General features: G+C 63.5%; 96 protein-coding genes and 4 pseudogenes. 48 read left to right on the forward strand and 52 right to left on the reverse strand.

Features of this window, described 5'->3' with window-relative positions:
* Positions 1 to 392 precede the first annotated feature (392 nt).
* The 9 genes from AB3X95_RS08950 to AB3X95_RS08990 form a co-directional block, all read right to left on the reverse strand.
* A complete protein-coding gene (locus tag AB3X95_RS08950) occupies positions 393 to 1,325 on the reverse strand; it encodes an electron transfer flavoprotein subunit alpha/FixB family protein (protein WP_368621474.1) in 933 nt (310 codons plus the stop codon).
* An 86-nt stretch (positions 1,326 to 1,411) separates the two neighbouring features.
* Entirely contained in the window at positions 1,412 to 2,161 is a 750-nt protein-coding gene (locus AB3X95_RS08955) for an electron transfer flavoprotein subunit beta/FixA family protein (protein WP_152852350.1), read from the reverse strand.
* 285 nt (positions 2,162 to 2,446) lie between these two features.
* On the reverse strand, positions 2,447 to 3,466 hold the full coding sequence (locus AB3X95_RS08960) for an IS110 family transposase (RefSeq protein WP_176370192.1): 1,020 nt from the start codon (positions 3,464 to 3,466) through the stop codon (positions 2,447 to 2,449).
* A 121-nt stretch (positions 3,467 to 3,587) separates the two neighbouring features.
* The gene (locus tag AB3X95_RS08965) at positions 3,588 to 5,225 is read right to left on the reverse strand and encodes a GMC family oxidoreductase (protein ID WP_368621110.1); all 1,638 of its coding nucleotides are present in this window, start codon (positions 5,223 to 5,225) and stop codon (positions 3,588 to 3,590) included.
* The gene (locus tag AB3X95_RS08970) at positions 5,222 to 6,445 is read right to left on the reverse strand and encodes a CaiB/BaiF CoA-transferase family protein (RefSeq protein ID WP_176368511.1); all 1,224 of its coding nucleotides are present in this window, start codon (positions 6,443 to 6,445) and stop codon (positions 5,222 to 5,224) included. The genes AB3X95_RS08965 and AB3X95_RS08970 overlap by 4 nt, the downstream gene beginning before the upstream one ends.
* Positions 6,438 to 8,216: an FAD-binding protein gene (locus AB3X95_RS08975; protein ID WP_368621111.1), complete on the reverse strand. Its 1,779-nt coding sequence runs from the start codon at positions 8,214 to 8,216 to the stop codon at positions 6,438 to 6,440. Before AB3X95_RS08975 ends, AB3X95_RS08970 begins: the two co-directional genes overlap by 8 nt.
* A gap of 12 nt (positions 8,217 to 8,228) precedes the next feature.
* Positions 8,229 to 9,410, reverse strand: a complete 1,182-nt coding sequence (locus AB3X95_RS08980; RefSeq protein ID WP_176122162.1) for an acyl-CoA dehydrogenase family protein — start codon at positions 9,408 to 9,410, stop codon at positions 8,229 to 8,231.
* Positions 9,411 to 9,430: 20 nt separating this feature from the next.
* On the reverse strand, positions 9,431 to 10,255 hold the full coding sequence (locus tag AB3X95_RS08985; RefSeq protein WP_368599311.1) for an HpcH/HpaI aldolase/citrate lyase family protein: 825 nt from the start codon (positions 10,253 to 10,255) through the stop codon (positions 9,431 to 9,433).
* Positions 10,256 to 10,267: 12 nt separating this feature from the next.
* Entirely contained in the window at positions 10,268 to 11,749 is a 1,482-nt protein-coding gene (locus tag AB3X95_RS08990) for an NAD-dependent succinate-semialdehyde dehydrogenase (RefSeq protein WP_368621112.1), read from the reverse strand.
* A gap of 245 nt (positions 11,750 to 11,994) precedes the next feature.
* Here AB3X95_RS08990 and AB3X95_RS08995 point away from each other — a divergent pair, with 245 nt between their 5' ends.
* The 5 genes from AB3X95_RS08995 (at position 11,995) to AB3X95_RS09015 (ending at position 18,386) form a co-directional block, all read left to right on the forward strand.
* Positions 11,995 to 13,023 carry a TRAP transporter substrate-binding protein gene (locus AB3X95_RS08995; protein ID WP_368621113.1) on the forward strand — a complete coding sequence of 343 codons (1,029 nt, stop codon included), beginning with the start codon at positions 11,995 to 11,997 and terminating at the stop codon, positions 13,021 to 13,023.
* 35 nt (positions 13,024 to 13,058) lie between these two features.
* Positions 13,059 to 14,972 carry a TRAP transporter large permease subunit gene (locus tag AB3X95_RS09000; RefSeq protein WP_368621114.1) on the forward strand — a complete coding sequence of 638 codons (1,914 nt, stop codon included), beginning with the start codon at positions 13,059 to 13,061 and terminating at the stop codon, positions 14,970 to 14,972.
* 32 nt (positions 14,973 to 15,004) lie between these two features.
* Positions 15,005 to 15,715 carry a GntR family transcriptional regulator gene (locus AB3X95_RS09005; RefSeq protein WP_246392229.1) on the forward strand — a complete coding sequence of 237 codons (711 nt, stop codon included), beginning with the start codon at positions 15,005 to 15,007 and terminating at the stop codon, positions 15,713 to 15,715.
* A gap of 18 nt (positions 15,716 to 15,733) precedes the next feature.
* A complete protein-coding gene (locus AB3X95_RS09010; protein ID WP_368621115.1) occupies positions 15,734 to 16,663 on the forward strand; it encodes a D-2-hydroxyacid dehydrogenase in 930 nt (309 codons plus the stop codon).
* A gap of 142 nt (positions 16,664 to 16,805) precedes the next feature.
* Positions 16,806 to 18,386 (forward strand): ATP-binding protein, encoded by a 1,581-nt coding sequence (locus tag AB3X95_RS09015; RefSeq protein WP_368621116.1) that lies wholly within the window; start codon positions 16,806 to 16,808, stop codon positions 18,384 to 18,386.
* Between the two features lie 134 nt (positions 18,387 to 18,520).
* Here AB3X95_RS09015 and AB3X95_RS09020 read toward each other — a convergent pair whose 3' ends face one another.
* The 9 genes from AB3X95_RS09020 to AB3X95_RS09060 form a co-directional block, all read right to left on the reverse strand.
* Complete coding sequence (locus AB3X95_RS09020) at positions 18,521 to 19,843, reverse strand: MFS transporter (RefSeq protein ID WP_176368518.1); 1,323 nt, start codon at positions 19,841 to 19,843, stop codon at positions 18,521 to 18,523.
* 15 nt (positions 19,844 to 19,858) lie between these two features.
* Positions 19,859 to 21,094: an MFS transporter gene (locus AB3X95_RS09025; RefSeq protein WP_368621117.1), complete on the reverse strand. Its 1,236-nt coding sequence runs from the start codon at positions 21,092 to 21,094 to the stop codon at positions 19,859 to 19,861.
* A complete protein-coding gene (locus AB3X95_RS09030) occupies positions 21,091 to 22,371 on the reverse strand; it encodes an MFS transporter (RefSeq protein ID WP_368621118.1) in 1,281 nt (426 codons plus the stop codon). The genes AB3X95_RS09025 and AB3X95_RS09030 overlap by 4 nt, the downstream gene beginning before the upstream one ends.
* Positions 22,368 to 23,414: an amidohydrolase gene (locus AB3X95_RS09035; protein WP_368621119.1), complete on the reverse strand. Its 1,047-nt coding sequence runs from the start codon at positions 23,412 to 23,414 to the stop codon at positions 22,368 to 22,370. The genes AB3X95_RS09030 and AB3X95_RS09035 overlap by 4 nt, the downstream gene beginning before the upstream one ends.
* Positions 23,415 to 23,425: 11 nt before the next feature.
* Positions 23,426 to 24,577: a porin gene (locus AB3X95_RS09040; RefSeq protein ID WP_368621120.1), complete on the reverse strand. Its 1,152-nt coding sequence runs from the start codon at positions 24,575 to 24,577 to the stop codon at positions 23,426 to 23,428.
* A gap of 46 nt (positions 24,578 to 24,623) precedes the next feature.
* Entirely contained in the window at positions 24,624 to 26,012 is a 1,389-nt protein-coding gene (locus tag AB3X95_RS09045) for an MFS transporter (protein WP_368621121.1), read from the reverse strand.
* A gap of 71 nt (positions 26,013 to 26,083) precedes the next feature.
* Complete coding sequence (locus tag AB3X95_RS09050) at positions 26,084 to 27,013, reverse strand: SMP-30/gluconolactonase/LRE family protein (RefSeq protein WP_368621122.1); 930 nt, start codon at positions 27,011 to 27,013, stop codon at positions 26,084 to 26,086.
* Positions 27,014 to 27,035: 22 nt separating this feature from the next.
* Positions 27,036 to 27,983, reverse strand: coding sequence for a hydroxyacid dehydrogenase (locus AB3X95_RS09055; protein ID WP_176122221.1), 948 nt, complete (start codon positions 27,981 to 27,983; stop codon positions 27,036 to 27,038).
* Positions 27,983 to 28,681, reverse strand: a complete 699-nt coding sequence (locus tag AB3X95_RS09060) for an RraA family protein (protein ID WP_184228513.1) — start codon at positions 28,679 to 28,681, stop codon at positions 27,983 to 27,985. Before AB3X95_RS09060 ends, AB3X95_RS09055 begins: the two co-directional genes overlap by 1 nt.
* Positions 28,682 to 28,847: 166 nt before the next feature.
* Here AB3X95_RS09060 and AB3X95_RS09065 point away from each other — a divergent pair, with 166 nt between their 5' ends.
* Entirely contained in the window at positions 28,848 to 29,558 is a 711-nt protein-coding gene (locus AB3X95_RS09065; RefSeq protein WP_176122149.1) for an IclR family transcriptional regulator, read from the forward strand.
* A gap of 164 nt (positions 29,559 to 29,722) precedes the next feature.
* Positions 29,723 to 31,309 (forward strand): gamma-glutamyltransferase family protein, encoded by a 1,587-nt coding sequence (locus tag AB3X95_RS09070; RefSeq protein WP_368621123.1) that lies wholly within the window; start codon positions 29,723 to 29,725, stop codon positions 31,307 to 31,309.
* A gap of 175 nt (positions 31,310 to 31,484) precedes the next feature.
* Here AB3X95_RS09070 and AB3X95_RS09075 read toward each other — a convergent pair whose 3' ends face one another.
* From AB3X95_RS09075 to AB3X95_RS09085, 3 genes are read right to left on the reverse strand one after another with little or no spacing between them, the layout of a single operon-like run.
* Positions 31,485 to 32,075, reverse strand: coding sequence for a flavin reductase family protein (locus tag AB3X95_RS09075; protein ID WP_184228511.1), 591 nt, complete (start codon positions 32,073 to 32,075; stop codon positions 31,485 to 31,487).
* A complete protein-coding gene (locus tag AB3X95_RS09080) occupies positions 32,065 to 32,820 on the reverse strand; it encodes a GntR family transcriptional regulator (RefSeq protein ID WP_176122146.1) in 756 nt (251 codons plus the stop codon). Before AB3X95_RS09080 ends, AB3X95_RS09075 begins: the two co-directional genes overlap by 11 nt.
* Positions 32,817 to 33,782, reverse strand: a complete 966-nt coding sequence (locus tag AB3X95_RS09085; protein WP_176122145.1) for a polysaccharide deacetylase family protein — start codon at positions 33,780 to 33,782, stop codon at positions 32,817 to 32,819. Before AB3X95_RS09085 ends, AB3X95_RS09080 begins: the two co-directional genes overlap by 4 nt.
* 317 nt (positions 33,783 to 34,099) lie before the next feature.
* Between AB3X95_RS09085 and AB3X95_RS09090 the strand changes: the two genes are divergently transcribed.
* The 5 genes and pseudogenes from AB3X95_RS09090 to AB3X95_RS09110 form a co-directional block, all read left to right on the forward strand.
* Positions 34,100 to 35,158: an ABC transporter ATP-binding protein gene (locus AB3X95_RS09090; RefSeq protein WP_176368528.1), complete on the forward strand. Its 1,059-nt coding sequence runs from the start codon at positions 34,100 to 34,102 to the stop codon at positions 35,156 to 35,158.
* Between the two features lie 81 nt (positions 35,159 to 35,239).
* Positions 35,240 to 36,535: a PotD/PotF family extracellular solute-binding protein gene (locus AB3X95_RS09095; RefSeq protein ID WP_368621124.1), complete on the forward strand. Its 1,296-nt coding sequence runs from the start codon at positions 35,240 to 35,242 to the stop codon at positions 36,533 to 36,535.
* A 128-nt stretch (positions 36,536 to 36,663) separates the two neighbouring features.
* Positions 36,664 to 37,578 carry an ABC transporter permease gene (locus AB3X95_RS09100; protein WP_176122142.1) on the forward strand — a complete coding sequence of 305 codons (915 nt, stop codon included), beginning with the start codon at positions 36,664 to 36,666 and terminating at the stop codon, positions 37,576 to 37,578.
* A gap of 2 nt (positions 37,579 to 37,580) precedes the next feature.
* Positions 37,581 to 38,486 carry an ABC transporter permease gene (locus tag AB3X95_RS09105; RefSeq protein WP_176122141.1) on the forward strand — a complete coding sequence of 302 codons (906 nt, stop codon included), beginning with the start codon at positions 37,581 to 37,583 and terminating at the stop codon, positions 38,484 to 38,486.
* Positions 38,487 to 38,530: 44 nt separating this feature from the next.
* Positions 38,531 to 38,858, forward strand: a pseudogene (locus AB3X95_RS09110) (substrate-binding domain-containing protein); the annotation flags it as partial.
* On the opposite strand, the gene AB3X95_RS09115 reads toward AB3X95_RS09110, so the two are convergent.
* Positions 38,848 to 40,683, reverse strand: coding sequence for a thiamine pyrophosphate-binding protein (locus AB3X95_RS09115; protein WP_368621125.1), 1,836 nt, complete (start codon positions 40,681 to 40,683; stop codon positions 38,848 to 38,850). The pseudogene AB3X95_RS09110 and the gene AB3X95_RS09115 sit on opposite strands and share 11 nt — an antisense overlap.
* 390 nt (positions 40,684 to 41,073) lie before the next feature.
* Entirely contained in the window at positions 41,074 to 42,732 is a 1,659-nt protein-coding gene (locus AB3X95_RS09120; protein ID WP_368621126.1) for a methyl-accepting chemotaxis protein, read from the reverse strand.
* Positions 42,733 to 43,033: 301 nt separating this feature from the next.
* Between AB3X95_RS09120 and hflK (AB3X95_RS09125) the strand changes: the two genes are divergently transcribed.
* The 4 genes from hflK (AB3X95_RS09125) to AB3X95_RS09140 all read left to right on the forward strand — a co-directional run bounded on the left by hflK (AB3X95_RS09125) (position 43,034) and on the right by AB3X95_RS09140 (position 49,067).
* Complete coding sequence (hflK, locus tag AB3X95_RS09125) at positions 43,034 to 44,929, forward strand: protease modulator HflK (RefSeq protein WP_368621127.1); 1,896 nt, start codon at positions 43,034 to 43,036, stop codon at positions 44,927 to 44,929.
* Positions 44,930 to 45,022: 93 nt separating this feature from the next.
* Positions 45,023 to 46,063 carry a protease modulator HflC gene (gene hflC, locus AB3X95_RS09130; RefSeq protein ID WP_368621128.1) on the forward strand — a complete coding sequence of 347 codons (1,041 nt, stop codon included), beginning with the start codon at positions 45,023 to 45,025 and terminating at the stop codon, positions 46,061 to 46,063.
* Entirely contained in the window at positions 46,060 to 47,103 is a 1,044-nt protein-coding gene (gene hflK / locus AB3X95_RS09135) for a protease modulator HflK (protein ID WP_368621129.1), read from the forward strand. The genes hflC and hflK (AB3X95_RS09135) overlap by 4 nt, the downstream gene beginning before the upstream one ends.
* On the forward strand, positions 47,100 to 49,067 hold the full coding sequence (locus AB3X95_RS09140; RefSeq protein WP_368621130.1) for a heavy metal translocating P-type ATPase: 1,968 nt from the start codon (positions 47,100 to 47,102) through the stop codon (positions 49,065 to 49,067). The genes hflK (AB3X95_RS09135) and AB3X95_RS09140 overlap by 4 nt, the downstream gene beginning before the upstream one ends.
* A 79-nt stretch (positions 49,068 to 49,146) precedes the next feature.
* On the opposite strand, the gene AB3X95_RS09145 is transcribed toward AB3X95_RS09140, so the two are convergent.
* The 6 genes from AB3X95_RS09145 to AB3X95_RS09170 form a co-directional block, all read right to left on the reverse strand.
* Positions 49,147 to 49,833, reverse strand: coding sequence for an aspartate/glutamate racemase family protein (locus AB3X95_RS09145; RefSeq protein ID WP_368621131.1), 687 nt, complete (start codon positions 49,831 to 49,833; stop codon positions 49,147 to 49,149).
* 56 nt (positions 49,834 to 49,889) lie between these two features.
* Complete coding sequence (locus AB3X95_RS09150) at positions 49,890 to 51,215, reverse strand: NAD(P)/FAD-dependent oxidoreductase (protein ID WP_368621132.1); 1,326 nt, start codon at positions 51,213 to 51,215, stop codon at positions 49,890 to 49,892.
* A 559-nt stretch (positions 51,216 to 51,774) separates the two neighbouring features.
* Positions 51,775 to 53,232, reverse strand: coding sequence for an aldehyde dehydrogenase family protein (locus tag AB3X95_RS09155; protein WP_368621133.1), 1,458 nt, complete (start codon positions 53,230 to 53,232; stop codon positions 51,775 to 51,777).
* Complete coding sequence (locus AB3X95_RS09160) at positions 53,229 to 54,506, reverse strand: NAD(P)/FAD-dependent oxidoreductase (protein ID WP_368621134.1); 1,278 nt, start codon at positions 54,504 to 54,506, stop codon at positions 53,229 to 53,231. The genes AB3X95_RS09155 and AB3X95_RS09160 overlap by 4 nt, the downstream gene beginning before the upstream one ends.
* Before the next feature lie 41 nt (positions 54,507 to 54,547).
* Complete coding sequence (locus AB3X95_RS09165; RefSeq protein ID WP_255215183.1) at positions 54,548 to 54,682, reverse strand: hypothetical protein; 135 nt, start codon at positions 54,680 to 54,682, stop codon at positions 54,548 to 54,550.
* A gap of 78 nt (positions 54,683 to 54,760) precedes the next feature.
* The gene (locus tag AB3X95_RS09170) at positions 54,761 to 55,612 is read right to left on the reverse strand and encodes a GNAT family N-acetyltransferase (protein WP_368621135.1); all 852 of its coding nucleotides are present in this window, start codon (positions 55,610 to 55,612) and stop codon (positions 54,761 to 54,763) included.
* A gap of 355 nt (positions 55,613 to 55,967) precedes the next feature.
* Here AB3X95_RS09170 and AB3X95_RS09175 point away from each other — a divergent pair, with 355 nt between their 5' ends.
* Both AB3X95_RS09175 and AB3X95_RS09180 read left to right on the forward strand, forming a co-directional pair.
* Complete coding sequence (locus AB3X95_RS09175) at positions 55,968 to 56,909, forward strand: LysR substrate-binding domain-containing protein (protein ID WP_368621136.1); 942 nt, start codon at positions 55,968 to 55,970, stop codon at positions 56,907 to 56,909.
* A 6-nt stretch (positions 56,910 to 56,915) separates the two neighbouring features.
* Positions 56,916 to 57,275, forward strand: a pseudogene (locus tag AB3X95_RS09180) (fumarylacetoacetate hydrolase); the annotation flags it as partial.
* A gap of 44 nt (positions 57,276 to 57,319) precedes the next feature.
* Here the strand turns inward: AB3X95_RS09180 and AB3X95_RS09185 are convergent.
* Positions 57,320 to 58,705 carry an MFS transporter gene (locus AB3X95_RS09185; protein WP_368621137.1) on the reverse strand — a complete coding sequence of 462 codons (1,386 nt, stop codon included), beginning with the start codon at positions 58,703 to 58,705 and terminating at the stop codon, positions 57,320 to 57,322.
* Positions 58,706 to 58,794: 89 nt separating this feature from the next.
* Entirely contained in the window at positions 58,795 to 59,961 is a 1,167-nt protein-coding gene (locus AB3X95_RS09190) for a Xaa-Pro peptidase family protein (RefSeq protein ID WP_176122126.1), read from the reverse strand.
* Positions 59,962 to 60,147: 186 nt separating this feature from the next.
* Here AB3X95_RS09190 and AB3X95_RS09195 point away from each other — a divergent pair, with 186 nt between their 5' ends.
* The gene (locus AB3X95_RS09195; protein ID WP_368621138.1) at positions 60,148 to 61,143 is read left to right on the forward strand and encodes a LysR substrate-binding domain-containing protein; all 996 of its coding nucleotides are present in this window, start codon (positions 60,148 to 60,150) and stop codon (positions 61,141 to 61,143) included.
* Positions 61,144 to 61,268: 125 nt separating this feature from the next.
* Here AB3X95_RS09195 and AB3X95_RS09200 read toward each other — a convergent pair whose 3' ends face one another.
* From AB3X95_RS09200 to AB3X95_RS09210, 3 genes are read right to left on the reverse strand one after another with little or no spacing between them, the layout of a single operon-like run.
* A complete protein-coding gene (locus AB3X95_RS09200) occupies positions 61,269 to 62,291 on the reverse strand; it encodes an XdhC family protein (RefSeq protein ID WP_368621139.1) in 1,023 nt (340 codons plus the stop codon).
* 19 nt (positions 62,292 to 62,310) lie between these two features.
* Positions 62,311 to 63,750: an aldehyde dehydrogenase family protein gene (locus AB3X95_RS09205; protein ID WP_368621140.1), complete on the reverse strand. Its 1,440-nt coding sequence runs from the start codon at positions 63,748 to 63,750 to the stop codon at positions 62,311 to 62,313.
* A complete protein-coding gene (locus AB3X95_RS09210) occupies positions 63,747 to 64,688 on the reverse strand; it encodes a LysR family transcriptional regulator (RefSeq protein ID WP_176122122.1) in 942 nt (313 codons plus the stop codon). The genes AB3X95_RS09205 and AB3X95_RS09210 overlap by 4 nt, the downstream gene beginning before the upstream one ends.
* Positions 64,689 to 64,967: 279 nt before the next feature.
* On the opposite strand from AB3X95_RS09210, the gene AB3X95_RS09215 reads away from it, so the two are divergent.
* From AB3X95_RS09215 to AB3X95_RS09260, 10 genes are all read left to right on the forward strand, one after another.
* Positions 64,968 to 66,461, forward strand: a complete 1,494-nt coding sequence (locus tag AB3X95_RS09215; protein WP_368621141.1) for a UbiD family decarboxylase — start codon at positions 64,968 to 64,970, stop codon at positions 66,459 to 66,461.
* Positions 66,454 to 67,068, forward strand: a complete 615-nt coding sequence (locus AB3X95_RS09220) for a UbiX family flavin prenyltransferase (RefSeq protein ID WP_013093433.1) — start codon at positions 66,454 to 66,456, stop codon at positions 67,066 to 67,068. Before AB3X95_RS09215 ends, AB3X95_RS09220 begins: the two co-directional genes overlap by 8 nt.
* A 4-nt stretch (positions 67,069 to 67,072) precedes the next feature.
* Complete coding sequence (locus tag AB3X95_RS09225; protein WP_368621142.1) at positions 67,073 to 70,114, forward strand: molybdopterin cofactor-binding domain-containing protein; 3,042 nt, start codon at positions 67,073 to 67,075, stop codon at positions 70,112 to 70,114.
* Positions 70,111 to 70,932: a xanthine dehydrogenase family protein subunit M gene (locus tag AB3X95_RS09230; protein WP_368621143.1), complete on the forward strand. Its 822-nt coding sequence runs from the start codon at positions 70,111 to 70,113 to the stop codon at positions 70,930 to 70,932. The genes AB3X95_RS09225 and AB3X95_RS09230 overlap by 4 nt, the downstream gene beginning before the upstream one ends.
* A complete protein-coding gene (locus AB3X95_RS09235) occupies positions 70,929 to 71,465 on the forward strand; it encodes a (2Fe-2S)-binding protein (protein ID WP_176110966.1) in 537 nt (178 codons plus the stop codon). The genes AB3X95_RS09230 and AB3X95_RS09235 overlap by 4 nt, the downstream gene beginning before the upstream one ends.
* Positions 71,458 to 73,032 (forward strand): AMP-binding protein, encoded by a 1,575-nt coding sequence (locus AB3X95_RS09240; protein ID WP_368621144.1) that lies wholly within the window; start codon positions 71,458 to 71,460, stop codon positions 73,030 to 73,032. Before AB3X95_RS09235 ends, AB3X95_RS09240 begins: the two co-directional genes overlap by 8 nt.
* Before the next feature lie 6 nt (positions 73,033 to 73,038).
* Positions 73,039 to 73,845 carry an enoyl-CoA hydratase/isomerase family protein gene (locus AB3X95_RS09245; RefSeq protein WP_176122116.1) on the forward strand — a complete coding sequence of 269 codons (807 nt, stop codon included), beginning with the start codon at positions 73,039 to 73,041 and terminating at the stop codon, positions 73,843 to 73,845.
* Between the two features lie 52 nt (positions 73,846 to 73,897).
* Positions 73,898 to 75,619 (forward strand): GMC family oxidoreductase, encoded by a 1,722-nt coding sequence (locus tag AB3X95_RS09250; protein ID WP_368621145.1) that lies wholly within the window; start codon positions 73,898 to 73,900, stop codon positions 75,617 to 75,619.
* Positions 75,620 to 75,685: 66 nt separating this feature from the next.
* Positions 75,686 to 77,062, forward strand: a complete 1,377-nt coding sequence (locus AB3X95_RS09255) for an MFS transporter (RefSeq protein WP_176383225.1) — start codon at positions 75,686 to 75,688, stop codon at positions 77,060 to 77,062.
* A gap of 62 nt (positions 77,063 to 77,124) precedes the next feature.
* Complete coding sequence (locus tag AB3X95_RS09260; RefSeq protein ID WP_368621146.1) at positions 77,125 to 77,826, forward strand: sterol desaturase family protein; 702 nt, start codon at positions 77,125 to 77,127, stop codon at positions 77,824 to 77,826.
* Here AB3X95_RS09260 and AB3X95_RS09265 read toward each other — a convergent pair.
* On the reverse strand, positions 77,823 to 78,743 hold the full coding sequence (locus tag AB3X95_RS09265; RefSeq protein WP_368621147.1) for a LysR family transcriptional regulator: 921 nt from the start codon (positions 78,741 to 78,743) through the stop codon (positions 77,823 to 77,825). The genes AB3X95_RS09260 and AB3X95_RS09265 overlap by 4 nt on opposite strands.
* Positions 78,744 to 78,783: 40 nt before the next feature.
* Here AB3X95_RS09265 and AB3X95_RS09270 point away from each other — a divergent pair.
* Positions 78,784 to 79,053 (forward strand): annotated as a pseudogene (locus tag AB3X95_RS09270) (AhpC/TSA family protein); the annotation flags it as partial.
* Between the two features lie 104 nt (positions 79,054 to 79,157).
* Here AB3X95_RS09270 and AB3X95_RS09275 read toward each other — a convergent pair.
* The 6 genes from AB3X95_RS09275 to AB3X95_RS09300 form a co-directional block, all read right to left on the reverse strand.
* Positions 79,158 to 79,733: a hypothetical protein gene (locus AB3X95_RS09275; RefSeq protein ID WP_368621148.1), complete on the reverse strand. Its 576-nt coding sequence runs from the start codon at positions 79,731 to 79,733 to the stop codon at positions 79,158 to 79,160.
* A 107-nt stretch (positions 79,734 to 79,840) separates the two neighbouring features.
* Positions 79,841 to 80,083, reverse strand: coding sequence for a hypothetical protein (locus tag AB3X95_RS09280; protein ID WP_176122110.1), 243 nt, complete (start codon positions 80,081 to 80,083; stop codon positions 79,841 to 79,843).
* Positions 80,084 to 80,318: 235 nt separating this feature from the next.
* Complete coding sequence (locus tag AB3X95_RS09285) at positions 80,319 to 80,627, reverse strand: hypothetical protein (RefSeq protein WP_368621149.1); 309 nt, start codon at positions 80,625 to 80,627, stop codon at positions 80,319 to 80,321.
* 62 nt (positions 80,628 to 80,689) lie between these two features.
* Positions 80,690 to 81,079, reverse strand: coding sequence for an Hsp20/alpha crystallin family protein (locus AB3X95_RS09290; RefSeq protein WP_368621150.1), 390 nt, complete (start codon positions 81,077 to 81,079; stop codon positions 80,690 to 80,692).
* Positions 81,080 to 81,415: 336 nt separating this feature from the next.
* Positions 81,416 to 81,823, reverse strand: coding sequence for an Hsp20/alpha crystallin family protein (locus AB3X95_RS09295; RefSeq protein WP_176122108.1), 408 nt, complete (start codon positions 81,821 to 81,823; stop codon positions 81,416 to 81,418).
* A 16-nt stretch (positions 81,824 to 81,839) separates the two neighbouring features.
* Positions 81,840 to 82,280 carry an Hsp20/alpha crystallin family protein gene (locus AB3X95_RS09300; protein ID WP_368621151.1) on the reverse strand — a complete coding sequence of 147 codons (441 nt, stop codon included), beginning with the start codon at positions 82,278 to 82,280 and terminating at the stop codon, positions 81,840 to 81,842.
* Between the two features lie 256 nt (positions 82,281 to 82,536).
* Between AB3X95_RS09300 and AB3X95_RS09305 the strand changes: the two genes are divergently transcribed.
* The 7 genes and pseudogenes from AB3X95_RS09305 to AB3X95_RS09335 all read left to right on the forward strand — a co-directional run bounded on the left by AB3X95_RS09305 (position 82,537) and on the right by AB3X95_RS09335 (position 90,161).
* On the forward strand, positions 82,537 to 82,920 hold the full coding sequence (locus tag AB3X95_RS09305; RefSeq protein ID WP_368621152.1) for a hypothetical protein: 384 nt from the start codon (positions 82,537 to 82,539) through the stop codon (positions 82,918 to 82,920).
* Positions 82,921 to 83,816: 896 nt separating this feature from the next.
* Complete coding sequence (locus tag AB3X95_RS09310; protein WP_368621475.1) at positions 83,817 to 84,338, forward strand: hypothetical protein; 522 nt, start codon at positions 83,817 to 83,819, stop codon at positions 84,336 to 84,338.
* A 254-nt stretch (positions 84,339 to 84,592) separates the two neighbouring features.
* Positions 84,593 to 85,735, forward strand: a complete 1,143-nt coding sequence (locus AB3X95_RS09315) for a sigma factor-like helix-turn-helix DNA-binding protein (RefSeq protein ID WP_368621153.1) — start codon at positions 84,593 to 84,595, stop codon at positions 85,733 to 85,735.
* 101 nt (positions 85,736 to 85,836) lie between these two features.
* A pseudogene (locus AB3X95_RS09320) lies at positions 85,837 to 86,040 on the forward strand (co-chaperone GroES); the annotation flags it as partial.
* A 65-nt stretch (positions 86,041 to 86,105) separates the two neighbouring features.
* A complete protein-coding gene (gene groL, locus AB3X95_RS09325) occupies positions 86,106 to 87,725 on the forward strand; it encodes a chaperonin GroEL (RefSeq protein ID WP_368621154.1) in 1,620 nt (539 codons plus the stop codon).
* A gap of 80 nt (positions 87,726 to 87,805) precedes the next feature.
* Positions 87,806 to 89,746: a molecular chaperone DnaK gene (gene dnaK, locus AB3X95_RS09330; protein ID WP_368621155.1), complete on the forward strand. Its 1,941-nt coding sequence runs from the start codon at positions 87,806 to 87,808 to the stop codon at positions 89,744 to 89,746.
* 40 nt (positions 89,747 to 89,786) lie between these two features.
* On the forward strand, positions 89,787 to 90,161 hold the full coding sequence (locus tag AB3X95_RS09335) for a hypothetical protein (protein WP_176122102.1): 375 nt from the start codon (positions 89,787 to 89,789) through the stop codon (positions 90,159 to 90,161).
* Between the two features lie 131 nt (positions 90,162 to 90,292).
* Here AB3X95_RS09335 and AB3X95_RS09340 read toward each other — a convergent pair whose 3' ends face one another.
* From AB3X95_RS09340 to AB3X95_RS09360, 5 genes are all read right to left on the reverse strand, one after another.
* Positions 90,293 to 91,969: a methyl-accepting chemotaxis protein gene (locus tag AB3X95_RS09340; protein ID WP_260332418.1), complete on the reverse strand. Its 1,677-nt coding sequence runs from the start codon at positions 91,967 to 91,969 to the stop codon at positions 90,293 to 90,295.
* Between the two features lie 533 nt (positions 91,970 to 92,502).
* On the reverse strand, positions 92,503 to 93,309 hold the full coding sequence (locus AB3X95_RS09345) for an oxidoreductase (RefSeq protein ID WP_184228481.1): 807 nt from the start codon (positions 93,307 to 93,309) through the stop codon (positions 92,503 to 92,505).
* A 73-nt stretch (positions 93,310 to 93,382) separates the two neighbouring features.
* Entirely contained in the window at positions 93,383 to 96,523 is a 3,141-nt protein-coding gene (locus AB3X95_RS09350; protein WP_368621156.1) for an efflux RND transporter permease subunit, read from the reverse strand.
* Complete coding sequence (locus AB3X95_RS09355; RefSeq protein WP_368621157.1) at positions 96,520 to 97,635, reverse strand: efflux RND transporter periplasmic adaptor subunit; 1,116 nt, start codon at positions 97,633 to 97,635, stop codon at positions 96,520 to 96,522. The genes AB3X95_RS09350 and AB3X95_RS09355 overlap by 4 nt, the downstream gene beginning before the upstream one ends.
* 81 nt (positions 97,636 to 97,716) lie before the next feature.
* Positions 97,717 to 98,334, reverse strand: coding sequence for a TetR/AcrR family transcriptional regulator (locus AB3X95_RS09360; protein WP_368621158.1), 618 nt, complete (start codon positions 98,332 to 98,334; stop codon positions 97,717 to 97,719).
* 105 nt (positions 98,335 to 98,439) lie between these two features.
* Here AB3X95_RS09360 and AB3X95_RS09365 point away from each other — a divergent pair, with 105 nt between their 5' ends.
* The 4 genes from AB3X95_RS09365 to AB3X95_RS09380 all read left to right on the forward strand — a co-directional run bounded on the left by AB3X95_RS09365 (position 98,440) and on the right by AB3X95_RS09380 (position 102,398).
* Positions 98,440 to 99,903, forward strand: a complete 1,464-nt coding sequence (locus tag AB3X95_RS09365; protein WP_368621159.1) for an efflux transporter outer membrane subunit — start codon at positions 98,440 to 98,442, stop codon at positions 99,901 to 99,903.
* A gap of 183 nt (positions 99,904 to 100,086) precedes the next feature.
* Positions 100,087 to 100,704, forward strand: coding sequence for a TetR/AcrR family transcriptional regulator (locus tag AB3X95_RS09370; protein WP_368621160.1), 618 nt, complete (start codon positions 100,087 to 100,089; stop codon positions 100,702 to 100,704).
* An 843-nt stretch (positions 100,705 to 101,547) separates the two neighbouring features.
* A complete protein-coding gene (locus AB3X95_RS09375; RefSeq protein ID WP_176122095.1) occupies positions 101,548 to 101,778 on the forward strand; it encodes a hypothetical protein in 231 nt (76 codons plus the stop codon).
* A 122-nt stretch (positions 101,779 to 101,900) separates the two neighbouring features.
* Positions 101,901 to 102,398 (forward strand): ferritin-like domain-containing protein, encoded by a 498-nt coding sequence (locus AB3X95_RS09380; RefSeq protein ID WP_176383142.1) that lies wholly within the window; start codon positions 101,901 to 101,903, stop codon positions 102,396 to 102,398.
* 117 nt (positions 102,399 to 102,515) lie between these two features.
* On the opposite strand, the gene AB3X95_RS09385 is transcribed toward AB3X95_RS09380, so the two are convergent.
* The 4 genes from AB3X95_RS09385 to AB3X95_RS09400 all read right to left on the reverse strand — a co-directional run bounded on the left by AB3X95_RS09385 (position 102,516) and on the right by AB3X95_RS09400 (position 105,105).
* Entirely contained in the window at positions 102,516 to 102,851 is a 336-nt protein-coding gene (locus AB3X95_RS09385; RefSeq protein WP_368621161.1) for a hypothetical protein, read from the reverse strand.
* A gap of 675 nt (positions 102,852 to 103,526) precedes the next feature.
* A complete protein-coding gene (locus AB3X95_RS09390) occupies positions 103,527 to 104,087 on the reverse strand; it encodes an Hsp20/alpha crystallin family protein (protein ID WP_176122214.1) in 561 nt (186 codons plus the stop codon).
* A 139-nt stretch (positions 104,088 to 104,226) separates the two neighbouring features.
* The gene (locus tag AB3X95_RS09395; RefSeq protein ID WP_176111097.1) at positions 104,227 to 104,634 is read right to left on the reverse strand and encodes an Hsp20/alpha crystallin family protein; all 408 of its coding nucleotides are present in this window, start codon (positions 104,632 to 104,634) and stop codon (positions 104,227 to 104,229) included.
* Between the two features lie 27 nt (positions 104,635 to 104,661).
* Positions 104,662 to 105,105: an Hsp20/alpha crystallin family protein gene (locus AB3X95_RS09400; RefSeq protein WP_368621162.1), complete on the reverse strand. Its 444-nt coding sequence runs from the start codon at positions 105,103 to 105,105 to the stop codon at positions 104,662 to 104,664.
* A 561-nt stretch (positions 105,106 to 105,666) separates the two neighbouring features.
* Between AB3X95_RS09400 and AB3X95_RS09405 the strand changes: the two genes are divergently transcribed.
* The 7 genes from AB3X95_RS09405 (at position 105,667) to AB3X95_RS09435 (ending at position 111,626) form a co-directional block, all read left to right on the forward strand.
* Positions 105,667 to 106,593 carry an alpha/beta fold hydrolase gene (locus tag AB3X95_RS09405; protein ID WP_368621163.1) on the forward strand — a complete coding sequence of 309 codons (927 nt, stop codon included), beginning with the start codon at positions 105,667 to 105,669 and terminating at the stop codon, positions 106,591 to 106,593.
* Positions 106,590 to 108,005, forward strand: a complete 1,416-nt coding sequence (locus AB3X95_RS09410) for a hypothetical protein (RefSeq protein ID WP_368621164.1) — start codon at positions 106,590 to 106,592, stop codon at positions 108,003 to 108,005. Before AB3X95_RS09405 ends, AB3X95_RS09410 begins: the two co-directional genes overlap by 4 nt.
* On the forward strand, positions 108,002 to 108,844 hold the full coding sequence (locus AB3X95_RS09415; RefSeq protein ID WP_368621165.1) for an alpha/beta hydrolase: 843 nt from the start codon (positions 108,002 to 108,004) through the stop codon (positions 108,842 to 108,844). The genes AB3X95_RS09410 and AB3X95_RS09415 overlap by 4 nt, the downstream gene beginning before the upstream one ends.
* A 403-nt stretch (positions 108,845 to 109,247) precedes the next feature.
* Positions 109,248 to 110,468: an NRAMP family divalent metal transporter gene (locus AB3X95_RS09420; protein ID WP_176366496.1), complete on the forward strand. Its 1,221-nt coding sequence runs from the start codon at positions 109,248 to 109,250 to the stop codon at positions 110,466 to 110,468.
* Complete coding sequence (locus tag AB3X95_RS09425) at positions 110,468 to 110,830, forward strand: hypothetical protein (protein ID WP_176122086.1); 363 nt, start codon at positions 110,468 to 110,470, stop codon at positions 110,828 to 110,830. The genes AB3X95_RS09420 and AB3X95_RS09425 overlap by 1 nt, the downstream gene beginning before the upstream one ends.
* Positions 110,827 to 111,141 (forward strand): hypothetical protein, encoded by a 315-nt coding sequence (locus tag AB3X95_RS09430; RefSeq protein WP_260332322.1) that lies wholly within the window; start codon positions 110,827 to 110,829, stop codon positions 111,139 to 111,141. Before AB3X95_RS09425 ends, AB3X95_RS09430 begins: the two co-directional genes overlap by 4 nt.
* Positions 111,142 to 111,224: 83 nt before the next feature.
* Positions 111,225 to 111,626: a hypothetical protein gene (locus tag AB3X95_RS09435; RefSeq protein WP_176366497.1), complete on the forward strand. Its 402-nt coding sequence runs from the start codon at positions 111,225 to 111,227 to the stop codon at positions 111,624 to 111,626.
* Between the two features lie 100 nt (positions 111,627 to 111,726).
* Here AB3X95_RS09435 and ligD read toward each other — a convergent pair whose 3' ends face one another.
* Positions 111,727 to 113,697, reverse strand: coding sequence for a DNA ligase D (gene ligD / locus AB3X95_RS09440; RefSeq protein ID WP_368621166.1), 1,971 nt, complete (start codon positions 113,695 to 113,697; stop codon positions 111,727 to 111,729).
* 145 nt (positions 113,698 to 113,842) lie between these two features.
* Complete coding sequence (locus AB3X95_RS09445; RefSeq protein WP_368621167.1) at positions 113,843 to 114,421, reverse strand: GNAT family N-acetyltransferase; 579 nt, start codon at positions 114,419 to 114,421, stop codon at positions 113,843 to 113,845.
* Between the last annotated feature and the right edge of the window lie 109 nt (positions 114,422 to 114,530).

Genomic DNA, 114,530 nt, shown 5'->3' on the forward strand with positions numbered 1-114,530 from the left:
TGGCCTTGCGCCTGGAAGATCGCGTCGAAGGGCTACTGCCCGCCGCACCGACGCCACTACCCGTGACATCCGGCGAATCGTATCCTCTTCCACTCGGGGTTTTCATCCGCCCCGCGCCGGCACGGGACGTTGCCGTCCCGTCAACGCTGCCGCCGACTTGTGCGTATGTTATTGCCGGCAGTGCCACCACGAGAACCGAAGCGAAAAACGTCTTACTTAGATGTTTCATGGCTCACTCAAACGAGGATATCTCAAGCCAGCATCGGCCGTTCACATGAATGAAGCGCCGCAAGGGGCGTGCCTTAATCTCTCGACAATACCACCATGATGACCGCCCGTCGCAGTGCCCGGTTTCTCCGCCAGTGAACGCGAGCAGCCAGTCATCAAGGGCCTCATAGGCTTCCGACGAGTTCGGGCACGACGGTGAACAGGTCACCGACGAGGCTGTAATCTGCGACGCTGAAAATCGGCGCTTCTTTATCCTTGTTGATCGCGACGATCACCTTCGAGTCCTTCATGCCCGCAAGGTGCTGGATCGCACCCGAAATGCCGACCGCGATATACAGTTGCGGCGCGACGATCTTGCCAGTCTGACCAACCTGATAGTCGTTCGGCACGTAGCCCGCATCGACGGCTGCACGCGATGCGCCCATCGCTGCACCGAGCTTGTCTGCCAAAGGCTCCAGCACCTTCGTGTAGTTCTCGCCGCTGCCGAGACCCCGGCCGCCCGACACGATGATGTTTGCCGACGTCAGTTCCGGACGATCGAGCTTCGTCACTGCGCGGCTCACGAACTGCGAGATGCCTGCGTCGGCTGCGGCTTCGAGCTTCTCGACCGAGGCGCTGCCGCCTTCCGCTGCGACGGCATCGAAGCCAGTCGTGCGTACCGTGATGACCTTGATCGGGTCTTGAGATTGCACTGTCGCAATTGCGTTGCCCGCGTAGATCGGACGCTCGAACGTATCGGGTGAATCGACTGCGGTGATGTCGCTGATCTGAGCGACGTCGAGCTTCGCGGCGATACGCGGCACGACGTTCTTGCCGTAGGCGGTGGCCGGAGCCAGGATGTGCGAATAGTTTTTTGCGATATTCAGCACCGTCGCTTCGATGTTTTCCGCGAGGCCCACTTCGAGTTGCGGCGCATCGGCCAGCAATACTTTGCTAACGGCCGCGATGTTCGCTGCCGCGTCGACTACGGGCTGCGCATTGTGACCGGCGACCAGCACGTGAACTTCACCGCCGATCTTCTTCGCCGCTGCAATGGTAGTCAGCGTCGCAGCCTTGATCGACGCATTATCGTGTTCTGCTATTACCAGGCTAACCAGATTCGTCATTTGCTTTGTCTCCGTGTCGACTGGAGTTAGCGCTTTAGCGCTTATTCCAGTCCCATGCAACATAGTTGCCGTTCTATCTAAAGCACCTTCGCTTCGGTCTTCAGCTTCTCGACCAGCGTCTTTACGTCCGGCACTGTCACCCCGGCGGAACGCCTGGGCGGCTCGGCGACTTTCAGTGTTTTAAGACGCGGCGTGACATCGACGCCGAGGTCTTCGGGCCTGATCGTTTGCAGCGGCTTTTTCTTCGCCTTCATGATGTTCGGCAATGTCACGTAGCGCGGCTCGTTCAGGCGTAGATCAGTGGTGACCACGGCGGGAAGCGTCAGCGACAGCGTTTCAGCTCCGCCATCCACTTCGCGCGACACGGTCGCCTTCCCGTCAGCCACCACGACCTCCGAAGCGAACGTCGCTTGCGGAAGGTCAGCCAAGGCGGCGAGCATCTGCCCGGTCTGGTTCGAGTCGTCGTCGATGGCCTGCTTGCCCAGCAATACCAACGAAGGCTGTTCCTTGTCGACCAGCGCCTTGAGTAGCTTGGCAACGGCCAGAGGCTGCAGGTCTTCGGACGACTCGATCAAGACAGCACGATCCGCACCTATCGCCAACGCCGTACGCAGCGTCTCCTGCGCCTGCGCAACACCGCAAGAAACCGCCACCACCTCGCTGACCACGCCGGCTTCCTTTAACCGCACCGCTTCCTCAACCGCGATTTCGTCGAACGGATTCATCGACATCTTCACGTTTGCAATGTCGACACCCGTGCCGTCCGACTTGATCCGGACCTTCACGTTGTAGTCGACCACTCGCTTTACACCTACCAGCACTTTCATACCGTCTATATGAACGCGTCCCGTTTGCAACAGTTTTCGTGTGCTTCGACAGACAGGATGGGCTGCAGCTCTATATCCGGCCTTGTTGCAGCCGATATTGCCGCTGCGGGCCCCTATGAAATTCGCTGACTCGCACCTCATTCTCCTGGCGAGCTAGTAGCTCGTGATGGTATTCAGGTTTAGCGAGTCCCGGTCCTACCTGGCTTGTCATCACACTCGATTGCTGCGCAACCTTTCGACGTTCACCCTGTGTTAAACGTTGATCTTGAACGTGGCACCCACCGGTCAGGCCGGCTTCACGCTCACGTAATCCCTTTGGTACGGCCGGTCATGGGCCAGTACTGCCCAGATCGTCCGCGCCATCCTGTTGGCCAATGCGACGATCACCACGTTCGGCGGTCGGCGCTTTTTCATCTGCTCGACCCACTCACCGGGCTCTTTCGCATGCGTCAGCACGCTTCGTGCGCCGTGGATCAGTAGCGTGCGCAGATACGTGTCGCCCCTCTTGCTGATCCCGTGCAGGTTCACCTTGCCGCCCGAGCCGGTCTGCTTCGGCACTAACCCGGCCCACGCCGCGAACTCCCGCCCCGAACTGAACGCCTTCGGGTCGCCCATCATTGCTACCGCGGCCGTGGCTGTCAGCAAACCTACGCCAGGTATCTCGCTAATCGCCGTCACTGCCTTGTCTTCCTTCTTCCATTCGCGCATCCGACGTTCGATTTCCGCGATCTGTTCGTCGAGCTTTGCCAACCCGTTCCATTGCTCGCGCAACGTATCGATCAGTGCCGCTGGCAAGCGCTCTGCGATTCGGCCGAGCGCAGCTGGTATTTCCGTGTCCAGCTTCGCTCGTCCCTTGCTCATCACCTCGCCGTATTCGGTCAGCAAGCCACGCAGCCCATTGATCTGCATCGTGCGGAACTTCACCAACTGCTCGCGCATCCGGTGCAGCGCCAGCATCGCCTGCTGCATCTCAGTCTTCACTGCCACCGGCTTGCCCGGCTGCTGTACCGCGAGCCAGATCGCCCGGGCATCCGCCGCGTCGTTCTTGTTCCGGATGTTGAACGCCTTCACGAACTCGGCCGGCATCAGCCTGACCTCATGACCCATCTGCGTGAGTTGCCGAGCCCAGTGGTGGGCTCCACCACATGCTTCCATCCCGATCAGGCAGGCCGCACGGTTCGCGAAGTGCTCCAAAAACTTCCCGCGCCTGATTGCCTTGTTCACGATCTCGCCAGTTTCCCGGTCAACGTAATGCACCTGGAATACCCGCTTGGCGATGTCGACACCTACGGCCATACTATTCATCGTGGATCCTCCGGTTGCCAGAAAATGCGTGCATTTTCTACCTGGGCACATCGATGCCGTTGGCCCGTGAGGATCCACCCTCATTCTTCGCTCACTCGGTCACGGGTGGGACGCGTTCATTTCAATTCTCCTTCGAATATGCCGAAGCCGTGCGCGCAGTCATCGGCGAACGGATCATGTCAGCTGCGCGCTCGGCTAGCATTAGCACCGTCGCATTGGTGTTGGTCGAGGTTATCGACGGCATCACCGAGCCGTCGACGATGCGCAGGCCGGTCGTTCCGCGCACCCGCATTTCGGAATCGACGACGCTCATTTCGTCCTCTCCCATCCGGCACGTGCCAACCGCGTGATACACAGTCGAGCCATTGTCACGCACGTATTGCAGTAACGCCTCATCAGTGTCCGCCTGACGGCCTGGTACGGTTTCGTCGACGATATAGCGGGCGACCTCGGGCTGCGCGAAGATCCGGCGGCCGATCTTGAGTCCTTCCACCATCGTGTTGCGGTCCAGTTCGCTGCTGAGGTATGACGGTGCGATCGTCGGCGCTGCCGCGACCTCGCTGCTGGTGATGTGCACGTGCCCACGGCTTTCCGGGCGCATCTGCCAGACGCCGCAGGAGACGCCGGGCTCCGACTCCAGCACACCGATCCGTCCCTCGGCGAAGCTGCCTGGCGCGATCACGAACTGCACGTCGGGCCGGGTTGCGAGCCGCGTCTGTGCGAAGCCGCCGACGATCGCGGCACTATAGGTCAGTACGCCGGTCCCCGACACGACGTAGCGCATCATTTCGCGCGCGAGCGCGAGTCCGTGCGAGCGCTCGTTCGCGGTGCCTGCACCCCGTACCCGATAGCCGAGCCGGACTACATAGTGATCCTGCAAATTGTTGCCGACGCCCGGTAACGCGATGCGTGTTCGAATGCCCGCATTGTCGAGCACGTCCTTATCGCCGATGCCGCTCATTTCCAGCAGCTTTGGCGTGCCGATCACGCCGGCGCTCAGGATGACCTCGCGGGTCGCGCGAAACTGGATCGGAACGCCCGCAGTCGTTGTCGCATTGATGCCGCTCACGTGCGTGCCGTTCATGTCGAGCCCGGACACCTGGACGCCGGTCACCACCGTGAGATTCGGCCGCGCCATTGCGGGCCGCAGATAACCGCGCGCCGCGCTGGAGCGGCGACGTCCGTCGCGCGTTTGCTGGTAGTACCAGATCGACGGACCGCGCGTGTCGCTGTTTGGATCATCTACAAACTCGAGACCGGCTTTTTGGGCAGCTTGCACGACCGCACCACAGATCTCCGGCGGATTCTCCACCCGGCTGACCTGGATCGGACCATCCTTGCCGCGTTGAGGACTGTTGCCTTCGGTCCACGTTTCGGAGCGGCGGTAGAACGGCAGACAGTTGCCGAAGGTCCAGCCCCTGGAGCCCGACTGCTCCCAGCTATCGATATCCTCCGCAAACGGGCGCACATAAAGCAGGCCGTTGATCGCGCTGGACCCGCCGAGTCCGCGTCCACGCGGAAACAGGATTGCGCGGCCGCTGGTCTCGGCGTCGGCCCGCGTGCGATAGCGCCATGTCACGGTTGGATGATCGAGCAATCGCACGAAGCCGGCCGGTACGTGGATGAACGGGTGGCGATCGCGCTCACCGGCTTCGACAAGAATCACTTTGACGTTCGGATCTTCGGTGAGGCGGTTGGCGAGCACGCAACCCGCCGTCCCCGCGCCGACGATCACGTAGTCCGTTGTGTACGATTTCATGACTTCTCTCCGACGGCGGCCGGTTCACGACCTTCGAGTGCTGCGATTTCCTCCTCGGCGAAACCGAACTCGGCAAGTACTTCAGCCGTATGTTGTCCGAGCGTGGGCGGCGCACGGCGGTAAGCTACCGGGCTGCCGTGAAAATTCACCGGACTCGCGATGTTCGTTACCCTGCCCGCAAGCGGATGTTCGATCTCGACGACCGCGTGGTTATGCGCGATCTGCGGGTCCTGCGTCAACGCGGTGTGATAGTCCTGCACGATCGCGCATGGCACGTCCGCGGCGCTCAGATGCGCCACCCAGTATTCGGCGGTATGCAGCAGAAACTGCTGTTCGAGGATGACGTCGAGCGCATGCCGATTGGCAGTCCGCGCAGTGTTGCCGACAAAGCGTTCATCGCTCAGCAAGTCTTCTCGGCCCAACGCCCGGCAAAGGTTCTGCCAGAATTTTTCGGTGAAGCAGGCGGCAAAGAAATAACGGCCATCGGAGCCCTGATAGTTGCGATACGGCACCATCGTCGGATGGCCGCTGCCGAGGCGCTCCGGCGCTTTACCGCTTCTCAGCGTCTCGCCGTCGCGCGGGATGGTGCTGAAAAGCGCAGCCGACAGTAGCGACGTATCGATGCGCTGACCTTCGCCGTGCCGTTCGCGATGCAACAGCGCCGCAGAGATGCCGAACGCCAGCAGCGCAGCCGCGCCGAAGTCCGGCAACGGCGCCCCGAGCCGAACCGGATTGCCGCCGGCTTCGCCCGTCATGTCCATGAGACCCGCCACGGCCTGCACGATCGGATCGTTTGCGGGCCACGCGGCGTAAGGACCACTCTGTCCGAACGCCGACACGCTTGCATAGACGATCATCGGATTGCGCGCTTTCACGGCCTCGTAGCCGATGCCGAGCCGATCGACGGTGCCCGGTCGGAAGTTTTCGACGACGACATCGGCCTGCTCCGCCATGCGCAAAAATGCATCGCGTCCTTTCGGCGACTTCAGGTCGAGGCGGATGCTGCGCTTGTTACGGTTCTGCGACAGGAACTGCACGCTTTCGCCTTCGACGAATTGATTACCGAGATTGCGCGAGAGGTCACCGGCCTTCGGTTCCTCAACCTTGATCACGTCCGCGCCGAGGTCGGCAAGCAGCACTGTACCGACCGGACCCGCGGTCATAACGGTGAGATCGAGAATGCGGTAGCCCGACAACGGGCCGACTTGCTTCTTATCCATGATTTGCCGCCTGGGAATGCGATGTGTCCATGAATTCGGGACGAGGGTAATCGAGCACGTCGAAGGCGAGGCGGAACGGGTCGGCTTCACCGCGCGTGATGGTCAATGCGTGACTGAAACGGGCATCGTCGCGCTCAGGAAAGTCGGTGCGATAGTGGCTGCTGCGCGACTCGCGCCTCTCGATACACGCTTGAACGATGACGTCGGCAGTCGTCGCCATGTTGTCGATCGTCAACGCATCGATCACTTGCGGCGGCGTGGCCCCGCCCCCTGCGGCAAACGCCGCGTGCGCCTCGCGAGCGGCGGCTAACGCGATATTCAGACCGCTCTCGGTCTTCTCGACGAGACAATGCGCCTGCATCGCTGCACGCAGATCGGAGGCGATACGTCGAGCGTCGAACGACGCATTCGGCTTTAGCGCCATTTCGAGGCGCCGTGCAAGCGGCGTCACATCGGACGTGCCCGGTGCCGCGCTGCCGCGTGCGTATGCGGCCGCGCCCCCGCCGGCGCGATGGCCGAACACCTGACCTTCGGCGAGCGAGTTGCCGCCCGGACGATCCGGACCGCGCACGCCGCCCGCGAGTTCGCCGATCACGAAGAGCCCCTCGATGGTCGACATCGCGTCGGTGTTGGTCATCCGGACACCGCCATTCAGGCATTGAAAAGCAATCCCGACGTCGAGCAGATCACGCTTCGGATCGAGCCCCTTGGCGCGCATCCAGCGCATGGTGTTCGGAATGGTGGCCGCCAACCGTTCCTCGGCGATGTCGGCGAAAGAGAAATGCACCGCGCCGCGTTCCGTGCCCCTGCCCTGCGCGATTTCCGTTGCGATCGCGATATCGATATAGCGCGACTCGTTCGAGATCGTGAACGGGAACACTTTCTCGTCCATCGCAGCCTCGGGCGTCACGCCTCTCGGCAGATAGTCCGGGAGGAATTCGTGACCGTCGCGATTGAGCATCTTCGGATGCAGGATGAAGCACGACTTGCTGAAGAGTTGCACGTATGGGTGCACCATCGCCGGCCCGAACTGGTGGAACTCCATGTTCACGAGTTCTGCGCCGTGGCGGAAGCAAATCGCCTGGCCGTCACCGGTCATCTCCGCTGTCGACACCTGCTGCGAGAACAGACCGTGCGCGCCGCCCGTGCCAAGCACGACGGCCCCCGCCGCGACCACCAGCAGCCGCCGCGAATCGAGGTCCATCGCAACCACGCCGCTCACGCGCCCCCTCGAATCGCGCAGAAGGTCGATCAACGCCGCCGGCTGACGGGTCTCGACACCGAGCTTTCGGCCTTGCTCGGCGAGCGCGCCCACGAAGGCCTTGCCGGTTTTGCCCTTCACGCCCAGCGCGCGCGCATAGCTGCCGAAGTCGCTGCGGATGAGCTTATAGCCATCAGCGACGCGGTCGAACGGCACGCCGAGTTCGATCAGGTCTGCGATGCGCTTCGGTGCGTCCTCCGCCAGAACGCGCACCAGGTCGCGGTCGATGAAGCCGGCTGCCGGACGCATCGTGTCTTCGTAGTGCACGGTTGCGCTGTCGTCGGGACTGCCGTAGCCGGATGCCCCCATGCTCATGATTTCGCTGGCGCCGTGCACCGTGCTGCCACCCTGTCCGACCGGCGCCTTGGCCAGCATGAGGACCTTCGCACCGGACTGTGCCGCCGACACGGCAGCACGCGACGCCGCGCCGCCACCGCCGACCACCACTACGTCGGCTTGCGCGTAGTCGACGCCAAAGCCGAATTTCTCCAATGTCCGAACTGCCGTCACGTCTGTCTCCGCTTACGATTTGAGCGCGCGCGCCACGATGTTGCGCTGAATTTGATTGGTGCCGCCGAAGATCTGGAACATCTTGGCTTCGCGGTAATGACGCTGCATCGCGTATTCGGCGGAGTAGCCATTGGCACCCATGATCTGGATGCCGTCGGTCGCGACCTGCACGTAGGTGTCCGACGCGAAGTACTTCGCCTGCGACGACTCCACGTCGCAGCTGTCGCCTTCGTCGAGCAGCTTCGCCGCCCGAAACGCCATCAGGCGAGCGGCATCCACGCGCGTCTGCATATCGGCGAGCAGATGCGACACGGCCTGGAAATCGATGATCGACTGCCCGAACTGTTTGCGATCGTTCGCATACCAGCGCGCAAGATCGATTGCCGCCTGCGCGCCGCCCACGCACATCGCCGACAACGCGATGCGCTCCTTCGACAGCACCGCGGTGAGCTTCTTCCAACCCACGTGCAGGCCGCCAACGATCATTTCTTTCGGGACACGCACTCCGTCGTACACCACTTCGCAGGTCCGGATAGCGTGGCCGCCGAGCAAATCGATCGGATTGATGGTCAGTCCCCTGGATTCCTTCGGTACGAGGAAGAGGCTGATCCCGTCGTGCTTCTTCGCTTCCGGATTGGTGCGCACCGCGGTCAGAATGTAGTCGGCCTGCAGCGCGCCGGAAATCCACATCTTGGTGCCGTCGAGAATGAAGTCGTTTCCGTCGGCCACGCCGCGCGTCGTCAGCGAGGCGGCATCCGAGCCGGAGCCGTTTTCGCTCAGTGCGAAGGCAAGAAAGGCACGCCCTTCGGCTAGCTTCGGCAACACCATGGCCTTGATATCGTCGGGTGCGAAGCGCGCCAGCGCGCCGCCCACCATGTTCACGTTGGCATTCCAGAAGCGCGCGAGCGCGATGGTGTGGTACGCGACGACCTCCAGGTAGGCGGCCATGTCGAGATAGCCGCCGACGCCGCCGTACGCTTCGGGCAGCGTGATGCCGAACCAGCCCTGTTCGGCGGCCACCTTCACGAGTTCCTGTGGGAAGCGCTTCTCTTCGTCGCACTGGCGAACGTATTCCGGCGATGCATGGCGCGTCAGCACCCGATTCACCGAATCTCGAAATTCGAACTGGTCGGCATTCAGATACGGTTTCAGGTCGCGCCGGTTGACCAGATTGCTTGCGTATTCGGGATTCACTCTGTCTCCTCCTCGTCCGATCAGGACGCCTTGCGTTGAGCCATGTCTTGTTCGGCGTGGCCGAGCGGGATTGCACGCAACATCTCCGAACGCGACTTCGCCCCCGTCATCAGGAACGCAAGATCCGAGCCGCTGAGAATGAAACGCGCGCCTTTTTGCACGTAGGCGGTCATCAGTGCCTCGTCGTACACCCCGCCGACGCCCGGCACCTTGCCGTGCCGGTGGCATGCGGCGCACACCGCGTCGACGGCGGCCGCTACGCGCACATGGCCGAGTTGTCCGGTGATACCGAGATCCGCCGCGAGATCGGTCGCGCCGACCAGCAGCACGTCGATGCCGGGCACCGCCGCGATCGCGTCGGCGTTCTCGAGCCCTTCGCGGGTCTCGATCATCGCCACGACCAGCACCTCTTCGTTGATCGCGCGAACCACATCTGCGATCGGCAGAGCCTGGAAGCCGACCTGCGGCAACATGCCGGGGATCGACCGCCCGCCGGCAGGCGGGAAGCGGCACATGTCGGCGATCCGCGCGGCCTGTTCCGGCGTACTCACGTGCGGCACCACGATGCCCATTGCGCCGGTATCGAGCAGTCGAGTGGCGTGGAACGGCTCGTGCCCCGGCACGCGGATGATCGGCGTCACACCGCCCACCAGAGCGGCCGCGCAAATCTGCGCGGCCGTGTCGACGTCCATCGAATTGTGTTCCATATCGATGAACAGCCAGTCGAAGCCCGCCGTCTGCGCGATCTGCGCGATGTCGACGGTGCGGGCCTGGCGCAGCCCCATGCCGAGTGCCAGTTCACCCGCGGCGAGTTGCGCTTTCGCGTGATTCTTGATGGTTCTCATGAGGGATTCCATTCAGGCGGTGCCGTCGAGAGGCTCGTCGTTCGCCAGTTCGAGGTTGATGAATTTGGTGTCCATGTAGTCGCGGATCGCGTTCGGTCCGCCTTCGCGTCCGAACCCGCTGTCCTTGCTGCCGCCGAATGGCGTCTCCGCCGTCGATGCCACGAACGTGTTCACGCCGACCACGCCGGCCTGCAAGCGCTCCGTGGTTTCCAGCGTGTTGCGCATCGAGCGCGTGAAGACGTACGCCGCGAGCGCGAACGGCAGCCGGTTCGCCTCGGTGATGACTTCGTCCATCGTCGCGAACGGGGTGAGCGTTCCGACCGGGCCGAACGGCTCGTCGTTCATCAGGCCGATGTGCGAAGCGGGGTTGGCGACGAGCGTCGGCTCGTAGAACCAGCCGCGACCGAATTGCGAGGGGCGCCGGCCACCGCATAGCACGCTGGCGCCTTCGCTCACGGCTTCATCGACCAGACGTTCGATCGCGTCGCGACGCTTCGACGTGGTCAGCGGACCGAGATCGGTGTCCTGCTGCAACGGATCGCCGACGCGAAGCGCTTTGGAGCGCTCGACCAGCGCCTTCACGGTCTTGTCGAAGATCGATTCGTGGATGTAAAAACGTGTCGGCGACGCACAGACCTGGCCCGCATTGCGGAACTTGCCGAGTGACGCGAGGTGCGCAAATGCGCCGATGTCGGCGTCGCGATGCACGATCACGGGCGCATGGCCGCCAAGTTCCATCGTGACCTTTTTGAGGGTCTTCGCGGACATTTCGACGATCTGACGGCCGACAGGCACCGAGCCCGTGAAGCTGATCTTCGCCACGCGCGGGTCGGCCATGATCGTCGGCGTAATCGAGTCGGCTTTGCCGATCACCAGATTGACCGCGCCCTCGGGAAACCCGGCATCGACGAAACAGCGCACCAGTGCCATCGTCGCCCCGGCCGCCTCGTTCGACGGCCGGATCACGATCGTGTTGCCGGCAGCCAGCGCCGGACCCATCTTGCGGGCCAGCAGTAGCAGCGGGAAATTCCACGGCGTAAAAGCGGCGACCACCCCAAGCGGCTCGTAATGCACCAGATACCGTCCGCCCTTGACGCGACTTTCGTAAGACATACCAAACACACGGCGCGCTTCATCGGCGAACCAGTCGATCGACTCTGCGGACGCATTCGCTTCCCCGCTGGCCTGTGCGATCGGCTTGCCTGTTTCCAGCGCGACGATTCGCGCGAGTTGCGGCGTGCGTTCGCGGATGAGCGCCGCAGCCCGGCGCAGCAGTGCTGAGCGCTCCCACGGCGTGAGCTTGCGCATTGCGGCTGAGGCGTCGGTCGCGGCGCCGATGGCCTCGGTGACCTGTGCCTGCGTAGCCAGCGGCAGATAGCCCAGCCGCTGTTGCGTCGCCGGATTGATCGAAAGCTGGCCGTTGTCAGCCGTCGCGGCTTGCCAGCGGCCCCTGAGCAGCAAGCCGTGCTCGCGGTAGTGCGCCTCTAGTTCCATTTGCTTCCTCCTGACAGGTGTCCCGGATGTTCCCGGCTTTGTAGGTGCTTTCCGGGGGGTTCACTTTGTATGCACTCTTTTTCTTATATCAACACCTTGACAGCTAAGTGTCAACACTTTTAGAGTGTGTGTCAGCGAAATACCATTCGCCGCATGCACTTTCAGTAGACGAGGTTCACAAAAAGAACGCCACCGGCGCCGCCGAATGCGTCATCAGCACTTTCTTTCCATGGAGCGAGACGAAAATGAGTTTGTATTCCCGTCGTACCTTTCTTCAAACGCTCGGGGCCGCCACGGTGGCGGCGATGGGGACCGGCGCCTTGCCGTCGCTCGCTCGGGCGCAGACCGCGCAGTTCAAGCTGAAGTACGCGAACAACCTCGCGTTGTCCCATCCGCTCAACGTTCGCGCGAAAGAAGCCGCGGACGCCATCAACAAGGAATCCGGCGGCCGCGTCGAGTTGCAGATTTTCCCGAACGGTCAGATGGGCACGGATACCGACATGCTGTCGCAGGTTCGATCGGGCGCCATCGACTTCCTGACCCAGGGTGGCGTGGTGCTGTCGACGCTCGTGCCGGTCTCGGCGATCAACGGCATCGGCTTCGCGTTCAAGGACTACAACCAGGTGTGGGCAGCAATGGACGGCGAGCTCGGGAGCCACATCCGCACGGCGATCTCGAAGGTCGGGCTCGTCGCGATGGAGAAACCGTGGGACAACGGCTTTCGGCATCTCACGAGCTCGGTCAAGCCGGTGCAAAGCCCGGCCGATCTGAAAGGCCTAAAGATTCGCGTGCCGGTCAGCCCCCTTTGGACCTCGATGTTCAAGGCGCTCGACGCCTCGCCCACCAGCATCAACTTCAGCGAGGCGTATTCGGCGCTGCAAACCAAGGTCGTTGATGCAGAAGAAAACCCCCTCGCGCTGATCGAAACCGGACGCTTCTATGAAGTCCAGAAGTTCTGCTCGTTGACCGGCCATATCTGGGACGGCTTCTGGTTTCTCGGCAACGCGCGGTCCTGGGGCAAGCTGCCGCCGGACTTGCAGACGATCGTGGCGAAACACCTGAATGCGGCCGCAGTGGCTGAACGCGCAGACGTCGCCGCACTGAGCACATCGCTGATCGGGAACTTGCAGTCGCACGGAATGGCGTTCAACAAGCCCGATATCCAGCCGTTCCGCGCCTCGCTGCAAAAGGCCGGCTTCTACGACCAGTGGCGCAAGAAATACGGCGATGAAGCGTGGGCGTTGCTCGAGAAGTACACGCAGAAGCTCGCATGAGCGCGGACCACCGAAGAGTTTCTGGAGAACGAGTCATGACTTCCCGAGTTCATCCCGAGCAGGTGTTCGCCCACGACATGGGCGAGCCGAAGGAACGACATGCGGCATCGAAGGTCGTGCGCGTCGGCAGCGCACTCGAAACGGCCATCAAGTGGATCACCGAAGTGCCCGCTGCGCTGCTGCTAGCGGCCGAAGTGGTGCTGCTGCTCACCAACGTTTTCTGCCGCTACGTGCTGCAGGATCCATTGATCTGGGGTGACGAACTCGCGTCGATCCTGTTCATCTGGCTGTCGATGCTCGGCGCAGTGGTGGCGTTGCGGCGCGGCGAACATCTGCGGCTGACGATGTTCGTCGCCAGAATGTCCCCGCAAAACCGCGCGTTCGCGGAAACGCTTGGAAACTTCATCGTGATGACTTTCGTGCTGCTGCTGGTACGGCCGGCAACCGACTGGGCGATGAACGAATGGATCATCAGCACGCCGGCGCTCGATCTGCCGAATGCCATCCCCGCGGCCGCGATTCCCGTGGCGGCCGTGCTGATGCTCGTGCTCGCCGTTACGCGGTTGCTCGAGCGCTCGTCACTGCGCGATTGCGTGAAGGCGTTCGCGCTGGTGGCCGGGGTCGCAATTGCGCTCTATTTCGCACGGCAAGCGCTCGCGCCACTGACCGCAGTCAGCCTGGTCCTTTTTTTCGCTGTCGGCGTAATCACGATCATCTGTCTCGGTGTGCCGATCATGGTCGCCTTTGGGGTGTGCACGTTTGCTTATCTCGCAACCGTCACCGGCGCACCGTTGACGATCGTCGTGAGTACCATGAATCAGGGGATGTCCGGCCTGATCCTGCTCGCCGTCCCGCTGTTCATCCTGCTAGGCGCGCTCATGGAAGCGATGGGGCTTGCAGAAGCGATGATCCGTTTCCTCGCTTCGCTGATCGGGCACAAGCGTGGCGGCCTCGCCTATGTGCTGATCGGCGCCATGTACCTCGTCTCCGGCATCTCCGGCTCGAAGGTGGCCGATATGGCTGCGCTCGCGCCGGGCCTGTTCCCGGAAATGAAAAAGCGCGGTGCGAATGAAGGCGACCTCGTCGCAATGCTCAGTTCGGCGGCGGCCATGTCGGAAACCATTCCGCCCAGCCTCGTGCTGATCACGATTGGATCGGTAACCGGCGTTTCGATTGCCGCGCTGTTCACAGGCGGCTTCATGCCGGCCGTGGTCGGCGCGGCAGCACTCGCGGCAGTCGTCTGGTTCAGAAGCCGCGAGGAAATCCTGCAAGGCGTGCAACGGGCCTCGCGGGCCCAGGTCGGCCGCGCATTCCTGATCTCGCTGCCTGCGCTCGCGCTGCCCTTCGTGATCCGCGCGGCCGTGGTGGAAGGCATTGCGACGGCGACGGAAGTGGCGACAATCGGCGTGGCTTACACCTGTGCGGTGGGTTTGCTACTGTATCGCCGCTTCGACTGGAGCCGGCTCTATCCTATTCTGGTGGAAACGGCGTCGCTGTCTGGCGCGATACTGATCATCATCGGGTGTGCCACGGCGATGGGATGGGCGCTCACGCAGTCAGGCTTCTCCGCGCAACTCGCCACGTTGATGATGGCTGCGCCCGGGGGCAAACTGGGCTTCCTGGCGATCTCCGCGATTACGTTCGTGATGCTCGGCAGCTTTCTGGAAGGAATTCCGGCAATCGTACTGTTCGGGCCGCTCCTGTTCCCGATTGCGCGTGCGATGGGCATCTCCGACGTGCACTATGCAATGGTCGTGGTATTCGCGATGGGACTGGGCCTGTTCGCGCCGCCGCTTGGCCTCGGCTTTTACGCGGCATGCGCGGTCGGCAAGGTCGATCCGTCAATCGCAATGCGCCGTGTTTGGCCCTATCTGGGGGCTTTGGCGGTGGCCCTCATCGTGATAGTGCTGGTTCCGTGGGTATCGACGGGTTTTCTGCAGGCAAAATAAATGTATCGAATGGCACAGAAAGGGCAATGGACATGAAAAACGCGTTTGACAGTGAACTGAACGGCAAGGCGAACGCGCGCGCGCCCGAGGTAATTGCGTCGAAGCTCGAAGACATTCGCGAACAGGTGCGCGCCATGATTCAGCGGGGGGACTTGCGCCCCGGTGAACGCGTGAATGAGCAGGCGCTCGCAAACCAGATCGGCGTCGGCCGCAATTCAGCGCGGGAGGCCCTGCGCTCGCTCGAGCAGGCGGGGCTCGTGCGAATCGTCCCGAACCGTGGCGCCGAAGTACGGCGGCTGTCGCTCGAAGAGGCGATGGATCTCTACGAGATTCGAGCAGGGCTCGCACGCACCGCGGGACGTCTCGCCGCGCTGCGTCTCACCACCGACGAAGAGCAGTCGCTGAGCCTTCTCGTTGACAAGATGGACTCCGCCGTGGCCGAGCGCAACACCCCTCTGTATCAGAGTCTGAATACCGAGTTCCACCGTCAACTAATGGCAGCGACCAAGAATCCGCGGCTGATCACGATCAACCAGGCTGTCGCAGATGAACTGACGCTTTACATTCACAAAGGCGTGTATTCGTTCGCGCAGATGCAGCGTTCCGCGAAAGAACACCGCGAGCTTTTCGAGGCGCTGCGTGCGGGTCAGGCCGACGCCGCTGCACAGGCTTTCGAGAATCACGTGCAGACGGGCAAGAAGCGCATGCTCGACACCGTGTCCACGAGCGCGTCCGAACGTTAATGAGCCTGGAGTAGCTTGTTGAAAACCATAGTCTTTCTGGACCGCGCGACGCTGTCGGCCGATCTACCCGAGTTTCCGTTCCCACATCGCTGGGTCGAACATTCGTCCACTACGCAAGAACAGGTGGTACAGCGCTGCCGTGACGCGCAGATCGTCGTGACCAACAAGGTTCCGCTGACGGGGGAGATGCTCGCGCAGTTACCGCAACTGGAAGTGATCGGCGTGCCGGCCGCAGGCGTCAATCATCTGGATATGAAAACATGCCGCCAACGGAGCATCGAAGTAGTCGCATGTCCGGGCTATTCGACGATCTCCGTGCCGGAGCACGCGTTCGCACTGATGCTCGCGCTGCGCCGCAACCTGGTTCCTTACTGGAACGACGTTTATGCTGGAGGCTGGAGCGGGTCATCCACTTTTTACGCTGAACTGCATCCGATCGAGGATCTGCATGGTTCGACGCTCGGCATCGTCGGTGCCGGTCACGGTGGAAAGCGACTCGCCGAACTGGCCGGCGCGTTCGGCATGCGTGTGCTCTTCGCCGAGCGCAGGCACGCCACGGCGGTGCGCGAAGGCTACACTGCATTCGGCGAGGTGCTGCGTGAGGCGGATGTGATCAGCCTGCACTGCCCGCTTACCGACGAGACGCGGCATCTGTTCGGTCTCGCCGAATTCGAGCGAATGAAGCGCAGCGCGTCGCTCGTGAACGCCGCGCGCGGCGGCATCGTCGACGAGGGGGCGCTGATCGAGGCGCTCGACCGCAAGCTGATCGCGAATGCCGCGCTCGACGTCCTCGAGCAGGAGCCGCCAGCGATCGATCATCCGCTGTTGACCAGCGCGCGCACGGATCTGATCGTGACTCCACATGTCGCATGGCGGACTCAGGTGGCGATGCAGCGGCTCGTCACACAGCTCGCGCAAGGCATCGAACAGCATTACGCGCGGCGCTGAAAGCGAAATTCGACGAGGCAGTGTTGCGCCTCTTCAAGCTTCTCCGCGCCGTCGTGTCAATCCGTGGCGCTTCCTTTTGGGAGTCGGTCGCGAGGCACTGGGCTGGTCGCAAAGTGCCGATACCCATCTGCGAGAGGACAAAATGGCCGACTACCGCTTGCGTCCGAATCTGGAATCCGCCGAAGAAACGCGCGATCGGCTCAGACGGGCCGCCGAGGCCGCCGAGATCGGCACGTTCTACTGCCCTTTGCCTCTCGGGCGGCTTTACTGGAATGCTCGATGCAAGACGCACTTCTGGCTGAGCGCTGATACGCCGGACGCCGAGGTTGATATCGAAACGTTCTATCGCCGGATCCATCCCGAAGACCGGTCGAAAGTCCGTGCTGCAGTTCAGACATCGATTGAAAGCCACGCGTCATACGACGTTGAGTACCGGACTGTTTCACCTGAAGGGCATGTGCGCTGGCTCCGGGCCAAAGGAAGCACGTGCTTCGATGACGCTGGTCACGCAGTCAGGTTCGACGGGATAACGATCGACATTTCGGGGCAGAAGCGCCTCGAAGCGGAACGGGCTGCGCTGATGGAAAGCGAGCGTGAACAGCGACTCGCTGCCCAGAGCGCAAACGAAGCGAAGGACGCGTTCGTTGCGGCTGTTTCGCATGAGCTTCGATCGCCTTTGACCGCCATCCTGGCGTGGGCAAACCTCATCGACCAAGCCGCGGATGATGCAGACTCCGTTCACAACGGCATTTCCGTTATTCGCCGCAATATCCTGACACAGACCAGGCTGGTCGATGATCTGCTTGATACGGCTCGTATCAGCACGGGTAAGTTTTCCGTTGAGAGACTTCCCGTTTCAATTACGGCCTGTCTTCAGGCTGCCCTGCAGGACGTCCGTCCCATCGCTGACGAAAAAGGTATCTTCGTCGCGGATGTAGTCGCCGACGAAGTTGAAATCTACGGTGACGCGGCCAGGCTTCGCCAGGTCTTTGGGAACCTGCTCGGCAACGCCCTGAAACATACGAACCGGGGCGGGAAGATCCTGCCTTCGCTTGTCGTCGACGGAAACATCGTACGCGTCAGCATTGCGGACACGGGTACAGGAATCGCGGAGGCCCGGCTGGACGATATATTTCAGCCCTTCGTCCAGGTGGAGAGCCCGGTTGCGAAAAGATGCGGTGGTTTAGGTCTGGGCCTTTCGATCGCACGAAACATCGTGATCATGCACGGCGGTGAGATAACGGTGCACAGCGATGGGCCGGGCAAAGGTTCCATATTCACAGTGATATTGCCTGCCGTTGGAGCGTCTCCCGCCAAGGTCCCGCCGTCCCAGGGTGACATTCTCACTGGATCAACGATTGCAGGAAGGACAATTCTGTTCGTCGAAGACGACGTCGACACTCTGGAGGCGCTTGCGCTCACGCTTCAGTTGGAGGACGCGATGGTGCAAACTGCGCGGTCAGCCGAAGAAGCCCGCAGGGCAATCAGGCAGGATCTGCCCGATGTAATCGTTTCTGATCTGACCATGCCCGGAGAGAGCGGATACGAATTTGTAAGGTCTTTGCGGCAGGAAGGTCTCAGAGTCCCAGCGGTGGCGCTTACCGGGCACCTCGGACAGGAAGATCAGGCACACGCAAGAGCCGCCGGTTTCGATGACTACCTAGGCAAACCGGTCGACCCCGCAAAACTTCTGGAAGTCATCGCAAGGTTGATCGGAGAATGAATATCTACCGCGCCACTTGCCTTTTGGGCGCGCAGCTTGCTAAGGCGCTCCCGGGGAAAAGAGGAGCGCATCATGAGGATTGTCCTTCTGGTAGACGACCCCGAGAAACGTTCTTCTCGCGATGCGCCCCATGGTCAGACGGTCTCCGTCTTGCCGGCGACCGGGGTCGCGTGTGCGCGGCGGGTCAGCAGCAACAGCATCGCGACGCTCACGATCGTCAGGATCGCCAGCGGCATCAGCGCCAGCGCGTAACTGCCCGTCGCCTCTTTCACCCATCCGTACACGTTCACCATCAAGCCGCCGCCAAGCAGGTTCGCGATTGCATTGACCGTTGCGAGACCCGCAGCCACCGCGCTGTTGGACAACATGCCGGTGGCGAGTGCCCAGAACGGTCCCTTGAACGAATACGCGCCGACCAGCACTGCGCTGAGCATGCAGATCGTCGGCAGCAGCGAGCCGCTCAGCGACGTCGCGAACAGGCCCATACCGATCAGCAGCATCGGCACGGCCGTATGCCAGCGGCGTTCGCCAACGCGGTCCGAGCGCCGGCCCCAGTAGACCATCAGCACCGAGGCGGCCGCGTACGGCACCGAGTTCAGCAGACCGGTCTGCATCACCGACAAGCCGAACGACTTCAGCAGTTGCGGCTGCCACACGGCCAGCGTGCTGCCGGCCGCGGACGCACAGGTATTGACGAGCGCGAGACACAGCACATAGCGATTGCGGAACAGCTTCGTGAGCGGCAGCGACGGGACCTTTTTCGGCGCCTTCTGCGCGGTTTCGAGCGCATTCACGAGCCAACTGCGTTCGTCGTCCGCGAGCCACTTCGCGTCGGCAGGCTTGTTCGTCAGCATGAACAGACACGCAATGCCGAGCAGCACGGTCGGAATGCCTTCGAGAATGAAAAGCCACTGCCAGCCGCGCAAACCCCACACACCGTCCATCTGCAACAGCAGTGCCGAGATCGGCGAGCCGATGAAACTCGCGGCCGGAATCGCGACCATGAAAGTGGCGACGATGCGGGCGCGATACGACGCCGGAATCCAGTACGACAGGTACAACAGCACGCCGGGGAAGAAGCCGGCCTCGGCGGCGCCCAGCAGAAAACGCAGCACGTAAAACATCGTCGCGTTCTGCACCAGCGCGGTCGCCGCCGACACGAGGCCCCACGTGAACATGATCCGGCCGATCCAGAGCCGCGCGCCATACTTCTGCAGCGCGAGGTTGCTCGGCACTTCGCACAGGAAGTACGAAATGAAGAACAGGCTGCTGCCGAAGCCGAAAACTCGCGGCGACATGCCGAGATCGTGGTTCATCTGCAGCGACGCCATGCCGACGTTGCCCCGGTCGATAAACGCGAGCAGGTAGCAGACCATCAGAAAAGGAATCAGTCGCCAGACGACCTTGCGGATGGTCCGGCACTCGAGCGCGGACTTTTCCATGGGTTCAGTGTGCATCGTTGTCTCCGTTTACTATGCGCCGAAGCGCGAATTCTTGAATCGTTGCCAGCCGATCACGGCGATCACACCGCACGCGAGAATCACCGCCATCGCCGCGAACGTGTGCCGCACGCCGAGCGCTTCCGAGGCAGTCCCGACGAGCAGATAGCCGAATGGCATCGTGCCGTTGTAGGCCATCCCGTACATGCCGACGAGGCCGCCGCGCACGTGCTCCGGACACTGCCGCTGGATCGTCGCGTTGGTCGACGTGGCCGCGAACGTCAGGCTGAAGCCGAGCGCGTAGAAGGCCGGGATCGATCCGGCCGCGCGCGTGGTCGCCGCCAGCGCCGCGAGCGCGGCGACGGCCGCCCACGGCGCCCACGCAATGAAGCGCCGGGACGCCGGCGGGCCGAACGCCGACGACAACAACAGCGCCGCACTCAGCGAGCCAGCTCCGGCACACGCGAAGAACACGCCGGTAAAGCGCGCCGCGTCGTGAAAGCCCTTGTCCGCGAGCAGCGGCACGAGCGTCTGATAGCTGCCGGCGAACAAACCGATGCACGCGAGAATCGGCAGATAGCGCGCGGAAAACGCGTCGGACATCACGTAGCCGACCGCGTCGCGCAGGCTGCTCTCCGCGCGCGCGGGCCGGCGCGTCGATGCCGTGGCGATCGAGCGCACACACGCCGCCATGAAGCACAGCGCGAGCGCGTAAATCACAAACGAGGCTCTGGCGCCGAGCGTCGGATAGACGAATCCAGCAATCGTCGGGCCGACCATGCGCCCCACGTTGTAGACCATCGTGTTCATCGCGACCGCGTTGGACGTATGCGTCGCATCCTGCAGGCTGGTGAGCAGCAGGACCTGGCGCGCGGGCGTCTCGACCGCGCTCGACACGCCGATCGCGAGCGCGTGGGCGAGGATCAGTTTCACGCCGAGCACGCCGAGCATCGATAGCGTGAAGAGACTGCCCGTCAGCAGCAGCGACGCCGTCAGCACGCACAGGGTCGCGCGTTTCGCATTGGCCGAACTGATACGGGAGCCGGCCACCGGCGCGACGATCAACTGCGGCCCGTACAGCAGAAAGTTCAGCAGCGCGAGAATCGCCGCCGAGCCGGACAGGTGATAAATCAGCAGATTCAGCGTGACGTTCTGGGTCCAACTGCCGAGCACGGACGCGACCTGCCCGCTCAGGTAGCGCCGCAGCGAAGCTTCCGCGAACGCCGGAAACAACCGGCCGACCAGTCCCGTTTGCGGTACCGCACTCATGCGAGCGCCTTGCCGCGCGTTTCCGGTGCGAACAACACCACCACCGCAGCGGCGATGAACGCGACGATAGTCGTCGCGAGGCCCAGCCCGAAACCACCCGAGGTCGACGCCAGCGCACCGATCACCAGCGGCGCGAGGATGCCGCCGAGCCGTCCGCCGTTGTATGCGAGACCCATGTAGAAGCCGCGCGATGCCGTATTGCCGATGATCTCCGCGAGGAAGGGCCCCGCTCCCGCGAAGATGCCGTTCACGCTGAAGCCGGTCAAAAAGATCGCCACCATCAACAGCAACGCGTTCGCCGACAGGATATACACGCCCACCGCCGCCGCGCCGACCAGCAGATACGCAAGGAACATCGGACGCCGGCCGAGCCGGTCCACCCACGCCGAGAACAGCAGGAACCCGCTGATCGCGCCGAACTGCAGCGCCAGCACGAACTTCAGGCTATGCACGAAGTCGAGATGCTTCACCGTGACGAGAAACGTCGGGGTCCACGTGAAAACACCCCAATACAGGTATTGCAAAAAGAAGATGAAGCCGAAGGCGGTCAGCAGGCCACGCACGTTCAGCTTGTCGCTCTTCGCCGCAGCGCGCTTTTCAGGGTTTGCGCCGGCGCGCTTGCGTTTCAGCCAGATCGGCGATTCCGGCGTCTTGCGGGCGACCCAGAACAGGATGAAGAAAGGTGACGCGCCGATCAGAAACAGCAGACGCCAGCCATGTCCGGCCAGCCCATTATTCGCACCGCTGACGATGCCCGCAATCGTGATCGCGAGAATCGCGCCGATCGGCAAGCCCATCTGCATCAGCGCCCCGCCCTTGCCGCGCCGGCTCGCGTGCCAGGTCTCCGCGATCAGCGCGGCGCCCGCGGTCCAGGTGCCGCCCATGCCGAGCGCGCCGAAAAAGCGCAAGGTCGCGAACCAGTGCTCGTTCGGCGCGAACGCGATGAGGCCGGAGAACAGCGAGTAAATACCGACGCAAAGCATCGCGGTACGCACGCGTCCCAGCCGGTCCGACACATAGCCGAACAGAATGCCGCCGACGATCTGACCCGCCGCTGTAATGCTCGTGAACAGTCCGAGCTGCGCCTTGCTGAGCCCGAACTGGAGCGCGAGCGTCGGCAGCAGCAGCGAAAGCAGGAACGAGTCGTAGCTTTCGAAGGTCCAGCCGAGTCCCGCGAGAGAAAGCGAGCGCCACTCGACGCCGGTGATGCTTCCGAATCCGTTTGCCTGTTTCGTAGTGTCGAATTCGGCTGCCGCCGCAGTTCTGCTCGTTTTCATTTGTTGTCTCCAGCAATCGCGAGGCGATAGGTCGAAGCCGCAGTCCGGTGGAACAACGCGGCCTTTTCATCGGCGGACATCGCTGACGCCAGTCGTTTGAATGCATTCCATAGCACGCGGTAGCTGAACATTCCCTTATCGACCGGGAAGTTGCTTTCGAACATGCAGCGACCTGTGCCGAAAAGTTCGACGCAGGTTTCGAAGTACGGCTGCCAGGCCGCGGCGAGTTCTTCCGACGACGGCGGCAGCTCGCGCGTGGCGAAATCGAAGCCGAACACGTTCATGCCCGCGCCGCCGAGCTTGATGCGCGTGTTCGGCAAAGCGGCGAGACGCGCGAGTTTGTGCTTCCACTCGGCGTGCACGGCCGGGCGCTGATTGGCGTATGTCGCCCCGCCCAACGGGCCGCCGAAATGGTCGATGACGACAGTCACGTCGGGCACCACGCGCGCGAGGTCGTACAGTTCGTCGAGTTGCGTGTGATACACCCACGCGTCGAGCGACAAACCAAAGCTGCCGAGCGTCCTGACGCCGTCGCGAAACGCCGGATTCGCCATCAGATCGCGCGGCGGCACGACCGGGCTCGAACTCACCGCCGGATGCGGGTGCCACGCGAGCGGATTGCGGATGCCGCGAAGGCGGCCGCCGGACACCGCGAGCATCGCTTCAAGCACGGTCTCCAGTTGCGCGCCCTGCGTCAGATCCGCGCCGCCGACGATCGCCTCGCAGCAGCGCGCCGGTCCGTATGCGCCACTGGCGAACATCGCGGCGATCCCGTTGGCGAACTCGACTTCGCCAACCGGCTTCATCGCATCCGGACCGTGCTCGCGCAACATCGAGCGGCACTGCACGTAGACCGTCGACACGACCCGATGACCGCTGCTCACATCGTTGCGAAACTCATCCGCGAGATAGCGCCCGCTCTGACGGTCCCACAAGTGATGATGCGCATCGACGATAGCAAGCGCCGGTTCGAGCACCGGCTCGTCGCGCAACGCGAGCCACTCGGCCCGGATCGGCAAATGGGGCGCGTGGACGATCTGCATCGGGTCCCCCGTCAGAACTTCTGGCGCATGCCAATCACCACGCCGGTCTGGTTGTAGCCGGGCGCGACCGTGCCGTAACCGTTCACGCCGAGCGCCGAGCCGTCCTTGTTGCGCGCGAAGGCCGCCGTCGCGTACAGGTCGGTGCGCTTCGACAGCAGATAGTCCGCGCACAGCACAGCGAGCCACGGGTCCCCGCCGGTCGAATGAACGTCCTGGTAATAGCCCGTTGCGGTCAGCAAGAACGCGGGCGTGACCGAATACTGCGCACCAGCCCAGTAGAGGTTCGCTGCGCTCGCCTCTGAACCGTTCGCGACGCGGATCGGATTGGCCGGCAGGAACGCATTCGACGCACGCAGATAGCGATAGCCGGCGAAGCCCTTGACCGGTCCGAACACATACGACGCGGCGGCCGTCGCGCGACGCTCGGTGCTGGTGTTCGTCGCGACGGTGTTGCTGTTGCGCTGCTCGTAAGAAACGCTCGCTGCGAGCGGGCCTTGCGCGATGCTCAGCGCGCCGCTGAAGAAACGCCCGGTGATCTGCGCGCCCGGCACTTCGCTGCCGTAGCCGGTGTCGTAGCGCGTGCTGTACATCGCCTGCGCGGTCAGCGGGCCGAACACGCCGGTGTACTTCGCCGAGTTGTCGATACGCGCGGCCATCGCGTAGTCGAGCGACAGCACCGAGTAGCGCGACGAAGCGCCCATCGGATCGAAAGCAACCGCCTGTTCGTAAAGCAGCGCGTTCTGCCGGCCGAAGGTCAATTGCTGGCCGCGATACGACAGTCCGACCCACGCCTGCCGGCCGAACAGTCTGGAAGTCGTGGCCGCATTCGCACCGAGACCGCGGGTCGATTGCGCGGTCGTGCCGTCGTTGATATTGAAGCCGCTCTCCAACTGGAAAATCGCTTTCATTCCGCCGCCGAGGTCTTCGACGCCCTTCAGCCCCCAGCGCGAACCCGACAGGTTGCCCGAGACCACGCGCGTCTGTGCCCCGCCAGTACTCGTATTGTTGATGTTCTCAACGCCAACGTCGGCAATGCCGTACAGCGTGACGCTGCTTTGCGCGTGCGCGGCGCCGCAGACGAGGCTCACGCCTGCGGCTGCGACAGTTCCGAGCATCGAGCGGGATTTCGAGTTGACGTGCTGGCTGGCCTTATTGAAGCGCATTGAGTCTCCGAAGTATGTTTATGGTTTGGTTTTGGTCCAGGGGAAATCAAGCGTTGCGAGCCGAGCGCGCTTCACCCGCGTTCGCGCCCGGATCGCCGAGCCACGCGATGGTCAACGCGCCGAGCAGCAGCACACCCGACACCGCGAGCAGCGGCGCGGTGAAGCCGCCGGAAAGCTGTTTGAGCGCGCCGATCATCGACGGGCCCACGAAGCCGCCGAGGTTGCCCACCGAGACGATCAGCGCGAGACCGCCGGCGGCCGCGCGGCCCGTCAGGAAGCCCGACGGAATCGCCCAGTAGGTGGCCTGGAACGCGAGAATGCCGCTGACCGTGAAGCACAGTGCGACCAGCTTGAGCGCCGGCGTATCGATGAACGTGCTGGCGCACAGGGCGAGCGCCGCGACGACCAGCGCGCCCGCCACATACGGGATGCGGTTTTGCGAGCGATTGGCGAGGCGCGCCCACCACAGCATCACCACGGCGCCGAGCGCGTACGGAATCGCGGTCAGCCAGCCCACCACCGAATGTTCGACGCCGAATTGCTTGATGATTTGCGGCATCCACAAACCGACGCCGAGCGAGCCGACGATCCCGCAGAAATTGATGAACGCGAGCACGAACACGCGCCAGTTGGTCATCGCATCGCGCAGCTTGCTGCCGTGCTTCGCGCCGATGTCGCCCTGTTCGAGCGCGAGGCGCCGTGCGAGCGACAACTTCTCTTCGTCGCTGAGCCACTTCGCTTTCTCGGGACGGTCGGCCAGCACGAACAGACATGCAATGCCGAGAATCACCGCGGGCCCCCCTTCGACCAGCAGAAGCCACTGCCAGCTACGCAAGCCGTGCAGGCCGCCGAGCCCGAGCAGTGCGCCTGAAATCGGCGAGCCGACCATGTTCGCGACAGGAATGCCGACGAGGAACGCGGCCGTCACCTTGGCGCGCCACTTGCCTGGAAACCAGTGCGTGAAATACAGGTAGATGCCGGGCGTAAAGCCCGCCTCTGCGAGTCCGAGCAGAAAGCGCGCGGCTGCAAAGCTCTTCGGACCGACGACGAACGCGGTCGCCATCGAAAATAGACCCCAAGTGATCATGATGCGAGCAATCCACACGCGCGCGCCGACCTTTTGCATGATCAGATTGCTGGGGATCTCGAACAGGAAGTACCCAATGAAAAACATCCCCGCACCGAAGCCGAACTGCTCGGCCGTCAGGCCGAGATCCTTGTTCATCGTCAGCGCGGCGAAGCCGACGTTGGTCCGGTCGAGATAGCTGATTACATAGCAGATGAAGATGAACGGCAGAATGCGCCGGAATGCTTTCGCGAGCGTGCGCTCGCTGGCTGCATAGTCTTCGGCTGCGATGCGCTGGATGGGCAGTACGTCGGTGGGTTGTGCGGCGCTGTCGTCGCTCGTGGCACGTAAAGTGTGCGAAATGGTCATGCTTGCCTCCTCCATCGCGCTTCTGTCGACGCGATGCATTGATGTAAGACGGGCGCGTGGCCCGCCGCGCCTCAGACGGTCTGCTTCGCCCGCTTCGGCAGCGCTCCGGCAACCGTCATCGTGGCTTTCAGCACCGTTCCCGATACGGATTCGGTCATGAACAGCGTCTTCATGTCGGCGCCGCCGAAGCACAGATTGGTCAGCGACGCGCCTTCTGGGCTGGTCAGAATTTCGACCGGCTCGGCGCGATGATTCAGCACCCACGCGCGACCGAGCCCGGGGTTCGCGACCAACAGGCGCCCTTCGGAATCGATGGTCAGTCCGTCCGGGCCGCTCGGGCCGTACGACGTGAAGAACTGCCCGACCTTGCTGACCGAGCCGTCCGCCTGCAGCGGCACGCGCCACACGCTGTTGCCGCGCGTCATGGCGACGAACAGCACTTTCTCGTCCGGCGACAGCACCAGCCCGTTCGGGCTCGGACAATTGCCGAGCAGCATGTCGAGCTTGCCCTCGGGCGACAGCCGGTAGACCCGGCCGGTCGGATCGTGCAAGCCCGATTGCCCCTGGTCCGTGAAGTACAGGTTGCCGTTCGAATCGAACGTGAGGTCATTCACGCCCCTGAATCGCTCGCTGTTGCGTCGCTCGAGAAACGGACGCACTTCCCCGCGCACGATGTCGAGCAGCATCAGGCCGTTGCGATAGTCGGTGATCAGCAGATGTGTATCGTCGAAGCGCTTCATCCCGTTCGGCTCGCCTTCGTACTGGACAACGAGTTCCCACTCGCCCGCGGCCGAAATCCGGAATACGCGGCCGTGCGGAATGTCGGTGACGAAGAGATAACCGTCCGGGTCCCACACCGGACCCTCGAGGAACGAATCGGTGGCGAGACCGCCGCGATTGGCGCGCGCCCATTCGGTCTGGACCTCGGGTTTGCGGAATTCTTCCGGCATGCGCGTGAACACTTCGGCGCTGCGCACTTCGGGCGAGATGAGATAGAACATGGTGGAGCTTCCGTTGCGAACTTCAGGCTGCGTTGCGCGCGTGTTCGTCGATGACCGCGAGCACATTGGCGGCGGCGCCCTTGCCCATGTTCACGTAGGCGGCATCGCTAACGCCACCGATATGCGGCGACAGAATCGCGTTCGGGATCTGCTGGAACGGGTGCGGATTCGTCATCGGCTCGACCTCGAAGCTGTCGAGACCGGCCGCGCGCAATTGACCGCCTAGGAGTGCGTCCGACAGCGCCGCTTCATCGATCAGCCCGCCACGCGCGGTGTTGACGAGAATCGCGCCGCGCTTGAAGCGGGCGAGCGTGTCGCGGTTCAGCATCCGGCGGTTCTCGGCGGTCAGCGGACAGTGCAGCGACACCACGTCCGATGCCGCATACAGCGTGTCGAGCGGCGCCAGCTCTACTCCCGCGGGCACTTCTTTCGCGTACGGATCGAACGCGAGCACGCGCATGCCGAACGCCGCGCCGATCGCAGCAACGCGCCGGCCGATCGCGCCCAGTCCGATTAGGCCGAGCGTGCGCCCGTCCAGTTCGAGCGACTTGTGGGTGGATTTGTCCCAGTGGCCTTCGCGCATACGTTGGTCGAGCTGCGTGACCGACTTCGCGCACGCGAGGATCAACGCCCATGTGTGCTCGGCAACCGCCGCGGCGTTCGCGCCGACCGCCGCTTTCACCGCAATGCCTCGCTCGGCCGCGGCCGCCTGATCGATCACGTCGATGCCGCTGCCGTGCTTCGAAATCACCTGCAGGTTCGCGGCGGCATCCATGATCCGCGCGTTGACCTTGCCGTAGCGGACGATGATCGCCACCGGCCGGGTCGCCGCGCACATTCGCACGATGTCGTCTTCCGTGGGCTGCTTGCCGGCGAATACGACCTCGAACTGCGTCAGCATGTCGAGCGCTTGCGGCGCGAGGTCGGCGGCCGTCACGAGGACAGTGGGTTTTTGCGAACGGGTCTGCATCACAGCGCCTCGCCTTCGGCCAGCATGCCCGCCGCGCGCAACTCTTTTTCGACCCAGCCCGGACGCACGTCGCCTTTGTGAATCGCGGCGATACGCGCGGTTTCCACGTCGAGCTTCTTCTGCGCGAGATCGATGATGCGTGCGACATCGTGGCGTGCAATCACGACCACGCCGTCCGCGTCGCCGACCACCAGGTCGCCGGGGTTGACGGCCGCACCGCCGATCGAGATCGGCGCATTCACGCGACCCGCGACGCTTTTGGTCGGCCCGCACGGATTGAGGCCGGCCGAGAAGATCGGGTAGTCGCCGTTGGCGAGTTCGTGCGCGTCGCGCACCGCGCCATCGATGATGATCCCGGCGATGCCGCTCGCCTTCGCCTGGGTCGCCATGATCTCGCCCAGCAGTGCGCACGAGATGTCGCCCTTGCCGTCCACCATGATCACATCGCCCGGCTTCGCGATCGCGAGTGCAGCGTGAATCGCGAGGTTGTCGCCGGCGCGCACTTCGACCGTCACCGCGGGACCCGCGACTTTCATGGTCCGCGCGAGCGGCTGCACCCGGCCGTGCACCGTGCCGCGACGCCCGGCGACGTCGGCGAGGATCGCGGCCTGGAAGCGGGCAGCCGCGTCGACCAGTTCCGGCGCTACGCGTTCGATGTTGCGATTGATCAGTGAAGTACCTGCGGATGTCGTGCTCATGAGTTTCACCTCGGTCTAGATCGTTGTACTGTGTACAACATTGGTGTACGTGGTGAAATCACTATAGCCAACGGCACGAAATCGGCACATCGGCGTTAACCCTTTTACGGTATAAAAGGCCGTTTTACTGTGTACAATCCATGTAAATCGAAGACGGGAGGGGAAGATGGGAAACGAAGGCGTGGTCGCTGTCGAAAAAGCGCTGTCGCTGTTGGACTGTTTCAAGCCGGGCGCTGAATCGCAATCGCTTGCAATGCTCGCGCAAACGTCCGGCATGCACAAAACGACGGTGTATCGACTGATGAACTCGCTGGAACGTATGGGTTATGTGGTGCGCTCGCAGGCGGGCAACTATTCGCTCGGACACCGGCTGCTGTATCTGGGCAAACTGTTCGAGCAGTCGTTCCATCTGTCGTCGGTCGTCGAGCCAGCGCTGCACGCGCTGGCGGCGCTGACGAAAGAAAGCGCATCGTATTACGTTCATGACAACGGTCAGCGGCTTTGCCTGTTCAGGGCCGAGCCTTCGGAAGGCCTGCGCGAAACCCGGCTCGCCGGAACGTCGCTGCCGCTCGACGACACGGCTATCAGCCAGGTAATCCGTTTCTGGGGACTCGGCGAGCCGATATACGACAAGCCGCCTACGCTGCCGATCTTCACGGCGGGCGCACGCGACGTGCACACAGCCGCGTTCGCGGTACCGGTTTTTGGCGCCGGCGACCAGTTCATGGCGGCACTCACGCTTTCGGGCCCTGCGTCGCGGCTGAGCGCGGCACACGCGTCGGGCGAACTGGACCGTCCGCAACTGGACGCGGCGGCTGATTTATCGCGGAAGCTGGGGGCGAGCGCTGGATTCTGCGAGAACGTCTACCGCGCGTGAGTGTTCAGTTCAACGCCGACCTTCCCCTCAGTGCTCTTGGCCGGATCCGAGTCGAAAGAGCGTTGCAGTGCGGCATCGATTTTTTTCGATGCGCTGCGTGAACATATAATCCGTACTCCGACGAGTTCACGCGCGGCTCGTCTCCTGTAACGGAGTAGCGATCGATGCGGGACACGCGACTCGCCGGCCCGACCGGCGGCATGGTCACCAGCCCCCACGTGTTGGCGAGCGAGGCCGGCCGCGACGTGTTGCGCGCCGGCGGCAATGCGATCGAAGCGGCTATCGCGATCGGTGCCGCGCTGTGCGTGACGTATCCGCATTTCACAGGACTCGGCGGCGACGCGTTCTGGGTAATCGGCGACCGCGAGGGAACCTTGCGCACGCTGTCGGGCATCGGCCAGGCCCCGGCGCAACTGCCCGCGTTCGACAGCGCGATCCCATTGCGCGGCGCCGCATCCGCGCTCACCACCGCAGCGACCGTCGATGCATGGCAGCACGCATACGAGATCAGCAAAGGCGCATGGGGCGGCACACAGTCGTGGTCGTCGCTGTTCGACCGCGCGCTCAACTATGCCGGCGACGGCTTTCCCGTCACGCCGTCGCAGCATTTCTGGCAAAGCCTGCGTGCCGGCGAACTGAATACGTTGCCGGGCTTTGCGGCAACCTTCGCTCCGCACGGCAGGATTCCCGCTGTCGACGAGCGTTTCACACAACCGGCGTTGGCAAAGAGCATCGAGCGGATTGCCCGTTTCGGCGCACGCGAGTTTTATGAAGGCGAACTGGCGGAGCGCATCGCGCGCGGTTTGCAGCAGGCCGGCTCGCCGCTCGCTTCGAGCGATCTCGCTAGAACGCGCGCGCGCGACGAAGCACCGCTGCGGGTCGCGTATCGCGGCGGCGAACTGGTGAGCCTGCGTCCGCCTACGCAAGGCGTGACGACGCTGCAAATCATGGGCACGCTGGAACGCTTCGACATCGGCGCGATTCGCGAAGGGAGTGCCGATTACTATCACCTGCTGGTGGAAGCGGTGAAGTGCGCGTTCGTCGACCGTGACCGCTTCGTATCGGATCCCGAGTTCAACACCGTGCCCGTCGAGCAGATGCTGTCGCCCGCGACGCTCGACGCCCATGCTCGTTCGATCGACCCACATCGAGCGCGCGAGTGGCCACACGTGTTCCATCCGGGCGATACGGTGTTCATCGGCGCGACGGATAGCCAGGGCCGCAGCGTCAGCGTGCTGCAAACGGTCTACTTCGATTGGGGCAGCGGCGTAGTCGCGGGCGATACCGGCATTCTGTGGCACAACCGCGGCGCGTCGTTCAGCACGCACCCCGCGCATCACAACGCGGTGCAGCCGGGCAAGCGCCCTTTTCATACACTCAACCCCGGCATGTACCTGAAAGACGGCCGGCCCTACCTGCTGTTCGGCACACAAGGCGCCGACGGTCAGCCGCAAACGCTCGCCGCCATTCTCACGCGGCTGATCGACTACGGGATGGACCCGCTCACCGCACTTGCCCGTCCGCGTTTTCTGCTCGGCAAGACGTTCTCCGACACGCGCGATGCGTTGAAGCTCGAAGAAGACGCAGGCGCCGACGTGTTCACGGCGCTCGCCGCGCGCGGCCACGAGGTGAGCGCGATCCCGACGCAGAGTCCGCTGGCGGGTCACCCTGGTGTGATACGCATCGATGCGGACGGCGCGGTGTCAGGCGCGCACGATCCGCGCAGCGATGGCCGCGCGCTCACCGTGTGATGGATCGGCGCGTGGGTTCTTTCCCGCGTGCTGGTTCGCGCGGGCCGTTCAGGTTCGCCTACGCGGCGGCCTACGCACACGGTCCAGACACACTGATTCGCCAGCTAACGCAAGCGCGTCTATACGCACGTTGATCGCTGAACGGGCTAACGCTTGTGGTCCATACGCGTCAACGTCAACCCAACGTAAAGCGGTCACGCGTCGTCACATAGTCACTCGCGCCGAAACGGCCCACCGGAAAGTAGTGCTGCAAACGCACGCGCCACGTTTCGGTGTCGATCAACTCGTCGCGCGCATGCAGCCGGTGTACGCGGCCAATAAAGATCTGCCGGGTGGTGGTCTCCAGCGTCTCCCATATCGTGCACTCGAAAGCAACCGGCGCTTCGGCAATGCGCGGCGGCGCAACGCACGAGCTCGGCACCGGCGTCAAGCCGACCTCGACAAGTTCGCTAACGTTGGGCGGCAGCCTTTCCCCGCAGCGATGCATTTCTTCGGCGATCGTCTCGTCGGCGAGATGCACGACGAACTCGCCGGTCCGCAAGATGTTGACCGCCGTGTCCTTCAGCGTGCCGTCCGCCACGCGGTTAATGCTGATCATCACGATCGGCGGCTCTTCGCCGAGCATATTGAACATCGAAAACGGCGCGGCGTTGATCGTACCGTCGGCGCCGAGCGTGGTGACGAGCGCGATCGGACGCGGCACGATCAGGCTCGCCATCAGCTTGTAGCGCTGGTATTCGGTGATCGCTTCGAAATCAATTTCCATGTCGGGCCGCCTGGTTCGTAGTCGCGTGTTCAATGATGCCGAGCAATTGGCCGAGGCTTTTCTCGCCGCGCATTCGCGAGGTTTGAATGCGTTCTTCGAGATCGCGCAGATGCGCTTCCATATGCCCCATTGCGCCCGCCGAGTCGCGCGCCTCGATGCAGTCGACAATCGCAGCATGCTCGGCGTGCTCGCACGGCGCATGCCCCGGCGGCTCATACACCCCGACGATCAGCGAACAGCGCGATACCAGTTCCTTCAGATAATTTTGCAGGATCGAATTGCGGGCCAGCGCGGCGACGCGCATATGAAAGCCGCTGGCGAGCGTCGCCCACGAAGGCTGGTCGTAGCGGTGCATGGCGTCATGCTCGCTCGCGAGTTGTTGCCGCAGCGCCTTGATGTCCGTCGCACTCGCGCGCTGCACGGCAAGCTCGACCAGCATCCGTTCGACTGAGCGCCGCGCCTCGAATATCTCGCGCGTTTCCTCGGGCGAGGGCTCGGCGATTACCGCGCCCTTGTTCGGCCGCAATACGACGATGCCGTCATAGGCGAGCTTTTCCAGCACACGACGTACGACCGCGCGGCCCACGCCGAACAGTTGGCACAGTTCGGGCTCCGGTAACTTCGTGCCGGGAAGCAAACGATGATTCATCACGCCGTCGAAGATCGACTGATAGATGCGTGCATTGATATCCGTGTCGTCACCGGCGTTTTTCTTCGCGGTAGCCGCGCCGGCTTTCGCGCTCATGCGACGGCCGGGCGCACGATGCCGGCCCGCTCCAGATCGTCCATATGACTCGCGATCTCGCCTGGAGTGGTAATCCACACATCGCCTCGTGCGCGCGCCGTGGCGATATGTTCGAGCGCGCGGCGCAGATGCCGCAACCGGTACGGCTGTCCGACCAGATACGGATGCAGCGCGATGCCCATCACCAGCGCCTGCGCTTGCGCGCCGCGATTCGCCTGTTCGAGCATCTCGTCGAACTGATCGACGATCATGTCGGCGAACGCGCGGCCGTCCATGTGACGGCCCACCATCATCGGCAGATCGTTGAGTTCCTGCGGATACGGAATCGACCACAGCGGCGCGCCACGCGTGGCCATTCGTACTGGGCGGTCGTCGTGACACCAGTTCAACGTGTAGCGATAGCCGGTCTCGGCCAGCAGATCGGGCGTCAGATGCGACTCCGAAATCCACGGCGACAGCCAGCCTTGCGGCGGCGTACCGGATTCTTCCGCGATCCGTTCGCAGCAATGCAAAAGCAGCTCGCGTTCACCGCTTTCGTCGAGGTCGCTCTGCCGGTGCGCGTTCGTGTGGCCGTGGCCGATCAGTTCATCGCCACGCGCGACGCAAGCCTCGATCAGTTCAGGACAGTGGTCGTAGAGCGCGGTATTGATCAGCGTGCCCGCGGGCAGCGCGAGCTGATCGAACAGTTCGATGCAGCGCCACGCGCCGACGCGATTGCCGTACTCGCGCCAGCTATGGTTCAGCACATCCGGTTGCGGCGAGAGCGGACCGAGTGCCGCACCGAGGCCTTCGCCGAACGCAAAGTGCTCGATGTTAAAGCCAAGATAGACCGCGAGTCCGGTGTCGCCAGGCCAGCGGAACGCGTCACTATCGGTGATCGGGCGGTAGGCAAAGCGGCCATGCGTGGCAAGCGATTGACGCGCGCGGTTCACTGCTACGGGCATGTTCCGTGTGTCGTTCATGAGCAAGAAATCGTGGATGTCGAAAAGCGCCACGACACGTAATGGATGAACCGGATTGGTCAGTTCATGCCCCGAGACGGATCGAAGACGCACCGTGATCGCGCAATCCCATCCTTCTGATCGCGAACGATCGACGCTGCGGATCGTTTGCAATATGTGAGCCAACTCGTAGACGTTAAGCACAACGGTACGTCGGCAATCGCGAGCGTCACAATTCGATGGATGGCACACGTCTTGCGTTTGCATGGCTTCGCATGGGCGGCGCATTGGTTTTGACGCGTGCCCCACTGTTCGCCGTTCACGAGGACACATCCTTCATGATTCAGCCTGCTTCAACGGTGCTCGAAACCAAAGCCGCCGATATCGAACTGGTCCACGTGTCAAAGCAATATGGCGATTCGCTGGCCGTCGACGCGATCGACCTGCGCATCGCCGGCGGCCAGTACTGTTGCCTGCTCGGCCCGTCCGGATGCGGCAAGACCTCGACCTTGCGCATGATCGCCGGTCATGAATCCGTCACTGAAGGCGACATTCTGATCGCGGGCCGCAACGTCACGCGCGCCGAACCCGCCGCGCGCGGCACCGCAATGGTGTTTCAGAACTATGCGCTGTTCCCGCATCTGAGCGCGCTCGACAACGTCGCGTTCAGCCTGAAAGTGCGCGGCGTCGCGAAGGACGTGCGGCGCAAGCGCGCCGCCGAACTGCTCGAACTGGTGGCGATGTCCGCGTATGCCGATCGCAAACCAGCCCAGTTATCCGGCGGCCAGCAGCAACGCGTGGCACTCGCGCGCGCGTTACTGAATCAACCGGGCTGCCTGCTACTCGACGAACCGCTCTCCGCGCTCGACCCGTTTCTGCGTGTGCAGATGCGCGCCGAGCTCAAGCGTTGGCAGAAGGATCTCGACATTACCTTCGTGCATGTCACGCACTCGCAGGAAGAAGCGATGGCGCTGGCCGATCTCGTCGTGGTGATGAGCCATGGCCGTATCGAGCAGAGCGGCACACCGCACGAAGTATTCAACCGTCCGCGTACCGAATTCGTGGCCCGCTTCCTCGGCGGCCATAACGTCTTCAATACGAATGGCCACCTGTTTACCGTGCGCGCCGACCATCTGCGCGTGGTGCCGCACGGCGTCACGCCGGTGCAGAACGCCGGCGGCGAGAGCGGCCTGACACGCATTGGCGGCGTGCCCTGCAGGGTCCGTGAAGCCGAATACCAGGGCACGCATCTGCGCATGACGCTCGACCCGCTCGACGGCTCGCCCGAATTGATCTCGCTCGTGAGCGACGGCGAGTACGACGCGACACGGCTCGGTCCCGACGCGCGCGTGGTGATCTGGTGGAACGAGCGGGACGCGCATCCGCTGGCAGCCTGAGTGCTTGCATCGCAGCGGATCGCATTGCAGTGAACCGAGCGTCGAATAAGCGCGAATTGAACGTCAACTGAGGAGAAAGCAATGAGTGAAACGAACGAGAGCCCGGCAGTGGCCGCAACCGATGTGAAGGGAAAAGGCCTGTCGCGCCGCACGTTCATCAAGGGCGCGGTGGCGGCGGCCGGCATTGCCGGCTTTCCGTACGTGCATGCGCAGGAAAAGATCACGTTGCGCTACCTCGGCACCGCGGTCAATCAGAGTGCCGACATCGCGAAGAAATTCAAGGAAGACACCGGCATCGAGATTCAATACGTGCCAGTGACCACCGACGACGTCGCCAAGCGCATCATCACGCAACCCAACTCGTTCGATATTGTCGACACCGAATACTTCGCGCTCAAGAAGCTGATTCCGGCCGGCACGCTCGCGGGCATGGACGCCAAACGCATCAAGCTCGCCGACAAGATCACGCCGGTGTTGACGCGCGGTGAAGTCAACGGCAAGAAGATCGGCGACCAGGGCACCGCGCCCAAGAAGGTGATGTTCCTGACCGGCCCGCGCTCGACCGAGTTCTCAGCGACGCCGACCGAATGGATGACGCTGATCCCCACCACCTATAACGCGGACACGCTCGGCATTCGTCCCGACCTGATCAAGCGCCCGATCGACAGTTGGGCAGAACTGCTCAACCCGCAGTTCAAAGGCAAGGCGGCGCTGCTGAACATTCCCGCGATCGGCATCATGGATTCGGCGATGGCGATCGAGGCGATGGGTCACATGAAATACGGCGACAAAGGCAATATGACCAGGGCCGAGATCGACCAGACCATCAAGATCCTGATCGACGCCAAGCATGCTGGCCAATTTCGCGCGTTCTGGAAGGACTTCAACGAAAGCGTGAACCTGATGGCGTCGGGCGAAGTGGTGATCCAGTCGATGTGGTCGCCGGCGGTGACGAAGGTGCGCACGATGGGCATCGCGTGCAAATTTCAGCCGCTCAAGGAAGGCTATCGCTCGTGGGCCTCGGGCTTCGGCTTTCCGCGCTCGCTGCAAGGCAAGAAGCTCGACGCCGCGTACGAATTCGTCAACTGGTTCCAGGACGGCTGGGCCGGCGCCTACCTGATGCGCCAGGGCTACTACCCCGGCGTGATCGAGACCGCGAAGACGCACATGCAGCCGTACGAATGGGACTACTGGATCGAAGGCAAAGCGGCCGCGCAGGACATCAAGGCGCCAGACGGCCAACTGCTCGAAAAGGCCGGCGCCGTGCGGGACGGCGGTTCATACACCCAGCGCATGAGTGCGATTGCGTGCTGGAACGCGGTGATGGACGAGAACATCTACATGGTTCAGAAGTGGAACGAGTTCATCGCGGCCTGATCGACGCCGCGGTTCGATGTGCTTGCCGAGGTGTGACGCGCCGGCAAGCACGGCTCCTTTGAGCAGCGTAGTCGCTTCTCGTTCTCGAGCAGCGATGCGCCGCGCAGTCATTCGATAAACACCCGCCCATGGCAACCATCGACCTTCCCTCGCACGCGCAGGACACGCCCGTCAAACATCGCCTCGCACCGGCATGGTTGCAGGCCACGCCGCTGTCGCTGACCTTCCTGCTGTTTTTCATCGTGCCGCTGGTCATCACGCTGATCGTCAGTTTCTGGGACTTCAACGAATACCAGATCATTCCCGCGTTCACGCTGAAGAACTACGCGGCGATCTTCAACGGCTGTTCGTCGATGACAGACGTTTGCGTGACCTTCAAGACGTACTGGTCGACGCTCAAGTTCTGCGCGATCGTGTGGGCAATGACCTTGCTGTTGGGCTTTTCGATCGCCTACTTCCTCGCGTTTCACGTGCGCACGACGAGCATGCAGACGGTGCTGTTCCTCGTCTGCACGATTCCGTTCTGGACCTCCAACGTGATCCGGATGATTTCGTGGATGCCGCTGCTCGGCCGCAATGGCCTCGTCAATCAGGTGCTACTCGGCGCACATCTGATCGACCAGCCGCTCGAATGGCTGCTGTACTCTAACTTCTCGGTGGTGCTCGCGTTCGTCCATCTCTACACGTTCTTCATGATCGTGCCGATCTTCAACGCGATGATGCGCATCGAGCGGTCGCTGCTCGAAGCCGCGCGCGATGCCGGTGCGAGCGGCTGGCAGGTGGTACGCGACGTGGTCCTGCCGTTGTCGAAGACGGGCATCGTAATCGGCTCGATCTTCGTGATCACGATCGTCATGGGCGATTTTCTGACCGTCGGCGTGATGGGCGGGCAACAGATTGCATCGGTGGGCAAGGTCATTCAGGTGCAGACCGGCTACCTGCAATTTCCCGCCGCGGCAGCCAATGCGATCATTCTGCTCGCCGTCGTTCTGATGATCGTGTGGGGTTTGACGCGGGTCGTCGATATCCGCAAGGAGCTGTGAAAATGCAGGCCATTCGCGGCAAACATCGGGAACGCCGTCCAGCCAGTTTCTACTGGCTTGCGCTGCTGTTCGGCCTGTTCGTGCTGTTCTTGTATGGGCCGGTGATTACGATATTCATTCTGTCCTTTCAGGGCCCCGAGGGCGGCCTGACGTTTCCGATGCGCGGTGTCTCGCTGCATTGGTTCGCCGCGTTGCGCGACGGCGTCGGCGATGTTGATATTTGGAGCGCGTTCGGACGATCCGTGCGGCTCGCGCTGGCGGTCACGGTGCTGACGGTGTTGTTTTCAGTGGCGGCGGGCCTCGCCTTTCGTCGAAAGTTTCGCGGCGACACGGCGGTGTTCTACGTGTCGGTCGCGAGTCTGATCATGCCGTCCATTATTGTTTCGCTTGGGATCGGTTTGACGTTCCGGTTGCTCGATAATGGGGTGAAGTACCTCGCGTCGGCATGGGGGTATCAATCGTTTTCCGATAGCTATACGACGTCGATGGGCCTGTTCACCTCCGCGCTCGGAGCGCATTTGACGTGGACGCTGCCGTTCGGTTTGTTGGTGATGTTCGCGGTGTTCAACCGCTTCAATCCGGCCTATGAAGAGGCGTCGCGCGATCTGGGCGCGACGCCGTGGCAGAGTTTCCTGCATGTCGTGCTGCCGATCATCGGACCGTCGGTGGTCGGCGTCGCGATGTTCGGCTTCACGCTGTCATGGGACGAGATCGCTCGCACCTCGCAGGCGATCGGCGATCAGAACACGCTGCCGCTCGAGCTTCAGGGGCTCACCACGTCGGTGACGACACCGGTCATATATGCGCTCGGCACGATGACGACGGTGTTGTCGTTGACCGTCATGGGCGGGTGTCTGCTTGCGGTGAGGTTGTTGGCGCGTCGGCGCGCAGTGGCAGGGTTGAAATAACTCGTGGCGTGGCCGCGTGGCGAGCGCCAAGCCGTTCTCCGATGGGTCAAACAACAATCGATTTCTGGCGGCGGGCCTTGCATGCGCTCTGGCAGGAGCCGGGCCGCGCCCTGCGGCGGCGATCTGCGGCAACGATCAAATTGCGATGGGCGTTTTGCGGGAGGCAGAAGAACTCGGTATCGCGATTCCTGAGCAGCTTTCGGACACCGGCTTCGACGGTCTCGCGATCGCGCGCGAAGCGCGGCCGCCCCTGACGACGGTGCACGTGGACACGCGCGAGATCGGCACGCTCGCCCGAAGCATCTGCTCGATGCGCTGGATGGGCGAGCGACGCAACATGCGCTCTTCGAAGGAACTCAATTCAAACGATGATCTCGCATGACTCGTCGTCGCCAACGTCGGCACGATCGCCGGTGAGCCGCCTCACATCGAACTCGAGCTCGACGGCCTCACCGTGAGTGGTGGCTTGCGCATAGTACCGGTTCGGTGCGGGAAAGACGCCCGTCTTCACTTCTATCAGGAATGGCCCCTCGTGTTGCATCGCTTCGCTGAGGGCTCCGTCCAGGTCGTCAAGGCACTGGACATGGCGCGCCGCCACACCGAGCGAAGCCGCAAACGCCGTCCAGTCATGATTGGGCAGCCGGGTGAACTGTTCCGAAATCGAACCATTGCCGACCGCGTCGATATGGATTGCGCCATGTGCGGCGTTATTCAGAACCACATAAATCACCTTGACGCGATATCGGGCCGCGGTCTGAATTTCTATTCCATGCATCATCATGCAACCGTCACCGGTCACGACAACGCACGGCCGTTCTGGTGCAGCAAGCTTGACGCCGATTCCAGCGGCAATAGCCCACCCCATCGGCGCGAGAGAACTCGACGAAAAATAGTTGCCCATTCCCGACGAAAGCCAATAGTGAGCCATGAAGATTCGATGAGCACCGGAGTCCACGACGACATTGCTGTCCTTCGGCAGTAGCCGGCACAGACGCTTCACCACGTCCCCAGGATAGAGCCGTTGATCGCTAGCTGAAACCTGCCCTCCGGCTTGCTCGAATTGATAGTCGTACAGCGCAGTCGTGTTGAGGTCGGCCACCCATGCCTTTCTTTTTTGCAGCACCTGCCGGAACCCGGCGCCCGTTTCCACCTTCTTTTCTGCCAGCAAGCGGAAGGACGCGCCAATTCCCGAAAAAATCGTTCCTTGAGCGATGTGGCCAGTAGCGGGCGGATCGAAGCTGTCGTCGAAGACGATCACCTCTTTGCCCGCGAGCAACTTTCTGCTCCAGTTCATGCTGTCGCGTTGATTCAGGTCGCTGCCGAACACGATCAGGGCGTCGAGTTCGTCGGTGTTGATCGCGCGAACCGCCCTCGAGTGGCTGGCGAATCCATAGACGCCGAGCGCGAGGGGGTGCTTCTCAGGAAACGCCCCCTTTCCTGATAGCGTGGTCGCAACAGGAACATGGAATTTTTCGGCTACCTCGAGAAGGGCCTGTGCCGTTCGCGCGTCGTTGCCACGGCTTCCGATCAGAAACGCGACCCTCTTCGAGCCGAGCAGGTAATGGTCGCACAAGGCATCCAACGCTGCGCGGTTGGCGGGGACTTCGCGTGCGTTGAATTCGCTTTGGGAGTACGGTGTGCGCGCGGCCTCCTGACTACCTGGAACATCCTGTTGCTGTACATCGACGGGAATGCTGACAAAAGATCGCGCCCGACGCATCCAGTTCAGCCCGTCCGTCGCGCGGCGCATTTCGGCCTGAATGTTGCCCTTGTTCTTGAGATCAACGACATCTTCCATCAGGCCCCTCACCACGGCACTTTCGAAGATGCCGCCCTGAGTACCGTCCTGGAACGCGCCTTTACCTTCCGCGCCCGACGAGACGCCGCCGGCGATATAAAGCACTGGGATCCGGTCTGCCTGGGCGGCTGCCATTCCGGGCACGAAATTCATGGTGCCCGGCCCGGAAATGCCCACACAGACGCCGAATTTCCGGCTCGCCCGCGCATAACCGTCCGCCATGAAAGCGCTGCCGGCTTCATGGGCGCCGACGATCGCGCGGATCGTCGGCGATTCGTCGATGGCCTCGAGCAGCGGGTAGATCAGCTTCCCGGGGACCAGAAAGACATGATCGATGTTTGCTACTTCCAACGATTTCACGACCGTTTTCGATACATTGAGAGACGCGTGTGATCCCATAGTTTTTGGTCACGATCCGAACAGAACCCATTAGTCGAATCTCGCTGTTTCTCATCCGGTCGTCACTTGCAGCAGCTAGCATGGACTAAGTGACGAAGCCTGCGTCAACCGGCATGGAGACGGCGAGACGGCCTTTAGTGCGCTGCACACTGACTGCAGTCGCATCTCGCGTTGCTTCTTCGAACCCGCGTCACCGGCGAGCCCGTGTCTCCATCCATGTCGCTTCCGCCCCGGCGACATCACGGCTCATATACGCCGGTCCAGTCGCCGAAGCAATGGCTCGAGGGGTTGCCGCTCCTGCGCAGCGTTTAGCTCGCTGCGTCAGCCCGCTCTGCTACTAGTCGTTTTTCCTGTACGTTCGCCCGCGAAAGAACGAACGACTTTCACTGCCTATGCGGTGATAACAGCCGAGGACGCTGAATGTCGCGGCGGCATCCGCTGTGGATCCTTGCGTGGCGTCATCGCTTGCGATGCACTTGCCTGCCCGCTGGCGACCTTGAAGAAAGACACCGCGTCCCGGAGGCTTTCTGCCTGCTGCGCCATGTTCTGTGCTGCGGCCGAAGCTTCTTCCACGAGCGCAGCGTTCTGCTGGGTGACCTGGTCCATCTGGTTAACTGCCTGATTCACCTGCTCGATACCGCTGCTCTGCTCGCTCGATGCCGACGAAATCTCGCCCACGATGTCCGTCACGCGCTTTACCGACGTGACGATCTCCTTGATCGCTCCACCAGCCTCTTCGACGAGCATCGAGCCAGCCTCCACCCGGCCGACCGAGGCGGAGATCAACTCCTTGATTTCCTTTGCAGCGGTAGCGCTGCGCTGCGCGAGCGTGCGGACTTCACCGGCGACCACAGCGAAGCCACGTCCCTGTTCACCAGCGCGAGCCGCCTCGACCGCAGCGTTCAGCGCCAGGATGTTGGTCTGGAAGGCGATGCCCTCGATAGCACCAATAATCTCGGACATCCTGGTCGAACTGGCGGTGATGTCGCGCATCGTCTCGACTACCCGCCCGACAATTTCGCCGCCCCGCTGCGCGACGTTCGAGGCGGTGCCCGCGAGCGTTGCGGCCTGCTTCGCATTGTCCGTGTTGTGACGGACCGTTGCGGTCAGCTCTTCCATGCTCGATGCCGTTTCTTCAAGCGAGGCCGCCTGCTGCTCCGTGCGGCTCGACAGATCCTGATTACCTTGCGCGAGCTGCGCACTTGCTGCGGCCACACCTTCGGCGTTCTCGCGCACGTCCGAGACGACCCGCATCAGGGCATCGCACATTGCCTTCAGCGATGCCATCAGGCTGCTGGTGTCGCCGGGACGCAGATCGATCCTGACATTCAGGTCACCGGCAGCGACGCTTCTGGCGAGCGCCGCGGCCGTCGCCGGTTCCGTTCCCAACTGACGCGTCACGCTACGCATCATCCAGACTCCAATTCCCAGGCCGATCAACACCGACATCGCGACCAGAACAAACATCAGATTGCGGCCTTCACCGTATACCGCGTCGTTGGCTTCGGCGGTTTTTTGCGCATCGCCCTGTTTGAGAACCACGAGGTTGCCCATCAGGACCAGGGTCCTGAAGCCCTTATGGTGGTACTCGCCCAACAGGTAATCAGTCAGCCCGTCCCGGTCCTGCGGCCCGGCTGCATTGATCCTGGCTTTGAATTCGTTGAACGCCTGGATGTAGTCCTGCCAGCCCTGGTCGAGTTCGGTGAAGGTGGCTTTGCCCTTCTCCGTGTAGACGAGGGGTTCCGCCTGGTTAAGGTGATCGCGTGCCGAGGCGAGGGCTTTTTCAGCCTGACCCATCGAGGTAGTCCGCTGCTCAGGCGTCGGAGCGAGGATGGCATTGCGCAGGTATGTACCGACTCTCAGGACGTCGGCGTTTGCCTGCTGAATGAGGTTGAGCCCGACGAGATCCTGCCGATAGGTTTTGTCTGCGTTTGCACTGATTTGCGACATATTGCGCAGGCCAATTGCACTGACGATGGCACTGATGGTCGAGACCAGCACAAAGGCGGTGATCAGTTTGGCGCCGAGTTTCATATTGCTGAAATTCATAATTCGCTTTCTCAGGACAACAATGGAACCGCAAGTGCGCCCCGAGTTGCGAGCAGATGCACCTCATCCCTACTTGCGATTGACGTCTGACAAGCAGCGCCGGTCTGGACGACCGGGACCCTGCCAGAACCTCACATAAGGGTTAACGGCAATGCCGCAGCATTCTTCAGATCTATTGTTCACGGATACCTCCACTCGCGTCGCTCACCTTGAGTTTCATCATCCGTCGCGCTACATTGCCGCTCGCAGCATTCCGCACGGACTCCTGCGCACTCTGTAACTCGTACGTAAGGAAGCTCCGATGGGGCAACAGGCGGAAGGCAACGACGACACTCCCTGCAGCCCGGCCGGCCGCGACGCGTTCGCGCCAGTCGCAGGGGCCGCCGGGTTGCTGGTCGCCGCGCTCGGCACGCTGAGCGCCGCCGACTTCCTGCCCGTAGACCTGCGCTGGTGCGCGCCGCTCGCCAGCGCATGGTGCAACGTGCTCGTCGTCGCGATCGGCGTGCTGCTCGCCGATCGTGCACGCCGCCATCCGCCGCAGGGTTCGGCGTCCGGCCTGCTCAAGAACTGGCTGCGCAGCGCATTCAGCCGCAAGCAGGAGGCGGAGCAAGTCGACAATCCGTGGCCGGCGATCGCCGCCGCGATCGACTGGCGGCCGTGGGCCGTCACCGCCGGCGGTGCGTTCTCCGTCGCGCTTGCCGCGCTCGCGTGGCAGCCGCCCTCACCCGCGATGCTGGTTCGCGCAATGGCTGCGCCCGAACCCACGCTCGCGGCCGCTGCGGCCTGCATCGTCCTCGCCTTTCTTACACTGGTCGCCGAACGCCATCATGCGGCGGCCGCCAGCGGTTCGGCGGTATCCGCGTCGCTCACCCGGGTGTTGCGTGTCGCGCTCGTCACCGCGCTCGCGGGTGCGCTGGCCGCCGCATGGTTCGCATTCCGGCACGTCACGGCCGATTGGCTCGTGCAAGCGGTCGCGCTGCTCAATGCAGCCGTCGCCGCCGAACTGGCTCTGCGCGGCGGGCTGTCGTGGTTTGCAGTGCCGCGCGGCGCCGTCGTGCCGACCAGCGCGATCGCCGGACTGCTGAGCCGGCGCCCGTCGCCGTTCGCGTCGCTCGGCGCCGAACTGCGCCATCGGTACGGCGTCGATCTGCGGCAGAGCTGGGGCTGGCGCAGCTTCGTGCGGCTGCTGCCGGGCGCGCTGGCCGCCACCGTTGCGTGCGCGTGGCTGCTCACCGCCGTCGTCGTGCTGAATCCGGAGCAGCGCGCGGTATATGAACGGTTCGGCGCGCCGGTCGCGGTCTGGCAGCCGGGCCTGCACGTCGGTTTGCCCTGGCCGTTCGGGCGCGCGCGCATCGTCGACAACGGCGCGGTGCACCAGGTCGCGATCGCGGGCAGCGCGAATGACGGTAGCGCCGATACGACGTCGGTGCGAGCCGATGGCCCGACGCCCGAACGCCTCGACCGTCTGTGGGATGTGCCGCATCCGTGGGAAACCACCCAGGTGATCGCCGGCGCAAACGGCGACCGCCAGAACTTCCAGGTCGTCAACGCCGACGTCCGGGTCGACTACCGGCTCGGGCTGACCGATGCGGACGCGCGCGCGGCGCTCTATCGCACGATCGACCCGGAAAGCACGGTGCGCACGAGCGCCAATCGCGAACTCGTGCACTACCTCGCGTCGCATACGCTCGAATCGCTGCTGGAAACCAATCAGGCCGCGATGGCCGCTCAGTTGAAGCGCGCGATCCAGCAACAGCTCGACCTGCTGCAAAGCGGCGTCGACGTGATCGCGGTCGTGATCGAGAGCGTGCACCCGCCGACCGGTGCGGCCGCCGCTTTCCACGACGTGCAGGCCGCGCAGATTCGCGCGCAGGGCAGCGTCGCGCAGGCACGCGGCTTCGCGGCCGGCCTGCTCGGCAACGCGCAGCAGCAGGGCCTCGAACGGGTCGCGCAGGCCGAAGCGCAGGCCGGCGATACGGTGTCGTCGGCGCGCGTGCAGCAGATCGATTTTGACGCCGACCTCGTCTCGTACCGGCTCGGCGGCCCCGCGTTTCCGTTCGAGTATTACCTCGACCGGCTGCAACGCGGCCTGCGCAACGCGCGCATGACGATCATCGACGACCGGCTTGCCGACGGCACGCGGGCGACCGTCGATCTTCGCAGTACTCCTGCCGGCGATCTGGCCGGCATCCATTGACATGTCGCGGCGATATCCGCACGGGCGGCGCAACACGGCGGCAGGCCGTGCCGCCGCCTCGCACGCGGACGACGCCGCACTCGGGGCGACATCGTGAGTCTGTTTCATTCGCACGCGCATGATCATGCGCACCACGGCCATGGCCACGACCACCACCACGCGCATCACGGCGCACCGCAGCCGCCCGGCGCGTTCCGCCTGCGCGTCTCCATCGCGCTGCTGTGTGTGCTGGTCGCGCTCGCGGTTGCGAGTTTGGTGCAGGTGCGCGCCGGCGAGGCATCGGTCGTCACGCGCTCCGGGCGGCCCGTGCGGGTGCTGCTCGAACCCGGGCTCGCGTGGCGCCTGCCTGCGCCGATCGATGCGGTGACGCCCGTCGACCTGCGCCTGCACACCACGTCGAGCGGCCTGCAGGACGTCGGTACCCGCGACGGGCTACGCATCATCGTCGAGGCCTACGTCGCGTGGCGCGTGCCAGCCGATGCGAGCGACATCGGGCGCTTCATGCGCACGGTCGGCAACGAGCCGGACGAAGCAGCGCGGCAGATCCGCTCGCTCGTCGGCTCCGCGCTGCAAACGACGTCCGCCGGATACGATCTGGCGTCGCTCGTGAACACCGATCCGGCCCAAGTGAAGATCGGTGAATTCGAAGATGCGCTGCGCCGACAGATCGACGCGCAGCTTTATGCGGCTTACGGGGTGCGCGTTGCCCAGGTCGGACTCGAACGGCTCACGCTGCCGGCCGCCACGCTTGCCGCGACGGTCGACCGGATGAGCGCCGAACGCGAGACCGTGGCCGCGCAGCGTACCGCGGACGGCAATCGCGAGGCCGCGCAGATCCGCTCGGACGCCGAGCGCGACGCGCGCATCGCGCTGGCCGATGCGAACGTGAAAGCGGCCGGCATCGAAGCGCAGTCGCGCAAGGACGCGGCCGACATCTACGGCAAGAGCTATGCGGGCAACCCGCGCCTGTACACGATGCTGCGTTCGCTCGACACGCTGAACGCGGTGGTCGGCACCAATACGAACCTGATCCTGCGCACCGACGCCGCGCCGTTCCGCATGCTCGTGCAGGGCCCGACCGACGGGTCGGGGCAGGCGCCGCCGGCACCCAAAGCGCACAAGGCCGCGCGATGAGCGAGCCGTCCGCACCGCCGCTCGGTCCGGGCGCGCAGGCCGTGCGCCTGTCGTTCTGGTTCATCGCCGCGCTCGCGGTGCTCGCCGCAGGCACATGGGCCGGCTCGAACATCCGGCGGATTCCGGCGGACAGCCGCGCGGTCGTAATGCGTTTCGGCGCGCTCGTGCGCACCCAGGACGCCGGGCTCGTGATCGCGTGGCCGCAGCCGTTCGAATCGGTCCTGCTCGTGCCGGGCGCCGCGCGCGTGCTCGAGCAGCGGATCCGCTCGCTCGAGCGCGATCCGCGGGCGCTCGCGCCATCCGCGCAGGGTGTCGCGCGATTGCCCGACGCGTTGGCCGGTTCAGGCTACGTGCTGACCGGCGACGGCGGCGCGGTCGCGTTGAGCGCGGTGCTCTATTACCGGGTCAGCGATCCGTACGCGTATGTGCTGCAGCAGGACCGTCTCGATTTGGCGCTCGAGCGGATCGTGTCCGCGTCGGCCGTCGAGGTCGCGGCGACCCGCGATCTCGACGCGATCCTGGTCGCGCGGCCCGAGCAACTGGCCGCCGACCGGCAGATGGCCGCGCGTCGCGAACGGTTGCGCGGCGATCTCGCCGACGCGATCGCGCGGCACCTGCGCGCACTCGACGCGGCGCACGCGGGGCTCGGCGTCGAAGTTGCGCGCGTCGACGTGCAGCCCGCGTTTCCCGGCGCGGCGGCCGACGCGTTCAACGCGGTGCTGACGTCGCTGCAGGTCGTCGAGCGCACCATCGCCGAAGCACGCACCGCAGCCGAACAGCGGCGCCAGGACGCGCAGCAGGATGCGGACCGGATCGTGCAGGACGCGCAGGCCCACGCGGCTGAACGCGTCGCGACCGCGCAGACCGACACGCTCGAAATCCGGCAACTCGCTAAAACGCTCCGCGAGAAGGGCGATCCGGGGCTGCTGGCACGGCTGTATCGCGATCGCGTGCAGCGCGTGCTGTCGAAAGCCGGGCGCGTGACGACGATCGATCCGCACGACACCTCGAACCTGATCCTGCCCGGAAACGCCCGATGAATTCGCTCGCCGAACCGGCCACGCAGCCGGACGCCGCTCCCGCACGTACGACGGCCTACGCGCTGTCCTCCGACGAACGCCGCACCATCACGGGGCAGATCGCGCTGGCGCTGCTCGCAGGCGGCCTGCTCGTGCTGTCGTTCGCGTGGCGCATGCTGTCGGGCGGCGGAGAAACGCTCGCGCAACTCCTCGCCGCGCTCGCATCGCTGATCGTAGCGGGGCCGGTGTTCGCGAGTGCGTGGCACAGCCTGCGTGTGCCGAGCCTGCACGGCGTGACCGATCGCCTGATCGCGCTCGCGATGCTGGCCGCGTGGGCGATCGGCGACATGACGACGGCCGCGCTGCTGCCGATCGTGATGACGTTCGGCCATGCGCTCGAAGAGCGCAGCGTGCTGGGCTCGCAGGAAGCCATCCGCGCGCTCGGCCGGCTGACGGCCGGCCGTGTGCGCCGCATCGGCGCCGACGGCAGTGTGGTCGAAGTCGCGTACGACGCGTTGCGCGCGGGCGACCGCATCGAAGTGGTGGCCGGCGCCCGCATTCCGGTCGACGGCATCGTGGTGGCGGGCACGTCGAGCGTCGACAACGGGCCGATCACCGGCGAATCCGTGCCGCACGACATCGATGCGGGCAGCGCCGTGTATGGCGGCGCACTGAATCTCGACGGCGTGCTCCGCATCGAAGTCACTCACACCGGCAAGGATTCGACGCTCGGCAAGATCATCGCGCTGATGCAGCATGCGGAGCAGGCGAAACCGCCCGTCACGCAGGTCCTCGAGCGGCACATGGGCGCGTATCTCGCGCTCGTCCTGCTGATCGCGGCGATCGTCTGGTTCACGTCCGCGAATGCATCGGCGATGCTCGCGGTCATCGTGGCGGCGTGCCCGTGCGCGCTGGTGCTCGCCGCGCCGTCCACGGCCATTGCCGGGATCGCGGTCGGCGCGCGGCACGGCATCCTGTTTCGCAATGCCGCGTTCCTCGACAAGATCGCCGAGGTCGATTCGCTCGTGATCGACAAGACGGGCACGCTCACCTGCGGGGAATTGCAGGTCCGGCAGGTGTGGCTACAGCCCGGTGTCGACGCCGCGCAGGCGCGTGCGCTGGCCGCGCGGCTCGGCGAAAGCAGCGCGCATCCGGCGAGCCGCGCGCTCGTCCGTGATGCCGCCGCGTCCGGCCTCACGGGCGCCGCTGTTGCGCCGTTCGAACGCACGCGGGAATTGCGCGGGCTCGGCGTCGTCGCCGACACGCCGGCCGGTACGGCGATACTCGGCCGGCCCGCACTGCTGGCCGACCATGCCGGTGACTTGCCCCCGGCCCCTGACGGTTTCGACGGGCCGCTCGTCGGACTCGTGCTCGGCGGGCGGCTGCTCGCATGGTTCGGTTTTGCCGACACGCTGCGGCCCGACGCGCGCGAAGCGCTCGCCGAGTTGCGGACGCTGGGCCTCGCGCGGCAGACGCTGCTGACGGGCGACCTCGAGCGCGTCGCCGGCAAAGTCGCGGCCGAGACGGGTATCGAGACGGTGGTCGCGCAGGCGCTGCCGCACGACAAGCTCGATTACGTGATGCGCGAGATCGGCGCGGGCCTGCATCCGCTCGTCGTCGGCGACGGGCTGAACGACGTGCTGGCGATCAAGGCCGGCTCGACGAGCATCGCGATGGGCGAGCGCGGCGTCGACATTGCGATCGCGTCGGCCGATATCGTGTTGCTGGGCGACGATCTGCGGCGGATTCCGACCTGCATCCGCCTCGGCCGGCAATGCCGGCGCACGGCGACGACCAATGCGGCGATCGGCCTCGCGTGGACGCTCGCGGTGATCGCGCTCGCCGCGACCGGCATGCTCGGCGCAGTGTGGGCCGCGATCCTGCACAACGTCGGCACGTTCATCGTGATCGCCAACGCGGGCCGTCTGCTGCGGATCGACGATTCCCCTGGCTCGGCGTCGCGCCAGCTACTCAGTCGGGTCTGAATATTTCGAAGAGCCGCGCGCAAGAAGGGTTTAAAGCGGAAAGTGGTTGATGCGATCCGCGCCCCTGTCACGCTGCCAATCATCTGTTCTGGTTGGGCGCGCTTACCTTAGGCAAGTTATCGAGCGCGCGTTTCAAAGCAGCGACACCGCTACGCAGGCTAGATAACACGGGAACGCGCACGCCCTCCAACTGCGGCACGAGCCGCGCCATTGAGACCTGCGCCAGTACGATCACGCCGACCTGTGCTGCAAGGGCCGAGATTGTGCTCTTTACAATTTCGTCATGGCGCGCACCGTCCCCGCTTAAGAGGGCCTCGAAGGCGCCTTCGGCAATCCGTTCGGTCACTTCGACGGCGCGCCGCAATTCTCCGGCCTTCTTTTTAACGAGGCGAACGGTGGGCTCCAGCGTAGTCGGCAGAGTCGCGATCACCCCAATATGAGAACCGATGGAGCAAGCCTCTTCTGCCATCGCCTCGTCGATTTTCACGATCGGAATGCTAATCAAGTTGCGCACCGAGTCAGCAGCTTCGCCGACGGACGAACAGGCGTTGAGGATGATGTCGACGCGCATCGCCTGCGCATTGGACATGTAGGAATGAATTCGACTTGCGACTTCCGGAGTCACATGGCCGGCGGCACGAACGTCATCGAGCAAGCTGTCATCGACGATGTTGATCACTCGCGCATTAGGAATCAGCTCGCTGATTTGCTCCTTGATCGGCTGGACCGATACTGGTCCTGTGTGAACCACGGCGATGGTTGTCATAGTCAGATTCGAGTCCTAAACGTCATTAATTAGAGGTCAGATCGCTCAGGTGTAGTCTAGAAATCGGCGACCTTACCCCAGGAGGAATTGGCGAATCGGCCAGGTCGATACGGTATAGGGTCAACGATCGGTTCAACACCGCTGGCAAGGTCCGCGATCAAGTGCCCCGCGCCGGGCGCGATGCCAAAGCCGTGGCCCGAAAAACCCGCTGCCAGGATTAATCCGGGCACACCCGGCAACTCGCCAATACCCGGCACGCCGTCGGGCGTGCTGTCGACGAAACCGGCCCACGCGTGCGTGATGTTGGCTTTGCGAAGCTCGGGCAGCAGTTCGACGGCGCGGCGGTGGGTTTCGGTGACCGTCGCCCGATCAGGCTTGGGATCCAGGATGCGTACGCGCTCCATGGGTGTCGGCGCATCGAGCCGCCACCGCTGCAGCGTTTCATGGCCACCCCGGACTCCCTCCAGGCCGCCCGGCAGGAGGCTGCGCCAGCGCTTGGCGAACATGGGCAGGAACTGCGGGGCAAATCGTAGGAACTGTGGCGTCACATCCACCCGCGCGCGACCACTGATGGCCAATGCATAGCGTCCGTCGTTGCGGCGGGTCACAGATACGCCAGAGGTGAACAAAGCGTCCGGCAAGCGATGTTCGACAGGGGACACGCTCAGGATGGACTGGCGGATCGACGCCTGAGGAAAACGGACGCCCAACTGGCGGCAGAACGCGGATGCCCATGCGCCACCTGCGAGCACGACTGTGTGCGTCTTGATGACGCCGGCTTCCGTCACGACGCCGCAGACCCGCCCGCCCTCCAGTTCAATGCCGCGCGCCGCGCAGTGTTGAATGACACTACCCCCGAGCTTCATGAGTGCGGTTGCCACGGCGGGCGCGGCTTTCGCTGGATCCGCCGTGCCGTCGCTGGGCGAGAAGACGCCGCCTTGCCAAGGACGGCCCGTCGCCTTTCCGCGCTCGGCGGCTTGGCGGCTATCGAGCATGTAGGTCGTCACTCCCGCCGTCTTTGCGAATTCGCCCCAACTGGCCCAACGAGCGAGCTCGGCGTCGTCATTGCTCAGATACAGCAGCCCGCAGCGATGAAAGCCCGTATCTTCGCCGGACTCGATGGCAAATCGCTCCCAGAGATCAAGGCTTTTGCTTGCCATCGGCAATTCGCGTGCGTCGCGATTCTGCTGCCGGCACCAGCCCCAATTGCGGCTCGATTGTTCGGCGCCGATCCTTCCCTTCTCGACGAGAGCAACAGACACGCCGCGCCGGGCTAAATAGTAGGCGGTAAACACGCCGATGATGCCGCCTCCGATCACGACCACATCGGCACCGGCCGGTAACGCCGGTGGGGATTGGATAACGTTCAACGGAGGGGACATGGCTGACCTCGATCGCTTGAAGTTCCGAACGCCGCCCTGCGGAAAGAGGTTGAAAGTGGTGCACCGTCGGCACGGTGCAGCACAAAAGCCGCGGTCATCTTTGCTCCTGCGCATTGCGCACATATCGACTGAAAGAAGGGAATGCAGTATTGAGCTGCTGGCCACGCGGGCCTCGAGGCATATGATCAATTAGGAATTCAATGTACTCGCCCATCGAAGTCGATCATGGAAGAGTCGTCTCGTTGAAAATCTAGTTAAACGGCTGAAGTCCAAGCCTCTCCACTACGCCTCCCTTTTCGATATTTAACCAGTGTAAAAAGTCTCGCGGTCACTGATTTGAGCAGTAAAAAAACACAATCCAGTTGTCCTGAAATCCCTAACAGCACATCCTGCGGGCGAATCTCGCGGACGACGGCTCTCGCCGGACTCGAAATCTGTATCCCGCCTGGCCGGAACAGCAACGTGCCGCCTCAGGCGACGTCGACGGGGCGCTCATCCATGCATTTCGGGTGGTGCGCTCGCTCTCCGCCGTGCATGCGGCACCACCTTATGCAAGCCTTCACGCGTAGTACCCGAGGATCGACTTGATCTCCAGAAACTCTTCCATCCCTTCGACGCCATACTCGCGACCGTTGCCCGATTGCTTGTAGCCGCCGAACGGTGCCTGCGGATCCCACGCCGGATAGTTTAAATGCACCTGTCCCGACGCGATCCGTGCGGCCACCGCGCGCACCGTGTCGAGGTCGGTGCCCTGCACGTGCGCGCCGAGTCCGTAGACCGTGTCGTTGGCGATCTCGACTGCTTCGTCGATGCTGTCGTACGCGAGCATCGCCAACACCGGGCCGAAGATTTCCTCGCGCGCGATCGCCATGTCGGAGCGCACCGCCGAGAAGATCGTCGGCTGCGCGAACCAGCCGCGCGAGAACCCCGCGGGCCGACCCGGGCCGCCGACCAGCAGCTTGGCGCTTTCGTCGATCCCCGTCGCGATCATCGTCTGCACGCGCTCGTACTGCGCGCGATTCGCGAGCGGACCGTGGGTCGTCGTCTCGACGAATGGGTCACCGACCACCATCGCGTCGACGGCCGCGACCGCGAGCTGTTCCGCCTGCGGCAGCAGCGCGCGCGGCACGATCAGCCGCGTCGGCGCACTGCACGATTGCCCCATGTTGCGGAACGCGGCGGCGACGCCGAGCGATACCGCGCGCGACAGATCCGCATCCGGCAACACCACGTTCGGCGACTTGCCGCCGAGTTCCTGCGCGACGCGCTTGACGGTCGGCGCGGCTGCCTGAGCGACCAGCACGCCGGCGCGCGTCGATCCCGTGATAGACACCATATCGATCTGCCGATGCGCGGCGAGCCGCTCGCCGACCTCCGGCCCCGTGCCACTGACAAGATTGAACACGCCGGGCGGCAGCCCGGCGGCCTCGACAACCTCGGCGAACAGCAGCGCACTGAGCGGCGACAGCTCGCTCGGCTTGAGCACGATCGTGCAGCCGGCCGCGAGCGCCGGGCCGACCTTCGCGGTGATCTGGTAGATCGGCCAGTTCCACGGCGTGATCAGCGCGCACACGCCGATCGGCTCGCGCACGATCGCGGTCGTGCCGCGCTGCACACGAAACGGATACGACGCGAGGTTGTCGCGGGCGACGCGTAGATGCTCCGCGGCGAAGGGCACATGCGCGTTGCGCGCATAGGTGATCGGCGCGCCCATCTCGGTAGTCAGCGCCTGCGCGAAAGTTTCCGCGCGTTCGCGCATCAGCGTGTGCAGGCGGTCGAGATAGCCGGCGCGCTCTTGCGGCGAAGTCGCCGACCAGCGTACGAACGCGGCGCGCGCGGCCTGCACCGCGCGCTCGACGTCGTGCGCGTCACCGAGCGGCAACTCGACCAACGTCTCGCCAGTCGACGGACACACGAGCGGCGCACGCAACGTGCTGGCAGGCTGCGTCCATTCGCCGTTGATGTAGATCTGCTCCAGATGCCCGGAGCTCTTTAGATGATCGAGCGGGGAAGTCATTGGGTTGCGTCCTTGAAGCGATACCAGGCGCCGACAATCGGCAGAAACCACGGTTTGCCGAAGTGGCCGGGAATCGCCGGCCACGAGAAATCCTTCCACGGGTTCAGGTCGGTGCCGCCATCCATGATGTCGGCCATGCGCGTGCCCATCAGCGTCGACATTTGCGTGCCGTGGCCGCTGTAGCCCATCGAGTAGTACACGCCGTCGCGCTGCCCGGCGCGCGGCAGCCGGTTCTTCGTCATATCGACCATGCCGCCCCAGCAATAGTCGATCCGCGTCTCCGCCAGTTCCGGGAACACGCTAGCCAGTTGCTCTCGCAGGATCTTTCCGCTTTTTTCGTCAACGCGCGGATTCGACACCGCGAACTGCGCGCGGCCGCCGAACAGCAGGCGATCGTCCGGCGTGGTACGGAAGAAGTTGACGAAGTTTTTCGTGTCGGTCGCCATCCGCCGGCGCGGCAGCAGCCGGTCGAGCTGTTCGACGGACAGCGGCTCGGTGACGATCAGGAATGCGCCGACCGGCACGATGCGCCGCCGGATCCAGCCGAACGGGCCGACCTGCGAGATGCCGCTCGCGAGCAATACCTGCTTGCAGCGGATCTCGCCGCGCGGCGTGCCGATCCGGTACAGGCCGTCCGGCTCGCGGCGCAGCGCGAGCACGGGGGTCTGTTCCAGAATATGCGCGCCGCGCGCCTCGGCGGCGCGCGCGAGTCCGCGCACATAGCGCCCCACGTGCATACCCGCGCTCTTGCCGAAGATCAGGCCGCCGTGATACCGGTCCGAGCCGATCTCGTCGCGCAGTTCCGCGCGTGTGACGATGCGCGTGTCGGGATCGATGTTCGCCGCCAGCAGCGCCTGGCTGCGCACCAGCTTGTCGAAATGCTCGGGTTTTGCAGCAAGTTTGAGCTTGCCGCTACGCGCGAAATCGCAGTCAATCGATTCTTCCCGCACGAGCCGCTCGACCGTGTCGACGCCGGCGTCGAACGCGCGATAGATGTCATTCGCGCGCTCGGTCCCGATCAGTTGCGACATCGTTGCATAGTCCTGCGCGAAGCCGTTGTTGCACATGCCGCCGTTGCGGCCAGAGGCCGCTTGGCCGACCGTTCCCGCTTCGCAGACGACCACGCTCGCACCCTTCTTCGCGAGCGCAAGCGCGGCGGCCGTGCCGGTGATGCCGCCGCCGACCACGACCACGTCGCACGAATCGAGCGGCAGTCCCGTCGACTTGCCGACGAACGGCTCCGAGGTATCCAGCCAGTAAGAGGTAAATTGCATCAGGTTTACCTTGCTTTCGATCGGTCGAGGCCGGCGCAGCTTTAAAGACCTACGACACCGGCCAGACCGGAGATATCGCGGATCTCGATGTTGTCATAGAGCGGATTGGCTGGCTCGTGCGCGCGATTGACGAACAGCTTGTTCGCGACGATTGACGCCGCGGTTCTCTTTTGCATCTTTAGTCATGCGCAGTCTCCTCGATAATGCAATGTATCGCACGGTCTGGCGCCACTCCCGCACCGACACAGGATCGATCAGAACATCGCCTGAGTGATCAGACCGTACCAACGCACATCGGCGTCTGGCAGTCCGCTGTGCTCATCAGCCGGTGCGTTGCGCACCATCTTGACGACGGAGTCAACACACGGCAGTCCCTGCGCGGCGAGCCAGTCATTGATGTCCGATTCGCCCGGACCGACCGGTACGTCGACGCGGATATATTCATTCTCGCGGCCCTTCAGCCAGCATGCGATCAGCGCCTTCGCGTTGAGATCTCCAGGCGAAGCGGATGCCACCACCGGCCCGATCACGTAACCGCGGCCAAACAGACGGAATACCGAGAAGCCGATAATCGAACCGTTCTGTTCGAGTACCGCGCAGGAGCCGACCCGAAACAACGCAGCCAGCATCGCCTGCCGCTCGAGACCGGTTGCCCGCGTAGCCAGCGCGGCCAGTTGCGCGAGGTCTTCGTGCTGCGCGTCGCGCAGGTGGATGCCGTGCGGCAGGGTGACCGGCACCGTCTCGGTGACACGGCCCTGGTGTTGTTTCAGCATCCCGCAGACGCTGAAACCGAGCTTCTCGTACAGCGGCTTTCCTTCAGGCGTCGCATGCAGGAACGTCACGCGCGAACCGACTTCTTCGATCAGCATCTCCATCAGCTTGCGTCCGATGCCGCGCCCCTGATGAGCATCGGACACGATCACGAGCCCGAGCGATGCGCGCTTTGTGCCGTGCTTCCAGCACAAGCCCGTGCCGATGACCGCTCCGTCCAGCTCGGCGACGAAACCAGTGCCGGCATCCAGCGCGAATTGCCAGTCTTCAAGACGATGCGGCCACGACACCGCTAGCGACATCTTCTGCGCTGTCGCGATGTCTGCTGATGTCATTGGCCGATAGATCGGAAACGCAGTTGAACCAATCGGATTGGATGTCGCAATCATGTTCACATTCATACGGTTACCTTACCGATGGTCGGCCCGGCGCTAGCCCGTTATCAGCCGTGCGAGGCAAGCGGTAACGCCACTGTCATACCGATTATCCTTGAACAAAAATAAATTTTTATTAATTGAAAACTAACACGTCATTAAATAAAATTTAATGCTCAGAGCTCACGTCTAGACCGATCATTGAGCATTTGTAACCCGGGAGCCTGACGAGCTAACGCCCTCCGCTCCCGACGACACCCATGCGGTCTTTTTGGCGTGTTTAATATCCATTGAACTTTTGATTAACGGCCATTTAATGATCGAACTAGACGACATGCGGCTGTTCCGAGCATTGGGCGGTTCGCGCTCGCTCGCAGCCGCCGCACGCCTTCTGAACCTGACGCCGCCCGCCGTGTCAGTCCGTCTGCAACGGCTGGAGGAACGCCTGGGTATGCATCTCGCGATCCGCGAAGCTCGTGGTGTGACGCTGACCGACGAGGGCCTGAAACTGCTTGACGAATCCATGGAGTTACTCGAGAGGGTCGAATCGATCGCGACTCGCATCGCCGAGCAGTCGGGAAGCGTCAGCGGCCACCTGCGAATCGTGGCGCCGTTCGGATTTGGTCGCGCACATGTCGCGCCGTTGGTGCGCAAACTCCATCTCGCCCATCCCAATCTTGGCGTATCCCTGGTATTGGCCGAAAGCCCTCTGTCTGCATCCTCGGGGGCCGACGTCGTAATATCGATCGGGGCAGCCAAATCCTCTTCCTGGGTCGGTCATTTCCTCGCGCCAAACGAACGCTTTTTGTGCGCGAGCCCCGAGTTCGCCAAACGGATCGACAGGATGGATCATCCGACGGACCTTCAACGCTACGCATATCTGACGCTTCGAGAAAACGATGAGGATGTGACCCGGCTTCGCTTCATGCCAGTCGGCGATACCCACAAGCCCGGCGCGAAAGGCATCACGGTCCGGCTGTCCGGTTTGCTGTCATCGAACGACGGCACCGTGGTCAGCGACTGGGCATCCGCGGGGCTCGGTATCATCGAGCGGTCTGAATGGAGTGCTGCGGGGCTGATCGCCGCTGGCAAGCTGATTCGCCTGCTTCCTGGCTGGCGGCTGGAGCCCGCCCCGATCCTCGCACTCCTGCCGTCACGAAACGCTGTGACGAATCGTCAGCGGCTCTTTCTCGAGGCAGCGAAACGTGCCTTCGATCCGGCACCCTGGCGCCAGCCAGCACGATTCAATCCGGTTTAACGAGGCAACAACGGCTCATGCGCGATCGGTCCTTTTATCCGCTTGTTCGATGATCGCTTCACGATGGACTCGGTGCGGGCGGCCAGCGTGTCGCTGAGGATAGAAGGCGCGGACGACGGATTCATTCTCGAAGGCGTGAGCCACATGCGCGAGATCAGCCGTGACCCGGAGGAACTCGTCGCCCAGACCGCCGGCCCACATCACCAGTATCCCGACGGCTTCATGGTATTTCTCGGCACGATGTTCTCCCCGATTAAAGACCGGCATGCTCCGGGCAGTGGCTTCACGCATCACCTCGGACACAAGGTGACTATTGCAACGCCGGAGCTCGGCGCACTGGTCAACACCGTGCAGTCGTCAACCGAAAATGACCAGGTCCTGGACGGCACGGCAACCGGATCGATTTGCACTCACCGCGCCAGAGGATGCGGCGAGTGCGCGGACGCACGCGCGCCCGGCGCCGCGGCCGCCTCATCTCCCGGCTCCGCGGACAGATCGCGCTTGAAAGTCTCTGCGAGGAAAAACGCGCACGCGAGGCTCAGCAATCCTGTCGCCGCGATATAGATCGAAATGGGCAGCGTCTGGCCAAACGTCGCGAACAGATAGGTGGCGATCAATGGCGTCGGTCCCGACGTGATGATGCCGGCGATCTGATACGGCAGCGAAGCACCTGTATAACGCACCCGGGTCCCGAACAGTTCCGCGAACCACGTCGATTGCACGCCGTACACCGACGCCTGGCTCAACGCGATGCCGCAGACGTACGCCACGAAAATCAAAGTCGGATTGCGTGTCTCGAGCAACGGGAAGAACGCGAATCCATAGATTGCCACGAATACCGCGCCGAGCATGAAGACGGTCCGGCGTCCAATCGCGTCCGACAGCTTGCCGAACAGCGGCAGCGTGAACAGCGCAACCCCGCAGCCCACAATGATGGCGTTCAGCAGCAGTCCGCGCGACAAGCCGAGCCGCGTCGTTCCGTACACCAGCACGAACACGTTGATCACGTTGAAGGTGATGTCGACCGCGAAGCGCGTGCCGATCGTCAGCACGAGGTCTTTCGGATGCCGGCGCAGCAATTCGATCAGCGGCGCTTTCACGACCTGCTTGCTCGCCTTGATCTGTTCGAATACCGGCGACTCCATGACGCGCAGGCGGATGAACAGGCCGATCGCGATCAGCGCGACGCTCAGCAGGAACGGCAGGCGCCATCCCCAAGAATAGAACGCCTCCGACGGCAGACTCGAGACGGCTTTGAACACGGCGGTCGAGAGCATCAATCCGAGCGGCACGCCCAATTGCGGGAACGCGCCGAAGAAACCACGTTTTCTGGCCGGTGCCGTTTCGACCACCATCAGCACCGCGCCGCCCCATTCGCCGCCGACGCCGAGCCCTTGCAGGAAGCGCATCGCGACCAGCAGCATCGGCGCCCAGACGCCAATCGAGGCGTAAGTCGGCAGCAGGCCGATCACGAAGGTGCCGACGCCCATGATCGTCAGCGTCGCGACGAGCGTCGCCTTACGTCCGATGCGATCGCCGAAGTGCCCGAAAAACACGGCGCCGAAGGGCCGGGCGAGATAGCCGATCGCAAAACTTCCGAACGCCGCGATGGTGCCGACCATCGGATCGAACGAGGGAAAGAACAGCTTGGCGAAGACCAGCGCCGAAGCGGTGGCATAGAGAAAAAAGTCGTACCACTCGATGGCGGTCCCGACCACCGAGGCGACCAGCACACGGTTGACGGCCGACCGGCTGATAACCGGCGCGTTGCCGGATGAAATGGGCGATGTTTTCACGTCTCCTCCCTTCTCTGGGAATCTATGTTTTGAACTGCTGCGTGTCGGCGGCGCGGGGCCGCCCGCACGTTACGATCAGTTCACTGTACTCACCAGTGCAGTTCCATCGGGAAATGGTCGAGCGTTTCGACGCCGCCCGAGGTCAACCGCACGATACGTTCCGTGCGCAGGCCGCCGACGTTCGGCACCGTGATCGTCGCCTTCAGCGTAAAGACCATGTTTTCCTGCAGCACGGTCCTGTTGCCCGGCCCGATCCACGGCGCTTCTTCTTCCGGGTCCATGCCGGTGCCGTGACCGGTGCCATGGCCGCGCGCTTCGCTCGAGTATTGCTCGTAGTTCGACTTCACCAGCGCCTGCTGGATCACCGCGTTCAACTCCATGGCCGCCATGCCGGGACGCGCGGCGGCGAGCCCCGCTTCGACCGCGCGCGCCGCTGCCGCGACGATCGCCATCTTCTCTGGATTCGCCGGACCGTAGGTAAAGCCGCGTCCGCCGTCGGCCACGTACCCACGATAACGCGCACCGATGTCGGTCATGATGAGGTCGCCCGGTTGCAGGATGCGGTCGGTGGGGCGCGCCAGGTTATACGCCGAGCGCGGACCGGATTGCACCATCGAATCGAACGCGGTCCGGTCCGCGCCTCCCGCGAGCATCGCGCGGTCGGCGATTAAAGCGAGTTCGCGCTCGGTGTAGGGACGGCCGTCGGCGAGCGCGTCGCGAATCGCGGCCATCGCCGAATCGGTCAAGGCCGCGGCTTTGCGCATCAGCGCGACCTCGGGCTCGCTCTTGATCGCCTTGATTTCGGCCAGCACCATCGTCGCTTCGAGCTTCAGTTCGCCGAGACCGGCGTTCAGGCGCTGCAACAGGTCCGCGGGGATATAGGCGGCGCCAGCGAGGCCGACCGTGCCGCTGCGGTGCCGCGCAGAAAAGGCCTGCACCTGTTGCGTGACTTCACGCAGACTGCGCACCTCGAAGGCGGTCACGCTCGTCGCGTAATCGAAGCATTGATCCGACACGAACAGCACGGGGTCGCCGTCCACCGGCAGCAGCAGGATCGCATTGGCAATATCCGATACGCCGTCGAGCGGGCGGAACTCGGTGAAGTAGCCGATGTTCGCGCCACGCCAGCAATCGCCGAATGCAAGCAGGCCGACCAGGCCCGCCTTGTCGAGCGCGCTGCGGACCTTGGCGACGCGGCCGAGGAATTCGTCGGTGGTGATGCCTTCCGGCGGGATGTCTGCAGTACGAGTGTTCATTACCTCTTCGCCTCCTGTGCGGCTGCCTGCGCGGATGCTGGATGCAGCCGGTCTCGATGCCCATGATGGGAAACCGCCCGCCTTGAAATGCAGGGCGACTGCTGCATAGTAGGATTGTTCGATATGCTTTTATAATGAAAAATAACGCAAGATCTATATCAATACGGAATACGTGGAGGCGACATCGTGAGCTCGGCACTTCATCCGGACGACGGCGCGGGGGCCATCGCGCCGGGCCGCTTCGACCCCACGCGCCTGAAGACGCGCCAATTGGCCCTGATCGTTCAGCTCGACACCCATCGCTCGGTATTGCGCGCGGCGGACGCCGCGCACATGACCCAACCCGGGGCGACCAAGTTGCTGCGGGAACTGGAAGAGACGATGGGTGTGCCATTGTTCGAACGCCATCCGCGCGGTGTCGAGCCCACCTGGTACGGCGAGGTGCTGATCCGCCATGCCCGCAGCGTGCTGGCCGAGTTGCGGCACGCGTACGACGAAGTGTCCGCGCTCAAAGCCGGCCTGACCGGGCAGGCGATGATCGGCACCGAGGTCACGGCGGCCACCAACGTCGTTCCGCAAGCGGTGGCACTGCTCAAGAAGCGCTTTCCGCAGATTCGCGTCAGCATCGAGATGGAGTTCAGCGAGGTGCTGGTACAGCGTCTGCAGGAAGGCAAACTGGATATGATCGTCGCGCGAATCCGCAATCCGGACGATCTGGCGGAACTGCACTACGCCCCGCTCGCAGAAGCTCAGCACGCGCTGTTCGCGCGCGTTGGCCATCCGCTCGCCAGGCGTAAGGCTCTCAGTTGGAACGAACTGGCGCCGCAAACGTGGATCCTGCCGCCGAAGGGCAACGTGATGCGTAATCAGTTCACACAACTTTTTCTCGAACGGCGGCTCGCGTTGCCAACGGATGTGGTCGAGAGCTCATCGCTGCCTGTCATCACGAGTCTGCTGCAGATCAGCGATATGATCGCGCCGCTTGCGCGCGAGCCGGTGCGGCCGTATTGCATTGCCGGCGCGCTCGAACCGTTGCCGTTCGAGCTCGATCTGAAGCTCGGGCCGGCGGGCATCGTCACACGGCGCGGGGACAGGCTCTCACCGGGTGCGCGGGCGATGCTGCAAGCGCTGCGCGAGGCTGCCGGATTCGATACCGGAGCCCCCGGCGCCGACAACGACTGACTAACCTCGACGGGACTCAGCGCAGGCCGTCCACGGCGAAGGTGCGCGTGGCGGTGGATTTCCTGCGCCAGCAGTTGAGCGATGGACCGCTCGCCTTACGGCGCCTGTGGTGAAATCGGTTCCGCTTACAAGGCGTCACAGCCCACCGCGTTGCCCGCCATCTCCCGGACCGCCTTGGCGCCTTCGACCCGCAGCAGTTCCGGCAACGACACGCCGTTTTTCGCGGCCGTCAATTCGGCCAGTATCGACAGGGCGATCTCCGGCGGCGTCCGGCTGCCGATGTAGATGCCCACCGGTCCGTGCAGGCGCGCGACTTCTTCATCGGTGAGATCGAACTCCTTCAAACGCTTGCGCCGCGCCGCGTTATTGCGACGCGAACCGAGCGCACCCACGTAGAACGCAGGCGTTTTCAGCGCTTCCATCAGCGCGAGATCGTCGAGCTTCGGATCGTGCGTCAGCGCGATCACCGCAGAGCGTTCGTCGAGCTTCATGTCCATCACGGTGTCGTCGGGCATGGCGCGAACGAGGGTCGTGCCGGGCACGTTCCACTCGTTCGTATATTCCTCGCGCGGATCGCATACCGTCACCTGATAATCGAGCCCCACCGCGATGCTGCACAGATAGCGCGACAACTGTCCCGCGCCGATCACCAGCATCCGGTAACGGGGCCCATGGATGCTCAGCAGCGTCGTCCCGTCGAACAGAAGGCCGTCCGTCGCCTGCGCGGGTTCGAGGCGCGCAGCCCCCGTCGCCATGTCGAGCGTGCGCGCGACGAGCCTGCCTGCCTCCACCGCTGCACACAGCCCGGCGATACCGCTCGCGAGCGTCAACGGCTCCAGCACGAGCTGAATGGTGCCGCCGCAAGGCAGGCCGAAGCGATGCGCCTCCTGCGCGCTGATGCCGTACTTCAGCACCTGCGGACTTTCCTGTTCGATGCCTCCCTGCCGCACGCGATCGATCAGATCGTCTTCGATGCATCCGCCCGACACCGACCCGACCACCTGCCCATCGGCGCGCACCGCGAGCATCGCGCCCACGGGACGCGGCGACGATCCCCATGTCTTCACCACCGTCACCAGTAGCACGGGATGCCCGTCTGCCAGCCATCGCGCGCTGCTTTTCAGGACTTCGAGATCCACGCTATCCATTGACTCGCCTCCCTGCCGTTCACCGCAACGGCGCGATACCTTCCGCCACGCCGGCCGGCATGCAGATGTGCTTCAACTCGGTGAAGTCCGCCAGCGCATCATAGCCGTGCAGCCGACCCAGTCCGCTTTGGCGATACCCGCCCGTTTCGGCTTCGGCGAAAAGCTTGTTGTGGTCGTTGATCCACACCGTGCCGTTGCGCAGCGCACGCGCGACGCGCAATGCGCGCGCCCCGTCGTGCGTCCATACGCTCGCCGAGAGACCGAAGACCGTGTCGTTGGCTTTCTCGATCGCTTCCATTTCGTCCTCAAAGACCTCCAGCGTGACGAACGGGCCAAATATCTCGTCCTGGCAAAAGAACGCCTTCGGATCGCCATGCTCGACGAGCGTCGGCGACAGAAACGCGTACCCCGAGCAAGTGCCTCGCAGCAGCACACGCTCGGCCGTTCCGCACGCGCGCTCGATCGTCCGTGCCACCGCATCGCGCGTCGTGCCGTCGATGAGCGCGCCGATATCCGTCGCCGGATCGATGCCCGGTCCGACCCTCAGCGACGCAAGCGCCGACGCGAGGTGCTCGCGCATTTGCGCAGCGCGCGACGCATGAACCAGCACCCGGCGCGCCGCCGTGCATTGCTGCCCGGAGATGATCGTCGCGGCGCGCGCGAGGCGCGGCGCGATCGCCGCGACATCGGCATCGTCGAAGACGACGCAGCATGACTTGCCGCCAAGTTCGAGCGACAGCTTCTTCATGCTGTCGGCAGCGGCCGCCATGATCTTCTTGCCCGTCGCCGTCGATCCCGTGAAGCTCACCACGTCGACGCCGTGCGAATCGACGAGCCGCTGGCTGGCCGCGTATCCGCGTTCGTTGACGAGGTTCACCGCGCCTTCAGGCAACGGCGTGTGTTCGAAGCAGCGCAACATCGCGGCCGTGAGCAGCGACGTTTGCGCCGCCGGTTTGACGATCGCCGTGCAGCCGGCCGCGAGAGCGGGCGCGAGCGAGCGCACGAGCAGCACGGCGGGCGCATTCCAAGGCACGATGATCGCCGCGACGCCGGCCGCTTCGCGCAGCATCGTCGATATCGTGCCCGGTTCCGGTTCGAGCACGTGCCCGGCAATATGGCGCGCGAGCCCCGCGTAATAGCGCACCTCCGATATCGCGCCGGCAATCTCGCCGCGCGATTGCGCGATCGCCTTGCCGTTTTCGCGCGTGAGCAGCGTCGCGAGCATGTCGCGTTCGGCTTCGAGCGCCGAAGCCCAGCCGAGCAGCACGTCCTGGCGCAAGCGCGCGTCCTGCGCCCATGTCGTGCGATCGAACGCGTGGCGAGCGGCGGCGATGGCGGCATCGGCTTCGCTCGATCCGCCGTCGGCGAACCGGCCGATGGCCTCGCCCGTCGCGGGATCGATGCTGTCGATGTTGGGCGTGCCGGTCCATTCGCCGGCAATCCAGTGTCGTGCGTTCATGAAGATCGTTCCTTGATGGTGTGTGAGGGCTCATCGCCCGACAGGCTCGACACGCGGTGCAACTCGTCGCCGATGATCCCGATCAGTGCTTCCGCCGCCGCGCTCAACGGGCGGCGCGGATGATTCACGCAGACGATGTGCCGCACGATGCGAGGCGCCAGAATCGGGTACGCGCGCAATGTGCCGTGCCGCGCGGCGCGCTCGACGACGATGCGCGGCAAAATCGTCGCAAAGCGCGTGTGCTCGACGAGCTTGAGAATCGTCGAAAGCACGTCGATCTCGAAGCGCGGCGCGAGCAGCACGTCCTCGTGTTGCGCGGCGCTGTCGAGCACGCCGCGCAGGCCGTGACGTTTGGTGGGCAGCACGAGTTCCAGTTCGGGCAATTGCGCGAGTTCGATTGCATGCGGCAAGTCGGGGCCATGCGCGGCGCTGGTGGCTAGCACCATCTCTTCGTCTAGCAGCGGGCGCGAGTCGAGCGACAAGCGCGCGCGCGGCTTGTTGATGAGGGCGGCATCGAGCTGCCCGCCCGCCACCCAGTCGATGAAGGTCGCGCTGTAGCCATCGGCGACGGTAACTTCGACATCGGGGTAACGCGCGTGAAAGCGCGACAGCGAATCCGCGAGCACGCTTTCCGTCACCGATGCGATCAGCCCGATGCCGACATGCCCCGTCACCACTTCATCGCGCTGCACGAGTTGCTGCCGTGCGTGGGCAAGGTCACGCACGATCGGTAAAAACAGGCGGTACATCAGCCGTCCCGCGGCGGTCGGCGCCATGCCGTGCGCGCCGCGCTCGAACAGCTGTTGATGCAGTTCGTCCTCGAGCTTGGCGATCTGCATGCTCAGGGCCGGTTGCACGATGTTCAGCCGCTTCGCGGCACGGGTGACCGAGCCGTCCTCGAACAGTGCGATGAAGTACTGGATTTGCTTGAGATCCATGTTCCCTCAGAGCATCAGCGATGCTAATGGGGCGCGGTGACATTATCACCCTGCGTTCATCGACGGTGCAGGGCCCCTTTTGGTAGTGCGCCCTTCAGTACGGGCGTGCGTGAGCGGTCTATTGATACGTAACTGTAAGACCCCTGTCATCCGGGCTAACACCGATATAACGACGAATGATTCGTCGCATCAGTAAACAGTATTAGATGTTATGACGCGATCTCGCTACGCTTCATCCCAATGCGCTTGCTACGGTAGCGCGCAAAGATGGAGACGCTGATGAACACACGCGATGCCGCAACGCACGGCAATCCCTCATTCACCTGGGCACGAGATCACGCCGACACCGGCTCGCTGTCGCTGCGCGACTGGCTCGCGCATCTCGCGAAAACCGGCCGGGTCGCGACGATCGACAAGCCCGTCGCGCTCGAGCACGAACTCGCCGCCATTGCAAAGCGCCTCGACGGCGAACAAGCTGCGTTTTTCACGCAGCCGCGCGGACATGGGATTCCCGTCGTGAGCGGCTTCATGTCGAAGCGCGCGTGGATCGCCGAAGCGATGGGCGTCGATGAATCGGCGTTGCTCGCGCATTTTTCCGCTGCGGCCGCGGCGCCGCTCGCATCGAAACTAATTCAACGTGACGACGCGCCCTGTCAGCAGGTGGTGCATACGAGCGGCATCGATCTCCACGCGCTGCTGCCCATTCCCACGCACAGCGAACACGACAACGGCCCGTACATCACCGCCGGTCTCGTGATCGCGCGCAATCCGCGCACCGGCGTGCAGAACGTCTCGATCAACCGCATTCAGGTACACGGCCCCGATCGCATGGCGATCCTGCTGCTGCCGCGTCATCTCTACGCGTTCCATCGCGACGCGGAAGCCGCGGGCGACGCGCTCGACGTCGCCATCGCGATCGGCGTCGATCCCCTGACGATGCTCGCGTCGCAAGCGATCACGCCGATCGATCACGACGAACTCGAAATCGCGGGCGCGCTGCACGGTGCGCCGCTGCCTGTCGCGCGGTGCGTGACGAACGGCGTGCACGTGCCGGCGTTCGCGGAGATCGTCATCGAAGGGCGCATTCTGCCGAACGTGCGCGAGCCGGAAGGTCCGTTCGGCGAATTTCCGAAGTACTACAGCGCGAAGGAAGCACGCGAAGTCATCGAAGTGACGGCCGTCACGCATCGGCGCGCTCCGATCTTTCATACGATCGTGCCCGCCGAAATGGAGCATCTGCTGCTCGGCGCGATTCCGCGCGAAGCCACGTTGCTCGCGCATCTTCAGCGCAGTCATCCCGCCGTGAAAGACGTGCATCTGTCGGTGGGCGGCGTGTGCCGCTATCACCTGTGGGTGCAATTCGACAAGAAGCGCGAAGGCGAAGCGAAGAACGTCATCCTGTGCGCGTTCGGCGCGCATTACGACATCAAGCAGGTCGTCGTCGTCGATACCGATGTGAACGTGCACGATCCCGCCGAAATCGAATGGGCCATCGCGACGCGCTTCCAGGCAGACCGCGATCTCGTCGTGATAGCAGGCGCGCAAGGCTCGCCGCTCGATCCGTCGACGACGCTCGGTCAGCCCGACGATGCGCCGTCGCATCTGCAAGGCGTCAGCGCGAAGATGGGCCTCGATGCGACACGCCCCGTCGTCTACCCCGCGCATGTGTTCACCCGCGTGCGCATACCGGGGCAGGACACGGTCGACCTGCAAGCACTCGTCGCCGCCGACAACAGCGCGTTCGACGCCTATCTGTCACGCGATCATGGCTGAACGAAAGAAACGCATCGTCGTCGGCATTTCGGGCGCAAGCGGCGCGGTGATCGGCGTGCGCTTACTCGCCGCGTTGCGCCGGCTCGGCACGCACGAGACGCATCTGATCGTGTCGTCGTCGGGCGCGGTGACGGCCGCCCAGGAACTCGGCCTCGCGCGCGGGGACCTCGAAGCCGCTGCCGACGTCGTGCACAACGTGCGTGATATCGGCGCGGCCGTTGCAAGCGGTTCGTTTCTGACCGAAGGCATGGTGATCGCGCCATGCTCGATGAAAACGCTCGCGGGCGTCGCGAACGGCTTCGCGGACAACCTGCTGACGCGCGCCGCCGATGTGATGCTCAAGGAGCGCCGCCGCCTCGTGCTGGTCGCGCGCGAAACCCCGCTCAATCTCGCGCATCTGCGCAACATGACGCTCGCCACGCAAATGGGCGCGATCGTGATGCCGCCGGTGCCCGCGTTCTACGCGCATCCGCAGACTATCGACGACGTGGTCGACCACACTGTCGGGCGCATTCTCGATCTGTTCGAGATCGAGCACGACGAGATTGCGCGCCGCTGGAGCGGTCTAGCCGATGAATTCGGCGGCCGCGCCGCACGTGAGGAGTAAGGTCATGAATCAGCGCGAAACCGCATTCGCCGACATGGACGCGCGCGGCGCCGGCAACGAGGTACGCGACGCGAGCGCACCGCAGCGTCACATCGGACGCTCGATAGAGCGCCTCGAAGACCCGGCGATCCTGACGGGCCGTGGCCGCTATGGCGACGACATCGCTGTCAAGCCGGGCACGCTGCACGCCGCGATTCTGCGTTCGCCGCACGCGCACGCGGACATCCTGTCGATCGATACGCAAGCCGCGTCGAAACTCGCGGGCGTGCGTGCCGTGCTCACGCGCGACGATTTGCGTCCGTGGTCGCGACCGTTCGTCGTCGGCGTGAAATCGCCGATGGAACAGTGGGCGCTCGCGATGGACCGTGTGCGCTACGTCGGCGAGCCGGTCGCGGTCGTGATGGCCGAATCGCGTGCGCTCGCGGAAGACGCGCTCGATCTCATCAAGGTCGACTACGCGATGCTCGATCCCGTGACCTCGATCGAACAGGCCGCGAAGGACGACGCGCCGGTGCTGCACGAACGCGTCGGCAGCAACGTCATCAGCGACCGGCATTTCCGCTACGGCGAGCCCGAAGCGGCCTTCGAGCACGCGCCGCATCGCGTGAAGCTGGTCGCGCATTATCCGCGCAACACCTGCGCGCCGATCGAGTGCGGCGTGGTCATCGCCGAGTATCTTTCGGGCGAAGAAGGCTACGACGTCACGTCCAATTTCATGGGGCCGTTCTCGCTGCACGCCGTCATGGCGATGGCGTTAAACGTGCCTGCCAATCGGCTGCGTCATAAGGCCCCGCGCGATTCCGGCGGCAGCTTCGGCGTGAAGCAGGCGGTGTTTCCGTATGTCGTGCTGATGTGCCTCGCGTCGCGCAAGGCCGGCGCGCCGGTGAAGTGGGTCGAGGATCGGCTCGAACACTTGAGCGCGGCGACATCGGCGACGGCGCGTGTTTCAACCATAGAAGCGGCGGTCGAAGCCGATGGCCGGATCGTCGCGCTGTCTTACGATCAGTTGGAAGACGTCGGCGGCTACGTGCGCGCGCCCGAGCCGGCGACGTTCTACCGGATGCATGGCTGCCTGACGGGCGCATACGCGATCCCGAATCTGCTCGTGCGCAACCGCGTCGTGCTGACGAACAAGACGCCGACGGGGCTCGTGCGCGGCTTCGGCGGCCCGCAGGTGTACTTCGCGCTGGAGCGGCTGATCCAGCGTATCGCGATCGAACTGAAGCTCGATGTGCTCGACGTGTATCGCCGCAACTTCGTTCCCGCCGATGCGTTCCCGTATCGCGCAGCGGCGGGCGCCCTGCTCGATTCGGGCAACTATCAGGAAGCGCTGCGCCGTTCACTCGACGAAGGCGGATACCGGGAACTCGTTGCGCGCCGCGACGCCGCGCGCAACGAAGGGCGGCTGTATGGCATCGGCTTCGCGGCGATCGTCGAGCCGTCGGTATCGAACATGGGCTACATCACGACCGTGATGCCAGCCGACGCACGCAAAAAAGCCGGGCCGAAGAACGGCGCGATCGCGAGCGCGACCGTCAGCGTCGATCTGCTCGGCGGCGTGGTCGTCACGATCGCATCGACGCCCGCGGGCCAGGGCCACATGACCGTGTGCGCGCAAGTCGTCGCCGATGTGCTCGGGCTCGATCCGAAGGACATCGTCGTCAACGTCGAATTCGATACGCACAAGGACGCCTGGTCCGTCGCCGCAGGCAATTATTCGAGCCGCTTCGCGGGCGCGGTGGCGGGCACGGTGCATCTCGCCGCGACGCGCGTGCGCGACAAACTCGCCCGCGTGCTCGCGAAGCAGTTCAACTGCGCGCCCGGCGACGTGCGCTTCGAAGGCGCGCGCGTCTTTCCGCACGACGCCGAAGACCGCGCGCTGCCGTTCGCGCGTGCCGCGAGCAATGCGCCGCACTGGGCGCCCGCGCTCCTGCCCGAAGGCGAAGAGCCGGGCCTGCGCGAAACCGTGTTCTGGTCGCCGCCGCACATGGATGCGCCCGACGAACAGGACCGCATCAATACCTCGGCGGCATACGGCTTCGCGTTCGACATGTGCGGGGTCGAAGTGGATCGCGCGACGGGACGCGTGCGCATCGACCGGTATGTGACCGTGCACGACGCCGGCACCCTCCTCAATCCCGCACTCGCCGATGGCCAGATTCGCGGCGCGTTCGCGCAAGGCCTCGGCGCGGCGCTGATGGAAGAGTTCCGCTACGGCGCGGACGGCAGCTTCCAGTCCGGCACGCTCGCCGACTATCTGATGCCGACCACTTGCGAAGTGCCCGATCCGCTGATCGTGCATCTGGAGACGCCTTCGCCTTTCACGCCGCTTGGCGCGAAGGGTCTCGGCGAAGGCAACAACATGAGCACGCCGCCGTGCATTGCGAATGCGGTGGCGGACGCGCTCGGCGTCGAAGAGATTCGCCTGCCGCTCACGCCGCCCAGAGTGATGGCGATGATCGGCATGGACGATCCCGAACCGTCGCGGCCGGAATATCGCGAAGCGCCCGCCGCGAAGCCGGCGACGCCAGGCGGCGGTCGCGCACTGACGGCGCAGGGCGCGGTCGACCTGCCCGCGACACCCGAAGCCGTGTTCGCCGTGCTGCTCGATCCGAAGGCACTCGCTAACGTCATTCCCGGCTGTCACGCGCTCGAAGAGACGGCGCCGAACCAGTATCGCGCTGACGTGACCGTCGGCGTCGGCATGATCAAGGCGCGTTTCGAGGCGCGTATCGGCTTGTCGGAGATCGATGCGCCGCGCCGCCTGCGACTCGCCGGCGCGGGCATCTCGCCGCTCGGCAGCGCGCGCGGCAGCGGTCTCGTCGAACTGACGCCGCAAGGCAGCGGCACGCGGCTCACGTACGACTACGAAGCACAGGTGTCAGGCAAGGTTGCGGCGGTCGGCGGCAGGATGCTCGAAGGCGCGGCGAAGGTCGTGCTCAAGCAGTTGTTCGAATCGCTCGGACGGCAGGCGGAGGGCAAGCCCGTGCAAGCGCACGGATCGTGGATCGCAAAACTCCTTGCACGTTTCAGGAGACACGCATGAAGCCCGCACCCTTCGATTACCTGCGCGCGATGACGGCGCAAGACGCGCTCGACGCGCTCGCGCAATACGGCGAAGACGCCCGCGTACTGGCGGGCGGCCAGTCGCTGATGGCCGTGCTCAATATGCGGCTCGCGCAGCCGAAGGTGCTCGTCGATATCTCGCGCACCGCCGAACTCGATGCCGTGCGCGTGGACAAGCAGGCGCGGCGTCTCGTGGTGAACGCCGCGGCGACGCAAGGCAGCGTCGAATGGCGCAGCACGCTCACCGACGAAGCGCCGCTGCTCGCGATGGCCTTCCCGCATATCTCGCACTTTCAGATTCGCAATCGCGGAACCGTATGCGGATCGATCGCGCATGCGGACCCGAGCGCGGAGTTGCCGCTCGTGCTTGCGGCGCTCGGCGGCGACGTGATGCTGCGCTCGCGAAAAAGGCGCCGCACGCTCGCGGCGCAGGACTTCTTTCAGGGAATGCTGATGACCGCGCGCGAGCCTGACGAACTCGTCGAAGCGGTGCGCTTCCCGCTGTGCAAGGAAGGCGAGCGCTACGCGTTCGCCGAATTTTCCGCGCGGCACGGCGATTTCGCGATCGTCGCGTGCGCGGCCGTGGTCACCGACGAGTCGATCCGCATTGCTGTGGGCGGCGTCGCGGACCGGCCGGTGACCGAGCAATGGCCGCGTCTGCGGGGCGACGACCTGCGCGGCGCACTGAACGATTTGAGCTGGAAACTGAACGCGCAGGACGATGCGCAGATCAGCGCGGCGTATCGCCGGAATCTGGTCCGGCAACTCGGATGGCGCGTGATCGAGGAGGCAAAGTGAGCAAGATGTCGGACACCATCATGCGGCACGGCGAAGTGCGGCGCATCGCGCTGACGCTGAACGGCCGCGAACGAAGCGGCTATTGCGAGCCGCGCGAACTGCTGTCGGACTTCATCCGGCACGAACTGGGCGCGACGGGCACGCACGTCGGCTGCGAACACGGCGTGTGCGGCGCATGTACCGTGCAGGTCGATGGCGTCGCGGCGCGCTCGTGCCTGATGCTCGCGGTGCAGGCCGACGGTCGGCGTATCGATACCGTCGAAGGCCTTGCGCCCGATCAGACGCTCGGCGACCTGCAGCAGGCGTTCCAGCGGCATCACGCGCTGCAATGCGGCTTTTGCACGGCGGGCATTCTGATGTCGTGCGCGGATTATCTGCGGCGCGTGCCCGATCCTTCCGAAGAGCAAGTGCGCGAGATGCTCTCGGGTCATATCTGCCGCTGTACGGGCTACACGCCCATCGTGGCCGCCGTGCTCGACGTGGCGGCGCGCCGCCGGGCCGAGGCAAGCGCGAAGGAGGCCGAACATGCTTGATCTCGGACGCACGTTCCTGCAAAGCGTCGAGCGCAGTCCGAACGCGCTCGCGCTCGTCGATGGCGATGTGCAACTGACGTACGCGCAGTGGCATCGCATGATCCTGAATGTCGCCGATGGCCTGCGCGAGCTCGGCCTGGAACACGGCGACCGGCTGCTCGTCGTGCTGCAAAACCGCTGGGAAATGGCGACGCTGCATTGGGCCGGACAGTTTGCGGGCATCGTGATCGTGCCGCTCAACTGGCGCGCGAAGCCGGAAGAAGTCGACTACTGCGTGACCGACGCGGGGGCGAAGGCGATCGTCTACGAACCCGTCAGCGCCGATTCCGTCGCGCAGAGCGCCGCCGCGCAAAAAGTGCCGCGCGTCGGACTCGACGATGCGCCCGGCCGCACCACCACCTTCGATGCGCTCATCGTCGAACGAACGCGCAGTGAAGAGGCGACCGACGCGACGCACGCCACCGCCGACGACATCTCGTTGATCCTCTATACGTCCGGCACGACGGGCAAAGGCAAGGGCGTGCCGCGCCGGCATCGGCATGAACGCGCAGGCGCGCTCGCGCACGTCGCCCAGAACCTGTACAGGCGCGGCGAACGCACGCTCGGCGTGATGCCGCTCTATCACACGATGGGCGTGCGCTCGCTGCTCGCGATGGCGCTCGTCGATGGCCTGTTCGTCTGCGTGCGGCGCTGGAACGCGAAGCTCGCGCTCGAATGCATCTCGAAGCACGCGCTCACCTGCCTCTATCTCGTGCCGACGCTCTATCACGATCTGCTCGCCGACAGCGCGTTCGCGAGCACGGACACGTCGTCGGTCAGAAAGCTCGGCTTCGCCGGCGCACCGATGAACGACGGCCTGCTCAAGCGCCTTTCGGCCGCGTTCGAGCCGGAGCTCTTCGTCAATCACTACGGCTCGTCCGAGGTCTACACGTTCAGCATCGATCAGGACGCGACGAAGAAACCGGGCAGCGCGGGCCGCGCGGGCATCAATACTCGGCTGCGCGTCGTGAAGCTCGATGCGCTCTCGCCCAACGAGATCGCCGAAGTCGGCGAAGAAGGACAGATCATCGTGGACCTGCTCGGCGACGAAGCCTTCGAAGGCTACTGGAATCGTCCGGACGCGAATGCGAAGTGCCTGCGCGAGGGCTGGTACTTCACCGGGGACACGGGCTATCTCGACCGCGACGGCGATCTGTACGTGACGGGCCGCGTCGACGACATGATCATCAGCGGCGGAGAAAACATCTCACCGGTGGACATCGAATCGGTGCTGTCGCTGCATCCCGCCGTCGATGAAGTCGCGGTCGCGGGCGTCAAGGACGAGCGCTGGGGCCAGCGCGTGGTTGCATTCATCAAGCGCCGCGAGTACATCGATGCCGACTCGCTCGATGCATGGTGCCGTCAGTCGGACCTCGTCAACTTCAAGCGTCCGCGCGATTACGTGTTCGTCGACGACATCCCGAAGTCGCCGGTCGGCAAGATCCTGCGCCGCAAGCTGCAAGCGGGCGAGTACACGCCCGATTCGAACGCCCTGCCCGCGCAACCTACAGCAACCACCAAGGAGTAACCCACAATGAGTGATCTCAACCATCGCGGCCAGACCCTGCTGCAAGACCTCGACGGCTTCTCGGTCGAAATCGACGCGCAGCGCGAGCGCGCCGACATCATCCTGCATCGGCCGCCGTTCAACGTCATTTCGATGCACGCACGCGATCAGTTGCGCGCCGTGTTCGAAGCCCTCGACGAGGACGACCGCGTGCGCGTGATCGTCGTGCGCGCGAAGGGCGAGCATTTTTCGAGCGGCGGCGACATCAAGGGCTTTCTGGAAGCATCGCCGGAACACGTGTCGAAGCTCGCGTGGAATATCGCGGCGCCCGCGCGCTGCTCGAAGCCGGTGATTGCGGCCAATCGCGGCTTCTGCTTCGGCGTGGGCTTCGAGTTGTCGCTGGCGTGCGATTTCCGGATCGTCACCGATACGACCTTCTATGCGCTGCCGGAGCAGAAGCTGGGCCAGATTCCCGGCTCGGGCGGTTCGGCGCGTTTGCAGTCGATGGTCGGCATCGGCCGCACGAAGGACATCGTGATGCGCTCGCGCCGCATTCCTGGCGAGCAGGCGTACGAGTGGGGCATCGCGGTCGAATTCGTCGCGGACGCCGAACTCGAAGCGGCGACGGACGCGCTCGTCGACGAACTGCGCGCATTCTCGCCGCTCGCGCAACGTACCGCGAAGAAGCTCTTGAACGATTCGGAAGACGCGCCCTTGTCGATCGCGATCGAACTCGAAGGCCATTGCTATAGCCGTCTGCGCTCGTCGGACGATTTCCGCGAAGGCGTCGAAGCGTTTCATGGCAAGCGCAAGCCGGTGTTTCGCGGCAGCTGATACCTGACACGCCGCACGGCGGACGAGACAAGAGACAAGAGGAGACAACGCGATGAATCGCTTCGACTACGTGATCGTAGGCGGCGGCTCGGCCGGATGCGTGCTCGCGCATCGACTGTCGGCGGAGCCGTCGGTGCGCGTCGCGCTGATCGAGGCGGGCGCCGACACGCCGCCGGGCGCGGTGCCCGCGGCGATTCTCGACAGCTATCCGATGCCCGTCTTCTGCGGCGACGCGTACATCTGGCCCGATCTGAAAGCGAAGGCCACGCAGCACGCCGCGCCGCGCGTCTATGAGCAGGGCCGCGTGATGGGCGGCGGCTCGAGCATCAACGTGCAATCGGCCAATCGCGGCCTGCCGCGCGACTACGACGAATGGGCTGCGAACGGCGCCGAAGGCTGGTCGTGGCGCGATGTGCTGCCGTACTTTCGCAAGCTCGAACGCGACGTGAACTTTCCCGGCGGCGAATTGCACGGCAGCGACGGACCGGTGCCGATCCGCCGGATCATGCCCAAGGACTGGCCGGCGTTCTGCCATGCATTCGCGAAGGGTTTGCGCGCGAACGGCTTCGCGGAACTTCAGGACCAGAATGGCGAATTCGGCGACGGCTTCTTTCCGGGCGCATTCTCGAACCTCGACGACAAGCGCGTGTCGACGGCCATCGCCTATCTCGACGAAGCCACGCGCAAGCGTCCGAACCTCAGCATCTATTCGAATCTGCGCGTCGAACGCATCGTGATGGAAGGCGCGACAGCCCGCGGTGTCGTGGCGATCGCGGCGAACGGCGAGCGCGTGGGTTTCGATGCGGGCGAGGTGGTGCTGAGCGCGGGCGCGTTGCAGTCGCCCGCGATGCTGATGCGCGCCGGTATCGGCGATGCGCGCCAACTCGTGGCGATGGGTATCCTGTGTGTGGCCGACCTGCCAGGTGTCGGACGCAATCTGCAGGATCATCCGTCGCTCACCTTCTGTCATTTTCTCGAGCCGCGCTTTCGCATGCCGCTCGCACGCCGCCGCGCGAGCATGATGGCCGCGCGCATGAGTTCGGGCGTCGCGGGCTGCGACGAGTCGGACCTGTATCTGTCGAGCGCGACGCGCGCCGCGTGGCATGCGCTCGGCAACCGGCTCGGTCTCTTCTTCCTCTGGTGCAACCGGCCGTATTCGCGAGGCCGCGTGCAACTGGCATCGCCCGATGCGGCCGTTGCGCCGCGCGTCGATCTGAATCTGCTCGACGACGAACGCGATTTGCAACGGCTCGCCGCCGGCGTGCGGATGCTGGCGCGCGTCGTCGACGCATCCGGTCTTGGCCGCGATTCACGTGACTTCTTCCCGGCCGCGTTCTCACCACGCGTGAAGGCGCTGAGCAAGGTCGGCGAAGGCAATGCGCTTCTGACTTCGATCCTCGGCGTGCTGCTCGATACGCCCGCGCCGCTGCGGCGTCTGCTGATCGAACGCTTCTTCACGCGCGGCCTGCAGATGACTTCGCTGATCCATGACGAGCGCGCGCTCGCCGATTTCATCCGCGCGAACGTGTTCGGCGTGTGGCATGCGAGCGGCACGTGCCGCATGGGCGGCGCGCAGGACCGCGACGCGGTCACCGACACCGAAGGCCGCGTGCGAGGCACGCGCGGGCTGCGCGTCGTGGATGCATCGCTGATGCCGCGACTGCCATCGGCGAATACGAACATACCGACCATCATGATCGCCGAGAAGATCGCCGATGCGATGCTCGCCCAGCGACGGGCGAGCGTGGCATCGCCGTTCGCCTCCGCGCACTGACGATTTTTCAACCTCGACAAGAGCGCGCATCCAACAAAGCGCGCCCGTGACACAAAGGAGATGCAAATGTCTGTAGCAGCGCAAGACGGGGCCACCGTGCTTTCGGTCAATCAGCGCCAGGTGATGGGCGCTGTGATGGCTTCATGCTTCGGCTGGGCCCTCGACCTGTTCGACCTGTTCGTATTGTTGTATGTGGCGCCGGTTGTCGGGCGTCTGTTCTTTCCGTCCGAACATGCGATGCTCTCGCTCGCGGCGGTGTACGCGTCCTTCGCGGTGACGCTGCTGATGCGCCCGCTCGGTTCCGCGCTGTTCGGCTCCTATGCCGACCGTCATGGGCGCAAGGGTGCGATGATCGTCGCGGTCGTCGGCGTCGGGCTTTCGACGGCGGCCTTCGGCGCGCTGCCGACGGTCGCCCAAGTCGGGCTCGTGGCTCCGGTCCTGTTTCTGCTGCTGCGTCTCGTGCAGGGTGTGTTCGTCGGCGGCGTGGTGGCGTCGACGCATACGATCGGCACCGAATCCGTCGCGCCGAAGTATCGCGGCGCGGTGTCCGGTCTCATCGGTGGGGGCGGGGCCGGGCTCGGCGCGCTGCTCGCATCGCTCACGTATCTGGCGATGTCCGCGGTCTTTCCCGGCGATGCGTTCGACGCCTGGGGCTGGCGTTGCATGTTCTTCACCGGCATCCTGAGTTCGGTGCTCGGTCTCTTCGTGTTCAACGGTCTGGAAGAATCGCCGCTCTGGAAGAAGCTCGCCGCGGAAAAAGCTGCGAAAGCCGCTGAACAGAAGAAGATCGTCAACGCCGATAACGCGCGCTCGCCGATCCGCACGCTGTTCTCGCGCGAATATCGCGGCGTGCTGTTCGTCAATCTGCTGCTGACTATCGGCGGCGGCAGCGGCTACTACCTCACATCAGGCTATCTGCCGACCTTCCTGAAAGTCGTGAGTCATGCGCCGAACGGCGCCGCCGCCGCGATCCTGATGATCTGCAGCGTGGCCGTGGTGATCGCTTCGGTCGCGGCAGGGCACGTCAGTACGTTCATCGGACGCAAGGGCGCGTTTATCTGGATCGGCATCATCCGGCTTATCGCGATGCCAGCGCTGTTCCTGCTGCTGCCGACGGCGCAAAGCATCACGATGGTCGGCGTCTACGCGGTGCTGCTTTCCGCGCTCGGCAGCGCCGGCTATGCGCCCGTGCTGATCTTCCTGAACGAACGCTTCCCGACCGCGATCCGCGCGACCGGCACGGGTCTGTCGTGGAACATCGGCTTCGCGATCGGCGGAATGATGCCGACCTTCGTTTCCCTCGTCGCGAAGGACGCGGGCCAGTTGCCGTCGACGCTCGCGATCTTCGTCGGTGCGATCAGCGTGATCTTTCTCGTGGGCGCGTTCGTGGTGCCCGAGACGCTCGGCAAGCTCGAAGGCGGTTCCGCGCGCAGTCGATCCTGAGTCATTGGACGTAACGGCGGGCGCCAACGGGCGCACGCCTTTCAGAATAGCCGGAGACATCGATGAACTACGAAGAAGACGTTCGTGCGCGTTCCTACAAGTTCCGTGACGAGTATGTCAATGCCACGCCATGGTGGTATCGCGGCGAAATGCACCTCGGCTTCACATTGCTCTTCACCGGCGGCGTGATCGTGTATTGCCTGATGCAGCTTCATGCACCGACGCTTGCCGAATGGCTGGCGGTCATTCCGCTCTTTCTGTTCGGCAACTGGGCGGAATGGGCGGCGCACCGCTACGTGCTGCATCGTCCGACGAAGTATTTCAGCATGATCTACAAGCGCCATTGCGCGGTCCATCACCGGTTCTTCACGCATGTGACGCTTGAATACAAGGGCCACCGTCACTGGCGCGCGCTGCTGTTTCCGCCTTTTGCGCCGGTTGCGTTCGTGCTGGCGGCCGTGCCGTTCGCGCTCGTGATTGGATTCGTATTCTCCCGCAACGCAGGTTACATCGCGCTGCTCACGATGGCGGCGTACTTTCTGATGTACGAGGGCCTGCATACGCTTTCACACGTCACCGACAGCCCGTTGCTCGACCGCGTTCCGCTCGTCAACACAGTGCGGCGCCTGCACGCCACACACCACGATCCCGAAGTGATGGCGACACAGAACTTCAACCTCACGTTCCCGATCTGCGACACGCTGTTCGGCACGCGCAGCGACGTTCCGAGCCGTGCGCGCGAACCGTTGGAACGCGGCCGCTAAGGCGCCTGTTTCCCCGAAACACCCGTCGTCACGCGCTTTATCTCATCAGTGATAATCGTGATGAGCGCCTGGGCGGCCGGTCCGATCGGCCGCTTCGGATGCGTGACCTGAATGATGTGGCGCACGATCGGCGGCGACGCTATCGTGCGTGCGCGCAAGCGCCCTTCCTCCACTTTCGCCTGCACGACGACGCGCGGCAGGATGGTCGCGACACCGCTCTGCTCGACGAACTGCACGATGGTGCTGAGCAGGTCGATCTCGAACTTCGGCTTGATGACGACGTCAGCCGCCATCAGCGCGGCATCGAGCGCGCCGCGCAGGCCATTGCGGCGCGTGGGCAACACGAATTCGATGTCCGACTGCTGCGTGAGATCGATCTCGTCGGGCAGCTTTGGGCCGTGCTCCACGCTCGTCACCAGCACCATTTCCTCGACCAGCAACGGCTCTACGTGGAGCGTCAGCCGTCCGCGCGGCTTGTTGATGATGGCGGCATCGAGCCGGCCAGATTCGACAGCGTCGATCAGCTGCGCGCTGAAGCCATCGGCGACGGAGACTTCGACTTGCGGGAAAAGCGCATCGAATCGGGCGAGCGATTCGGGCAATACGCTCTGCGCCTCCGACGACACCATTCCCAGCAACACGCGGCCCGTCACGATGACATCGCGACGGCTCAGGTGTTCGCGTGCGTGATCGATGTCGCGCATGATCGGCGTGTAAAGGCGGTACATCAACCGTGCGGCTTCGGTCGGCGCCATGCCGTGCGGCCCCCGCTCGAAGAGCTTCTGCCGAATCTCCGTTTCGAGCCTGGCGATCTGCATGCTGAGCGCCGGTTGCGCGATGTTGAGCCGCCTGGCGGCGCGCGTGACGGTGCCTTCTTCGAAAAGCGCGATGAAGTACTGGATCTGCTTCAGTTCCATGGGACAGGCGTATACGTGACGGGCCGACGAAGATAGTACGTTGCCGCAGATTGAAGGATACGGCACGAGGGTGGTCGCCATCTCGCCGCAGATCGCGGTGAACAGCCGCAAGTCGGTGCGCGATAACATGCTCCGCTTCCCGGTTCGGAACGATGCGAACGGCGAGATCGGCGTCGCGTTTGGGCTGCGCTTCGCGCTGCCCAACTATCTGATCGATCTCTACAAGGCCTTGAAGAATGATCTGCCGGCTTTCAACGCCGATCCATCGTGGACGCTGCGCATGCCCGCGCATTACCTGGTCGGCCAGGATGTGTCCGCCACGATCGAGCTGCTTGCTCTTTCCTTTCGCTCGGCCAACCTGGCCGGCTTTCGCTCGCGCTGTACCGAGGCTGGCCCCTGCCGTCGGCTGACACGTTAGATACTTGAACGAAAGACGCGCAATTCATGGTTGTTGCGGACAACTCGCGAATCGGGCGAGCCCTCAAGGTTCCGGCCGCGTTGGACCGAGCGGTGTACTTGCGGGAGCCTGTCGCGGCCGACCGGCAAGCCAATCGCCGAAAGGGAGTATCGGGCGTGCGAGAAGCCGCTTTCGGGGTAGCGCTCGAAAATCCGGTTAATCTCCGCGACAAGCGGACGGACACGCTCTGGCAACGGCGCGTCAGGCCCCAACGTCAAGGCGGTCTGTCCAAAGCTGACAGGTCCGGCCTTGATCATGGCACGCAGCGCGGAATTCGCACTGCCGCGCCCAAACAGTTCAGTGCCATATGCACGGATCATGGCCCGCACAATTGCTTCGGCTGCCGGTGTAAGCGGCGGCATGACCTCAATCAGGCGCAGTTGCGATGAACGGACGTCCGGCGCCGTGAAGCGTCCGATATCGTCGATATCGGATTCCAAACGTTGCACCGGCAGGTCCGCGCTAAAGAGCAGGATCCGGATGCGTTCATAGAGCGCGTCTTCGGCGGGATCGATGACAGCGGTGTCCGTCATTCTCTTTTCCTCGCGGTGAGTTGAGCCCAAACGACTCGGGATATCGAACTAGAAGCGGATCGACAGGTGTCCAACTCGCGTCCGGCCAGAGGTTGCTGACCGGCGCGCTAGGTCCGTCGAACATACCGGTCCGAAACAACCGAGCGTTGCTGGATCCATGCGATAGCAAGCTCGAGTGCTTCGTCGCGAGCCTCCTGGGCGTTGGCAAAGTCCACATCGACGCCGAGCGTGCGTGTATCGCCGGCCCGGCCGGTGACAATGGCCGCCGCCGCGTAGCGACCCGTCTCCGTGGGGGTTACCATCGGCCGGATCTCGTAGCCGTGATACTCCATCACTTTGTCCGTTTGCATATGACACCTCCGCAAAGCGTCGCGGCGCACCCGAGACGCGAGGCGACGCGGTTTTTCAACCAGTCCTGCAGCCCGCGGCTTGCCGCGTAGACCTAAGCCCGCGACACCGGCATGCGCGAGCAACGTTTCAATGACCGCGGGCGTCGCCCGCGCGTCCGCCCGGCCTGCCCTGACAGCCCCGCACCCGCGCGTCACGGCGAGGACGACACGCCGGTCGTTACGATCGCGCAGCCATTCAGCCTGCGTGTCCCGGCACTACGGTGTCGGGCGTGCGGCTACCTGGCACGAGGGGCGTCTCCGATCTTTCCCGACCGCCATTGTCGGCGGCTTGCCGGCTTACACGCGGTGTGCCGCCCGGGTGAAGCGCGTCGAGAAACGTTCTGCCCTTCCCTGACAGGTACGCGCGGCGCGCGCCCGAGGCGCCATGTTCCAGCATGACCAGCTGGCGCTCGAGCAGCGCGTCGAGCTCGGCGCGATTCATGTCGAGCTGGTCCGGCGCCTGGCGAACCAGTATCAGGGTCGCAAATTCGTGTGGACTGAGCATTTCCGCCTCCCGTAAAACAGGGCCCCTTTAGCAGGCACACGATGCATAAAATCGACACGTGCTTACTTCAGGCCGTACAAGGGCCGCGCTGCCATGCAGCGTGGCGCTGTTACGCGAGGAAGTGCGCCAGCGAACCGGCGTCGTCTGGACAGCCCGCGTTGGGTGGCGGGTCTCGTGCAATGCTTCGTTTCATGTTCGGCCTCCGGTTCGGGGGCTTGCGTTCGCCGCTGATCGACAGCCCCCTTGTCACTTGGGACCTCGATCGCTGCCAGGCGAAGCCCCGGCGCGGACGCGACGATCTCGGCGCAGTCGTCGCTGCTGCGACGATTGACGGAAGGAAAGGATGCGCATCGCGCGCAGGCTCGCGGGAACGCCGCAAAGACGCCGGCCATCTGCCGGTGCAGGCGGTCGAATTCGCCCGGCCGGTCGATGCTGAAGAAAAGATCGCTCATGGCTGGCTCCCTGAAACCGGGGCCTCTCACGAAGAACGAACCGGACCACGCGCTCCAGTTCGCCCGTCCGTGGAGAAACCCCGCCGACAAACAAATCGAAACACGCAGCGCTTATCGCGACTGCCTGAGCGATGATTAAAATAGCGCAAGGAACGAAAATTTCAAGAGGCCCTGCAACATGTCACCCAGGAGGCTGCATGGTCCTTTTCGTGCAGATACGGATCTCGCGCCCTTTCCACGTCTGGTGTGTCTCTTCAGGCATCGAACCTCCCATTGCAGCGTGCGGGCGGTGGCAGCGCGGTACTGCCACCGCCCGACCATTTCACCACTGGCGCATCAGCCGGTCTTCACCTCGATGCGCCGTGGACGTGCTTCCTCACGGCGCGGGATGGTCAGCTTCAGGACGCCGTCCTGCAGACTCGCCTCGATCTTCGAGGTATCGAAGTCCGGTGACAAGGTGAAGGTGCGTGCGAAACGCGGTTCGCGGACTTCGGCATGCTGCAGGCGCAGGTTGGCAGGCGTCGGGACGACTGCCTCCGCCTCGATCGAGAGGTTGCCGTCGTGCACCCGTATATCCAGCTTGTCTTTGGTGACGCCTGGCAGATCGGCCCACAGCGTGACGGCCAGGCCGTCCTCAAAGATGTCGACGGCAGGGGTAATCGTCATGCGGCGTGCAGACTGCTCGCCTTCCCGGCGCGCAAGCGCAGACTGATCCCGTTGAGTAACTTCAGTAGTGTCGTTCATGATCGCCTCCCGGGGATTACTGGATGGAAACGGTGCGTGGCTTCGACGATTCGCGCCGGCCGACGGTGATCATCAGGCAGCCGTTTTCGTAACGGGCCTGAACCTTGTCGGGATCGGCCGTCTGCGGCAGTTCGATGACGCGCCGGAATGCGCCGGTGAAGCGCTCCTGCGCGTAGATGCGGGTGTCATCATTCACGTCCTGCCGGGACGGTTTGCGCTCACCGCTGATGCTCAGCACACCCTTGTCGATTGACACGTCGAGTCCGCCGGCGTCGATGCCCGGCGCGAACGCGACGATCTCGATGGAATCGTCGGTCGCGCCGATGTTGACGGGCGGGAAGGTGCCAAACCGGCTCGCGCGGATGCTGGACGGGAACGTATTAAACAGACTGGCCATCTGCCGCTGCAGCCGATCGAACTCGCTGAACAGGTCGGTGCCGGAATAAAGATCGCTCATGATGCTGTCCTCCTCGAATCACGCATGGAGGCGAACGGGCCTACGCGCTCCAGTTCGCCTGCCAGCGTTGGCAAACAAATCGAAACACGCAGCGTGCGGCCGCCAGGGAACCAGCAAGCACCGCACATCTGCCTGAGCGAAACCTAAGATAGGTCCGCCGGTGAAATTTTCAAGGGGCAAAAGCGAGCCTGATCTTGAAAATTTTTGGTCCGCTCCTATCATCGCGGACGAGGTGGTTTGACGATGGGAGAGCGTCATGGAATTCGATACCGACTGGTTGACGCTGGGCCCGCATCGCGTGCGGCTGCGCTCCACGAAGGGCTTCCCGACGGAAGCGATGCGCAAGGCGGTGGAGGTGGTCCGCATCGCGGTCGACAACAACATGAGCGCCCGCGCGCGTCTGGTGGAAGTGGTCTGCCGGCAGGAAAAGTTCTACGAAGTGACGATCGGCACGACCGTCGCGAAGGACAAGATCTGTGCGCCGCAACTTGAAACGTTCATCGCGGGCGTGCTCGGCCTGCCATGGGACCATATCAGCCTGATCGTCACGACCGTGGAGCAGTCCGAGGTGGATCTGCACTTTGGCGTGTATGAAAGGATGCTCGCTGAAAAACTGGGCACGGCGCCGCCGATCCGGTGACTCGGCACCGTTAAGGGCGGCGCCGTCCGGCAGGAGGCGGACGGAGGTCTCATCAGGCCACACCGCTGCGCTGGTCGCCCTCGTTAGATGCGAAAAGTTCTGAGGATTTTCCGCCGAAGGCGCTGGCAGAGAGGGTTGGTAGCGCCGACGTGGGGGCTGACATCAGGCGTCGCGGCGTCACGCATCTGAGTGTCACATGTATCTTGAAATTTTTAGTCAGTGAAGCTAAGTTATATCCAGCTCAGGCAGTGTGCCCCATGATCCACGGGTCGCACACTGCGTGTTTCGATTTGTTTGCCCCGCAGCATGGCAGGCGAACTGGAGCGCGCAAGCCCGTTCTCTTCCTTGCTGCCTCCGAGGAGAAGACGATGAGCAACCTCCATCCACGCTCGGACTCCCCTCTGATCGAGCGCCTCCACCGCACGACTGCCTCCCTTGCCGACGTTCTGCGACCGCTCCCTGAGCGCGCCCGTCGCATGCTCCATGCACAGGTCAATGCGATGCGACCCACGATCCGACAGTTGAGATCACGCATGCGCAGACGCTAGCCGGCGGTGATCAGACAGGCCATACAACGCCAACGCTACGAGATTCGTATCCGGACGGTCCTCATGCATGGCGTGCGAAACATGGCCTGCGCGGAGCGCCCAGCGAAAGGTGACTATGCCGCGCTAGTGCAGATCGCCCACGAAGGTGAGCTCTACGTGGACTGGCACCTGCCGCAGTGTCACCAGCGCTGGGCCAGTCGCGAGCAGGCCGAAGCACAGGCCCTAGGGCTACGCAGTCGGACTGCTCGAGCGTCGCCCGTTTCACGGACCGTCGCCGGATTTTCCCGAGGCAGCCTGACGCGGCCTGGCAGAACGTGAGAACAGTACACAGTTCCGAAGGTGGTCATGATGGAACTTCACATGCATTCACACCATTTCGATCGCCGCATGCCTGAGTGGCCAGCAGCGGTCATCGGCGGTTGCGTGGCAGGCGCGGTTTTCCTGGTGATCGAACTCTTCGCCATACGGGTCGCTGGACAATCCCTGTGGGTGCCGCTACGGATGATTGCTGCGATCGTGATGGGGCGTGACGCACTGCAAGCCGCGCCATTCGCGCCGGGCGTCGTGGCGGTTTCGCTGGTCACCCACTTTGTGCTGTCGATTCTCTTCGCCGTCATTCTCGCGGTGATCATGACACTTTTCAGCCTGGATTCGAGCGTCGGGCTGGCGTCGCTGGTGGGTGTGGTATTCGGCGTGCTCCTGTACGTGATCAATTTCCACGGCATGACATACCTGTTCACGTGGTTTGCCGATGCGCGAGGCTGGGTGAGTTTTCTCAATCACATCCTGTTCGGACTGGTGGCGACTGACACGTATCTGGCTCTTGAAGGCCGGGAGTCGGACGTCAATGGAGGGACGGGCGCCGGTTGAACAGGACCAACATTCAGGTGGGCGCCCGGTGATGGTCCGGACGCATCGAGTGAGGCGGGGGTTCTCGTGTGCGTGTCTAACATTAGCAGGATCACTAATGAGATTTAGGCAAGGCTGCCACGGATGACGAGGCATCAAGGGTGCCGGGATGCGCTGAAAATCCCTGCTCGCCGGGGATGCCGGCTCTGCGTGCTGCGTAGGGTCGCGGACGGCCGGGCGATACCATTAGGCGGTGGGCCATGGACAGGTTTGAGATGAAAACGGCGATCAGTTACCGTAATGTCGCGAAACTTTCCCGCCCCGGGCTGGAAGACCTGATCAGCCGGCTCACGGATCGGCGTCTGACGCCCCATCTGTCGCACTTCCCGTCCGGGCTGGTACGGCTGCAGGCGACGCTGGAAAGGAGCCTGCATCGCAGTCTCTACCGCGTCCGGCTCAGGCTGGTGCTCCCGGGCGCAACGCTTGCGTGCGGCCACGATGCGCCGGAGCCAGAGACGGCGATCGAGCATGCCATCACTGAACTGGAGCGGCAACTGGAACGCCACGTCGCACACCTGCGTCACGAGGACGCCTGGCGTCGCAAGGAGCGGCGCGCCGGGTTGCGGCAACTCAGGACGGCGGTGGCCGAACAGACGGACGCCGCGTCCACGCTGTTCGGCGAGACCGTTCGTCCGCTGCTCGCGTCGCTCCAGCGCTTCGTGCAGCGGGAACTCGCCTATCTTCAGACGCGGGGTGATCTCGCTTCGGACGACCCATCGGTCGACGATATTGTCGACGAGGCGCTCGCGCGCGCCTGCGAGCGGTTTGCTGAGCGCCCGCGTCGGCTCGAACCCCTGCAGTGGCTCTACCAGATCGCACTGGAACTGCTTGAAGCAGAAGTCGCACATCGCCAGATGGAGGAAGGCCGATGCATCTCGCTCGAGGGCCGGCTGCCCGTCCAGCTGCATGAACCGCGTGAAGACGATGACGAGCTGCTGTTCGAGTACTGGCAGCCCGATGAAGTGCTGCGCCTTGAGGACGTGGTGCCAGCGACGGACGGCACGCCTGAAGACGCCGTCATCTCGAGGGAGCTGCGCGAGCTGGTCGCCGCGCTTCTCGCCGAGCTGCCAGAGCCATGGCGTCGCGCCGTGACGCTCTGCCGTCTTGAAGCGCAGCCGGAAGCCGCCGCGGCACAGGTTCTGGGGATCACGGAGGAGGAACTCCGGCACCGGCTTGCCCATGCCGACGCTTTTCTCACGGCGAGGCTCGGTGATCTGCGGCTGACACCGCAGCCGTCGGTCGAGCCTGCCGGTTACATCGCGCGGGGCACGCTGCCGCCTGCATCCGGGCTTTCCAGGGATTTTGACGAGGCGACGCGGCGCGATACCCCACAGGGGGCACGGCCTGTTCATGATTGAGTGCGGACGCTGCAACGTCCGAACCAATGACGGAGGGCAACGATGAAAACAGCCACGAGACCAACGCGAGACCTATGTGGACCGATCATGCGAGCAGGATCATGAAACTCATGCCCTTGCATGACCGGGTCGTGCTCAGGCGCGTGCCGCAGGAGCGTACGACCGCAGCCGGTAGCGTCATCCCCGATACTGCGGGCGAAAAGCCGGACGAGGGAGAAGTCATCGCGATAGGCCCCGGCAGGCGGCTTGAGGACGGTCGCCTTTGTGCGCCCGACGTCAACGTCGGCGACCGCGTACCGTTCGGCCCGGCCCCATAGGCCCGTGCCCGGTGCAACTGTGCTTCGTTTGACAGGTCAGGAGGTAGCGCGAAATGTCTGCCAAAGATGTCAGGTTTCACGAACTCGCCCGCCAGCATATTCTCACGGGCGTCAACATCCTTGCCGATGCGGTCAAGGTCACGCTCGGCCCCAGGGGGCGAAATGTCGTCCTCGAGCGCGCGTACGGCGCACCGACCGTCACCAAGGACGGCGTGTCGGTCGCGAAGGAGATCGAGCTGAGCGACAGGTTCGAGAACATGGGGGCGCAGATGGTCAGGCAGGTCGCCGCCAAAACCTCGGATGTCGCCGGTGATGGTACAACCACCGCCACCGTGCTCGCCCAGGCCATCGTACGGGAAGGCATGAAGTACGTTGCCTCGGGCCTGAACCCGATTGACCTCAAGCGTGGCATCGACCAGGCCACCGCGGCGATTGTCGAGGAACTGAGGAAGCTTTCCCGGGCTGTCACGACCGGCCGCGAGATCACCCAGGTGGGCACCATCTCGGCCAATGCGGATGAGGAGATCGGCAGGCTCATCGCGCAAGCGATGGACAAGGTCGGCAAGGACGGCGCCGTCACCATCGAAGAAGGCAAATCGCTGCAAAGCGAACTCGAGGTCGTAGAGGGCATGCAGTTCGACCGCGGGTGGCTGTCTGCCTATTTCATCACCGATCCCGAAAAGCAGTCCGCTGTGCTTGAAGAACCGTACATCCTCGTGCACGACAAGAAGATCTCGTCGATCCGCGATCTGCTGCCGCTGCTGGAAGCGGTGGCCAAGGCAGGCAAGCCGCTTCTCATCATTGCCGAGGACGTCGAGGGCGAAGCCCTGACCACGTTGGTGGTGAATTCCGTGCGCGGCATCCTGAAAACCGTGGCCGTGAAGGCGCCTGGTTTCGGCGACCGGCGCAAGGCGATGCTGGAGGACATCGCGACGCTGACGGGCGGGCTCGTCATCTCGGAAGAAACGGGCGGCAAGCTCGAAAACGTCAAGCTGGAGGACCTCGGACGGGCGAAGCGGGTGGAGATCGAAAAGGAGGCGACAACGATCATCGATGGCGCCGGTGACCGGAAGGCGATCGATGGGCGCGTCCAGGCGCTCCGTCGCCAGATCGACGAGACGGCGAGCGACTATGACAGGGAGAAGCTGCAGGAGCGCATTGCGAAGCTGTCCGGTGGCGTTGCCGTCATCAAGGTAGGCGCCGCTACCGAGATCGAGATGAAGGAGCGCAAGGCACGAGTCGAGGATGCGCTGCACGCAACGCGCGCGGCGGTCGAAGAAGGCATCGTGCCGGGCGGCGGCGTCGCATTGCTGCGTGCCCGGGCCAGCCTCGGCGACGTACGGGGCGCCAATGCCGACCAGGACGCGGGCATCCGCATCGTGCTGCGCGCACTTGAAGAGCCGCTGCGCCAGATCGCCACCAACGCGGGCGAGGAGTCCTCGGTCGTGCTGAACAGTGTGGTCGGGGAGACCGGCAATTTCGGCTGGAACGCGGCTTCAGACACCTACGGCGATCTGTTGGAGATGGGGGTGGTCGACCCGACCAAGGTGGTGCGCACGGCGCTGCAAAATGCCGCGTCGGTGGCCGGTCTTATCCTCACCACCGATGCCGTGGTTGCTGAACTGCCGAAAGACGAGGCAAAGGCGGTTGTGCCTCCGGTAGGCGATTATTGATACGGCGGTCCGCACGGCGGCAGAGGGCGTCCGCCTGAGCGGGCGATGCAGTGCAAAGACTGAGCATCGGCGAGGACATCATGGGCAAGATCATCGGTATTGACCTTGGCACCACCAACTCATGCGTGGCGCTGATGGAAGGCAAGCAGGTCAAAGTGATTGAAAACTCGGAAGGCGCCCGTACGACGCCGTCGGTGGTCGCGTATCTCGATGACAACCAGATACTCGTCGGGGCGCCCGCCAGACGCCAGGCCATCACCAATCCCGGGAATACGCTGTTCGCAGTGAAGCGTCTGATCGGTCGCCGCTTCGAGGAAAAGGAAGTCCAGAAGGACATCGGCCTGATGCCCTACAGGATCATCAGGGCCGATAACGGCGACGCGTGGGTCGAAGCGCACGACGAAAAGCTCGCGCCACCGCAGGTGTCCGCAGAGGTGTTGCGCAAAATGAAGAAGACGGCCGAAGACTACCTCGGCGAGCCAGTCACGGAAGCCGTGATTACCGTGCCAGCGTACTTCAACGACAGCCAGCGCCAGGCGACCAAGGACGCGGGCCGTATTGCGGGGCTCGAAGTCAGGAGAATCATTAACGAGCCGACCGCAGCTGCCCTCGCGTTCGGTCTGGACAGGCAGGAAAACCGTGACCGCAAAATCGCCGTATTCGACCTCGGTGGTGGCACCTTTGACATATCCCTGATCGAGATTGCCGACGTGCGCGGTGAAAAACAGTTCGAGGTACTGTCGACGAACGGGGACACGTTCCTCGGCGGTGAAGATTTCGACCAGCGCATCATCGACTATCTCGTCGGCGAGTTCAGGAAGGAGCAAGGCATTGATCTGTCGAAGGACGTGCTCGCACTGCAACGCCTGAAAGAAGCGGCCGAAAAGGCGAAGATCGAACTGTCTTCGAGCCAGCAGACCGAGATCAACCTGCCCTACATCACGGCAGATGCCTCCGGGCCGAAGCATCTGAGCGTGAAGCTCACGCGCGCCAGACTCGAGGCACTCGTCGAGGATCTGATCGAGCGCACGATGGAGCCGTGTCGAATTGCGATCAAGGACGCCGGGTTGTCCACGGACAAGATCGACGACGTCATCCTCGTTGGCGGCATGACGCGGATGCCAAGGGTGCAGGAGGCGGTCAAGGCGTTTTTCGGGCGCGAACCCCGCAAGGATGTCAATCCCGACGAGGCGGTCGCCGTGGGCGCGGCGATCCAGGGGGCAGTGCTGTCCGGTGAACGAAAAGACGTGCTGCTGCTTGACGTCACGCCGCTCTCGCTTGGCATCGAGACGCTCGGCGGGGTCATGACCAGGATGATCGAAAGGAACACCACCATACCGACCCGGTTCTCGGAGGTTTTTTCGACCGCGGACGACAACCAGTCGGCAGTCGGCATCAAGGTCTATCAAGGCGAACGCGAGATGGCGAGCGGGAACAAGCTGCTCGGTGAGTTCAAACTGGAAGGCATCCCTCCTGCGCCGCGTGGCATGCCGCAGATCGAGGTGATGTTCGACATCGATGCGAATGGAATCTTGCACGTGTCGGCCAGAGACAAGGCGACGGGCAAGGAAAACCGGATCACCATCAAGGCCAGTTCGGGCCTGTCCGAAGGCGAAGTTGAAAAGATGGTGAGAGACGCCGAAGCGCACGCCGCGGAGGACCATCGGCTGCGTGAACTGGCCGAGGCGCGCAATCAGGGCGACGCCCTGATACACCGCACGCGCAAGGCCCTCGGCGAATACCACGAGAAGCTGAGTCCGGACGAGAAGGCGAAGATTGAAGCCGCGATCAGGGAACTGGAGGCCGCGCTCAAGGGTTCCGACCGGGACGAAATCGACGTCAGGACCCGCGCACTCGCTACCGCCTCGCAGCAACTCGGAGAAAAAGTCTACGCAGACGTGCAGTCACAGGGGAGCAGTCCCGGGCCTGCGACCAGCCCGCAAGAGGCAGGCCGCCCGGGGCAAGACGTGGACGATGACGTGATCGATGCGGAGTTCAGGGAAGTGAACACCAAACGGTGACGCGCAGGTGGGCAGCACTGGACGGTAAGAGGCCTTCGACATGAAGAGACGATTGTGTGGATTACTCGCGGCAGCGGCGATTGCGGGGTTGTGGCCAGAGACCACGATGCCAGCCAGCCCGCCGCTGCCGACGTTGCCTCTGCAGCGCGATATCTGGATCACCGGGACAATCGGACGTGGCAGCGGGACGTATGCGCCGGGCGACTATACGACGATCACGCTGGATCGCCCCTCGACCTCCCCCTGCACTGACAAGGTGGTGACCGACATCCTCCTTGGCGAAGGCGGTGCGATGCCCCCCACACTCCTGCTGCCCTATCTTAACCAGCGAGTCGCCGTCAGGGGCCGCGTGATCTGTCCAGAATCCGGCATTCAGTTTGAGCCGCAGCCGGACTTCGTGTTTCCGATCTGGTGAGGCCCCGTGTCCAGTCGCGTGCCACGCGCGCATCGGGCGTCGTGTGTTGCGACCATGGTGAGTTGAAGTTGCCCTATGAGCAGATCACCGAGCCGCATCTCGCCAACATCTACCGTCTCCCGAGCGCAACGTTACGTGTAGGCTGCCCTATTCCGAGGTGCTCGCGGCGCGGTCCGCAGCCGTGCTACCGGGACGCTTGCCGGGGCAGCAGCTCCGCCCGTTGCGTGCGCAGCGGCCTGGGAATCCAGACGGAAGAACGAAACCGCCTGGTTCAGCTGCCGGCCCTGATCCTCGAGCGATTTCGACGCCGCCGCCGCTTCCTCCACCAGCGCGGCATTCTGCTGCGTCACTTCGTCCATCTGCGTAATCGCCTGATTGACCTGCTCGATCCCGCGGCTCTGCTCGGTCGACGCGGCCGCGATTTCTCCCATGATGTCGGTCACCCGCGCCACGGCCTGTGTCACCTCCGCCATTGTCTTCCCCGCCTCGTTGGCAAGCGACGACCCATTCTGGATCTTCTGCACGGACGCGTTGATCAGATCCTTGATCTCCTTCGCGGCACTGGACGAGCGCTGAGCGAGGCTGCGCACTTCGCTCGCGACCACCGCGAACCCACGTCCCTGCTCGCCTGCACGGGCGGCCTCCACTGCGGCATTCAATGCGAGGATGTTGGTCTGGAAGGCGATCCCCTCGATGATCCCGGTGATATCCGCGATTCTGGTGGAACTCGTCCTGATTTCGCTCATCGTATCGACCACCTCGCCAACGACCTGATTGCCCCGTCCCGCCACTTCGGATGCGTTGGCCGAGAGCGAGCTCGCCTGCTGTGCGTTCTCGGCGTTCTGCTTCACCGTTGACGTCAGCTCCTCCATGCTTGCCGCAGTTTCCTGCAGTGACGCAGCCTGTTGTTCTGTACGCGTGGAAAGATCCACGTTGCCCGACGCGATCTGGCTCGAACCCGTCGCGATACTGTCGGCGGAAGTACGAACCTGACCGATCAGGTGAACGAGGCTAACCTGCATCTTGCCCATCGAGGCGAGCACGCTTCCGGTCGGCGCACTGTTCGCCCCCGGCACCGGGCTCAGATCGCCGCCGGCCACGCGCTGCGTCACTTCGACCAGTGCCACGGGCTCGGCGCCCAAAGCGCGTAGCAGGCTGCGGGTGATGACTGCACCTGCCACGACCGCCAGCACGAGCGCAGCCAGACAGATTGCAATCAGCAGATTCCGCTGAGTCGCGAATTGATCGCTCGATTGGCGGACCATTTGTTGTGCGCGTTCACGGGTGAAGTCCTCGTACTCGTTGGACGCCTTGATCAGAGCCGAAAGCAGTGGCCTGCATTTGGTATCAATTGCCGCAATCGCCGCGTCGCGCTGATTACTCACCGCCAGCCTGTTGATTTCCAGGGCCACGGGGCGGTAAAGCGCCTCGATCCTGGGAAGTTCGGCCGCGAGTCTGCGTGCCTTGTCGCTCATGTCGGAAGCGCCCGCTACCATGGCATTGAACTTTTCCAGGTTAGCCTCGACTCTGCGTTCAGCGTCGATGACGGCGGCCTTTTCCAGCTCGATGTCCTCAGGCGTGGTGACCAGCACCAGATTGCGCACCGCCACGGCACGATCATCAACTGCGGTGCGGACAGCTTCAGCCATTGTGGCCCGTGCGTTAATACCATTGATGTAGCCGGAAAAACGGTCATTCGCGTCGTTCAGCTCCTTCAAGGCGAGTCCTGAAACGATCAGTACTACAACGGCCAATGCTCCGAAAGCCACCGTAAGCTTTGTCTTCACAGACAAGTTATTCAGGATCATTTTTCGCTTCCATTTTCGACGGAAAGACACGTAAATGCAGGCGATCGTTCTTGATGCCCGAGTCACGCACCGGTATGCGCCCGCGCCCGTGAAAACTGATGCGCCTCGCATATGCATTTACGGCGGCAGACTTAATGAACTGAAGCCAGGATTGCCCCGGCTATCGAATCCGCAAACGTTGGCGCGATATTGATTTGTTCTATCAGGAATTAGGTATTGTTTAAGCCCGTTTTTATCAGACAAAATAGGATCGGCGAATATAGGAGACCACACCAATTTTCTCTGGCGTTGTAAATCAATCGTGATATTCGCGAAAGCGATTTTTAAAATCGCTTGGCAGTCCAGACATGAGTTTGCGAGGTCACGACGTCGTCTATCACCGCGCTGACGAGGAAGACCGCTCTGAGGCCAGACAGTTCGCCAATCCTTCCGAGCGCACCGTCTTCCTCGATGTCGCGGTGGCCGCGAGTGGTCCGGCTCGGCGAGCGACGCGTTTCAACCTGGCTGCCTCGACGTGAAATCGGTAGGCGACTTCACGAGAGTCCAAATGTCTTTCTCAGGTTTGCGTCGAGGGGTCCGGCAGGCATGAAGCGACGCAATTTGCTTAGGAGAGAAGCCTGGCCTTTTGGAGTGCGCCTCATTCTCCATGCGCCCAACGCGGAATCGACAATCGTGGTTGCGACGCCGTCAGGTGCCGGCGCCTCATTGACATTTTTTTGAATCGCGCGGGACACGATGGCGCGCTCATCGTCATAGGCTGCGATTTTGGAAGCCGCATGCGGTGCATTGAGATCCAGATTGGTCCTGGTATAGGAAGGCTCGACAAGCACCACGCGGATTCCTAACTTGCGCACCTCATGGTCCAAGGTTTCAGACATTCCCTCGACGGCATGCTTGGATGCTGAATAAAGCCCCATGTATGGAGCCGGAAGGAAGCCCAGCACTGAGCTCACATTGACGATTCTTCCCGAACGTTGCGAGCGCATGTGCGGCAGTACCGCTTGTGTTGTGCGCAAAATCCCGAAAACGTTGGTATCGAATAGCGACTGAGCCTCGGCAATCGACGTTTCTTCCGTCGCGCCGAGCAGCGTCACGCCCGCGCTATTGACAAGCACATCGATGCGCGTGGCTTCCGCGATGACGCTCTGGATTGCACGTTGCACTGAGGCGTCGTTACGGACATCCATCTCGACCAGCACAACACCGGGTATCGATTGCGCGGTTGTAGCGTTGCGTACGGTGCCGAATACCCGGCAACCCCGGCTGGCAAACTTCTGCGCGGTGGCTCGTCCGATCCCCGACGACACACCAGTAACAACGACGACTTTAGAATTCGACATGGCAGTTCCGTTCGATGCAGGTGAATGGGATAAATAGCGGATCAGCCGCTCCGATTGATCTTGCAACCAAGGTTCATTGCCTGGCAGCGAGCACATCCTGCGGCATTTCTTTCGCAGGCTGCGCCTGCTCATGCCTACCTCTGCGCAGATTAGTCGTATCGCCCGGCCGAATCCTGAACCAGATGGAATACATGGCCGGCAGGAACACCAGCGTCAGGATCGTTCCTGCAAAAGTGCCACCGATCAGCGTATACGCGAGCGTCCCCCAGAACACCGAATGGGTCAGCGGGATGAACGCCAGGATCGCCGCCAGCGCGGTCAGGATCACGGGCCGCGCACGCTGCACGGTTGCCTCGATCACGGCATTGAACGGATCCAGCCCGGCCTGTTCGTTCTGGTGAATCTGGCCGATCAGAATCAGCGTGTTGCGCATCACTATCCCCGATAGCGCAATGAGGCCGACCAGCGCATTGATTCCGAACGGCTGCCGGAAAAGGATCAAGGTTGGCACGACACCGATCAGTCCCAGCGGGCTGGTCAGAAAGACCATGACCATCGCGGAGATCGAGCGCACCTGCAGGATGATGATGAGCAGCGTGACCGCCAGCATGATGGGAAAGAGCGGCAACATGGCTGTCGTCGCCTTGCCTGATTCTTCGATCGAGCCGGCCTGCTCGATGCGGTAGCCGTCCGGCAGCTTGTCCATGATGGGCTGAAGCTGCCTCGTGATCGCCGTCGATACGTCTGGCGGCTGCAAGCCATCGGCGATGTCACCGCGCACGGTGATCGTCGGCATCCGGTCGCGCCGGCGCATGATCGGTTCCTCCATGCGCACGTCGACCTTGCCCACCTGCGACAGCGGGATGCGTTGGCCGTTGGCGCCAGCCAGCGTGAAGTCGCCGATCCGCGCCGGGTCGAGCCGGACCTCGCCGGCCGAGCGCGCGATGACCTGCACCGTGCGAATGTCCTCGCGGACGACGGTGACAGGCACGCCGGTGAGCAGGAATTGCAGTTGTTGCGCGACCGCGCTCGATGTCAGCCCCACGGCCTGCAGCCGGTCCTGCTGCAAGGTGAAGTGCAGCGTGGGCGTGCGCGTGCCCCAGTCGGTGTTGACGGTGCGCATCATCGGGCTCGCATCCATCACCTGCTGAACCTGCTCCGCGATGCCGCGGAGCTTGTCCGTGTCCGGACCCGTGACCCGGTAAGCGACCGGGTACGGCGAGTAGGGGCCGAATACGAGCTGCGTGACGCGCAGGCGCGCCTCAGGGGCAAGCCCATCGGCGATTGCCTGGCGCAGCCGCTGTTTGAGTGCCTCGCGCTCGTCCTGGTTATCCGTTCGCACCACGATCTTGGCAAATGACGGATCGGGCAGCTCCGGTCCCATCGAGAAGTAGAACCGCGGTGCGCCCTGACCGACATAGGCGGTGACAATTCTCGCTTCCTTCTGTCTGGCCAGCCAGCCTTCGACCTTCGCTGTGGCGGCGCTGGTCTGAGTGATCGATGTGCCATACGGCATCTGCACCTCGATCAGCACTTCAGGGCGGTCGGAGATCGGGAAGAACTGTTTCTTGACTACCGCCATGCCAAGGACGGCCAGCACGAAGAGGCCCACGACCGAACCGGCGACGAGCCACTTGCGCGCAATGACGCGCTTCAGCAGTTGACGGAAACCGTTGTATCGCGGCGTGTCATAAAGCGCGTCGTGGCCACCTTCGACTTTCTTGAAGTCGGGCAGCATCTTGACGCCGAGGTAAGGTGTGAACACCACGGCGACCACCCACGATGCGATCAGCGCGATCCCAACGATCCAGAACATGTTGCTCGTGTACTCGCCCGCAGTGGATCGGGCGAAGCCATTGGGCATGAAGCCGACCGCCGTGACCAGCGTGCCGGAGAGCATGGGCGCCGCGGTATGACTCCAGGCATAAGCGGAGGCGGCAACGCGGCTGTAGCCCTCTTCCATCTTCACCACCATCATTTCGATGGCGATGATGGCGTCGTCCACCAGCAGGCCCAGCGCCAGGATCAGCGATCCCAGCGTGATGCGGTCGAAGTTCTTGCCAGTTGCGAGCATCACCAGGAAGACCACCGCCAGGGTCAGCGGCACGGCCGCGGCAACCACGAGGCCCACGCGCCAGCCCATGCTCACGAAGCTCACCAGCATGACCACCAGCAGGGCCGCGAAAAACTTCACCATGAACTCATCGACCGCCGAACTGATGTTGACGGCCTGGTCGGTGACCTTGGTCAGGCTCATGCCGAGCGGCAGCCCGCCGTTGATCGCGCCCACCTCGCGGTCCAGCGCGCGACCCAGGTCGAGGCCGTTCCAGCCGTCGCGCATTACGACGCCCAGCAGCAGGGCAGGTTCGCCGTTGTTGCGGATCAGGAACGTCGCCGGATCTTCATAGCCACGCGTGACGGTGGCAATGTCCGATAGCTTCAGCGTGCGTCCCTGCGCCACGACCGGCGTATCGCGGATCTTCTGCAACGCGTCGAACGCGCCGTCGAGGCGGATGAACACCTCCGGGCCCCTGGTCTCCACCGAGCCGGCGGGCGTCAGCGCATTCTGGCCGTTCAGCGCGGCGAACACGTCCTGCGGACTGACGCCCAGCGTTGCCAGACGGTCATGCGAAAACTCGACATAGATCCGCTCCGCCTGCTCGCCAATGATGTTGACCTTCTTCACCCCCGGCACGTGCAGCAGCCGCTGGCGCAGCGTCTCGGCGTCGCGTACCAGCAGGCGCTGCGGTTCGCCTTTGGCCTTGAGCGCAAACAGCGCGAAGGTGACGTCCGCGTATTCGTCGTTGACCATCGGCCCGATCGCACCAGGCGGCAGGTTGCCTGCCTCGTCGCTAATTTTCTTGCGGGCCTGGTAGAACTGTTCCTGCACTTCCGAAGGCGGTGTGCTGTCGAGCAGGGTCAAGGTCGTGAAGGCGAGGCCCGGCCTTGTGTAGGTCTCCGTACGGTCGTACCAGCGCAGCTCCTGCATGCGCTTTTCGAGCTTTTCGGCGACCTGGTCCTGCATTTCCTGCGCGGTGGCCCCCGGCCAGGCAGTGATGATGGTCATCACCTTAACCGTGAAGGCGGGATCTTCGGCGCGGCCGAGCTTGAAGAATGAAACGAGTCCGGCCAGCGAGATCAGGCAGATCAGGAACAGGGTGATGGAGCGCTCGCGCACAGCGAGCGCGGAAAGGTTGAAACGACCTTCGCTCACGGACGGGCTCCCTCGGTTGCGGTCACGGGAGCCTGGCCCGCCACACGGACCAGTTCACCTTCGCGTAGCAGATGCGCGCCGAGCGCGACGATCCGGTCGCCTTGCTTGATCTGGCCGTTGATGCGGACGTCGTCGTCATCCACGTGCTCGACCGTGACCGGGCGCCAGGAGACCTTTGGCGGCTCGCCGTCGACGACCCATACTCCCGGTCCCTTGCCCGCGTCGAAAAGGGCGCCAAGCGGCACCTTCAGCGCGCTTTGCACGGAACGCTGCGCATCCGGAATCTGGATGGTGACCGTTGCTCCTAGCGGTGCATCGGACAGCGTGCCGTCGAGCACGTACCGAGCCTCGAAGGTGCGGGTGAGCGGGTCCGCAGCATCGGATAGTTGCCGCAATTCGGCGGGAACCGTGACGTCCTGCTTGCCGAAGAGCGTTGCCTGCGCGACGGAACCGACCTCAGGGCGCAGGGTTTCCGGCAACTGGATGACGGCCTCGCGACGTCCTGCGTGAGCCAGGCGCACCACGGTCTGCCCGGCGTTGACGACCTGCCCGGGCTCGGCCAGCGTTTCCATGACGACACCATCGGCGTCGGCCACCAGCTCCGTATAGCGACTCGCATTGAGCGCGACGTCGGCTTGGGCTTCGGCTGCGCTGAGCTGGGCTTTGGCAGCATCGGTCGCGGCCTTGACCTGGTCGTAGGCCGAGGCGGAAATGGCGCCCGTGCCGCGCAGATCGCGGTAGCGCGCTTCATCCTCTGCCGTCTGCTGCGCCCGTGCCCGCGCGGCAGCGACGGCCTGCTGCTGCGCCTGCGCGGCCAGCTTCAGATCGACGGGGTCGATGCGCATGAGCGGCTGGCCGCGCCTGACGCTCTGCCCGGCATTGACCAGCCGCTCTAGCACCTTGCCGGAGACCCGAAACCCCAGGTCGCTCTGCACCCGGGCGGCTACGGTTCCGGTAAATGAGCGCGAGGCAGGCGGTGCGTCCCGAACGATGGCGGAACGCACCAGCGGCGCCTCCGTGCGCGGATCGGGCGGTGCTTTTGCGCCGCAAGCGGCCAGCGCAAACGGCAGGGCGAAGACGACGGCTGAGGTAGCGAGGCGGCGCGCAAGCATGAAAGACCCATCGACGAAAAGATGATGGATCCCATTATGGTTCTAGTGACCAATAGAGTCAATAGTCACTACTGCTGCGCGTTAAGGTGAGAGGCTGCGAAGCACCAGACTGGACAATTTCGCCGGCGCCTCCTCGGTGTAATCGAAGCTGTGCTGCAGGATCAACGGGTTGAGGTACGGGCGTAAAACCAGGTAGATCGCCATCGCGGTCTCGTCCAGCGGCGTCTTGCGCTCGAAGTCCCCGCTTTGCCGCCCCGCCTGGAGGATGTCCTGAAGCAGCTTCTGGATGCGCTCTTCATAGGCGCGCGTCGCCTGCCATTGCTCGGTGGCGGCCGACGCGGCAATCTCGTAAAGCTTGCGGTCCTGGGAGAACAGGCGAAGGCTCGCCTCGACGATCGCCTTGAACATCCGCCGCAGTTTCTCTGGCGGCCGGTCGACCTCTTCGACGGCAGCTTTGACCTCGCTTTCGATCTCGCGTAGGCAGTTCGCGCAGATCATCTCGCCAATAGCCTGCTTGGACTCGAAGAACTTGTAGATGTACGCCTTGGAAAAGCCGATGGACTTGGCGAGATCAGAGACGGTCGTTTTCTCGTAGCCATACCGGCTGAAGTGCTCGGTGGCCGCGGCAACGATCTGATCGCGCACGTCATGGTCGGCTGGGCCGCGGGCCGAAATGGGATAGGTGGCTGCATTTTTCATGGTTCCTAGCTTACCGCCGCCCCCAGAAATCGACAACAAGTGACTAAATTGTATTATAGTCACCTATGATCACCTTTACTCGCCCTCGTCGCCCGGAAGAAGCTCATGCTGCCCAAACGCACCCTTGCCATGCTTATCGTCGCCAGCCTTTCGGCAGGCTGCGCGGTAGGTCCCGATTACGTTCGGCCCGATGTACCGATGCCGGAGCGGTTCATGGGCCAAACAGCGGTCGATCATCGGCATGCAACGGCCACTGCGGACCTCGTGACCTGGTGGACGGCGTTTGGCGATCCGCAACTGACGCGATTCGTCGCGCTTGCGCTAGAGCAGAACCTTGACCTCGCGCAAGCTTCTGCTCGTGTCGCCCAGGCACGTGCAGCACTTGGAGCGGCGAATGCCGCGCTGCTGCCTTCCGGCAATGTCAGCGGCCAGGCAGCCAGGGTCTACCAGTCCGTTGAAACGCCCCTCGGGCGAGTTTTGAACTCGACGCCCGGTTTCGACCGCTACGGCAACGAGTACGAAGCCAATCTCAGCGCGAGCTGGGAACTGGATGTGTTCGGAGGACTGCGTCGTGGACGGGAAGCGGCGCTCGCCGAGTACGAGGCGTCGGAAGCCGGCGCCGCGGCCACACGCCTGGCCGTGGCGGCACAGACCGCCGACATCTATATCAGCATCCGCGGATTGCAAGCCCGTCTGAACGTCGCGCGGCGACAGGTGCAGACGCAGCAGGATCTGCTCTCCACCATCAACCTTCTGTATGGCAAGGGGTTGGCAGCCGAGCTTCAGGTAAGACAGGCCGAGGGGGCGCTTGCCCAGGTCCAGGCATCGGTCCCGGTCCTCGAGACTGGCCTCGACGCGGCCATGAACGCACTGGATGTGATGCTCGGCGCGCAGCCCGGCGTACATCGGGCCGAGCTGCTCGAAGCTGGCGACATCCCCGCCCCCCCGCAGATCGGAGCCACCGGATCGCCGCGCGAGTTGCTCAGGCGGCGGCCAGACCTGATCGTGGCCGAGCGACACCTCGCCGCATCGAATGCGCGTATTGGCGTGGCCATCGCCGAGTACTACCCCAAGGTCTCCCTCAGTGGGCTGATCGGCAGCGCGACATCCGTGGCCAGCGGCAATCTGTTCTCGAGCGGCGCCAGCCAGGCCGCCGGCGTGCTGGGTCTGCGCTGGCGTTTGTTCGACTTCGGCCGGATCAATGCGCAGATCAGCCAGGCCAAGGGTCAGGAGGCCGAGATGCTGGCTGCCTATCGGCTTGCCGCATTACATGCGACTGAGGACGTGGAGAACGCTTTTTCGGCACTGGTCAAGCGCGAGGAACAGGCTGCTGCGCTCACGCAGGGCGTGGACTCGCTCGGCCGCGCAAGAGCTGCCTCGTTTGCAGCCTATCAAAAAGGCGTAGTCAGTCTGATTGAAGTCCTGCAAGCCGACGACAGCCTGCTACGCACTTCCGACGGGCGAGTGCAGGCACAAACGGAGTCAGCCCGCGCGGCAGTCGCTGCTTTCAGGGCGCTCGGGGGTGGTTGGCAACCCAGCGAATCCGAAGCGACGGTTGCCACCAGGTAGCTAGCGCACGCGCCGAAAGCACGCAAAGCGGCGCCGGAAATTTCGCAATCTTTGTTCTTCGATGGCCGTTGATGAGGACTCCGCTTCGCCCGCGCAGCGGAGCGGCTACCTGTCGAAAGGTCCCGCCAGTCACTTGCCATCAAGAATTGGAAGCGCAGCGTTTCGTCTACACCGCCTTATCGCATGTCACGCAAACGATTGACCCGGGAAGAATCCCGCAAAGAGACCCGCAGGCGCCTGCTCGGCGCAGCGGCCTTGAGCATTGCCAGGAAGGGGTTGGCCGCCACGAGCGTAGAGGATATCGCCGCCCGGGCCGGCTATACCCGTGGTGCGTTCTACTCGAACTTCGACAGCAAAAGCGACCTCTTCGTCGAACTGCTCCGTCTCGATCACCAGAACATCCAGGAAAACTTGCGGAAGCTGTTAGAGGCCGGTTCGTCCGGCCAGGACCTGCGAAAGCAGCTCACGTTGTTGTACGCGCAGCGTTATCGCGACGACAACAACTACGTCATGTGGGCCGAGGCACGCCTGCATGCCATGCGTGACGCGAAGTTCCGACAACAGATGAACGTCCTTTGGCTAGAAAAGCGCGAGATGATCGCCTCCTTCATCGAGCAGTTCTGCAAGCACGTCAACATGCAAGTGCCAGGAGCCTGTGCCGCCCAGGCACTTGCCACGATCGCATTGATGGACGACGTCCTCTATTTCACCATTGCCATGCCCAACGAGCTGTCGAAGACTTCAGCCGAAGCGGTTGTGAGCAACATCCTTACGAGAATGTTCACAAGTTCATCGTTCTGAGTGAACCTTGATTGGCGCAGGTCCGTTCTAGCTGGTTGAGTGAAGGGCCAGCCGCGATGAGACTGAACATAACGGCCGACGAAGCAGTGTTTGTCGACCGACTAGATGGCTTGTCCGCGGCGTTCATAGAGCCGCGCGTTCCGGGCATAGACAACATCCAGGCAGTCAGGATGCGCAAGTCGCCAGACATCAATCCCTTCAACGTCCGCAGGAAGATGCCAAGAATGGCAGCACTGGCGACAAAAATTAGAAGCAAGGCGATGCCACTGTTGAAGCGATCAGGTTGTCTCTCTCGCAACCCCGAGAGAACAAATCGCCGACGAGAGGACAGCTGACGGACCCATTTCGACGTGTCGCGTGGTCCCTACCCGTTCATCGCGCAGACACGCCGATATAACGCGTCACGGCGCAAGGTGGAAAGCGCAAAGATCTTTACGCCCCCTAGCCAGGAAAGGGCTCCCGCGCAAACGTCCCCATTTTCGAGGGTGGCCGGAAATCCGCTCACGCGTGTGCGTCGTTGACCGCGTCTTTCGGACAGGCACATGCAAACCGCCGAGGCACATTGACTGCTCGGAAACATGCATCGAAGCATAGAGGCCAGAGAGGAACTATGGCTGCAGCCAATGAGCGTCGGCTCGATGGATACCCTCTCAGGCCGGGAGTTTGCTGCGTTCGTGGAACCGGCGCGTTGCGCTGGCCCACAAGATCGAGTGCACCATCTGGGCGCTAATGGCTCATGGTCGAACGTATCGATCCGGTTAGCGGTTCACGCCGCGTAGAAGACCCACTTACTACGGAGATTGGTCGCACCTGGCAAACGGGAAGGCGCCCATACAACTCAGAATGACCGACGTATCATGGCAGGTGACGCATCGAGAGTGGGTGATTCGTTCCTCACCGGAGAAGAGAGGCTTTCACTACCACGCTCGCGTGGAGGTTGAGCGCCGCCCTCAAAACTACGTAGACAATCGCGAAGTCTTTCGCTTCACCGACATCGGCTATTTCGATACCCAGGCTTCCGCAAACGAGCGCGGTGTGGCCTGGGCGAAGGCATGGCTCGACGTCAACTTCTAAGCGTTGGCAATTCCCCTCACATCAAGCAAGTCTCGTCCTCTTGACACGCAGCCGATGCGGTCTGTCTCGGGCATACTCGTTGCGCCAGTGAGGGCTCTAAACAACCTTTTAGGAGCTCACAAATGTCACAGCGAAAGACGGTCGATGATCTGTTCGTGCACATGCTTTCCGACATCTATAGCGCGGAGAAGCAACTGACGCGAGCACTGGCGAAACTCTCCCGCGCCGCTTCCGACCCGGCGCTGAGCGACGCATTCAAGACTCATCTTGAAGAAACGCAAGGACAGGTCGAACGGATCGACAAGGTGGTGGAAACTTGCGACATCCGCCTGAAGAGAATGAAGTGCATCGCGATGGAGGGTTTGATAGAAGAAGGACAGGAACTGATCGACGAGATCGAAAAAGGTCCGGTCCTGGATGCGGGCCTCGTGGCTGCCGCGCAGAAGGTCGAACACTACGAGATCGCCACCTACGGTAGTCTGTGCGCCATTGGCAAGCAACTGGGTTTCACCGAAGCCGTGAAACTGCTGACAGAGACGCTGGACGAAGAAAAGGCCACGGACCTCAAGCTTACCGAGTTTGCGGAAAGAGCCGGCAATAAGAAGGCTACGCAACAGTAAACCATGAGGACACAGCGCAGGCGTACCGGTCGAATGGTCTGCCTGCGCTCGCCATCTTGTGATTTACCTTCGATTTGTGCCTGTCACATTGGTCCGTGGGTCTGATGCTTCGATTCATCACTGGCCGTTTTGCTGCTTGCCATCCGCATTGTCGTTTGTGCCGTGGCCGGTGTTGGGACGGGTGCTATTGTTCATCCCGCTCGACCGGTCCCTCGACGGGTTGTCAGGCGCAGCGCCAGTTCCGGTTCCCATACCGCCACCGGTTCCTGTCGCACCCGTTGCCATCCCTCCGGCGCCTCCAGCATTGCCGCCGCCAGCGGCCACGCCGTTCCCAGCTCCGCCTCCGCCGCCGGCCCCGCCCGCTCCGCCTGCGCCGCCACCCTGCGCATAGGCGCCGCCCGCCAGTGCCGTCACCAGCGCAAAAGCCAGCATCGCTTTTGTCGTGAACTTCATGGTTCGCCTCCATTCCATTGGATCGATGTCGCCGGCTGTCGGGCGCAACGCCGCAGTCGCTTCGTCACTTGCGACAGCCCGCTACTGCCGAACGTCAGTCTCGCGGCAGCATCACCTGGAATGAGCAGGGGTTATTCCCGGGACCGCACTAGAGGTTCTCCATAAGCCCTCGCTTCACGCCTCCGGCTGAGCACCGACGCACTAAAGCCAAGGAATCCGAATCGGGCATGCCGTTGTGTCGTGCCGTGGCATGCCGGATGCGCGATCGCCATACATTCGTCGGCATTCAACGAGTCATGTCGCGGATTGCTCACTGCGTGACGATTGGAAAGATCGACCGGCCGATGCCGCCGGGAGAAAGGATGCCCGTTCCCCGTGGCAAGCGAACCGGTGAAATGGCTATGCAGAGAACTCGTCAACACACGGCTTGCGGAAAACGTGCGGGTGCGACGACTCGACATCGACCCGACAAGCGGAATCTGATAAGCGCAAACAGCCGCTTTGCGAGTACCCCGCATGCGTCAAGATTCTCACGGATTCGACGTGCGCGAATGCCAAGGCTTTCGTGAAGCCAGGTTGCTCCCGATTGCGCACACGCCGCCACCGCTCTACCAATTGAGCTAACGGCCCGGCCAGCCAGAAAGTCCTCGCTGCCGGGCAATTCTGGCCTGGGTGCTACCCAATATCGATGGTCCGACTAGTGGAGCGCGCCGGTTCCGTTTTCGGCACGGTCAATGTAAGAATGCCGTTGTCAAACTTTGCCAATGCATGGTCTGGATCGGCATTGTCCGGCATCGGAATTCTGCGCACGAAGCTTCCATAGGCTCGCTCCAACCGATAGCATCCGTCTTCCTCGCTGCGCACGTCCTGCTTCTTCTCGCCGCGCAGCACGATCGCCCCTTCCTCGACGCTCACGTTCAAGTCCTCGCGTCCCATCCCGGGCAGTTCCGCAGTTACGCGAAGCACCGGCCCTTCGTCCACGACGTCGATGCGCGGCTGGAAGCGCGACGAACTGAAGTCGCCAAACCATCGTTCAAACGCACCTCCGCCTGCAAATGGGTCACGAAAAAATTCCTCCACGGCACGCCACGGTTCACGAAGAGATAGTCGTGGAATGTCAGGCCATGCGGCCCGCCACTCATCCGCGCGCCGACCGTCTGTGTCGTCCGCATCGGATTTGCGGGCGGCTCCGCGAAGGAACTTGAAGGGGTTCCATTTTTTCGGATCAGTGTTCATCATGTGCTCCTTTCCTATCAGCGACGAAACGGGATTCCGGTCTCCGCGCCGCGACTGCTTCGACTCGACAGCCGAAAGGCGGTGGCCGGAGGACAGCATCCAGCTTCTTGCTACTGCTGTCCCCCTCCCCCTGCCGACTTCAGTCGGTACGCACCTCGATGCGGCGCGGTCGCGCTTCGTCGCGGCGCGGTATCGTCAGCTTCAATACACCGTCCTTCAGATTGGCTTCGATTTTCGACGCGTCGAAGTCGGCGCTCATCGAGAACGCCCGCGCGAAGTGAGGCTGACGGATCTCCGCATGCTGCAGACGCAGTTCCGCCGGTGTCGGCACCATCGCCTCTGCTTCGATGTACAGGTTGCCATCGTGGACCTTGACGTCCAGCCGCTCCCTGGTCACGCCCGGCAGATCCGCCCACAGCGTGATGCCGTGGCTGTCCTCGAAGATGTCGACCGGCGGCGTCAACGTGATCCGGCGTTGCGACGCATCACCGTCGCGCTGGGCCACCGCCGTTTGGTCCTTTCTGGCGAGTTCAGTCGTGTCGTTCATGATGTCCTCCGTAGTTCTGCCAGCCGCTCACTGAACGGTGATCGCCCGCGGCTTTGACGCCTCGCTTTTGCCGATGCTCACCATCAGGCATCCATTGGTGTACCGCGCGCTGACCTTGCCAGGGTCCGCATTTTGCGGGAGCTCGACCACGCGCCGGAACGCGCCAGCGAATCGCTCCTGCGCATAGGTGCGCGCATCGTCGCCGCGGGTCTCCGGTTGCGAGCTCGCGCGCTCGCCGCTGATGGTCAGCAACCCCTTGTCTAGCGATACGTCGAGCTTGGCCGGATCGACCCCGGGCGCGAACGCGACGATCTCGATCGAGTCGTCGGTCGAACCGATGTTGATCTGCGGGAAGGCGCCAGCGCGGCCTGAACGGATACTGGAAGGGAAGCCGCCGAAGAGGCTCGCCATCTGCCGTTGCAGACGGTCGACCTCACTGAACAGGTCGGTCCCGAAGTAAAGGTCACTCATGATCGTTTCCTCCTTGGATGCAGCACGGAAACGAACCGGCCTACGCGCTCCAGTCCGTCTGCCGGGCTGCGGCAAACAAATCGAAACACGCAGCGCGCCGCATGGCGGGCGCGGCTGCCTGAGCGGAATTTAGAATAGTATGCACGGAGAAAATTTCAAGGTGGGTACCGCAAGTTCCATGCCCCTAGCCTCGACGCTCGCCCCGCCGATCGCAGATTCTGATTCTGCGTCCCTCTCGACATTTACGGACGGCTTAGCGAAATCGCGAAGCGACATGCACCGGCCCTGACAAGCTCGCAATCGCTAACGAGCGGCATTCGTGGCACGCCGGTTGCGCACCCACGATGCCGCGCATTGCGCGCGGGCATGGTGGCAGTGCCCGGTCGCAACAGTGCGCAGGAGAGGACCACTGCAACCGCGCTCAATCTGCCACCACCGCTCCAAGGATGACGGATGAGTCAAAGTCGGGCCAACACAAGCAGCGCACGGGCCGCGTACCCTGGGACCCGTTCTCACGACGATCACTGCGATGTCGGCCGCACGGAACCGGGCGATACGCGTATGCATCGCAAGATCGCGCTGGTTGCCAGCGCCATCGCCGGGAGTGCCGCCGCGGTGGCGCTGCTCCACTACTGGGGGCGCCTGCGTCAAACGCCGGAGCTTACTGAGGAAAGCCGGCTCTCTGGAATTCGAGGGCGCTGGGTGCAGGCGGGTCCTTACAGGATGTTCGCGCGGACCGCAAGCCCGACCGACGCCACCGCCACGAATGGATTTGCCGCTCGCCCGCCAGTGATACTCGTCCACGGTCTCGTCGTCTCCAGCCGCTACATGGAACCGCTTGCCCTAGCGCTAGCCAGGTGGTTTCCAGTGTTTGCTCCCGATCTACCTGGCTTCGGTGAAAGCGCCTTGTGCGGCCGCTGGCTCGATCTGCCCGGTCTCGCCGATGCTTTGCACCTGTGGCTGGTTGCCACCGGGCTCCGACCGGCCGTTCTTGTGGGCAATTCGTTCGGCTGCCAGATCCTGACCGAACTCGCCGCGCGTCATCCCGGCGACGTCAAGGCATTGGTGCTGCAAGGGCCCACCGCGGATCGCCGGGCCCGGCATCTGCCGGTCCAAATCTGGCGCGCCTTGGTCAACGGCCGCCGCGAGCGGCCTCATTCGCCGGCCGCGCCAGGGCGCATCGATTACGCCAAGGCCGGACTGCTGCGCGCACTGGCCACGATGCGCATCATGATTCGTGATCGCATCGAGAACCGGCTCCCGCTCGTTCGCGCTCCCGTCCTCGTAGTGTGCGGCTCCCGGGACCCTGTGTCGCCGCGCGAGTGGGCCATCGAGGTGACCGCGCGGCTGCGCTGCGCGCAACTGGTCATCATCGACGGCGGCACACACACTCTGAATTATGTGTATCCGCACAGTCTTGCGCTGGCGATCCGTCAGTTCGTCGACGCGTTACCCGGCGAACCTTCCGGGCGAATGGAGCAGCCATGAGCAGCGCACCGCGAGGAATTGCGCGATTCGATTCGGCCGCCGCGATGGTCGGTGCACTGGGCGCCTGCCTGCACGGCAAGCCTTTTAGCAGCCCGAGCGGGTCACCACTGCTCGACCGCAGCATGCCGCTGATCAATCTCCTGCCTCGGTTCGCTCGCGAATGGGCGTACTCCATGGGCGGCGCAACCGAGGCGATAGGTGAGCGCGTGGCGCGGCGCCTTGACATCGAGACCATAGCGACGTGGCTTGCCGATCGTTATCCGCGCCGCCAGTACCCGGCCGCCTTCGTTGGCTCGTCCAACGGCGCGCTCGTGCATCTGGCCGCCGCCATGGGCGCGCCCTGGCTGCCGCAGACCTTTCTCTGCCCCGTCCGTGCGCCCGGCAGCGATCCCGATGATGCCGCAGCAGGCCTGCGCGACGGCAGACATGCGCGCGAGGCGCTGCTCGCGGCAGACGGACGAATCGCCGTTCACCATATGCACGATCCAAATCAGGACCGGCTCATGTTGCGTACGATGAGCTACTACCGCATCAAGCAGCGCGCGCTGGCACTCGGGTTTCGCGAGTTCCTGCTACGCAGTCTGCCCGCCGGCGCGACGCTGTATGTAGACATATGCACTTTGCAGTGGCCCGTCACGCGTATCGGCGAGCGCGCCTTCTTTCAGTTTGGCGCGGCGGGTGGCGCGACACGCGAGGAATACTTCAGTGGCGGCCCGCGTGTGCGGGAATACCTGGCCCGTTATGGCAGCGCCCGCACCCGCTGGGATCCGCCCTCGCCAGATGCGCTCGCGCCTGAAGCCGAATGGGGCTTCGACATGAGCCTGCTCGACTCTCTGCGTGCCCTCGCGCAGCAGGCCGACTGGCGCCTAGTCGAGTTTCGCTTCGAGGAACCCGAATCGCTGAGCTTTTTCGCGTTCGACACGCTGCGCGAATGGTACTGCGATGAAGGTATCGAGCCGTGGCATCTCGTCGTCGATAGCTTCGTGCTGCTCGATCCATACACGACGATGCATCTTGGCGCGTTGCCGTTCTGGCTGGTGTTCTGCACCGAGCCATCGGCGCGAAACCTCACGCGGCTGCTTCAACGGGAAGGCCGTTTCGAACACATTGACCTGATGCTGTTTTCGCACGGCACCGAAGGCGTCGGCGTGGTGCCCGCGCGCGAATGGCAAACGATCATCGCGTCTTCCTCGCCCGACGCGCGTCTGTGCGGCGTCGATGCGAAACGCTTTCCTCGCGACTTTGCCACCTTTGTGCGCTTCGACGAAGCACTCGCTCGACGCGGCAGCGAAAGGCCACGCATGCCCCTACCGGCGCCGCTGAGCGTGCAAGCATTCAACGCCGCCCTGCTGCGTCACGGCAGCCGGTATGGCGTCGCCGCGACGCTGCCACGCGCCGAGCAGGTCTCATGACCGGCGCCACCGCGCTGCTGGCCTGGTTTTTCGGGGCCTGCGCCGCGACATACGGCGCGGCGGCCGCCACACTTTTCTGGATGCAGGGACGCCTGATTTACCCGGGGGAATGGCGGCGGCGTGAGCCGAACGAAGCGGGGCTCGCCGACATGTCGGTAGTCACCGCCACCACAGCGGACGGGCTCGATCTGCATGGCTGGTACAAAGCGCCGGCATCGTCACGACGCTTGACCGTGGTGCTTTTTCACGGCAACGGCGAAGACCTCTCGCAACGCGGGCATATCGCGCGCGCACTGCTCGACCGTGGCTACGGAGTCTACCTCGCCGAGTATCGCGGCTACGGAGGCAATTCCGGCATACCTCACGAAGCGGGCCTTTACGAGGATGGGCGCGCAGCACTTCGCTTCGTCGAGCGTACGAATGCGCGCATCGTTCTGCACGGCTATTCGCTCGGTTCCGGCGTGGCGGTGCAACTCGCGGCAGAAGCACAGGCTCCTGGGCGGATCGAAGGCCTGATCCTCGAAGCGCCCTTTTCTCGGATCGCAGATGTCGCGGCACGGGTCTTCTGGTTCATGCCAGTGGGCCTGCTGGTTCGCGATCAGTATGACAATCTCGCGAAGATCGCGCGGGTGCGGGTGCCCGTCGTGATCTATGGCGGAACAAATGACAACGTGATCCCACCGCAGCATTTCGCCCACCTATATGCGCACACTGCCGCGCCGCGGCGACTATTGATGCTGGAGGGTGCAGATCACACCAATTGCTGGGAACGCGGCGGCAGCGAAACCGTACTGAGACTTCTCGAGGATATCGAAAAGGCTTCCGGGACAGGCCGCTAGCAGCACAGGACAGGACAGGACAGGAGCTTGTGCGCTCTCAGGCGGCCGTGCGCAACGCGCCGATCGAAGGGCGCGGCTCATCCGGCGGGAAGATGTACCAAGCGCCATCGTCGTGACGGAAGGAGAACATCCCCACTTCGCCCAATGCACCGGTCGCGCTAACGGCCCTCGCGCCGCGCACACGTGCGTGATGTTCAGATTCGTTCCGTCTGGGCAATGCTTCCAGATCCGCCTACGAAGCGGCCGCCTTGCGGCAGCGGTCCTGCCGCGAGAGTGCGCCTCTCGGTGGTCCTGTCCTTCCCGGTATTCCGGGAAGGACCGCTCATGCGTTGTCTGCAAACTGGCCGGTCACGCGGGAACGAGCGATGCTTTGGCATCGCTGTGCTCAGCGGGAGCGGGACGGATGAAAAAGCTGCTCGAGATTTCTCTCGGCATTGTGACGAGCGTTGGGGGCTTTCTGGAGATGGGGTCGCTGTCGACGGCGGCGCAGGGAGGCGCCGCGTTCCGTTTCCAGCTGGCTTGGCCGATCGTCGTCGGCACGGTATGCATCGTCTTTCTGACCGAGATGTCGGGACGATTCGCCGCGGTGAGCAGCCATACGATCGCCGACGGAATTCGTGACCGGTTTGGCATCAAATTCTTCCTTTTCCCCTTCGTCACGACGCTCATCGTCAACGCCCTGGTGCTGTCGGCGGAGATCGGAGGCGTCAGTGTATCGCTCGAACTGGCCAGCGGGGTAAGACACGAATGGTGGGCCGTGCCGGTTGCGGTGCTGGCATGGTTTGTCCTGTGGCGTAGCACGTTCGGGCTGATCGAAAAAGGCATGTCGCTGCTCGGCCTCGTCACCTTGAGCTTTGTCGCGGCAGCAGTCGTGCTGAGGCCCGATTGGCATCAGGTAGCGTTGGGCGCGATGCCTGGCTTGCCGCGCAACGATGCGGCGAACTACTGGTTCACCGTCGTGAGCATTCTCGGCGCGTCGATAACGCCATCACTGTTCCTGTTCTATTCGTCCGGCGCGATCGAGGACAGCTGGGACCGGAGCTATCTTGGCGCGAACCGCGCGATCGCCGGCCTCGGCATGGCGTTTGGCGGCGTCATATCGCTAGCCGTGTTGATCGCCGCCGGATGCGTGTTTCGCGCGTACGGCATCACGCGCGTCGACAGCTATCACCAGTTGCCACTGATGCTCGTCGCGGTCTTCGGCTTCTGGGGATTCATTCTGTTCATCGCGTCGCTGTCCTTCGCGTGCTTCGGCGCGACGCTGGAGATCGCGCTCGAGCAGGCGTACTTCTTTGCCCAGGGCTTCGGCTGGAACTGGGGCGAAAACCGCAAGCCGCGCGAGGACCCGGCATTCAGCCTCGTCTACACGTGTGCGCTTGCGGTCAGTGCGATACCGATCGCGGCCGGCATCGACCCGCTCAAGCTAACCGTATTCTCCATGGCTCTGACTGCACTGAGCTTGCCGCTCACCGTGATTCCGTTCCTGGCGTTGATGAACGATGAGAGCTATCTCGGGCGTCACTGCAACGGCGTATTTTCCAATCTTGTTGTCATCGCGATCGTCGCGCTCAGCTTCGTGCTGGCGATCGTCACAGTGCCACTGCAGATACTCGGAGGTACGTAATGGATCTTGTTCGAGACGTGCTCGATAAACAGCTTGTCGATCGCTATGGTGCGAAGATGGGGCGGGTCGACGGTATCGTCGCCGAATTGCGGCCGGGTCGGCCGCCAGAATTGGTTGCGCTCGAGACAGGTTCGGTCGCGATGGCGCGACGCATTGGCGAGCAAGCCGGGCGTCGGGTCGCGCGACTCGCTGGCAAAATCGGCGGCGCGCGTTACGTCGAACCGTACCGGATTCCCTGGAGTCGGGTCCGTCGCTTGGGGGTCGACATCGAGGTGGACCTGGATGCGCGCGATACCCCGCTTGGCAACTGGCAGCGCTGGCTACGCGAGCACGTCGTCGAGCGCATTCCGGGATCGCGATGATGGCGCAGATCAACATCGATCTGATCGTTGGTCGGCAAGTGCTGACGCCAGACGGCTCATCACTAGGCCGCATCGAGGCAATCAAGCTCGTCCAAGACCACGACGCCTGGATGATCAGCGAATTTCACATCGGTCCGAGTGCCTTGGTCGAGCGGCTCGCCGTACGCTGGCTGCCAAGGCTGTTGCGTGACGTGGCGCAGCGCAAGGGGCGCTGGCGGCATCATCGGATTTCGTGGAACCAGATCGACGTGTCCGATCCCAGACACCCGCGCCTGCTGTGCGATGTAGCTGACGTTCGGGGACTGGCGTAGCCGCTGAAGATATGTACCGAAGGTCGGAACGCGGCACAGAGCGTGCTTCCCGCTTAAGCGATAGAAAAGGACGGGGGCGCCAAATGGCCGAGTATCTGAGCGCAATATTTCGCTCTTATCGCGATGCTTCTGACGCACGCCAAGCTCTCGCCGAGTCCGATTTGTGCGAGTTGGACGTGTTCGTTTTCTCACTCGCGGCTTCGCCTGGCGCCGCGAAATGGGTGCTCCCGACGCACGAAATGGATCATGCGGAATATGCGGCTCACGGGGAATGGGGGTTGATCGCCGTCAACCGGTTCATCGAGCCGCAAGCCGACTGTTTCGTGGCTAGCATAAGTGAGGACAGGCGTGCCGGCCACGCATTGCTGGTCGCGGCCGATCCGCCGCCAGCACTCCTGGTGCAGATTTGCGCAAACCTGAAAGACTGTGGGGCGTTCGCGCTGCGGCCGCCGGGGTCCCGCTGGCGACTTTGCAACTCGCACTGAAGCCCCAGGGCCAGCCGCCCTCCTGCTCAAACACACGAGGGGTCGGCTGCGCGCACCGGTTCGCTTCAGCCAACGTGAAAAGCACCGAGCAGCGCGGCAGCTAGCGCTTCATGCCCACGGCGCGGCGCATTGCGGCGGTGATTCCCTGCCGCGTGCGCCAGTAGTCTTCGCATGGATCGAACTTGAGGGAACGCTGACGTTCGATCGCCTTGCGCATGGTCCATTCGTCGCCTCGGCCGACTCGCCGCAATTCGTCCCACGAGACCGGCATCGAAACTGCCATTCCGGAACGGGCCCTGACCGAGAAAGGGGCAACGGTGCTCGCGCCGCGGCCATTGCGAAGATAATCGATAAAGATCCTGTTGATACGGTTTTTCGGGCCGAGAACCGCCGAAAAGCGGTCTGGCACCACCCGCGACATGTGACGAGCGACCGCCTGCGCGAACTCCTTTGCTTCACTCCACGCCTGACGTCGCGTCAACGGCACGACGACATGGAATCCTTTGCCTCCGCTGGTTTTCGGGAATGACCGCAGACCTATCTCGTCGAGTACGACCTTCAGCAGTTCGGCCGCTTCGAGCATTGCACTCCATGGCAGGTTCGGGTCGGGATCGAGGTCGAAGATGATCCTGTCGGGATGCTCCAAGTCGGGTGCTGCGGCGTTCCAACAGTGCAGTTCGACAACGCCCATCTGGGCGAGACCGATCAGCGCCTCCGGTTTGTTGGCAACTAGCAGCGGCGGATGCCTCGGATGCAATTCGGCAGGCAGTTCTTCGACGCCGGGAATCTGGAACTTTTCGCTGTGTTTCTGGAAGAACAATTCGCCCTTAATTCCGTTTGGCGCACGAACCAACGCCAACGGCCGGTTATGCAGATGCGGTAACGCCCATTCGGATATCGCAGCGTAGTACTCGACCATGTCGCGCTTGGTGTGCCCGGTCACCTCATCCATGACCCGCTCGGGGTTGGATATCCGGATGCCGCCGATCGTCACGGCTCCTTTCGGCCCTGGACGCTGGCGAGTCGAACCCGCATCGGCCTCGACCGTTTCGTCTGACTCGACAGCGATCATCGGCTCTTCGGTGATCGAGCCCGCGGCCTTGTCTTCCCGGATCGCGTGAAAAACTGGATGTCGGACTTCGCCAGCGGGCGTCCATTCGAGGAACGAACACTCGACGACGAGCAACGGCTCCAACCAGAGGCAGTCGCGGTTTTTCTCCGGTTTGGGCGGGTTGTAGAACGCTGTTTCGCGAGCGGTGACTGTACTGGCGCGCCGCAGGAAGGCATCGGCGGCGCGACTGGACAAGTATGGCTTGACGTTGCCCGCGTAGCGCAATGACCCATCCTGTTCGTACACGCCGAGCAGAAGGGAATGAACACCTGAGCGCGCACCTTTGGTCCGGGTGAAGCCGCCGACCACGAACTCCTGGCGCAAATTGCATTTGAGCTTGATCCACTCGGTAGATCGTCCGGAGCGGTATGGCGCATCGCCACGCTTGCCGATGATCCCTTCGAGCTTCATGCGGCAAGCTGAAGCGACCAGCGACACCGGGTCTTTCGCGAAATCTTCCGACAATCGCAACACATCGGCGTCCGTTTCATGCATCAATGCGCGAAGAAGCTTGCGACGGACACGCAACGGGTGTTCACGCAGATCGGTGCCGTTCAGCCAGAGGACATCGAAGACGAATAGGACTATGTCCGCAGTGCTGCGCCGGTCAAAGGCATTTTGAAGTGCATTGAAGTCGGGGCGACCCGCCGCGTCCAACACGACCACCTCGCCGTCGAGCCACACCTCCTCGACTGGCAATACCGAGAGTGCGTCGGTCAGACCGGGCATACGTGAAGTCCAATCATGTCCGTTGCGGGTAAAAATCTGGACGGTGCCACGCTCGATGCGGACCATCATCCGATAGCCGTCGAACTTGATTTCGTACGACCAGTCGCCGCCTGCCGGTGCGCGATCGACCAGCGTAGCGAGCTGTGGCTCGATCAGAACGGGGAACGTTCCGGGCTCATCCACAGGAGTACGGGCGCGACGGGTGCGCGAGGAGTTCCACCGGCTGCTCATGTCATGAGCCCACATATTGCGAAGAATTCTCTTCGTGCAATTCTGTCCGGACGAGTTGGCTCAGGTCGCATTCGTTCATCTCGCTATCTGACCTGTTTGCTCTGCCGGTCAAGCGTAGCGTCGGCAATGCTCCAGATATTCAGCTTCATTGACGACGGTCAATTCGATCGGCCTCGCCGCAACCGCGTTCGCGCATTGAACGATCTGGGCCACCTTGCCTGCCGGTCGGCCAACCAGCCTCTTCACCTCCTGCGGTAAGGAGCATCTTTTCGAAGCAGCACGCGTCGGACTGTTCTACATAGGACCCGTACCGTTGAACCGCCCTGAAGCCGTTGCGCTCATAAAATCGGATTGCGCGCCTGTTTACCGCGCGAGTCTCGAGGACCAGCCTTTGATAGCCGGCGGCTGCCGCGTTGACTTCAAGCTGCTGCAGAATCACTTTGCCGACGCCTGAATAATGCGGCCTGCTGTAGATTCTCTTGAGTTCCGCCGTGCGCGAGTCGAAATGCCAGAATGCGCCGCATCCAACCGGTTCCCCGACGAGGGTGCGGGCAACGTAAAACCTTCCTTTCGATGAGTGAAAGTCGGCGAGACAAAACCTCGACTGCCCGCCATCGCCTGAAAATACCGCCAGCGTGGCGCTGAGTTCATCAAGCAGGATTTGTCCATCAAGCGAGGCAGGGTCCTCGCGCCGGACGGTTATGGCAATGCATGACTGAGTCATTGGTCCTCCGTTGACGCGCCTTTACTGCGCGCCTGATGCAGCCGTGTCCGACGCGCCTTTAGCGTGTGGGCCTTTCTGAGGGAGTCGGGTTGGCGAGCTCGCCGTCGAA

The organism is Paraburkholderia sp. BR13444, from assembly GCF_040948755.1.
Lineage (GTDB): Bacteria > Pseudomonadota > Gammaproteobacteria > Burkholderiales > Burkholderiaceae > Paraburkholderia > Paraburkholderia youngii.

What these genes read in the sequence shown, in the direction of transcription:
- AB3X95_RS08955 (WP_152852350.1), bottom strand. Translation starts at nt 2,161, where the DNA reads ATGAAAGTGCTGGTAGGTGTAAAGCGAGTGGTCGACTACAACGTGAAG.
- AB3X95_RS08960 (WP_176370192.1), bottom strand. Translation starts at nt 3,466, where the DNA reads ATGAATAGTATGGCCGTAGGTGTCGACATCGCCAAGCGGGTATTCCAG.
- AB3X95_RS08965 (WP_368621110.1), bottom strand. Translation starts at nt 5,225, where the DNA reads ATGAAATCGTACACAACGGACTACGTGATCGTCGGCGCGGGGACGGCG.
- AB3X95_RS08970 (WP_176368511.1), bottom strand. Translation starts at nt 6,445, where the DNA reads ATGGATAAGAAGCAAGTCGGCCCGTTGTCGGGCTACCGCATTCTCGAT.
- AB3X95_RS08985 (WP_368599311.1), bottom strand. Translation starts at nt 10,255, where the DNA reads ATGAGAACCATCAAGAATCACGCGAAAGCGCAACTCGCCGCGGGTGAA.
- AB3X95_RS08990 (WP_368621112.1), bottom strand. Translation starts at nt 11,749, where the DNA reads ATGGAACTAGAGGCGCACTACCGCGAGCACGGCTTGCTGCTCAGGGGC.
- AB3X95_RS08995 (WP_368621113.1), top strand. Translation starts at nt 11,995, where the DNA reads ATGAGTTTGTATTCCCGTCGTACCTTTCTTCAAACGCTCGGGGCCGCC.
- AB3X95_RS09000 (WP_368621114.1), top strand. Translation starts at nt 13,059, where the DNA reads ATGACTTCCCGAGTTCATCCCGAGCAGGTGTTCGCCCACGACATGGGC.
- AB3X95_RS09005 (WP_246392229.1), top strand. Translation starts at nt 15,005, where the DNA reads ATGAAAAACGCGTTTGACAGTGAACTGAACGGCAAGGCGAACGCGCGC.
- AB3X95_RS09015 (WP_368621116.1), top strand. Translation starts at nt 16,806, where the DNA reads ATGGCCGACTACCGCTTGCGTCCGAATCTGGAATCCGCCGAAGAAACG.
- AB3X95_RS09020 (WP_176368518.1), bottom strand. Translation starts at nt 19,843, where the DNA reads ATGCACACTGAACCCATGGAAAAGTCCGCGCTCGAGTGCCGGACCATC.
- AB3X95_RS09025 (WP_368621117.1), bottom strand. Translation starts at nt 21,094, where the DNA reads ATGAGTGCGGTACCGCAAACGGGACTGGTCGGCCGGTTGTTTCCGGCG.
- AB3X95_RS09030 (WP_368621118.1), bottom strand. Translation starts at nt 22,371, where the DNA reads ATGAAAACGAGCAGAACTGCGGCGGCAGCCGAATTCGACACTACGAAA.
- AB3X95_RS09035 (WP_368621119.1), bottom strand. Translation starts at nt 23,414, where the DNA reads ATGCAGATCGTCCACGCGCCCCATTTGCCGATCCGGGCCGAGTGGCTC.
- AB3X95_RS09040 (WP_368621120.1), bottom strand. Translation starts at nt 24,577, where the DNA reads ATGCGCTTCAATAAGGCCAGCCAGCACGTCAACTCGAAATCCCGCTCG.
- AB3X95_RS09045 (WP_368621121.1), bottom strand. Translation starts at nt 26,012, where the DNA reads ATGACCATTTCGCACACTTTACGTGCCACGAGCGACGACAGCGCCGCA.
- AB3X95_RS09050 (WP_368621122.1), bottom strand. Translation starts at nt 27,013, where the DNA reads ATGTTCTATCTCATCTCGCCCGAAGTGCGCAGCGCCGAAGTGTTCACG.
- AB3X95_RS09055 (WP_176122221.1), bottom strand. Translation starts at nt 27,983, where the DNA reads ATGCAGACCCGTTCGCAAAAACCCACTGTCCTCGTGACGGCCGCCGAC.
- AB3X95_RS09060 (WP_184228513.1), bottom strand. Translation starts at nt 28,681, where the DNA reads ATGAGCACGACATCCGCAGGTACTTCACTGATCAATCGCAACATCGAA.
- AB3X95_RS09065 (WP_176122149.1), top strand. Translation starts at nt 28,848, where the DNA reads ATGGGAAACGAAGGCGTGGTCGCTGTCGAAAAAGCGCTGTCGCTGTTG.
- AB3X95_RS09070 (WP_368621123.1), top strand. Translation starts at nt 29,723, where the DNA reads ATGCGGGACACGCGACTCGCCGGCCCGACCGGCGGCATGGTCACCAGC.
- AB3X95_RS09075 (WP_184228511.1), bottom strand. Translation starts at nt 32,075, where the DNA reads ATGGAAATTGATTTCGAAGCGATCACCGAATACCAGCGCTACAAGCTG.
- AB3X95_RS09080 (WP_176122146.1), bottom strand. Translation starts at nt 32,820, where the DNA reads ATGAGCGCGAAAGCCGGCGCGGCTACCGCGAAGAAAAACGCCGGTGAC.
- AB3X95_RS09085 (WP_176122145.1), bottom strand. Translation starts at nt 33,782, where the DNA reads ATGAACGACACACGGAACATGCCCGTAGCAGTGAACCGCGCGCGTCAA.
- AB3X95_RS09090 (WP_176368528.1), top strand. Translation starts at nt 34,100, where the DNA reads ATGATTCAGCCTGCTTCAACGGTGCTCGAAACCAAAGCCGCCGATATC.
- AB3X95_RS09095 (WP_368621124.1), top strand. Translation starts at nt 35,240, where the DNA reads ATGAGTGAAACGAACGAGAGCCCGGCAGTGGCCGCAACCGATGTGAAG.
- AB3X95_RS09100 (WP_176122142.1), top strand. Translation starts at nt 36,664, where the DNA reads ATGGCAACCATCGACCTTCCCTCGCACGCGCAGGACACGCCCGTCAAA.
- AB3X95_RS09105 (WP_176122141.1), top strand. Translation starts at nt 37,581, where the DNA reads ATGCAGGCCATTCGCGGCAAACATCGGGAACGCCGTCCAGCCAGTTTC.
- AB3X95_RS09115 (WP_368621125.1), bottom strand. Translation starts at nt 40,683, where the DNA reads ATGGGATCACACGCGTCTCTCAATGTATCGAAAACGGTCGTGAAATCG.
- AB3X95_RS09120 (WP_368621126.1), bottom strand. Translation starts at nt 42,732, where the DNA reads ATGAATTTCAGCAATATGAAACTCGGCGCCAAACTGATCACCGCCTTT.
- hflK (WP_368621127.1), top strand. Translation starts at nt 43,034, where the DNA reads ATGGGGCAACAGGCGGAAGGCAACGACGACACTCCCTGCAGCCCGGCC.
- hflK (WP_368621129.1), top strand. Translation starts at nt 46,060, where the DNA reads ATGAGCGAGCCGTCCGCACCGCCGCTCGGTCCGGGCGCGCAGGCCGTG.
- AB3X95_RS09140 (WP_368621130.1), top strand. Translation starts at nt 47,100, where the DNA reads ATGAATTCGCTCGCCGAACCGGCCACGCAGCCGGACGCCGCTCCCGCA.
- AB3X95_RS09145 (WP_368621131.1), bottom strand. Translation starts at nt 49,833, where the DNA reads ATGACAACCATCGCCGTGGTTCACACAGGACCAGTATCGGTCCAGCCG.
- AB3X95_RS09150 (WP_368621132.1), bottom strand. Translation starts at nt 51,215, where the DNA reads ATGTCCCCTCCGTTGAACGTTATCCAATCCCCACCGGCGTTACCGGCC.
- AB3X95_RS09155 (WP_368621133.1), bottom strand. Translation starts at nt 53,232, where the DNA reads ATGACTTCCCCGCTCGATCATCTAAAGAGCTCCGGGCATCTGGAGCAG.
- AB3X95_RS09160 (WP_368621134.1), bottom strand. Translation starts at nt 54,506, where the DNA reads ATGCAATTTACCTCTTACTGGCTGGATACCTCGGAGCCGTTCGTCGGC.
- AB3X95_RS09165 (WP_255215183.1), bottom strand. Translation starts at nt 54,682, where the DNA reads ATGCAAAAGAGAACCGCGGCGTCAATCGTCGCGAACAAGCTGTTCGTC.
- AB3X95_RS09170 (WP_368621135.1), bottom strand. Translation starts at nt 55,612, where the DNA reads ATGACATCAGCAGACATCGCGACAGCGCAGAAGATGTCGCTAGCGGTG.
- AB3X95_RS09175 (WP_368621136.1), top strand. Translation starts at nt 55,968, where the DNA reads ATGATCGAACTAGACGACATGCGGCTGTTCCGAGCATTGGGCGGTTCG.
- AB3X95_RS09190 (WP_176122126.1), bottom strand. Translation starts at nt 59,961, where the DNA reads ATGAACACTCGTACTGCAGACATCCCGCCGGAAGGCATCACCACCGAC.
- AB3X95_RS09200 (WP_368621139.1), bottom strand. Translation starts at nt 62,291, where the DNA reads ATGGATAGCGTGGATCTCGAAGTCCTGAAAAGCAGCGCGCGATGGCTG.
- AB3X95_RS09205 (WP_368621140.1), bottom strand. Translation starts at nt 63,750, where the DNA reads ATGAACGCACGACACTGGATTGCCGGCGAATGGACCGGCACGCCCAAC.
- AB3X95_RS09210 (WP_176122122.1), bottom strand. Translation starts at nt 64,688, where the DNA reads ATGGATCTCAAGCAAATCCAGTACTTCATCGCACTGTTCGAGGACGGC.
- AB3X95_RS09215 (WP_368621141.1), top strand. Translation starts at nt 64,968, where the DNA reads ATGAACACACGCGATGCCGCAACGCACGGCAATCCCTCATTCACCTGG.
- AB3X95_RS09220 (WP_013093433.1), top strand. Translation starts at nt 66,454, where the DNA reads ATGGCTGAACGAAAGAAACGCATCGTCGTCGGCATTTCGGGCGCAAGC.
- AB3X95_RS09225 (WP_368621142.1), top strand. Translation starts at nt 67,073, where the DNA reads ATGAATCAGCGCGAAACCGCATTCGCCGACATGGACGCGCGCGGCGCC.
- AB3X95_RS09230 (WP_368621143.1), top strand. Translation starts at nt 70,111, where the DNA reads ATGAAGCCCGCACCCTTCGATTACCTGCGCGCGATGACGGCGCAAGAC.
- AB3X95_RS09240 (WP_368621144.1), top strand. Translation starts at nt 71,458, where the DNA reads ATGCTTGATCTCGGACGCACGTTCCTGCAAAGCGTCGAGCGCAGTCCG.
- AB3X95_RS09245 (WP_176122116.1), top strand. Translation starts at nt 73,039, where the DNA reads ATGAGTGATCTCAACCATCGCGGCCAGACCCTGCTGCAAGACCTCGAC.
- AB3X95_RS09250 (WP_368621145.1), top strand. Translation starts at nt 73,898, where the DNA reads ATGAATCGCTTCGACTACGTGATCGTAGGCGGCGGCTCGGCCGGATGC.
- AB3X95_RS09255 (WP_176383225.1), top strand. Translation starts at nt 75,686, where the DNA reads ATGTCTGTAGCAGCGCAAGACGGGGCCACCGTGCTTTCGGTCAATCAG.
- AB3X95_RS09260 (WP_368621146.1), top strand. Translation starts at nt 77,125, where the DNA reads ATGAACTACGAAGAAGACGTTCGTGCGCGTTCCTACAAGTTCCGTGAC.
- AB3X95_RS09265 (WP_368621147.1), bottom strand. Translation starts at nt 78,743, where the DNA reads ATGGAACTGAAGCAGATCCAGTACTTCATCGCGCTTTTCGAAGAAGGC.
- AB3X95_RS09275 (WP_368621148.1), bottom strand. Translation starts at nt 79,733, where the DNA reads ATGACGGACACCGCTGTCATCGATCCCGCCGAAGACGCGCTCTATGAA.
- AB3X95_RS09280 (WP_176122110.1), bottom strand. Translation starts at nt 80,083, where the DNA reads ATGCAAACGGACAAAGTGATGGAGTATCACGGCTACGAGATCCGGCCG.
- AB3X95_RS09285 (WP_368621149.1), bottom strand. Translation starts at nt 80,627, where the DNA reads ATGCTCAGTCCACACGAATTTGCGACCCTGATACTGGTTCGCCAGGCG.
- AB3X95_RS09290 (WP_368621150.1), bottom strand. Translation starts at nt 81,079, where the DNA reads ATGAGCGATCTTTTCTTCAGCATCGACCGGCCGGGCGAATTCGACCGC.
- AB3X95_RS09295 (WP_176122108.1), bottom strand. Translation starts at nt 81,823, where the DNA reads ATGAACGACACTACTGAAGTTACTCAACGGGATCAGTCTGCGCTTGCG.
- AB3X95_RS09300 (WP_368621151.1), bottom strand. Translation starts at nt 82,280, where the DNA reads ATGAGCGATCTTTATTCCGGCACCGACCTGTTCAGCGAGTTCGATCGG.
- AB3X95_RS09305 (WP_368621152.1), top strand. Translation starts at nt 82,537, where the DNA reads ATGGAATTCGATACCGACTGGTTGACGCTGGGCCCGCATCGCGTGCGG.
- AB3X95_RS09310 (WP_368621475.1), top strand. Translation starts at nt 83,817, where the DNA reads ATGGAACTTCACATGCATTCACACCATTTCGATCGCCGCATGCCTGAG.
- AB3X95_RS09315 (WP_368621153.1), top strand. Translation starts at nt 84,593, where the DNA reads ATGAAAACGGCGATCAGTTACCGTAATGTCGCGAAACTTTCCCGCCCC.
- groL (WP_368621154.1), top strand. Translation starts at nt 86,106, where the DNA reads ATGTCTGCCAAAGATGTCAGGTTTCACGAACTCGCCCGCCAGCATATT.
- dnaK (WP_368621155.1), top strand. Translation starts at nt 87,806, where the DNA reads ATGGGCAAGATCATCGGTATTGACCTTGGCACCACCAACTCATGCGTG.
- AB3X95_RS09335 (WP_176122102.1), top strand. Translation starts at nt 89,787, where the DNA reads ATGAAGAGACGATTGTGTGGATTACTCGCGGCAGCGGCGATTGCGGGG.
- AB3X95_RS09340 (WP_260332418.1), bottom strand. Translation starts at nt 91,969, where the DNA reads ATGATCCTGAATAACTTGTCTGTGAAGACAAAGCTTACGGTGGCTTTC.
- AB3X95_RS09345 (WP_184228481.1), bottom strand. Translation starts at nt 93,309, where the DNA reads ATGTCGAATTCTAAAGTCGTCGTTGTTACTGGTGTGTCGTCGGGGATC.
- AB3X95_RS09355 (WP_368621157.1), bottom strand. Translation starts at nt 97,635, where the DNA reads ATGCTTGCGCGCCGCCTCGCTACCTCAGCCGTCGTCTTCGCCCTGCCG.
- AB3X95_RS09360 (WP_368621158.1), bottom strand. Translation starts at nt 98,334, where the DNA reads ATGAAAAATGCAGCCACCTATCCCATTTCGGCCCGCGGCCCAGCCGAC.
- AB3X95_RS09365 (WP_368621159.1), top strand. Translation starts at nt 98,440, where the DNA reads ATGCTGCCCAAACGCACCCTTGCCATGCTTATCGTCGCCAGCCTTTCG.
- AB3X95_RS09370 (WP_368621160.1), top strand. Translation starts at nt 100,087, where the DNA reads ATGTCACGCAAACGATTGACCCGGGAAGAATCCCGCAAAGAGACCCGC.
- AB3X95_RS09375 (WP_176122095.1), top strand. Translation starts at nt 101,548, where the DNA reads ATGACCGACGTATCATGGCAGGTGACGCATCGAGAGTGGGTGATTCGT.
- AB3X95_RS09380 (WP_176383142.1), top strand. Translation starts at nt 101,901, where the DNA reads ATGTCACAGCGAAAGACGGTCGATGATCTGTTCGTGCACATGCTTTCC.
- AB3X95_RS09385 (WP_368621161.1), bottom strand. Translation starts at nt 102,851, where the DNA reads ATGAAGTTCACGACAAAAGCGATGCTGGCTTTTGCGCTGGTGACGGCA.
- AB3X95_RS09390 (WP_176122214.1), bottom strand. Translation starts at nt 104,087, where the DNA reads ATGAACACTGATCCGAAAAAATGGAACCCCTTCAAGTTCCTTCGCGGA.
- AB3X95_RS09395 (WP_176111097.1), bottom strand. Translation starts at nt 104,634, where the DNA reads ATGAACGACACGACTGAACTCGCCAGAAAGGACCAAACGGCGGTGGCC.
- AB3X95_RS09400 (WP_368621162.1), bottom strand. Translation starts at nt 105,105, where the DNA reads ATGAGTGACCTTTACTTCGGGACCGACCTGTTCAGTGAGGTCGACCGT.
- AB3X95_RS09405 (WP_368621163.1), top strand. Translation starts at nt 105,667, where the DNA reads ATGCATCGCAAGATCGCGCTGGTTGCCAGCGCCATCGCCGGGAGTGCC.
- AB3X95_RS09410 (WP_368621164.1), top strand. Translation starts at nt 106,590, where the DNA reads ATGAGCAGCGCACCGCGAGGAATTGCGCGATTCGATTCGGCCGCCGCG.
- AB3X95_RS09415 (WP_368621165.1), top strand. Translation starts at nt 108,002, where the DNA reads ATGACCGGCGCCACCGCGCTGCTGGCCTGGTTTTTCGGGGCCTGCGCC.
- AB3X95_RS09420 (WP_176366496.1), top strand. Translation starts at nt 109,248, where the DNA reads ATGAAAAAGCTGCTCGAGATTTCTCTCGGCATTGTGACGAGCGTTGGG.
- AB3X95_RS09425 (WP_176122086.1), top strand. Translation starts at nt 110,468, where the DNA reads ATGGATCTTGTTCGAGACGTGCTCGATAAACAGCTTGTCGATCGCTAT.
- AB3X95_RS09430 (WP_260332322.1), top strand. Translation starts at nt 110,827, where the DNA reads ATGATGGCGCAGATCAACATCGATCTGATCGTTGGTCGGCAAGTGCTG.
- AB3X95_RS09435 (WP_176366497.1), top strand. Translation starts at nt 111,225, where the DNA reads ATGGCCGAGTATCTGAGCGCAATATTTCGCTCTTATCGCGATGCTTCT.
- ligD (WP_368621166.1), bottom strand. Translation starts at nt 113,697, where the DNA reads ATGAGCAGCCGGTGGAACTCCTCGCGCACCCGTCGCGCCCGTACTCCT.
- AB3X95_RS09445 (WP_368621167.1), bottom strand. Translation starts at nt 114,421, where the DNA reads ATGACTCAGTCATGCATTGCCATAACCGTCCGGCGCGAGGACCCTGCC.